106 protein-coding genes, 1 tRNA gene and 5 pseudogenes (1 of these 112 running past the window's edge) are annotated in these 111,785 nt (G+C 71.5%); 65 read left to right on the top strand and 47 right to left on the bottom strand.

All coding sequences use genetic code 11. From position 1 onward, the window contains the following. A pseudogene (locus LDL48_RS12830) lies at window positions 1-997 on the bottom strand (MDR family MFS transporter); its annotated part reaches 326 nt to the left of the window's first position; the annotation flags it as partial. A 135-nt stretch (window positions 998-1,132) separates the two neighbouring features. On the opposite strand from LDL48_RS12830, the gene LDL48_RS12835 reads away from it, so the two are divergent. After that, window positions 1,133-1,888, top strand: a complete 756-nt coding sequence (locus LDL48_RS12835) for a phosphoglyceromutase (protein ID WP_372472119.1) — start codon at window positions 1,133-1,135, stop codon at window positions 1,886-1,888. Window positions 1,889-1,930: 42 nt separating this feature from the next. On the opposite strand, the gene phoU is transcribed toward LDL48_RS12835, so the two are convergent. Then, window positions 1,931-2,584, bottom strand: a complete 654-nt coding sequence (phoU, locus tag LDL48_RS12840) for a phosphate signaling complex protein PhoU (RefSeq protein ID WP_225255301.1) — start codon at window positions 2,582-2,584, stop codon at window positions 1,931-1,933. 194 nt (window positions 2,585-2,778) lie between these two features. Here phoU and LDL48_RS12845 point away from each other — a divergent pair, with 194 nt between their 5' ends. Further along, complete coding sequence (locus tag LDL48_RS12845) at window positions 2,779-4,062, top strand: sensor histidine kinase (RefSeq protein WP_225255302.1); 1,284 nt, start codon at window positions 2,779-2,781, stop codon at window positions 4,060-4,062. Between the two features lie 21 nt (window positions 4,063-4,083). Next, the gene (locus LDL48_RS12850; protein WP_225255303.1) at window positions 4,084-4,767 is read left to right on the top strand and encodes a response regulator; all 684 of its coding nucleotides are present in this window, start codon (window positions 4,084-4,086) and stop codon (window positions 4,765-4,767) included. A 19-nt stretch (window positions 4,768-4,786) separates the two neighbouring features. Here LDL48_RS12850 and LDL48_RS12855 read toward each other — a convergent pair whose 3' ends face one another. Next, window positions 4,787-5,659 (bottom strand): DUF3109 family protein, encoded by an 873-nt coding sequence (locus tag LDL48_RS12855; RefSeq protein ID WP_225255304.1) that lies wholly within the window; start codon window positions 5,657-5,659, stop codon window positions 4,787-4,789. Window positions 5,660-5,770: 111 nt separating this feature from the next. On the opposite strand from LDL48_RS12855, the gene LDL48_RS12860 reads away from it, so the two are divergent. Beyond that, window positions 5,771-6,586, top strand: coding sequence for a sugar phosphate isomerase/epimerase family protein (locus LDL48_RS12860; protein ID WP_225255305.1), 816 nt, complete (start codon window positions 5,771-5,773; stop codon window positions 6,584-6,586). Here the strand turns inward: LDL48_RS12860 and LDL48_RS12865 are convergent. After that, window positions 6,573-7,109: a CGNR zinc finger domain-containing protein gene (locus LDL48_RS12865; RefSeq protein ID WP_225255306.1), complete on the bottom strand. Its 537-nt coding sequence runs from the start codon at window positions 7,107-7,109 to the stop codon at window positions 6,573-6,575. The genes LDL48_RS12860 and LDL48_RS12865 overlap by 14 nt on opposite strands. A gap of 123 nt (window positions 7,110-7,232) precedes the next feature. Here LDL48_RS12865 and LDL48_RS12870 point away from each other — a divergent pair, with 123 nt between their 5' ends. The 5 genes from LDL48_RS12870 to LDL48_RS12890 all read left to right on the top strand — a co-directional run bounded on the left by LDL48_RS12870 (window position 7,233) and on the right by LDL48_RS12890 (window position 11,083). Then, window positions 7,233-8,153 (top strand): proline dehydrogenase family protein, encoded by a 921-nt coding sequence (locus LDL48_RS12870; RefSeq protein ID WP_225255307.1) that lies wholly within the window; start codon window positions 7,233-7,235, stop codon window positions 8,151-8,153. 185 nt (window positions 8,154-8,338) lie between these two features. After that, a complete protein-coding gene (locus tag LDL48_RS12875) occupies window positions 8,339-8,551 on the top strand; it encodes a helix-turn-helix domain-containing protein (RefSeq protein WP_225255308.1) in 213 nt (70 codons plus the stop codon). A gap of 70 nt (window positions 8,552-8,621) precedes the next feature. Continuing rightward, window positions 8,622-8,840, top strand: a complete 219-nt coding sequence (locus LDL48_RS45375) for a 30S ribosomal protein bS22 (protein WP_443667673.1) — start codon at window positions 8,622-8,624, stop codon at window positions 8,838-8,840. A gap of 105 nt (window positions 8,841-8,945) precedes the next feature. After that, window positions 8,946-10,046, top strand: a complete 1,101-nt coding sequence (locus tag LDL48_RS12885) for an NAD-dependent epimerase/dehydratase family protein (protein ID WP_225255309.1) — start codon at window positions 8,946-8,948, stop codon at window positions 10,044-10,046. Then, window positions 10,043-11,083, top strand: coding sequence for a lysophospholipid acyltransferase family protein (locus tag LDL48_RS12890; RefSeq protein ID WP_225255310.1), 1,041 nt, complete (start codon window positions 10,043-10,045; stop codon window positions 11,081-11,083). Before LDL48_RS12885 ends, LDL48_RS12890 begins: the two co-directional genes overlap by 4 nt. A 70-nt stretch (window positions 11,084-11,153) precedes the next feature. Here LDL48_RS12890 and LDL48_RS12895 read toward each other — a convergent pair whose 3' ends face one another. Continuing rightward, window positions 11,154-12,377, bottom strand: coding sequence for a DUF5667 domain-containing protein (locus tag LDL48_RS12895; protein ID WP_225255311.1), 1,224 nt, complete (start codon window positions 12,375-12,377; stop codon window positions 11,154-11,156). A gap of 181 nt (window positions 12,378-12,558) precedes the next feature. Further along, window positions 12,559-13,416 carry an ECF subfamily RNA polymerase sigma factor, BldN family gene (locus LDL48_RS12900; protein WP_372472123.1) on the bottom strand — a complete coding sequence of 286 codons (858 nt, stop codon included), beginning with the start codon at window positions 13,414-13,416 and terminating at the stop codon, window positions 12,559-12,561. A gap of 483 nt (window positions 13,417-13,899) precedes the next feature. On the opposite strand from LDL48_RS12900, the gene LDL48_RS12905 reads away from it, so the two are divergent. The 8 genes from LDL48_RS12905 (at window position 13,900) to hemB (ending at window position 22,146) form a co-directional block, all read left to right on the top strand. Then, window positions 13,900-15,414: an AMP-binding protein gene (locus tag LDL48_RS12905; protein ID WP_225255312.1), complete on the top strand. Its 1,515-nt coding sequence runs from the start codon at window positions 13,900-13,902 to the stop codon at window positions 15,412-15,414. Then, complete coding sequence (locus LDL48_RS12910) at window positions 15,411-15,677, top strand: glutaredoxin family protein (RefSeq protein WP_225255313.1); 267 nt, start codon at window positions 15,411-15,413, stop codon at window positions 15,675-15,677. The genes LDL48_RS12905 and LDL48_RS12910 overlap by 4 nt, the downstream gene beginning before the upstream one ends. A gap of 46 nt (window positions 15,678-15,723) precedes the next feature. Then, window positions 15,724-16,365, top strand: a complete 642-nt coding sequence (locus tag LDL48_RS12915) for an HAD family hydrolase (protein WP_372472120.1) — start codon at window positions 15,724-15,726, stop codon at window positions 16,363-16,365. A 250-nt stretch (window positions 16,366-16,615) separates the two neighbouring features. Next, a complete protein-coding gene (locus tag LDL48_RS12920; protein WP_225255314.1) occupies window positions 16,616-17,347 on the top strand; it encodes a redox-sensing transcriptional repressor Rex in 732 nt (243 codons plus the stop codon). Beyond that, entirely contained in the window at window positions 17,344-18,636 is a 1,293-nt protein-coding gene (locus LDL48_RS12925; RefSeq protein ID WP_225255315.1) for a glutamyl-tRNA reductase, read from the top strand. The genes LDL48_RS12920 and LDL48_RS12925 overlap by 4 nt, the downstream gene beginning before the upstream one ends. Beyond that, window positions 18,633-19,562, top strand: coding sequence for a hydroxymethylbilane synthase (gene hemC, locus LDL48_RS12930; RefSeq protein WP_225255316.1), 930 nt, complete (start codon window positions 18,633-18,635; stop codon window positions 19,560-19,562). The genes LDL48_RS12925 and hemC overlap by 4 nt, the downstream gene beginning before the upstream one ends. Continuing rightward, complete coding sequence (locus tag LDL48_RS12935; protein WP_225255317.1) at window positions 19,559-21,145, top strand: bifunctional uroporphyrinogen-III C-methyltransferase/uroporphyrinogen-III synthase; 1,587 nt, start codon at window positions 19,559-19,561, stop codon at window positions 21,143-21,145. The genes hemC and LDL48_RS12935 overlap by 4 nt, the downstream gene beginning before the upstream one ends. Before the next feature lie 11 nt (window positions 21,146-21,156). After that, complete coding sequence (gene hemB, locus LDL48_RS12940; protein WP_225255318.1) at window positions 21,157-22,146, top strand: porphobilinogen synthase; 990 nt, start codon at window positions 21,157-21,159, stop codon at window positions 22,144-22,146. A 416-nt stretch (window positions 22,147-22,562) separates the two neighbouring features. Here hemB and LDL48_RS12945 read toward each other — a convergent pair. From LDL48_RS12945 to LDL48_RS12955, 3 genes and pseudogenes are all read right to left on the bottom strand, one after another. Then, window positions 22,563-24,890: pseudogene (locus LDL48_RS12945) on the bottom strand (lamin tail domain-containing protein); the annotation flags it as partial. Window positions 24,891-25,036: 146 nt separating this feature from the next. Further along, window positions 25,037-26,056, bottom strand: a complete 1,020-nt coding sequence (locus LDL48_RS12950) for a GNAT family N-acetyltransferase (RefSeq protein WP_225255319.1) — start codon at window positions 26,054-26,056, stop codon at window positions 25,037-25,039. A gap of 77 nt (window positions 26,057-26,133) precedes the next feature. Next, on the bottom strand, window positions 26,134-27,105 hold the full coding sequence (locus LDL48_RS12955; protein ID WP_225255320.1) for a lytic murein transglycosylase: 972 nt from the start codon (window positions 27,103-27,105) through the stop codon (window positions 26,134-26,136). A 709-nt stretch (window positions 27,106-27,814) separates the two neighbouring features. On the opposite strand from LDL48_RS12955, the gene LDL48_RS12960 reads away from it, so the two are divergent. Further along, a complete protein-coding gene (locus LDL48_RS12960; RefSeq protein ID WP_225255321.1) occupies window positions 27,815-28,030 on the top strand; it encodes an FmdB family zinc ribbon protein in 216 nt (71 codons plus the stop codon). A 348-nt stretch (window positions 28,031-28,378) separates the two neighbouring features. Further along, window positions 28,379-30,952 carry an adenylate/guanylate cyclase domain-containing protein gene (locus LDL48_RS12965; protein ID WP_225255449.1) on the top strand — a complete coding sequence of 858 codons (2,574 nt, stop codon included), beginning with the start codon at window positions 28,379-28,381 and terminating at the stop codon, window positions 30,950-30,952. 33 nt (window positions 30,953-30,985) lie between these two features. Here the strand turns inward: LDL48_RS12965 and LDL48_RS12970 are convergent, their stop codons facing one another. Next, window positions 30,986-31,486 (bottom strand): phospholipase, encoded by a 501-nt coding sequence (locus LDL48_RS12970; protein ID WP_225255322.1) that lies wholly within the window; start codon window positions 31,484-31,486, stop codon window positions 30,986-30,988. 209 nt (window positions 31,487-31,695) lie between these two features. Here LDL48_RS12970 and LDL48_RS12975 point away from each other — a divergent pair, with 209 nt between their 5' ends. After that, window positions 31,696-32,712 (top strand): potassium channel family protein, encoded by a 1,017-nt coding sequence (locus LDL48_RS12975; RefSeq protein WP_225255323.1) that lies wholly within the window; start codon window positions 31,696-31,698, stop codon window positions 32,710-32,712. On the opposite strand, the gene LDL48_RS12980 is transcribed toward LDL48_RS12975, so the two are convergent. Further along, window positions 32,709-33,740 carry a 2-oxoacid:ferredoxin oxidoreductase subunit beta gene (locus LDL48_RS12980; RefSeq protein WP_225255324.1) on the bottom strand — a complete coding sequence of 344 codons (1,032 nt, stop codon included), beginning with the start codon at window positions 33,738-33,740 and terminating at the stop codon, window positions 32,709-32,711. The two genes, LDL48_RS12975 and LDL48_RS12980, sit on opposite strands and share 4 nt — an antisense overlap. After that, window positions 33,733-35,586, bottom strand: coding sequence for a 2-oxoacid:acceptor oxidoreductase subunit alpha (locus LDL48_RS12985; protein ID WP_225255450.1), 1,854 nt, complete (start codon window positions 35,584-35,586; stop codon window positions 33,733-33,735). The genes LDL48_RS12980 and LDL48_RS12985 overlap by 8 nt, the downstream gene beginning before the upstream one ends. A 226-nt stretch (window positions 35,587-35,812) precedes the next feature. Between LDL48_RS12985 and ndhC the strand changes: the two genes are divergently transcribed. The 5 genes and pseudogenes from ndhC to LDL48_RS13010 all read left to right on the top strand — a co-directional run bounded on the left by ndhC (window position 35,813) and on the right by LDL48_RS13010 (window position 40,230). Continuing rightward, window positions 35,813-36,190, top strand: coding sequence for an NADH-quinone oxidoreductase subunit A (gene ndhC, locus LDL48_RS12990; RefSeq protein ID WP_225255325.1), 378 nt, complete (start codon window positions 35,813-35,815; stop codon window positions 36,188-36,190). A 58-nt stretch (window positions 36,191-36,248) separates the two neighbouring features. Continuing rightward, window positions 36,249-36,635 (top strand): annotated as a pseudogene (locus LDL48_RS12995) (DivIVA domain-containing protein); the annotation flags it as partial. 563 nt (window positions 36,636-37,198) lie between these two features. Further along, a complete protein-coding gene (locus tag LDL48_RS13000) occupies window positions 37,199-37,696 on the top strand; it encodes an SRPBCC family protein (protein ID WP_225255326.1) in 498 nt (165 codons plus the stop codon). Between the two features lie 1,201 nt (window positions 37,697-38,897). Then, complete coding sequence (locus tag LDL48_RS13005; protein WP_225255327.1) at window positions 38,898-39,500, top strand: DNA-3-methyladenine glycosylase I; 603 nt, start codon at window positions 38,898-38,900, stop codon at window positions 39,498-39,500. A gap of 4 nt (window positions 39,501-39,504) precedes the next feature. Beyond that, window positions 39,505-40,230 (top strand): hypothetical protein, encoded by a 726-nt coding sequence (locus LDL48_RS13010; RefSeq protein ID WP_225255328.1) that lies wholly within the window; start codon window positions 39,505-39,507, stop codon window positions 40,228-40,230. 138 nt (window positions 40,231-40,368) lie between these two features. On the opposite strand, the gene LDL48_RS13015 is transcribed toward LDL48_RS13010, so the two are convergent. From LDL48_RS13015 to LDL48_RS13025, 3 genes are all read right to left on the bottom strand, one after another. Beyond that, a complete protein-coding gene (locus LDL48_RS13015; protein ID WP_255628054.1) occupies window positions 40,369-41,178 on the bottom strand; it encodes a S1 family peptidase in 810 nt (269 codons plus the stop codon). 131 nt (window positions 41,179-41,309) lie between these two features. Next, window positions 41,310-42,116 (bottom strand): enoyl-CoA hydratase-related protein, encoded by an 807-nt coding sequence (locus tag LDL48_RS13020; protein WP_225255330.1) that lies wholly within the window; start codon window positions 42,114-42,116, stop codon window positions 41,310-41,312. A 31-nt stretch (window positions 42,117-42,147) separates the two neighbouring features. Beyond that, window positions 42,148-42,942 carry a PaaX family transcriptional regulator gene (locus tag LDL48_RS13025; protein ID WP_225255331.1) on the bottom strand — a complete coding sequence of 265 codons (795 nt, stop codon included), beginning with the start codon at window positions 42,940-42,942 and terminating at the stop codon, window positions 42,148-42,150. Between the two features lie 277 nt (window positions 42,943-43,219). Here LDL48_RS13025 and LDL48_RS13030 point away from each other — a divergent pair, with 277 nt between their 5' ends. Together LDL48_RS13030 and LDL48_RS13035 are read left to right on the top strand one after the other, a co-directional pair. Then, window positions 43,220-43,387 (top strand): DUF3117 domain-containing protein, encoded by a 168-nt coding sequence (locus LDL48_RS13030; RefSeq protein ID WP_189078542.1) that lies wholly within the window; start codon window positions 43,220-43,222, stop codon window positions 43,385-43,387. A gap of 49 nt (window positions 43,388-43,436) precedes the next feature. Further along, a complete protein-coding gene (locus LDL48_RS13035) occupies window positions 43,437-44,882 on the top strand; it encodes a leucyl aminopeptidase family protein (protein ID WP_372472121.1) in 1,446 nt (481 codons plus the stop codon). A gap of 4 nt (window positions 44,883-44,886) precedes the next feature. Here LDL48_RS13035 and LDL48_RS13040 read toward each other — a convergent pair whose 3' ends face one another. Continuing rightward, a complete protein-coding gene (locus LDL48_RS13040; RefSeq protein WP_225255451.1) occupies window positions 44,887-45,495 on the bottom strand; it encodes an O-methyltransferase in 609 nt (202 codons plus the stop codon). Window positions 45,496-45,737: 242 nt separating this feature from the next. On the opposite strand from LDL48_RS13040, the gene LDL48_RS13045 reads away from it, so the two are divergent. Further along, entirely contained in the window at window positions 45,738-46,994 is a 1,257-nt protein-coding gene (locus LDL48_RS13045; protein WP_225255333.1) for a S1C family serine protease, read from the top strand. 55 nt (window positions 46,995-47,049) lie between these two features. Beyond that, complete coding sequence (locus tag LDL48_RS13050) at window positions 47,050-47,469, top strand: Sec-independent protein translocase subunit TatB (protein WP_225255334.1); 420 nt, start codon at window positions 47,050-47,052, stop codon at window positions 47,467-47,469. A 15-nt stretch (window positions 47,470-47,484) separates the two neighbouring features. On the opposite strand, the gene LDL48_RS13055 is transcribed toward LDL48_RS13050, so the two are convergent. Genes LDL48_RS13055 through LDL48_RS13065 form a run of 3 tightly spaced genes read right to left on the bottom strand, consistent with a single transcriptional unit; the run spans window position 47,485 to window position 50,552 of the window. Next, window positions 47,485-48,633 (bottom strand): Mrp/NBP35 family ATP-binding protein, encoded by a 1,149-nt coding sequence (locus tag LDL48_RS13055; protein WP_225255335.1) that lies wholly within the window; start codon window positions 48,631-48,633, stop codon window positions 47,485-47,487. Window positions 48,634-48,654: 21 nt separating this feature from the next. Beyond that, window positions 48,655-49,215: a DUF1003 domain-containing protein gene (locus LDL48_RS13060; protein ID WP_225255336.1), complete on the bottom strand. Its 561-nt coding sequence runs from the start codon at window positions 49,213-49,215 to the stop codon at window positions 48,655-48,657. After that, window positions 49,212-50,552: a magnesium transporter MgtE N-terminal domain-containing protein gene (locus LDL48_RS13065; protein WP_225255337.1), complete on the bottom strand. Its 1,341-nt coding sequence runs from the start codon at window positions 50,550-50,552 to the stop codon at window positions 49,212-49,214. Before LDL48_RS13065 ends, LDL48_RS13060 begins: the two co-directional genes overlap by 4 nt. A 27-nt stretch (window positions 50,553-50,579) precedes the next feature. Here LDL48_RS13065 and LDL48_RS13070 point away from each other — a divergent pair, with 27 nt between their 5' ends. Then, window positions 50,580-51,461 carry a PhzF family phenazine biosynthesis protein gene (locus LDL48_RS13070; protein ID WP_225255338.1) on the top strand — a complete coding sequence of 294 codons (882 nt, stop codon included), beginning with the start codon at window positions 50,580-50,582 and terminating at the stop codon, window positions 51,459-51,461. An 810-nt stretch (window positions 51,462-52,271) separates the two neighbouring features. On the opposite strand, the gene LDL48_RS13075 is transcribed toward LDL48_RS13070, so the two are convergent. Both LDL48_RS13075 and LDL48_RS13080 read right to left on the bottom strand, forming a co-directional pair. After that, the gene (locus tag LDL48_RS13075; RefSeq protein WP_225255339.1) at window positions 52,272-52,769 is read right to left on the bottom strand and encodes a hypothetical protein; all 498 of its coding nucleotides are present in this window, start codon (window positions 52,767-52,769) and stop codon (window positions 52,272-52,274) included. A gap of 44 nt (window positions 52,770-52,813) precedes the next feature. Then, complete coding sequence (locus tag LDL48_RS13080; protein ID WP_225255340.1) at window positions 52,814-53,512, bottom strand: HAD family hydrolase; 699 nt, start codon at window positions 53,510-53,512, stop codon at window positions 52,814-52,816. A gap of 133 nt (window positions 53,513-53,645) precedes the next feature. Between LDL48_RS13080 and LDL48_RS13085 the strand changes: the two genes are divergently transcribed. Both LDL48_RS13085 and LDL48_RS13090 read left to right on the top strand, forming a co-directional pair. Then, window positions 53,646-54,590 (top strand): DMT family transporter, encoded by a 945-nt coding sequence (locus tag LDL48_RS13085; protein ID WP_225255341.1) that lies wholly within the window; start codon window positions 53,646-53,648, stop codon window positions 54,588-54,590. Between the two features lie 102 nt (window positions 54,591-54,692). Further along, window positions 54,693-55,352 (top strand): hypothetical protein, encoded by a 660-nt coding sequence (locus LDL48_RS13090; protein ID WP_225255342.1) that lies wholly within the window; start codon window positions 54,693-54,695, stop codon window positions 55,350-55,352. A gap of 7 nt (window positions 55,353-55,359) precedes the next feature. Here LDL48_RS13090 and LDL48_RS13095 read toward each other — a convergent pair whose 3' ends face one another. Next, window positions 55,360-55,782 carry a DUF4190 domain-containing protein gene (locus tag LDL48_RS13095; protein WP_225255343.1) on the bottom strand — a complete coding sequence of 141 codons (423 nt, stop codon included), beginning with the start codon at window positions 55,780-55,782 and terminating at the stop codon, window positions 55,360-55,362. 161 nt (window positions 55,783-55,943) lie between these two features. Between LDL48_RS13095 and LDL48_RS13100 the strand changes: the two genes are divergently transcribed. Further along, complete coding sequence (locus tag LDL48_RS13100) at window positions 55,944-56,897, top strand: SDR family NAD(P)-dependent oxidoreductase (protein ID WP_225255344.1); 954 nt, start codon at window positions 55,944-55,946, stop codon at window positions 56,895-56,897. 45 nt (window positions 56,898-56,942) lie between these two features. Here LDL48_RS13100 and LDL48_RS13105 read toward each other — a convergent pair whose 3' ends face one another. The 4 genes from LDL48_RS13105 to trxA form a co-directional block, all read right to left on the bottom strand. Further along, window positions 56,943-57,446: a DUF4190 domain-containing protein gene (locus LDL48_RS13105; protein WP_225255345.1), complete on the bottom strand. Its 504-nt coding sequence runs from the start codon at window positions 57,444-57,446 to the stop codon at window positions 56,943-56,945. 107 nt (window positions 57,447-57,553) lie between these two features. Further along, window positions 57,554-57,961: a CoA-binding protein gene (locus LDL48_RS13110; RefSeq protein ID WP_225255346.1), complete on the bottom strand. Its 408-nt coding sequence runs from the start codon at window positions 57,959-57,961 to the stop codon at window positions 57,554-57,556. 29 nt (window positions 57,962-57,990) lie between these two features. After that, a complete protein-coding gene (locus LDL48_RS13115) occupies window positions 57,991-59,928 on the bottom strand; it encodes an intein-containing Rv2578c family radical SAM protein (protein WP_225255347.1) in 1,938 nt (645 codons plus the stop codon). A 147-nt stretch (window positions 59,929-60,075) separates the two neighbouring features. Next, window positions 60,076-60,438 carry a thioredoxin gene (gene trxA, locus LDL48_RS13120; protein ID WP_225255348.1) on the bottom strand — a complete coding sequence of 121 codons (363 nt, stop codon included), beginning with the start codon at window positions 60,436-60,438 and terminating at the stop codon, window positions 60,076-60,078. Between the two features lie 426 nt (window positions 60,439-60,864). Here trxA and LDL48_RS13125 point away from each other — a divergent pair, with 426 nt between their 5' ends. From LDL48_RS13125 to LDL48_RS13140, 4 genes are all read left to right on the top strand, one after another. Further along, window positions 60,865-61,506: a TrmH family RNA methyltransferase gene (locus LDL48_RS13125; protein WP_225255349.1), complete on the top strand. Its 642-nt coding sequence runs from the start codon at window positions 60,865-60,867 to the stop codon at window positions 61,504-61,506. A 99-nt stretch (window positions 61,507-61,605) separates the two neighbouring features. Beyond that, window positions 61,606-62,268 carry a DUF6758 family protein gene (locus LDL48_RS13130; RefSeq protein WP_308016456.1) on the top strand — a complete coding sequence of 221 codons (663 nt, stop codon included), beginning with the start codon at window positions 61,606-61,608 and terminating at the stop codon, window positions 62,266-62,268. A gap of 117 nt (window positions 62,269-62,385) precedes the next feature. Further along, the gene (locus tag LDL48_RS13135) at window positions 62,386-62,544 is read left to right on the top strand and encodes a hypothetical protein (protein WP_225255350.1); all 159 of its coding nucleotides are present in this window, start codon (window positions 62,386-62,388) and stop codon (window positions 62,542-62,544) included. A gap of 9 nt (window positions 62,545-62,553) precedes the next feature. After that, on the top strand, window positions 62,554-63,393 hold the full coding sequence (locus LDL48_RS13140; RefSeq protein WP_225255351.1) for a PH domain-containing protein: 840 nt from the start codon (window positions 62,554-62,556) through the stop codon (window positions 63,391-63,393). Window positions 63,394-63,399: 6 nt separating this feature from the next. Here LDL48_RS13140 and LDL48_RS13145 read toward each other — a convergent pair whose 3' ends face one another. From LDL48_RS13145 to LDL48_RS13170, 6 genes are read right to left on the bottom strand one after another with little or no spacing between them, the layout of a single operon-like run. Then, complete coding sequence (locus LDL48_RS13145) at window positions 63,400-64,464, bottom strand: helix-turn-helix transcriptional regulator (protein WP_225255352.1); 1,065 nt, start codon at window positions 64,462-64,464, stop codon at window positions 63,400-63,402. 13 nt (window positions 64,465-64,477) lie between these two features. Continuing rightward, entirely contained in the window at window positions 64,478-64,747 is a 270-nt protein-coding gene (locus LDL48_RS13150) for a hypothetical protein (protein WP_225255353.1), read from the bottom strand. Beyond that, window positions 64,747-64,980 (bottom strand): helix-turn-helix domain-containing protein, encoded by a 234-nt coding sequence (locus tag LDL48_RS13155; RefSeq protein WP_225255354.1) that lies wholly within the window; start codon window positions 64,978-64,980, stop codon window positions 64,747-64,749. Before LDL48_RS13155 ends, LDL48_RS13150 begins: the two co-directional genes overlap by 1 nt. A 13-nt stretch (window positions 64,981-64,993) precedes the next feature. Then, window positions 64,994-66,061: a helix-turn-helix transcriptional regulator gene (locus LDL48_RS13160; RefSeq protein WP_225255355.1), complete on the bottom strand. Its 1,068-nt coding sequence runs from the start codon at window positions 66,059-66,061 to the stop codon at window positions 64,994-64,996. A gap of 10 nt (window positions 66,062-66,071) precedes the next feature. Further along, window positions 66,072-66,314 carry a hypothetical protein gene (locus tag LDL48_RS13165; RefSeq protein WP_225255356.1) on the bottom strand — a complete coding sequence of 81 codons (243 nt, stop codon included), beginning with the start codon at window positions 66,312-66,314 and terminating at the stop codon, window positions 66,072-66,074. Beyond that, entirely contained in the window at window positions 66,314-66,547 is a 234-nt protein-coding gene (locus LDL48_RS13170; RefSeq protein ID WP_225255357.1) for a helix-turn-helix domain-containing protein, read from the bottom strand. Before LDL48_RS13170 ends, LDL48_RS13165 begins: the two co-directional genes overlap by 1 nt. Before the next feature lie 283 nt (window positions 66,548-66,830). Between LDL48_RS13170 and LDL48_RS13175 the strand changes: the two genes are divergently transcribed. From LDL48_RS13175 to LDL48_RS13185, 3 genes are all read left to right on the top strand, one after another. Then, complete coding sequence (locus tag LDL48_RS13175; RefSeq protein ID WP_225255358.1) at window positions 66,831-67,679, top strand: PHP domain-containing protein; 849 nt, start codon at window positions 66,831-66,833, stop codon at window positions 67,677-67,679. Window positions 67,680-67,706: 27 nt separating this feature from the next. Continuing rightward, window positions 67,707-68,321, top strand: coding sequence for a MarC family protein (locus LDL48_RS13180; RefSeq protein ID WP_225255359.1), 615 nt, complete (start codon window positions 67,707-67,709; stop codon window positions 68,319-68,321). Between the two features lie 116 nt (window positions 68,322-68,437). Further along, entirely contained in the window at window positions 68,438-69,262 is an 825-nt protein-coding gene (locus LDL48_RS13185; protein WP_225255360.1) for a RecB family exonuclease, read from the top strand. A 111-nt stretch (window positions 69,263-69,373) separates the two neighbouring features. Here the strand turns inward: LDL48_RS13185 and LDL48_RS13190 are convergent, their stop codons facing one another. Together LDL48_RS13190 and LDL48_RS13195 are read right to left on the bottom strand one after the other, a co-directional pair. Further along, window positions 69,374-70,228 carry an oxygenase MpaB family protein gene (locus tag LDL48_RS13190; RefSeq protein ID WP_225255361.1) on the bottom strand — a complete coding sequence of 285 codons (855 nt, stop codon included), beginning with the start codon at window positions 70,226-70,228 and terminating at the stop codon, window positions 69,374-69,376. A gap of 58 nt (window positions 70,229-70,286) precedes the next feature. Beyond that, window positions 70,287-70,721: a Fur family transcriptional regulator gene (locus LDL48_RS13195; RefSeq protein WP_225255362.1), complete on the bottom strand. Its 435-nt coding sequence runs from the start codon at window positions 70,719-70,721 to the stop codon at window positions 70,287-70,289. Between the two features lie 181 nt (window positions 70,722-70,902). Between LDL48_RS13195 and LDL48_RS13200 the strand changes: the two genes are divergently transcribed. Continuing rightward, on the top strand, window positions 70,903-71,382 hold the full coding sequence (locus LDL48_RS13200; RefSeq protein ID WP_225255363.1) for a DUF2231 domain-containing protein: 480 nt from the start codon (window positions 70,903-70,905) through the stop codon (window positions 71,380-71,382). A gap of 81 nt (window positions 71,383-71,463) precedes the next feature. Here LDL48_RS13200 and LDL48_RS13205 read toward each other — a convergent pair whose 3' ends face one another. Further along, window positions 71,464-71,784 (bottom strand): translation initiation factor 2, encoded by a 321-nt coding sequence (locus LDL48_RS13205; RefSeq protein ID WP_225255364.1) that lies wholly within the window; start codon window positions 71,782-71,784, stop codon window positions 71,464-71,466. 63 nt (window positions 71,785-71,847) lie between these two features. Between LDL48_RS13205 and LDL48_RS13210 the strand changes: the two genes are divergently transcribed. Then, on the top strand, window positions 71,848-72,027 hold the full coding sequence (locus LDL48_RS13210; protein ID WP_225255365.1) for a hypothetical protein: 180 nt from the start codon (window positions 71,848-71,850) through the stop codon (window positions 72,025-72,027). An 854-nt stretch (window positions 72,028-72,881) separates the two neighbouring features. On the opposite strand, the gene LDL48_RS13215 is transcribed toward LDL48_RS13210, so the two are convergent. Beyond that, a complete protein-coding gene (locus LDL48_RS13215; RefSeq protein ID WP_225255461.1) occupies window positions 72,882-73,061 on the bottom strand; it encodes a hypothetical protein in 180 nt (59 codons plus the stop codon). 769 nt (window positions 73,062-73,830) lie between these two features. Between LDL48_RS13215 and LDL48_RS44480 the strand changes: the two genes are divergently transcribed. Further along, window positions 73,831-74,001: a hypothetical protein gene (locus LDL48_RS44480; RefSeq protein ID WP_225255462.1), complete on the top strand. Its 171-nt coding sequence runs from the start codon at window positions 73,831-73,833 to the stop codon at window positions 73,999-74,001. A 14-nt stretch (window positions 74,002-74,015) separates the two neighbouring features. Here LDL48_RS44480 and LDL48_RS44485 read toward each other — a convergent pair. Next, window positions 74,016-74,234: pseudogene (locus LDL48_RS44485) on the bottom strand (FmdB family zinc ribbon protein); the annotation flags it as partial. Window positions 74,235-74,240: 6 nt separating this feature from the next. Further along, window positions 74,241-74,867 (bottom strand): 5-formyltetrahydrofolate cyclo-ligase, encoded by a 627-nt coding sequence (locus tag LDL48_RS13230; RefSeq protein WP_225255366.1) that lies wholly within the window; start codon window positions 74,865-74,867, stop codon window positions 74,241-74,243. A gap of 125 nt (window positions 74,868-74,992) precedes the next feature. Between LDL48_RS13230 and LDL48_RS13235 the strand changes: the two genes are divergently transcribed. From LDL48_RS13235 to LDL48_RS13260, 6 genes are all read left to right on the top strand, one after another. Continuing rightward, window positions 74,993-77,002, top strand: coding sequence for a diguanylate cyclase (locus LDL48_RS13235; protein ID WP_372472124.1), 2,010 nt, complete (start codon window positions 74,993-74,995; stop codon window positions 77,000-77,002). A gap of 51 nt (window positions 77,003-77,053) precedes the next feature. Then, window positions 77,054-77,965: a UTP--glucose-1-phosphate uridylyltransferase gene (locus LDL48_RS13240; protein WP_225255368.1), complete on the top strand. Its 912-nt coding sequence runs from the start codon at window positions 77,054-77,056 to the stop codon at window positions 77,963-77,965. Then, window positions 77,962-79,272 carry a molybdopterin molybdotransferase MoeA gene (locus LDL48_RS13245; protein ID WP_225255369.1) on the top strand — a complete coding sequence of 437 codons (1,311 nt, stop codon included), beginning with the start codon at window positions 77,962-77,964 and terminating at the stop codon, window positions 79,270-79,272. Before LDL48_RS13240 ends, LDL48_RS13245 begins: the two co-directional genes overlap by 4 nt. Continuing rightward, window positions 79,269-79,913, top strand: a complete 645-nt coding sequence (locus LDL48_RS13250) for a GNAT family N-acetyltransferase (protein ID WP_372472122.1) — start codon at window positions 79,269-79,271, stop codon at window positions 79,911-79,913. Before LDL48_RS13245 ends, LDL48_RS13250 begins: the two co-directional genes overlap by 4 nt. A 142-nt stretch (window positions 79,914-80,055) precedes the next feature. Next, a complete protein-coding gene (gene sepX / locus LDL48_RS13255; protein WP_225255371.1) occupies window positions 80,056-80,817 on the top strand; it encodes a divisome protein SepX/GlpR in 762 nt (253 codons plus the stop codon). Window positions 80,818-80,900: 83 nt separating this feature from the next. Continuing rightward, a tRNA-Ala gene (locus LDL48_RS13260) sits at window positions 80,901-80,974 on the top strand. A gap of 80 nt (window positions 80,975-81,054) precedes the next feature. On the opposite strand, the pseudogene LDL48_RS13265 reads toward LDL48_RS13260, so the two are convergent. Continuing rightward, a pseudogene (locus LDL48_RS13265) lies at window positions 81,055-81,740 on the bottom strand (tyrosine-type recombinase/integrase); the annotation flags it as partial. A gap of 17 nt (window positions 81,741-81,757) precedes the next feature. Between LDL48_RS13265 and LDL48_RS13270 the strand changes: the two are divergent. After that, on the top strand, window positions 81,758-82,318 hold the full coding sequence (locus tag LDL48_RS13270) for a GntR family transcriptional regulator (RefSeq protein WP_225255372.1): 561 nt from the start codon (window positions 81,758-81,760) through the stop codon (window positions 82,316-82,318). Continuing rightward, the gene (locus LDL48_RS13275; protein WP_225255373.1) at window positions 82,315-82,788 is read left to right on the top strand and encodes an HIT family protein; all 474 of its coding nucleotides are present in this window, start codon (window positions 82,315-82,317) and stop codon (window positions 82,786-82,788) included. The genes LDL48_RS13270 and LDL48_RS13275 overlap by 4 nt, the downstream gene beginning before the upstream one ends. A gap of 54 nt (window positions 82,789-82,842) precedes the next feature. Here the strand turns inward: LDL48_RS13275 and LDL48_RS13280 are convergent, their stop codons facing one another. After that, window positions 82,843-83,508: a hypothetical protein gene (locus LDL48_RS13280; RefSeq protein ID WP_225255374.1), complete on the bottom strand. Its 666-nt coding sequence runs from the start codon at window positions 83,506-83,508 to the stop codon at window positions 82,843-82,845. Window positions 83,509-85,054: 1,546 nt separating this feature from the next. Here LDL48_RS13280 and LDL48_RS13285 point away from each other — a divergent pair. After that, the gene (locus tag LDL48_RS13285) at window positions 85,055-86,014 is read left to right on the top strand and encodes a hypothetical protein (protein WP_225255375.1); all 960 of its coding nucleotides are present in this window, start codon (window positions 85,055-85,057) and stop codon (window positions 86,012-86,014) included. A 33-nt stretch (window positions 86,015-86,047) separates the two neighbouring features. Here the strand turns inward: LDL48_RS13285 and LDL48_RS13290 are convergent, their stop codons facing one another. Further along, window positions 86,048-89,095, bottom strand: a complete 3,048-nt coding sequence (locus LDL48_RS13290) for an EAL domain-containing protein (protein ID WP_225255376.1) — start codon at window positions 89,093-89,095, stop codon at window positions 86,048-86,050. Window positions 89,096-89,280: 185 nt separating this feature from the next. On the opposite strand from LDL48_RS13290, the gene LDL48_RS13295 reads away from it, so the two are divergent. Further along, a complete protein-coding gene (locus LDL48_RS13295; RefSeq protein ID WP_225255377.1) occupies window positions 89,281-89,619 on the top strand; it encodes a VOC family protein in 339 nt (112 codons plus the stop codon). Here LDL48_RS13295 and LDL48_RS13300 read toward each other — a convergent pair. Then, complete coding sequence (locus tag LDL48_RS13300; RefSeq protein ID WP_308016458.1) at window positions 89,576-90,394, bottom strand: alpha/beta fold hydrolase; 819 nt, start codon at window positions 90,392-90,394, stop codon at window positions 89,576-89,578. The genes LDL48_RS13295 and LDL48_RS13300 overlap by 44 nt on opposite strands. Before the next feature lie 90 nt (window positions 90,395-90,484). On the opposite strand from LDL48_RS13300, the gene LDL48_RS13305 reads away from it, so the two are divergent. The 5 genes from LDL48_RS13305 (at window position 90,485) to LDL48_RS13325 (ending at window position 94,150) form a co-directional block, all read left to right on the top strand. After that, a complete protein-coding gene (locus LDL48_RS13305) occupies window positions 90,485-91,117 on the top strand; it encodes a TetR/AcrR family transcriptional regulator (RefSeq protein ID WP_225255378.1) in 633 nt (210 codons plus the stop codon). Between the two features lie 33 nt (window positions 91,118-91,150). Further along, the gene (locus LDL48_RS13310; protein ID WP_225255379.1) at window positions 91,151-91,543 is read left to right on the top strand and encodes a VOC family protein; all 393 of its coding nucleotides are present in this window, start codon (window positions 91,151-91,153) and stop codon (window positions 91,541-91,543) included. An 84-nt stretch (window positions 91,544-91,627) separates the two neighbouring features. Continuing rightward, the gene (locus tag LDL48_RS13315) at window positions 91,628-92,413 is read left to right on the top strand and encodes a phosphodiesterase (protein WP_225255380.1); all 786 of its coding nucleotides are present in this window, start codon (window positions 91,628-91,630) and stop codon (window positions 92,411-92,413) included. A gap of 74 nt (window positions 92,414-92,487) precedes the next feature. After that, window positions 92,488-92,853 (top strand): VOC family protein, encoded by a 366-nt coding sequence (locus tag LDL48_RS13320; protein ID WP_225255381.1) that lies wholly within the window; start codon window positions 92,488-92,490, stop codon window positions 92,851-92,853. A 67-nt stretch (window positions 92,854-92,920) separates the two neighbouring features. Continuing rightward, window positions 92,921-94,150 carry a GAF domain-containing sensor histidine kinase gene (locus tag LDL48_RS13325; RefSeq protein WP_225255382.1) on the top strand — a complete coding sequence of 410 codons (1,230 nt, stop codon included), beginning with the start codon at window positions 92,921-92,923 and terminating at the stop codon, window positions 94,148-94,150. 90 nt (window positions 94,151-94,240) lie between these two features. On the opposite strand, the gene LDL48_RS13330 is transcribed toward LDL48_RS13325, so the two are convergent. From LDL48_RS13330 to LDL48_RS13340, 3 genes are all read right to left on the bottom strand, one after another. Continuing rightward, window positions 94,241-96,634, bottom strand: coding sequence for a bifunctional polysaccharide deacetylase/glycosyltransferase family 2 protein (locus LDL48_RS13330; protein ID WP_225255383.1), 2,394 nt, complete (start codon window positions 96,632-96,634; stop codon window positions 94,241-94,243). Further along, window positions 96,631-98,151, bottom strand: coding sequence for a hypothetical protein (locus tag LDL48_RS13335; RefSeq protein WP_225255384.1), 1,521 nt, complete (start codon window positions 98,149-98,151; stop codon window positions 96,631-96,633). Before LDL48_RS13335 ends, LDL48_RS13330 begins: the two co-directional genes overlap by 4 nt. 1,738 nt (window positions 98,152-99,889) lie before the next feature. Continuing rightward, the gene (locus tag LDL48_RS13340) at window positions 99,890-101,482 is read right to left on the bottom strand and encodes a dolichyl-phosphate-mannose--protein mannosyltransferase (protein ID WP_225255385.1); all 1,593 of its coding nucleotides are present in this window, start codon (window positions 101,480-101,482) and stop codon (window positions 99,890-99,892) included. A gap of 64 nt (window positions 101,483-101,546) precedes the next feature. Here LDL48_RS13340 and rsmI point away from each other — a divergent pair, with 64 nt between their 5' ends. Continuing rightward, a complete protein-coding gene (gene rsmI, locus LDL48_RS13345; RefSeq protein ID WP_225255386.1) occupies window positions 101,547-102,392 on the top strand; it encodes a 16S rRNA (cytidine(1402)-2'-O)-methyltransferase in 846 nt (281 codons plus the stop codon). A 3-nt stretch (window positions 102,393-102,395) separates the two neighbouring features. On the opposite strand, the gene LDL48_RS13350 is transcribed toward rsmI, so the two are convergent. Next, window positions 102,396-103,535 carry a hypothetical protein gene (locus LDL48_RS13350; RefSeq protein ID WP_225255387.1) on the bottom strand — a complete coding sequence of 380 codons (1,140 nt, stop codon included), beginning with the start codon at window positions 103,533-103,535 and terminating at the stop codon, window positions 102,396-102,398. A gap of 120 nt (window positions 103,536-103,655) precedes the next feature. Between LDL48_RS13350 and metG the strand changes: the two genes are divergently transcribed. Beyond that, window positions 103,656-105,452, top strand: coding sequence for a methionine--tRNA ligase (metG, locus tag LDL48_RS13355; protein WP_225255388.1), 1,797 nt, complete (start codon window positions 103,656-103,658; stop codon window positions 105,450-105,452). Here metG and LDL48_RS13360 read toward each other — a convergent pair. Next, window positions 105,449-106,486, bottom strand: coding sequence for a hypothetical protein (locus LDL48_RS13360; RefSeq protein WP_225255389.1), 1,038 nt, complete (start codon window positions 106,484-106,486; stop codon window positions 105,449-105,451). The two genes, metG and LDL48_RS13360, sit on opposite strands and share 4 nt — an antisense overlap. A gap of 65 nt (window positions 106,487-106,551) precedes the next feature. Between LDL48_RS13360 and LDL48_RS13365 the strand changes: the two genes are divergently transcribed. The 5 genes from LDL48_RS13365 to LDL48_RS13385 all read left to right on the top strand — a co-directional run bounded on the left by LDL48_RS13365 (window position 106,552) and on the right by LDL48_RS13385 (window position 111,724). Next, the gene (locus LDL48_RS13365) at window positions 106,552-107,430 is read left to right on the top strand and encodes a TatD family hydrolase (RefSeq protein WP_225255390.1); all 879 of its coding nucleotides are present in this window, start codon (window positions 106,552-106,554) and stop codon (window positions 107,428-107,430) included. A gap of 79 nt (window positions 107,431-107,509) precedes the next feature. Then, a complete protein-coding gene (rsmA, locus tag LDL48_RS13370) occupies window positions 107,510-108,397 on the top strand; it encodes a 16S rRNA (adenine(1518)-N(6)/adenine(1519)-N(6))-dimethyltransferase RsmA (RefSeq protein WP_225255391.1) in 888 nt (295 codons plus the stop codon). After that, on the top strand, window positions 108,394-108,969 hold the full coding sequence (locus tag LDL48_RS13375; RefSeq protein WP_225255392.1) for a Uma2 family endonuclease: 576 nt from the start codon (window positions 108,394-108,396) through the stop codon (window positions 108,967-108,969). Before rsmA ends, LDL48_RS13375 begins: the two co-directional genes overlap by 4 nt. Then, window positions 108,966-109,910 (top strand): 4-(cytidine 5'-diphospho)-2-C-methyl-D-erythritol kinase, encoded by a 945-nt coding sequence (locus LDL48_RS13380; RefSeq protein WP_225255393.1) that lies wholly within the window; start codon window positions 108,966-108,968, stop codon window positions 109,908-109,910. The genes LDL48_RS13375 and LDL48_RS13380 overlap by 4 nt, the downstream gene beginning before the upstream one ends. A gap of 8 nt (window positions 109,911-109,918) precedes the next feature. Next, window positions 109,919-111,724: an ABC-F family ATP-binding cassette domain-containing protein gene (locus tag LDL48_RS13385; protein ID WP_225255394.1), complete on the top strand. Its 1,806-nt coding sequence runs from the start codon at window positions 109,919-109,921 to the stop codon at window positions 111,722-111,724. Window positions 111,725-111,785: the final 61 nt, after the last annotated feature.

Below are 111,785 nucleotides of genomic sequence, written 5' to 3' on the forward strand. Positions count from 1 at the left end.
TCGACGGCGACTGGAGCATCTCGCCGAGCGTCCAGATGACCACGGTCACCGCGAAGAACCAGGCGCTGTCCGCGAACGCCACCAGGCCGAAGCCGATCCCGACGATCAGGGTGGCCAGCGACAGCACCCGGGACCGGTCGTGCCCGGCGATGAGGCGGGGGATGAAGAGCTGGCCGGCGACGATCAGCACGCCGTTCACCGCGATCACCCCGCCGAACGTGGCCGGGCCCAGGCCGTCCGCGCTCATCGCGATCGGCAGCGTCGACATGTGCTGGAACATCACCAGCACCGCGCCCAGGTTGAGCAGCAGGAAACCGATGAAGACGCGGTCGCGGAACACGGTGCCGAGGCCGGCCCGCGAGGCGGATCCGGCGGCCCGCGAGGCGGATCCGGCGGCCCGTTGCCCGGCCGGCCGTGCCGGGCTGGTCTCGGCCAGGAAGATCAGGCTGATCAGCGCGGTGATCAGTGTCGTGCCCGCGTCCACCAGGAACAGCAGCAGGTAGTCGACCTGGGCGGCCAGGCCCGCGCTGACCGAGGCGACCGCGAAGCCCAGGTTGATCGCCCAGTAGTTCAGCGAGTACGCCCGGACGCGGTCCCGCTCCGGCACGACGTCGATCATCATGGCGGAGAACGCCGGCCGGACCCCGTCGGCGAAGATGCCGAGCAGGAACGCGGCCGCGACGATCTCCCGGTAGTCGTCGGCGAGGCCCAGGCAGACCATCAGCGTGGCGGCACCGAACTGGGCGGTCAACAGCGTGGGGCGCCGGCCCCACCGGTCGGCCAGCACGCCGCCCACCATGGTGCCGATCGCGCCGCCGGCGCCGTACAGGCCGATCACCAGGCCGGCCTCGCTCTGGCTGAACCCGCGCTCCCCGGTCAGGTAGATGGCCAGGAAGATGACCACGAAGGCGCCCAGGCGGTTGATCAGTGTGCCGGTCCAGAGCAGCCAGAACGTCCGCGGAAGTCCACCCGCGGCCTGCCGCAACCAACCCCGCACCGCGCACCCCCGTAAGCACCGCCATGCCTTAGCTGCCTTACAACGTAGTGACCGGGATGGGTGCCCGCAGCCCGATTTCCACGTGGTGGTCGCCACCGAGGGTCCCGCGCACGCAGGTCAGCGTCTTGCGGCAGGATGGGAGGCATGACTGGGACCTTGGTGCTGCTGCGGCACGGTGAAAGCGAATGGAACGCCAAGAACCTCTTCACCGGCTGGGTCGACGTCGACCTGACCCCGAAGGGTGAGGCCGAGGCCCGCCGCGGCGGCGAGCTGCTGCGTGAGACCGGGCTGCTCCCCGACGTGGTGCACACCAGCGTGCTGCGCCGCGCGATCCGGACCACCGAGCTGGCGCTGCACGCCGCGGACCGGCACTGGATCCCGGTGCGCCGGTCGTGGCGCCTGAACGAGCGGCACTACGGCGCCCTGCAGGGCAAGGACAAGAAGCAGACCCTGCAGGAGTACGGCGAGGAGCAGTTCATGCTCTGGCGCCGGTCGTACGACACGCCGCCGCCGCCGATCGACGAGAACGACGAGTACTCGCAGTTCCACGACGCGCGGTACGCCGCGCTGCCGCCGGAGATCAAGCCGCGCACCGAGTGCCTCAAGGACGTGCTGCTGCGCGCGCTGCCGTACTGGTACGACGCGGTGGTGCCGGATCTGCGTGCCGGGCACACCGTGCTGGTGGCCGCGCACGGCAACTCGCTGCGCGCCATCGTCAAGCACCTGGACCAGATCTCCGACGAGGCGATCGCCAAGCTCAACATCCCCACCGGGATCCCGCTGCGCTACGACCTCGACGAGAACCTCCGCCCGGTCACCGCGGGCGGGACGTACCTCGACCCGGACGCCGCCAAGGAAGCCGCGGCCGCCGTGGCCAACCAGGGTCGTTGACCGGCACGGGTCCGGGGCGCCCCCGTGGCGCCCCGGAGCCCGTCACCCCCGATTGCCGGCCGGTTCCCCGGTGATCAGGTAGATCATCTGCTCGCCCACGTTCACCGCGTGGTCGGCGTACCGCTCGTAGAAGCGGCCCAGCAGCGCCCCGTCGATCGCGGTCTCCGCGCCGTACGGCCAGTCGTCGTGCAGCAGCACCTTGAACAGGTCCCGCTCCAGGTCGTCCATGGCGTCGTCGTCCTTCTCCAGCTCCGCCGCCAGGCCGGCGTCGGGCCGCGCCAGCAGCGTGATGATCTTCTCGGCCATCCGCTCACCGGCGTCGGCCATCTCCCGGAACACCGGACGCAGCTCGGCCGGCACGGCCGGCGACGGATGCCGCCGCTGCGCGGTCTTCGCCACGTGCTCCGCGAGATCGCCCATCCGTTCCAGGTCGGCCGAGATGTGCAGCGCGGTGATGACCTTGCGCAGGTCCGACGCCACCGGCGCCTGCCGGGCGATGGTGTCCGCGACCTTCGTCTCCACCTGCGCGTAGAGCGCGTCCACCTCGGCGTCGCGCGCCATCACCGCCCGGGCCGCCTCGATGTCGGCGGTCAGCAGCGCGGTGGTCGCCTTGCGCATCGCCGCGCGCACCGACTCCGCCATCGTCACCAACAGGCGACTGACCTCGTTGAGGTCGGCCTGAAACTCCTCGCGCATGTCGTCGTCCTCAACCGGCTCGGGGCCGGCCCGTCCCGGGCCCGGCCTGATGGGCCAAGGCTAGGTCGGCGCGGCGGCCTCGACGTGAACGGCGGTGAACGACGCCGGGCGCGATGGTGAACATTGCTCGACGTAGGCCCGATATGTCTCGATTGAATTCCTGTCCAGGTAAACAATGACCCTACGATCGCCTCGTGGACTGGGTTTACGGTGTCGGCCTCCTGGCCGCCCTCGCCATCGGCGTCGGGGCAGGCCTGACGGTCGCCCGCATCCGCACCGCCCCCCGTGCGACCCCGCCCGCCGCGTCGCCGAAGCCCAAGGGAGGACGCGCCATCGACACGGACGCCAAGCAGCCCGACGGCAAGCCCGCGCTCAAAGGGCTCGGCCGCAAGAGCCTCGACTCGCTGCGCGTCGGCGTCGTGGTGCTGGACGCCGACGACCACCCCGTCCTCGTCAACCCGGCCGCCCGCGCCATGGGTCTGCTGCGGTCCGGCGGCGCGCCCGGCACCATCGCGGCCCACCCCATCCTGCGTACCCTCGCCGGTCAGGTCCGTCGCACCGGCGTGCGCCGCGAAGTCGAGCTGGACCTGCCCCGCGGTCGCGGGGGTGGCGCACAGGCGCCGCTCGGCCTGCACCTGCGGGCCGTCGCGCTGAACACCACCCACGTCGCCGTCGAGGCCGCCGACGTCACCGAGTCGCACCGGCTCGCCCGGGTCCGCCGGGACTTCGTCGCCAACGTCAGCCACGAACTGAAGACACCCATCGGCGCGCTGCAACTCCTCGCCGAGGCCCTGCTCGACGCGACCGACGTGACCGCCGTGCCCAAGCCCGACGAGGAGACCTCCGAGGATCTGCTGGCCGCGCGCCGCTTCGCCGAACGCATCCACCACGAGTCCGCGCGGATGGGCCGGCTCGTCAACGAACTGCTCGAACTGACCCGCCTGCAGGGCGCCGAACCGCTGCCCACCCCGGAACCCATCGCGCTGGACTGGGTCATCGCCGAGGTCGTCGACCGCACCCGCACCACCGCGTCGGCCAAGACCATCGAGGTGCTCTACACCGGGCCGCGCGGCGCCACCGTGTACGGCAGCGACAGCCAGATCGCCACCGCCGTCACCAACCTGGTGGAGAACGCCATCGCCTACTCCGGCGAAGGCACCACCGTGTCGCTGACCATGCGCGCCGACGACGACTGGATCGAGATCGACGTCGCGGACCAGGGCATCGGCATCGCCCCACACGACGTCGACCGGATCTTCGAACGTTTCTACCGCGCCGACCAGGCCCGTTCCCGCTCCACCGGCGGCACCGGACTCGGGCTGGCCATCGTCAAGCACATCGCGACCAACCACGGCGGTCGCGTCACCGTGTCGAGCACACTGGGTGGTGGCTCGACGTTCACCTTGCGCCTACCGGCGCGTCCCCCGGAAGCCCCGCTGCCGTTACCGGCGGCGATTGAGATCGAGTCCGGCGCATAAGCGCACACGAAAGGAAACCTAGTGGCCCGCGTTCTCGTGGTGGAGGATGAGGAGTCGTTCTCCGACGCCTTGTCATACATGCTGCGCAAGGAGGGCTTCGAGGTCTCGGTCGCCCCGACCGGAACCTCGGCGCTCACCCAGTTCGACCGGACCGGCGCCGACATCGTCCTGCTCGACCTCATGCTCCCCGAGATGTCCGGCACCGAGGTCTGTCGCCAGCTGCGGCAACGCTCGGCCGTACCGATCATCATGGTCACCGCCCGGGACAGCGAGATCGACAAGGTGGTCGGCCTGGAGATCGGTGCCGACGACTACGTCACCAAGCCGTACTCGCCGCGCGAACTGGTCGCCCGGATCCGTGCCGTGCTGCGCCGGCAGGGCGCCGACGTGGCCGAGGTGACCACGCCCACGCTGGCCGCCGGCCCGGTCCGGATGGACGTGGAACGGCACGTCGTCACGGTGGACGGCTCGTCGGTGCAGTTGCCGCTCAAGGAGTTCGAGCTGCTGGAACTGCTGCTGCGCAACGCCGGCCGGGTGCTGACCCGGGGGCAGCTGATCGACCGGGTGTGGGGTGCCGACTACGTCGGCGACACCAAGACGCTGGACGTGCACGTGAAGCGGCTGCGCTCCAAGGTCGAACCCGAGCCGTCCGCGCCCCGGTACATCGTCACGGTGCGGGGGCTGGGCTACAAGTTCGAGCCGTGACCGGACCTGCGCCCCGGGGTCAGGCGGTGGGCGGGGTGGCGGGTTCGCGGCCGCCGCGCTTCACCGGTGCGGCCTTGGCGCGGGCCTTCACCGTGGCCGGGTGCTCGGCCACGATGCCGGCGGCCAGGCGGGCCTCGCACAGTTCGGCCAGCCGGTCGTAGGCGTCCTGGCCGATCAGAGCGATCAGCTCCGGAGCGTACGAGCGGAACATCGGCTCACTGCCCACGTGCGCGTCCGGTGACGACGTGCACCACCAGTCCAGGTCGTGGCCGCCGGGGCCCCAGCCGCGCCGGTCGAACTCGCTGAGCGTGGACTGCAGGACCTTCGTACCGTCGGGGCGTTTGATCCAGTCCTGCTCCCGGCGCACCGGGAGCTGCCAGCAGACGTCCGGCTTGTACTTGAGCGGGTGGACGCCGTCCCGCAGCGCCTGCGCGTGCAGCGCGCACCCGCCACCGCCGACGAAGTCGGTGTCGTTGAGGAACACGCACGGGCCGTCCTTCCGCTGCACCGCGGTGCGCCGGGCGGGTTTGGCACCGTCGATGGTGTCCATCTCGGTGTAGTTCTTGAAGCCGCGCCGGTAGTGCTGCCAGGTCTCCGGGGTGAGCGTGGCGGCGGCGGCCTTGACCCGGTTCTCGTCGTCGGCGTCGGTGAAGAAGGCGCCGTGCGAGCAGCAGCCGTCCTCCGCCCGGCCGGCCACGATGCCGTGGCAGGCGGTGCCGTAGACACAGGTCCACCGGGACAGCAGCCAGGTCAGGTCGGCGCGGACCAGATGCTGGTCGTCGGCGGGGTCGGTGAACTCGATCCATTCCCGGGGGAAGTCGAGATGGACCTCTTCCGCGCGTGCGGCGGCGGCCGCATCCTTCAAGATGCGTAGCTGGGTGCGGCGACTCACCTGCGCCAGCGTACGCGGGCGGGTGACGATCGTCGGTCCGGCGTACGGTTTGGTCTGTTATGCACCCTCACCGGCGGGGGACGGGCGCGCGGCGGGGCTACGCTGGGAGACGTGAGTTCCCGCGTTCCCGTGCTCCTGTCCAGCTCCTCGGTGTTCCCGGAGCCGACCGCGGCCGCGTTCGAGATGGCGGCCACCGTGGGCTACGACGGTGTCGAGGTGATGGTGTGGACCGACGCCGTCAGCCAGGACGCCGGCGCCCTGCAGGTGCTGTCCGACCATTACGACGTGCCGGTGCTGTCCGTGCACGCACCGTGTCTGCTCGTCACGCAACGGGTGTGGAGCCCGGACCCGTGGCAGCGGCTGGAACGCGCCGCCGAGCTGGCCGAGACGCTGGGCGCACCGACCGTGGTGGTGCACCCGCCGTTCACCTGGCAGCGCGACTATGCCCGGAACTTCGCCGGCGGACTGGCCGAGGTGCAGGCGCGGCACCCGGACACCATGTTCGCGATCGAGAACATGTACCCGGTGCGGATGGCCGGGCGGAGCTTCGTGCCGTACGTGCCGGGCTGGGATCCCACCGAGGCCGGGTACGACGCCTACACGCTGGACCTGTCGCACTGCGCGGCGTCGCACACTGACGCGCTGGCCATGGCGGACAAGATGGGCGCCGGACTCAAGCACGTGCACCTGGGCGACGGCACCGGCGAGGGACGCGACGAGCATCTGGTGCCGGGCCGCGGCACCCAGCCCTGCGCGGAGCTGCTCCGGTCGCTGTCCGGGCGCGGCTTCCGGGGCTCGGTGGCGCTGGAGGTGTCCACCCGCAAGGTGAACAGCCGGGCGGTGCGCGAGGCGGATCTGCGCGAGTCGCTGGAGTTCGCCCGTCGTCACCTGGCCCCGGCGGACCGGCCGGTCGTCACGCCGGGGTGAGCGTGGCGGCCCGCTTGCGGGCGCGGTGGGCGGCGACGTGCGAGCGGGTGGCGCACCGCTCGGAGCAGAACCGCCGGCAGTTGTTCGACGAGGTGTCCAGGTAGACGTTCCCGCAGCGCTCGTCGGCGCAGATGCCGAACCGGGCGCTGCCGTACTCGCACAGCCACACCGACAGGCCCCAGACCGCGCCGGCCAGGTATTCCGCGCTGACCGAGGCGCCCCGGCTGGTGACGTGCATGTGCCAGTCGCTGGCGTCGTGGCCGGAGATGCGCGGCTGCACCGGGAACGTCTCGAGCAGCGAGTTGAGTTCGGTGACGGCGTCGGTGTCGCGGCCGGAGGTGCCGTACTCGAAGACGTCGCGGAGCCGGCGCTGGGCGCGGCGGAAGACCGCCACGTCCTTGTCCATGACTTCGTCGCGCATCCAGCTCTGGTCGTCGGAGAACAGTGCGCGCAGCGCGGCGAGTTCGTCCAGGTCGGCGTTGACGAGGTCGACGGCGGTCCGGGCGTACGCATCGAAGTTCACCCGACAACCGTAGCGGGGCATGGCCAGGACGGACATGGGTGTGGCACGGGACTGCACGGACGGAGGAGGCCACCGGAGTGGCTCTGCGGTGAGGGGTTGACGTACGGGCGATACGCTCGGCGCATGCTCCGTTCCGTCTTTCTCGCCGCCGCCGGTTCGTCGCGGCTGCAGCGGCTGGTCGAGTCCGCGCCCGTCAGCAAGGGCATCGTGCGCCGGTTCGTGGCCGGGAGTGCGGTGGAGGACGCGCTGCGCGCCAGCGGTGAACTGGCCGCCGAGGGCCTCGCCGTCTCGCTCGACTACCTGGGCGAGGACACGCTGACCGCGGAGCAGGCGACGGCCACCCGGGACCAGTACCTGACCTTGCTGCGCCGGCTCGCCGAGGCCGGGCTGACGCCCGCGGCCGAGGTCAGCGTGAAGCTGTCGGCGCTGGGGCAGAAGGTCGACGACCGGATGGCGTACGACTACGCGCACGCGATCTGTGCCGCCGCGGCCGAGGCCGGCACCACGGTCACGCTGGACGCCGAGGACCACACGACCACGGACTCGACCCTGGAGATCCTGGCGGAGCTGCGCAAGGACCACCCGTCGACCGGCGCGGTGCTGCAGGCGTACCTGCGGCGGACCGAGGGGGACTGCCGGGAACTGGCCACGGCGGGTTCCCGGGTGCGGTTGTGCAAGGGCGCGTACGCGGAGCCGGAGTCGGTGGCGTACCAGTCGGCGCTGGACGTGGACAAGTCGTACGTGCGGTGCCTCACCATCCTGATGTCCGGCGCGGGCTACCCGATGGTGGCGACGCACGACCCGCGGTTGATCGCGATCGCCGAGGACCGGGCCCGCTGGTTCGACCGCGGCCCGGACGAGTACGAGTTCCAGATGCTGTACGGCGTCCGCCCGGAGGAGCAGGCCCGGCTGGCCGGGGACGGTCACGTGGTCCGGGTCTACGTCCCGTACGGCGACCAGTGGTACGGCTACCTCATGCGCCGGCTGGCCGAGCGGCCGGCGAACATGGCGTTCTTCGGGCGCGCCCTAGCCTCACGAAAGTAACCTTTCGGGCGAATTCCGGCTTTCCGGCGGCGTGGCGGGTTGACTTTTTTGTAGCCATTTCACGGAACGTGTCGCGGTGGTAACAGCCGTCTCGATACCGTACTGATGACACGCGCGTGAGCCCGCCGCGGCGCAAGGCTGACCGGCCGCGGTGGCACCGCCAGCGAAAGGATCGGTGCGAGGAGATGACGGGTCCAGCCCAAGCCGAGGAACGCCTTTCCGAGGTCCGGTTCCTGACCGTGGCCGAGGTGGCCGCCCTCATGCGGGTCTCGAAGATGACCGTCTACCGGCTCGTGCACGGCGGCGAACTGACCGCCGTCCGGGTGGGCCGGTCGTTCCGGGTGCCGGAACACGCCGTCCACGAGTACCTTCGCGGGGCGTTCAGCCAGACGGCCTGACCGGCCGACCAAGCCACCGGACCAGGGGTCGTGTTGGTCCTGTCGAGGCGGGGCCGCTACGCTGGAGCGGTTGGTTCCCGGGTTGTGCGCGCTGTCGCGCCGGATCCGGGCCGCCGTCCAGATCGGATGCGGGCCGCCTCGCGTGCGCGCCCGGATCGACCCCGCATGGTTTTCGAGAGGCTTTCGTATGGGCTCCGTGGTCAAGAAGCGCCGCAAGCGTATGGCGAAGAAGAAGCACCGTAAGCTGCTGCGCAAGACCCGCGTCCAGCGTCGCCGTCTCGGCAAGTGACGGCCGGCCGGGCGCTCTGCCCGGCCGTCGCCCACTTGCCGTCCACAACGCCGTTCCGCGCGGTGTTCCCCGGTTTCGACGCTTCGCATCGAGAGGTGCGCACCCGTGGTGACGTCTTCAGCCGCGGCTCCGCCGAGAGTCGTCGTGGTGACCGGGGTGAGCCGCTTCCTCGGCGCGCGCGTGGCCGCCCGCCTGGCCGCCGATCCGCGGATCGAGCGCGTCATCGGCCTGGACCCGAATGAGCCGCCGGCCGGCCTGGCCGGCCTGCTCGACGACGTCGAGCTGATCCGGGCCGATGCGCGCGCCGCGTCCGGCGCCATCGCCGATCTCGGCGCCGAGGCCATGGTGCACCTGGCCGTGACCAGCGCGCCGGATCCGCACGCCGGTGGCCGGGCGGCGATGAAAGAGCAGAACGTCATCGGCACGATGCAGCTGATCGCCGCCGCGCAGGCCGCGCCGAAGCTGCGCAAGCTGGTGATCCGCTCGTCCACCGCGGCGTACGGCGCGTCGTTCAAGGACCCGGCGGTCTTCACCGAGGAGACCGAACCCCGCGCGGTGCCACGCGGGTCGTTCGCACGCGACATCCTGGACATCGAGGGGTACGTCCGCGGCTTCCGCCGGCGCCGCCCCGGCGTGGACGCCACGGTGCTGCGGTTCGCGCCGTTCCTGAGTTCGACCGCGGACACCACGCTCACCCGCTATTTCTCCCAGCCGCTGGTACCGACCGTGTGGGGCCGGGACGCCCGGCTGCAGTTCGTGCACGTCGACGACGCGCTGGAGATCCTGCACCGGTCGGTGATCGAGGACCATCCCGGCACGTTCAACGTCGCCGGTGCGGGGGTGCTCTCGCTGTCCCAGGCGGTACGCCGGGCCGGCCGGATCTCGGTGCCGCTGCTGGAGGGCACGCTGTCGTCGGTGGCCGCGGTGGCGCGTACCGTCGGCATCGGTCAGATCGGCCTCGACCAGATCGACCTCTTCGTGCACGGCCGGGTGGTCGACACCACGCGGCTGGTGCGGGAGTTCGGGTTCACCCCGCGCACCACCGCCGAGGCGTTCGAGGACTTCATGCAGGGGCACCGCGCCGGGTCGACGCTCACCGCGGACCGGCTCGCGGCCGCCGAGCAGGCCATCCTGGACGGCATCCGCCGGGTCCGGGCCGCGGCCGAACAGACCGCCGACACCGCAGTGGGAGGCGACCGGTCGTGAGCCAGGAAGAGCGGCGCCGGGCCCTGCCCGGGCACAGCGACTTCACGCTGCCCGCCGCGGCCGCGCCGAAGGCGGTGAACGGCCGCCGCCCGGTGCCGCGGGCGGGCCGCCGCACCCAGGCCGCCGACGCACCGGTGCCCGACGCGCCGACGTCCGACGCACCGGCGCCCGAACCGGAGCAGCCGGCCGACGTCGTGGACGTGTGGGACCAGCGGATCGCCGGCGCGCTCGCGTTCCTGCGCCGCCGGCTGGCCGGTGCCTACGAGATCGACGACTTCGGGTTCGACCCGGAACTCACCGACTCGGTGTTCTATCCGATGCTGCGGGTGCTGTACCGCGACTGGTTCCGCACCGAGGTGTACGGCATCGAGAACGTGCCGGACACCGGCGGCGGCCTGCTGGTCGGCAACCACTCCGGCACGCTGGCGCTGGACGCGGTGATGCTCTCGGTGGCGCTGCGCGACCGGCACCCGCAGGACCGTTACCTCCGCCTGCTCGGCGCCGACCTGGTGTTCCGCATGCCGATGCTGTCCGAGCTGGCCCGCAAGGCCGGTGCCACGGTGGCCTGCCACCCGGACGCGGAACGGCTGATGAGCGCCGGCGAGCTGGTCGGTGTCTTCCCGGAGGGCTTCAAGGGCATCGGCAAGCGGTACGCCGACCGGTACAAGTTGCAGCGGTTCGGCCGCGGCGGCTTCGTGTCGGCGGCGCTGCGGACCGGCACCCCGATCATCCCGGTGGCGATCGTCGGCGCCGAAGAGGTCTATCCGATGCTGGCCGACCTGAAGCCGCTGGCCCGCCTGCTCGGCGTGCCGTACTTCCCGGTGACGCCGACGTTCCCGTGGCTCGGGCCGCTGGGCCTGGTGCCGCTGCCCAGCAAGTGGCTGATCCAGTTCTGCCCGCCGATACCGACCGCGCACCTGACCGAGTTCGCGGACGACCCGATGGTCGTCTACAACCTGTCCGACCAGGTGCGGGAGACGATCCAGGCGACGCTGCACACGCTGCTGGAGAAACGGCCTGATCCGTTCGGGCCGTGACACCCGTTATGCTGCAGACGAGGGGCGGCCCGGTAAAACCCGGCTCCGCCCCTCGCCACGCGCACTGTCCTTACTTGCCGAAAAGGCCGTCCAGCAGTCTGCCCAGCGGGCGCTCGCCGGGCTCTTCGGCCGGAGCGGGCTGCTCCGGCGGCGGCTCGCCGACCAGTGGTTCCCCGGTGACCTGCTGCGCCGGTGGCGTGCTCAGGTCGGTGTCGGCCGGCGCCTCGGTGGTGGTGGCGGTGGTGCCGGTGGTTCCGGCGGTGGCGGCACCGGTGGCATCCGGCACGGCCGTCGGCCCGGTACGTTCCCGCTGGTCCCGTGCGGTGCCCTGGCCGGCGTCCGGGTTCGGCTTGGTGCCGACTCGCTGACCCTGGCCCTGCGGTGCCTCGTCCTTCGGCGCGGATCCGTTCGTGCCGGTGACGCAGTCGCGCAACTTCGGGCCCAGCTCGTCCACGCCGGCCGACGCGACGGTGTTGCAGGCCAGGCCGGCGCGGAGCGTCTCGGTGCGGGTCTGCACGTCGTCCAGCAGGGTCAGCGACTCCTGCGCGCGGGTGCGGTTGCCGGCGCTGAGGCGGTCCAGGATCGGCTCCATGATCCGCTGCTGGGTGATGACGAAACCGTCCACCGTGGTCAACGGTGCCACGTCCCGGCGCGCCACCGCGGAGCTGGTGAGCAGCTTGACACCCTGCCGGGTGTCGGCGTCCATGTCCGCCAGCACCCCGCCGAACGCGCTGTCGCTGCCGGGCAGCGAGGCCGCTTCGGCGAGCCGGGTACGGGCGAAGTCCAGGGCCAGCTGCCCCCGCGTGTCGTCCGAACCGGCCATTGCCAGCTGGGCCCGCTCGGTGGACCGCTTCACGCCGTACAGCGCGTCGCCGGGTGACGCGTTCTCACTGGCCGCGGAGATTCCGGAGACGGCCATCGCACCGGCCGCGACACCGATCACGATGGCGCCGCGGGCCCGGACCCGTCGGCCGAAACCCCGGGTGAAGAAACTGCCGCGCGGCTGCGGGACGGCGGCGTGGCCACCGCCCGTCTCGACGTCCGCGTCCGACGCGGTGGCGCCGATCCCGTCGCGGTCAGCGGTGGCCACGAGCATGGCTCGCAGGCCGACACGGAACTCGGAGTCGACCTGCACCCCGGATCGGGCCGCGGAGAGGCTGTGGCCGATCGCGACCAGTTCGGCCAGTTCCTCGTCTGCCGGTCCACGGGTGTGGTGCCGGCGGCTGCCGCTGGTCTCGTCGAGAAGCTCCGCGAAGCGCTCGGCGCTCCGGCGGTCGAAGAAATCGAAGCTCACCGTGGGCACCTCCCTTCGCTCGTGACTGTCTCACCGGCGGCATCGCCGATGAATGCGGCCATGGTGATGAATGGGTCATCGGGTACCGGTCGCACCGGGACAAACGCGCGAGTTGCACCCCTGGTTACGGGTGCGAGCAGGCCATACCCGTCTTGGGAGATCGACATCGGGAAAAGTTCCGTCACCACTGGAACCCTTCGGGCAGCAGCCGGGCGAGTGCCCGGACGGCCCGGTACTGGAGGGCCTTGATGGCACCCTCGTTCTTGCCCATGGTCTGTGCGGTCTCGGCGACCGAGAAGCCCTGCAGGAATCGAAGCACGATGCACTCCTGCTGCTCCGGGTTGAGCTGCTTGACCGCGGTCAGCAGTGCCACGTTGGTGATGTGGTCCACCACGGCGGCCTCCGGGCTGCCCTCCGGCCCGCGGTCCTCGCGGTCCGCGTCGAGGACGTCGCCGGTGGTCACCTCGAGGCGGTACCGCCCGGACTTGAAGTGGTCGGCGACCAGGTTGCGGGCGATGGTGACCAGCCAGGCGCCGAGGTCGCGGCCCTGCCAGGTGAAGCTGCCGATGCGCTTGAGAGCGCGCAGGAACGTGTCCGAGGTCAGGTCCTCGGCGAGCTGGCGGTTGCCGACCCGGAAGTAGACGAACCGGAACACCGTGTCGACGTACCGGTCGTAGATCAGGCCGAACGCCTCCGACTCGCCGGCCTGCGCGCGTTCCACCAGGGCCCACACCTCGGCGGCGGCGTCCGACGGGTCGGGCCGGGCCGGATACTTCGGCGGTTCGGTCGACGGCGGCCCGGTGGTGCTCTGGGTCGGTACGACGACGGCCGGGTCGGCGTCCGCCGGCACCGCGTCCGCGGCCCGTTGCCCGGGTGCCGGCTGGGCCGGCATCGGCGGGCGGCCGGGCATCGCGACGCGACCGCCCACCGGTTTGACGTTGCCGCCGGGCGGCACGTGCCGGCCCGGCGACTCGTTCAGGTGCGGCGGCCGGTTCCGGGTGCGTTTCGGGCTGTCCCCGCGGATGGCGTGCGCCACCATGCCGTCGACGGTCTGGCGTAGGACGCCCAGACCTTCGCCGAGCGCGTAGCGCGCCGCGAAGACGTCACGGCTGTACGGGTCGCCGGCATGGGCATGACTCACTGCGCCTCCTCGCACCGGCGGGGCCTCTGCGACGACCGCGAATCCGTCCCGCCAGAGCGGCATTCGAGGTAACTCAGTGCTGGGTGTGGCACAGCGGCCTCCTCGGGGTGAGGGGTTGTCACTCACAAGAAAGGGGTGGGGTGGGCCCGTGAACTGCCAGGCCGACCTCACCCGCGGGTGTGGAGTCCGTTACACGAGCGTGAAGTATCGCGGCCTCCGAACACACGGAGTCGCACACCGTGTGCGCTGCGCAAAAACATCCCGAAGTGGCGCAGACAAGACAACAAGAACGTCTGTCACCATGTCGGACACCGTCGTGGCGGAAACGGACAGGAAGTCCGTCGCCCCCCGAACGGGGGTTCTGTGCCAGACTCGGGCCTCGTGGCAGACGAAGCTCCCGATGCGGTCGCCGCCGCCGCCCGCCGTCGACCCGGCCATGTCGCGCTGATCGCCGGCGACACCTCAATCACCTGGGCCGATCTCGACGACCGGGTGGACCGGGCGGCCGGCCGGCTGCGCGCGGAGTGCCCGGAGGGCGGCGCCCGGGTGGCGATCGTGCTGGGCAACACGGTCGAGTTCGCGGTCACCTACTTCGGCGCCCTGCGGGCCGGGCTGGTGGCGGTGCCGCTGAACCCCGGCTACACCCCCGACGAATTCGCACACGCGCTCACCGACTCCGGCGCGGCCCTGGTGGTGGCGGACGAGGCGGTACACGGCCGTCTGCGGTCGGGTGCGCCGCCGCTCGTACCCCCGTCGTCGCTGGCGTCCGGCGAACCGCCGGCCGCGTCCGCCGGCCCGGCCCCGGATCGGCTCGCGGTCCTGCTCTACACGTCCGGGACCAGCGGGCGGCCCAAGGGCGCGATGCTCAGCCACGCCGCGCTGGACGCGAACCACGAACAGCTCGACCGGATCGACCCGCCGGTGGTCGGCCCGGACGACGTGGTGCTGCTCACCGTGCCGTTCTTCCACGCCTACGGGCTGAACACCGGGCTCGGCACGGTCGCGCACCACGGCGGCACCGGCGTCCTGGTGGACCGCTTCGACCCGGCCGGGTCGCTGGCCGCGATCACCCGGCACCGGGTCACCGTCGCGGTCGGCGTGCCCGGCATGTATGCGGCGTGGTCCCGGCAGCCCGACGCGCGCCAGGCGTTCGCCGGCGTGCGGACCGCGGTCTGCGGCGCCGCGCCGCTGGACCCGACGGACTCGGCGCGCTTCACGGCGGTCACCGGTCAGACCGTGATCATCGGGTACGGCCTCACCGAGACCGCCCCGGTGCTGACCACCACCGCGGTCAGCGACCGGACCAAGACCCACGCCATCGGCCGGCCCCTGCCCGGCATCTCGCTGCAGCTGCGCACGGCCGGCGGCGAGGTGTTGTGGCAGGACGGCTCGGCGTCGCCGGCCGAGGACCTGGCCGACCTGGACCTGTCCGTGGCCGACTCGGCCGGCACCGATCCCGGCGAGATCGTGGTCCGCGGCGCCAACCTGTTCTCCGGGTACTGGCCGGACGGCGCCGGCGGCCCGGACCCGGCCGGCTGGTGGCCCACCGGCGACATCGCGTACGCCGACGGCGACGGTGACCTGCACCTGGTCGACCGGATCGGCGAACTGATCCTGGTCAACGGGTTCAACGTGTACCCGGCCGAGATCGAACGCGTGCTGGAGGCGCACCCGGGCGTCGCCGAGGCCGCGGTGGTGGCCGCCGCCGACCCGGACACCGGGCAGACCCCGCACGCGTACGTGGTGCCCGCGCTCGACCCCCCGCCCACGATCGCGGAGCTGCAGGTCTTCTGCGCCGCGCACCTCGCCCGGTTCAAGCTGCCGCGCACCATCGAGCTGGTGGACGGCCTGCCGCACTCGGCGACCGGCAAGGTCCGCAAGAGGGAGTTGACGTGACCGACGGCACCCGCCTGACGCTGATCAGCCGCCCCGGCTGCCACCTGTGCGAGGTGGCCGAACAGGTGCTGGACCGGGTTGCCGGGGACACCGGCGAGAGCTGGACCCGGGTGGACGTGACCGATTCGGTTGAGCTGGAACGCGATTACGGCGACCGGGTGCCGGTGCTGCTGCTGGACGGCAAGGAGCACGGGTACTGGCGGGTCGAGGAGGACCGGCTGCGGCGGGACCTGGCCCGGCCCCCGGGTGCGCCGCGGCTCTAGGAAATCCGGCGGCCGGGTGTCGTACCCGGGCGCTAGGGTGCTGGCCGTGGCGCGATCTCATCTTGTCTGGGACTGGAACGGAACCCTGCTGGACGACCTGACCCTGGTGGTCTCGGCGTCGAATTCTGCGTTCACCGCGGTCGGCGGGCGCCAGGTCGACGCGGACGAGCACCGTCGGCAGTTCCGCCGGCCGGTCGCCGAGTTCTACGCCGAGATCCTGGGCCGGGCGGTGGACGCCGAGGAGTTCGGCCGGCTGGACCGGATCTTCCACGACGCCTACCGGGTGGGTCTCACCACCACGTCGCTGGCCGCCGATGCGCAGGCCGCGATCAAGAGCTGGCCGGGCACCCAGTCGCTGCTGTCCATGTGGTTCCACGACGAGCTGGTGCCCGCCCTGGAGACCTACGGCCTGACCGGCATGTTCACCCGGGTCGACGGCCTGCGCACCGAGGTGGGCGGCGACCTCAAGGCCGGTCATCTGGCCCGGCACCTCGCCGAGCTGCGGGTGTCCGGTGACCAGGCGGTGCTGGTCGGCGATTCGCTGGACGACGCCGAGGCCGCCGCCTCGGTCGGTGCCGCGGTGGTGCTGTACACCGGTGGCTTCACCGATCCCGCGCGGCTGCGCGCGTCCGGGCACCCGGTGGCGGACACGTTGGTGGAGGCGATCACGGTGGCGCGCACGCTCTGATACCTGCGGTCGGCAATGTGACCAGGGTGGCCGACAGGGCTACGGACAGGTAATACTCGGATAGAGGTCGACATACCAGTTCGATCTTTCCCGGCCTCTCCTATCAAGATCGCGATTTGTGCACGCCTTCACAAGCGCCTACTGTGTGAGTCCGACGAGCCCCGCCAGGACGGCCGGAACCCGCAGGCGCATCGGTCTTCTCCAGGGCGGCAGGGCTCACCGTAGGTTCGCCTGGTCGGCACGGAGTCAGATGAGTCAGCAGCGTCACGAGAGCACGCCCGGCAATCCCGGCGCGGCCGCCGCCTTCCCGGATCTTCCGGAGGCGACGATCGCCCGATTGCCGGAGTACCTCCGTGCACTGCACAACCTCGAGGGCTCGGACACGATCTCCAGTGAGGCGCTCGCCGCGGCGGCCGGAGTCAACTCGGCCAAGCTCCGCAAGGACCTGTCCCACCTCGGCTCCTACGGGACCCGCGGGGTGGGCTACGACGTGGCACTCCTGATCGAGCAGATCGAATACATCCTCGGCCTGGACCAGCGCCGCGCGGTCTGCCTGGTCGGCGTCGGTAACCTCGGTCACGCCCTCGCCGGGTACGACGGGTTCGCCAGCCGCGGGTTCCGCATCGTCGCGCTGTTCGACGCCGACCCGGCCCGGATCGGCGAGCAGATCAGCGGGCTGACCGTCCGGCACATCGACGACCTGGCCCGGGTCGCGGCCGAGGAATCGATCGCCATCGGGGTCATCGCCACCCCGGCCGGTGCCGCGCAGGCCGTCGCCGACCAGCTGGTCACCGCCGGCGTGACCAGCATTCTGAACTTCGCGCCCTGCGTGCTGTCGGTGCCCGCCGGGGTCGACGTACGCAAGGTGGATCTCGCCATCGAGCTGCAGATCCTGTCGTTCCACGAGCACCGGAAGGCATCGCTGACCGCCCTGCCGGGTGGCCGCGCGCCGACCGGCAACCAGGAGGCGGTCGGGTCGTGAATCTCCTCTGCGTCGGTGCGTCGTACCGCACCGCCGATGTCGCCACCCTCGAAAAGCTGGTCATCACCCCGGGTGAACTGCCACAGGTCCTGCAACGCCTGATGGCCCAGCCGTACGTCGGCGAGGCCGTCATCGTGTCCACCTGCAACCGGGTCGAGATCTACGCCGCGGTCTCCGGCTTCCACGGCGGCCTCGGCGACGTCTGCACCCTGCTCGCGGAACGGTCCGGGATCACCCCGAGCGACCTGGCCCCGCACCTGTACGTGCACTACGACGAGGCCGCGGTCCGGCATTCGTTCCGGGTCTCCGCCGGGCTCGAGTCGATGGTCGTCGGCGAGGCGCAGATCCTCGGGCAGCTGCGGGACGCGTACCACGCCGCGACCGAGGCCGACACGGCCGGCCGGCTGCTGCACGAGCTGATGCAGCAGACGCTGCGGGTCGGCAAGCGGGCGCACGCCGAGACCGGCATCGACCGGGCCGGGCAGAGCGTGGTCACGGCCGCGCTCGACCTCGCCGCCACGCACTTCGCCGACGGGCTCGAGGGGCGTACCGCGCTGGTGGTGGGCGCCGGGTCGATGGGCGCGCTGTCCGTCGCCACGCTGACCCGGGCCGGGGTGGGACCGCTGCAGGTGACCAACCGCACCCCGGAGCGGGCGGAACGGCTCGCCGAGGCGTACGGTGCCCGCGCCGTGCCCTTCGCCGACCTGGACCGGGCACTGGCCGAGGTGGACATCGTGATCAGCGCCACCGCCTCCACCCAGCCGGTGCTGACCCGGGAGCGGCTCGAGGCGGCCCGGCCGGTGGTCGTCCTGGACCTGGCGGTACCGCGGGACGTCGCACCGGACGCCACCGACGTGGACGGCGTGGTGGTCATCGACATCGACGGTCTGGCCGCCGGGCGGCGCACGCTGCCGGCCGCCGCCGAGACCGCCGCGGTGGAACAGATCGTCGTCGCCGAGGTCGAGCACTTCCTGGCCTGGCTGCGCGGCGCCGACATCGCACCGACCGTGGCTGCGCTGCGTAGCCGAGCCGAGACGGTGGTCGCCACCGAGCTGCGCCGGCTCAACGCGCGCCGGCCGGAATTCACGGATGAGCAACGGGCCGACGTTTCCCGTACGCTGCACCGGGTCGTTCAGCAACTGCTGCACTCGCCGACCGTGCGGGTCCGGCAACTCGCCGCCGAACCGGGCGGCGACCAGTACGCCGCGCTGCTGCGTGAGCTGTTCGACCTCGACGTTCCGCACGCCACCCAGGCCGACGCCGTGCCCGAGATCGGAGGACCCGCATGAGGACGCCGCTGCGTCTCGGCACCCGGGGGAGCACCCTGGCGCTCGCGCAGTCCCAGACGGTCGCGGACGCACTCACCGCCGCGACCGGGCACCCGGTCGAACTGGTCCGGATCGTCACCGTCGGTGACCGTTCCGGCGCGCCGGTCGCCGAGCTGGGCGTCGGCGTGTTCGTGTCGGCCCTGCGGGACGCCGTGCTGGCCGGCGAGATCGACTTCGCCGTGCACTCCTACAAGGACCTGCCCACCGGCGAGCACCCGAGCCTGCACATCGCGGCCGTGCCGCCGCGGGAGGACCCGCGGGACGCGCTGATCGCCCGGGACGGCCTGACCCTGGCCGAACTGCCGGCCGGCTCCACCATCGGTACCGGGGCGGTGCGCCGAATCGCGCAACTGCACGCTCTGGGCCTACAGTTGCAGGTCACGCCGATCCGCGGCAACATCGACAGCCGCATCGCCCGGGTGCTCGGCCCCACCGCCGACCTCGACGCGGTGGTGCTGGCGCGGGCCGGTGTGGCGCGGATCGGCCGCACGGCCGCGATCACCGAAACGCTGGACCCGATGCTCATGCTGCCCGCACCCGCCCAGGGCGCGCTGGCAGTGGAGTGCCGGTCCGGCGACGCAGACCTGGTCGAGTTGCTGGCCGCGCTCGACCATGCACCGTCCCGGGCCGCTGTCACGGCGGAACGGGCGATGCTCGCCACGCTGGAGGCCGGGTGTTCCGCCCCGGTCGCGGCACATGCCGAGCTTGCCGAGGGCGAGCACGGAGATGAGATCTACCTGCGCGGTGCCGTGATCAGCCCGGACGGGGCCCGAGACGTCCGGCTGTCGCGCACCGGAACGCCCGCCGACGCGGCGGAGATCGGCAAGGCGCTCGCCGCCGATCTCCTCGACGCCGGCGCCGACACCCTGATGGGGAGCACAGAATGACCGCCCGCACCGCCCGCAAGCCCGCCGGACGAATCGCGTTCGTCGGCGCCGGACCCGGCGACCCGGAACTCCTCACCCGCCGGGCGCACGACGCCCTGACCGACGCCGACCAGGTGGTCTACGACCGTGGCGTACCGGACTCCCTGCTCACCGCCATCCGGGCGGAAGCCAAGGAGGACGCGCAGTTCAGCCCGGCCGAGGGCGCGCCCGGCGACGTCGCCAAGGTGCTGCTCTCCGCGGCCAAGTCCGGCCTGTCCGCGGTACACCTCGTCGCCGGTGACCCGTTCGGTCACGAGGCCGTGGTCTCCGAGGTGCAGGCGGTCGCACGTACCGCCGTGCACTTCGAGGTCGTGCCCGGCCTGGGCCAGGCCGAGGGCGTCGCCACGTACGCCGGCGTGCCGCTGCCCGGTGTGCGCACCGTCGCGGACGTCGACGACGTGACCGCGCTGGACTTCGACGCGCTGGCCGCCGCGGCCGGCCGCGGCTCGTTCGCCGTCGCGGTGGACGCCGGCGACCTCGCCGCCGTCCGGGACGGCCTGCTGGCCGCCGGGGTCGAGCCGACCGCGCCGGTCGGCGTGACCGGTGACGGCACCGGGGAGACGCAGTACACCACCACGTCGACGGTGGACAGTTTCGTCGCCGCGGCGCTCGGCTTCACCGGCCGGGTGGTGCTCACCGTGGGTGCCGAGGTCGCCGAGCGCGACAAGCTGAGCTGGTGGGAGAACCGCCCGCTGTACGGCTGGAAGGTCCTGGTGCCGCGCACCAAGGAGCAGGCCGGCGCGATGAGTGCCCGGCTCCGCGCGTACGGGGCGATCCCGTGCGAGGTGCCGACCATCGCGGTCGAGCCCCCGCGCACCCCGGCGCAGATGGAACGCGCGGTCAAGGGCCTGGTCGACGGCCGGTACGCCTGGGTCGTCTTCACGTCGGTCAACGCGGTGCGCGCGGTCTGGGAGAAGTTCGCCGAGCACGGCCTGGACGCCCGCCACTTCGGCGGCGTGAAGATTGCCTGCATCGGTGAGGCCACCGCGGACGCGGTCCGGGCGTTCGGCATCCAGCCCGAGCTGATCCCCACCGGCGACCAGTCCAGCGAGGGCCTGCTGGCCGAGTTCTCGCCGCACGACGAGATCCTCGACCCGGTCGGCCGGGTGCTGCTGCCGCGCGCCGACATCGCCACCGAGACACTCGCCGCCGGGCTCATCGAGCGCGGCTGGGAGGTCGACGACGTGACCGCGTACCGCACGGTCCGCGCCGCACCGCCGCCGGCCGACATCCGCGACGCGATCAAGTCCGGCGGTTTCGACGCGGTGCTGTTCACCTCCAGCTCCACGGTGCGCAACCTGGTCGGCATCGCCGGCAAGCCGCACGCCCGCACGGTGGTCGCGGTGATCGGCCCGAAGACCGCCGAGACGGCCACCGAGTTCGGCCTCCGGGTCGACGTCCAGCCCGCGCACGCCTCGGTGCCGGACCTGGTCGAGGCGCTCGCCGAGTACGCGATCGAACTGCGCGAGAAGCTGGCCGCCATGCCGGCGAAGCAGCGCCGCGGCTCGAAGGTGCAAGGCCCCACGGCACTGCGCTTCCGATAGGGGAGGTTCCGATGTCGTACCCCGACATCCGCCCGCGCCGCCTGCGGCGCACCGCGGCGATGCGCCGTCTCGTCGAGGAGACGCGCGTCGCCCCCAGCGAGCTCGTGCTGCCCGTCTTCGTCAAGGAGGGCCTGACCGAGCCACGCCCGATCGCCTCCATGCCGGGCGTGCTGCAGCACTCCCGGGACTCGCTGCGCAAGGCGGTGCACGAGGCGGTCGGCGCGGGCGTCGGCGGCATCATGCTGTTCGGCGTGCCGACGAACGAGCACAAGGACCCCACCGGTTCCCGCGGCGTGGACCCCGACGGCATCCTGAACGTGGCCATCCGGGACGTCATCGCCGAGGTGGGCAACTCCACCGTGGTGATGAGCGACCTGTGCCTGGACGAGTTCACCTCGCACGGGCACTGCGGCGTGCTGGCCCCGGACGGCTCGGTGGACAACGACGCCACCCTGGCCGCGTACGCCGAGATGGGCGTCGCGCAGGCCGCCGCCGGCGCACACGTGGTCGGCCCGTCCGGCATGATGGACGGCCAGATCGGCGTGGTCCGCCGGGCCCTGGACGCGGCCGGTCACACCGACGTCGCCGTGCTGGCCTACGCCGTCAAGTACGCCTCCGCGCTGTACGGCCCGTTCCGCGACGCCGTCGAGTCCAGCCTGCAGGGCGACCGGCGCACCTACCAGCAGGACCCGCCGAACCTCCGCGAGGCGATGCGCGAGGTCGACCTGGACGTGGCCGAGGGCGCCGACATGGTCATGGTGAAGCCGGCCCTGCCGTACCTGGACGTGATCTCCGCGGTGCACGACCGGGTCGACATCCCGGTCGCCGCCTACCAGATCTCCGGCGAGTACGCGATGGTCGAGGCCGCCGCCGCGAACGGGTGGATCGACCGGGAGCGCACCCTCCTGGAGACGCTGACCTCGATCCGGCGCGCCGGGGCGCAGATCATCCTCACCTACTGGGCGACCGAGGCCGCCGGCCTGCTCCGCGAGCGCTACTAGACCCCGGCCGATCCGCGCCGAGGGCCGGTCCGCGCCCTGCCCCCGATCCGCCGCACGGGCATAACAGCGCTGGTGTACCACTGGAGCGCTCCAGTGGTACACCAGCGCTGTTATGCGGGGTCTATGACGACGTTGGTGTTCCAGTGACGGTGATCATGGGCGACCCGTCCGAGGTCGGCTCGGGGTAGCCCGGTTATCCACAGGGTTTGGCGAGTTATCCACAGGGGCGGCGCGCGGCCCTGGCGGGCTGTCAGCCTGGGTTCATGGAAATCGGCGGAGGCGTGCGGAGCGGGCCGTCCCACTCGGGGCCGGTGCGCCGGTCGAGGCGCATCGCGGACCCGGACCGGCGAGCCACCGCCGCCACCCGGAGCTCGGGCCGGGCGGCGACGGCGACGGCGACGGCGACAAACCGTAGGTCAGTCGTCGTTCATGATGGTGCCGGTGGCCGTGGCGTCGGTGATCCGGACGTCGGCGAGCCCGGCGATCACCAGGCGCAGCGTCTCGTCCGGCTCGCGCCGGCGGTCGCCACGGACCGCGACCGGGAACGACGCGGCGGTCTGCCCGGCCGGCAGCACCCGGCAGCCGGCGTACACGTCGAAGTCGATCAGCGGCCACGCCGTGCCGGGGGTGGTCGCGGCGCAGATCGTCAGGGCCCGGGTGAGCGGGCGGGACACCGTCACCGGGAACGTCAGGGCCGTGGTGCCCCGGTCGCCCTCGGCGATGCTCGCGTCCCCGACCGACAGCGCGGCCCGGGAGTGGAAGCGGGCCACCTGGGGGTCGTGGTCGCTGGAACCCTTCGACCCGTTCGTCTCGTCGTCGGCGGCCCAGTCCGCGTTGACGTGCGCGGCCCGCATCTCGATCAGGTCGGCGTGCAGGGCCGGATTGACGAACAGGTGATCCAGGGTCTGGGCCTGGCCGTCGAAGACATAGGAGTACGCGGACGACGGCGCGTCCGCGACCAGGTCCTCCCACAGGTTGCGCAGGCCGGCGTCGTACAGCGGGGCCAACTGGTCGCCGGGGTTGGCCGGCACCGGGTCGTCGGGGCGCGGGAAGACGTTCAGGTCGCCGCCGTAGGCGATCCGGGCGTGCGGCTCCGCGTCCTCGATCGCGCTGGTGATGGCGGCGCCGTACCCGGCCTGTTCGCGGCGCTGGCCGACCCGGCCGTCCGGTCCCGAGGAGAAGTGGTTGCTGACCGCCCACAGCCGGAACGAGTCGGCCGCACCCGGCGCGGTGCGCACCTGGAACAACGCCACCTGCGGCGCCCGGGTGTAGACGTTACTGCCGTCCACCCCGGTCGAACGGTCCACGTCGGCCGGGAGCACCGCGTTGAGCGTCTTCGGGTTGGACACGTCGGCGTTGCCGGGCAGCGCCGCACTGCGGTACTCCACCTCGGGCGCCGAGCCGAGCACCGGGTGGTCCGCGGTCGGCGGCACCAGGGACAGGCGGTCCGTGCGGTACAGGAAGGCGGCCGTGATGCCGCGGGCGTCGGCGCCGGAGCGGTCGTACGCGGCGTCGTACCCGGGACCGCCCCTGCTCTTGATCGTCAGCGCCAGCTCCTGCAACGTGTCCGGGCGGCCGTCGGCGTCGTTCACCGTGCCGCAGCTCAGCGCGTTGCCGGAAACCGTGCAGATGTCCTGGTCCTCGGCCTCCTGGGCGAGGATGAGGTCGGGTGCGTGCATCGCCGTGACGATCTGGTCGGCCAGGTCGTCCAGCTTGTCGGTGTACGCGGACTCGGTGGCGGGCGCGTAGTCGAACGGCGGGCTGACGCCGGGGCAGCCGGTGTTGCCGAGGAAGTCACAGCCGTCGAACGGGTCGTCGCGGAAGTCGTACAGGTTCTCCACGTTGTACGTCGACACCGCCAGTTCCCGGGAGCGGACCGCCGGCCGGGGCGGACTGTTCCGGGACGGGTCGGCTCCGTTGCGGAACGCGGCGCTCGACGGCTGGATGCCGTACTTGTTGAACGAGTAGTAGAGGCCGCCGACCGCGTCGCCGGACAGCACGTCGAAGGTCTTGGCCGGCGGCAGCAGGACGGTGTTGTCACCGGCCGTCGCCTTCACGCCCAGCGGGCCCAGCAGGATGCGGTTGCCGTTGCCGTTGTCGAAGCGGGCCGGGTCGTCGTCCAGCGGGTGCGCGTCGCGGAACACCCGGCGGGCCCGGCGATCGGACCGGTCCAGCAGCGGATCGTCCCGGTCCACCACCCAGATCTCCGAGTCGGCGGTGTCGCTGAACACGTTGCGGCCGGACACCGCGCCGGAGCGGGCCCGGACCCGCAGCTGCATGCCCTCGTGCCGCTCCCAGAAGCGGTCCGCGGCGGACACCTGCACCGGGGGCACGGCGTCGTCCACCGCCACGTCCGCGGCCACGCCGGAGTCCAGCTTGGTCACCAGCGAGGCGCTGGACAGCTGGGTCATCGAGAAGTACTCGGAGACGCGGGCCCGGACGACCACCTCGTCGCCCACGGTCGGCACGTACCCGCCGATCAGCGACGTGAAGCTGCCCATGAACACGAAGATGCCGTCGGAACTGGCCGGGTCGCCGTCGGTGAAACCGTTGCGGCTCTGCAGGAAGAAGCCGTTCTGGGCGGCGCCGGTGTCGGTGCGGGCCAGGGTGCGCTGGGTGATCACCCCGCGAACGTCGTACAGCGTGGAACTGGTGCCGTTGCCGGACGGATTGGCCAGCGGCGAACGGTCGGTGCGCGGATTCTCCGTGTCGGTGGTGGTGCCCTGGACGGCGCCGACGGTCAGCGGTTCGGGGTCGGCGGCGCGGGCCGTGCCGGGCAGCAGAGCTGCCGCGACGATCGGGGCGACCAGGATGGGCATGATGCGGCGGTAACGCACGGAGCCTCCACAGCGGAGCTGTCTACGGGGTACGCCGACCCTAAATCCCCAGCTCAGTCCTTGGGTTCCAGGCTCTGTACCAGTTGGGCAACGTCGATGCCGTACTCGTACCAGTCGCGGTCGGACTGGAAGCCCAACTCGGCGTTAACCTTCAGCATCGACTCGTTGTGGTGTGCGTTCCAGGTCTGCACCTCGAGCAGCCCCGGCTCGGCGGAGCGCAACTCGAACAGCATGCGTGCCTTGATCGCCCGGTCGATGCCGTATCCGCGGTGGTCGCGCACCACGATGGTGTCGTACTGGTCGGCGCGTTGCGGGTGCTGGGCCGGCACCACCACCTCGGTGAGCCCGGCGACCACCCCGGTGGCCTCGTGCACGGCGAGCACGATGTACGGCTTCAGCCCGCGCTTGTGGAGCGTGTTCAGGCTGTCCCGCAGGCGCTGCGGGTCGGACGAGCGGGGTGCCAGGTCGAGGTCGTTCTCGTCGTCCGGGGCCTCCAGCTTGGCCTGGGCGTACGCCTCCAGCATCTGGTCCGGCGGGCCACCCGGGTGATACTCCACGCGGTAACCGGGCGCGATGCCCCGGGCCATCTCGCCCAGCGCCAGCCAGTCCACCGTGGACAGGCGCAGCACGCTCCGGGTCTCCAGATATTCCTGTTCGAACCCCATCGACTCGTAGAAGCCGATCGCCGGCGTGCCGCCGATCGCCTCCACCCCGATGGAGGAGAAGCCTTCCAGGTACGCCCTACGCGCAGCGACGGCCACCAGCTCCCGGCCCAGCCCGCGGCGGCGCAGATCGGGGTGCACCAGCACCTCGAGCACGCCGATGTCGCCCAGCAGCAGGATGCTCACATGGCCGAAGACGCGGCTCTCGCCCTCCGGCAGCCGGTCGTCCTCGGCCACCCAGCAGATCCGGCGCTCGCCCGGCATGGTCTCGGCGAGATACTCCCTGACCTGCACGTCCTGCCACGGTGGATCGTCCGGGAGGTCCAGCGCCAGGACTGAGTTCAACGTCTCCACGAGCGAATGGACCTCCGCCGCCGACGCGGTCCGGGGATCCCACTCACGCACCCTCACCCGTACAGCTTGCCGTGCGAGCGAGCGTCAGGGAAGGTCTGACCGATTAAATGTACGGGCGCCGTTACGCTGAGTCGTCATTGGCGACTACGAACGCCGTACTCGTTGGCCGCGTCGAAGACCTTCTGTGCGTACGGTCGCACCGCGTTGTAGGTCAGGATCGCGTCCCACCACGCGTCCGCCTTGGACACGTCCCGGCCACCCTTGCAGAGGTACAGCGCGGCGGCCACGGCGGCGTCGTCGATGTCGTTCGGATCCGAGATGCCGTTGTTGTCGGCGTCCACTCCGCTCTCCCGCCAGGTCGACGGAATGAACTGCATCGGCCCGACCGCCCGGTCGTACTGCGGGTCACCGTCGACCGTGCCCTGATCGGTGTCCCGGATCTCCTGCCGTCCGCCCCGCCCGTCCAGCGGCAGCCCGTAGATCGTCGGCTGCACCTGGCCGTCCGCGCCGAGCACGGCGCCGTTGGCGCTGCCGTGCGACGACTCGACCTTCCCGATCGCGGCGATGGTGGTCCAGCTCAGCCGGCAGTTCGGTGCGGTACGGGCGGCGACCAGCTCGGCGTACCCGTAAGCCTGGACGGCGACCACCGGGATGCCCACCCGGGTGCCGACATCCTGTGCCCAGCCGGCCAGTGCGTCGGCCGGGCGGGCACCGGTGACCGCGGGTGCGGTGGGCGCGGCCGGCGCCGAGCCGATCACGCCGGGCGGCGGGAGGGCGGACGCGGACTGGGCCGGGGCGGCCGCCTGACCCGGCGGGAAGCCGGGGGTGGTGCTGGCCGCGGGCGCCGGCGGCAGGGCTTCGGGTACGAGGTACGCACCCGCGGTGCCCGCCGCGCCCAGTAGCAGCACGCCGATCAGCGCCGGAATGACGAGGCGGCCGGTGGGGCGCCGGGCCCAGGCGGAGGTGCTCCGGCCGACGGTACGCACGGCGCGGACCGGGTTGGCGTGCCGCAGGATCCGGGTGACGCGCCGCTCGGAGTCGCGGCCCATGGTCATGACGTCGGTCCGGGCCACCGGCGCGGCCGCGGCGGCGGACGTGACGGTCATCGCCCCGTCGGGCCGGGCGGTGGCGGGCTGGCTCGGCTTCGCGGCGGCGGGCGGGCCGGACGGCCCCGGACCAGCCGGGCCGGCACCGGGCGAGGCGGCGCTGAACGGGCCGGCGTTGGGCGGGCCGGCGTTGGGTGAGGCGGCAGCGCTCGGAGCGGCTGGAGGCGGCGTAGAAGCGGGCGATGCGCCAGGAGGAGGAGCAGCGGCAGCCGGCTGATCGGCGGCGGCAGGCGGCGCGGACGTAGACGCGGCCGGCGAAGGCTGGGGAGCGGCGGCGGCCGGTGCCTCGAACGACGGCGGGGCAGCAGCGGCTGGCGGAGCGGCGGCGGCCGGGCCCGTCGAAGGCAAGAATGCGGCGGCCGGCGGGGCAGCCTCGGGCCCGGGGTTCGGCGGGGCCGTCGAAGGCGAGGATCCGGTGGCCGGCGGGGCCGTCGAAGGCGAGGAAGCGACGGCCGGCGGGGCCGACGGAGGCGAGGAAGCGGCGGCCGCTGGGGCAGCCTCGGGCCCGGCGTTCGGCATGCCGTCCGGCTGGTCGGCCGGCGCTGCGCCGGAGCTGCCCAACGGCCCGTCCAGATGCGGCGCCGACGGCCGCAGGCCGCCCCGGTCCTCTGGTGTGCCCTGCCCCTCCTCCACACGACCGACATTACCCGCACCGAGCCACCGCGGGACGGGCGAGCGTCGATGCGGTCCGGGGGCTTACGCTGTGCGGATGCCGCGCTATGACTACCGCTGCCGTGCCTGCGGTGACACCTTCGAGGTCAGCCGACCGATGTCCGAGGCGTCCGAGTCGGCATCGTGCCCGAAGGGGCACGCCGACACCGTGAAGCTGTTGTCCACAGTCGCCGTGACGAGCCGTGGTGGCGCCGTGCCGCCGTCTCCGGCCGGCGGTGGCGGTGGCTGCTGTGGTGGCGGCTGCGGCTGCTGAGACCCGGAATGCGCTGATCCCCGCAGCCGTGCCGGTCCGGTGCGGCGGGCATGTCCACGCACCGTGATTCGCGCGTGGTTGCCCGAATGTCGCACCGGATGGGGCCGCTTGCCGCGCAACCGGAGATGAACCGCCTCGTTACGTCACGCGTAGAGCCGTGCGTGGACGTCGATGACTCGTCCGGGTGTCGCCCGTAAGAGGTGGACCTTGGGGCGCGGGCGGTTACCGACCGTTCCTACGATGTGCTTCATCATCGCGGTGCGGCAGCATGGGTCGCGACTTCCCAAGGGGGCGGAGGTACTCACCGTGTCGGGGCGGACTGAGCTACCGAGTGGCCTGGTGACCTTCATGTTCACCGACATCGAGGGCTCGACTCGACTTGCCCGGACGCTGGGTGATGCGTACGGCGGTGTTCTGGGCAGCCACCGCAAGGTGTTGCGGAACGTGTTGGCCGACTTCGGGGGCATCGAGCTGTTCACCGAGGGTGACTCCTTCTTCGTGGTTTTCGCGGACCCGGTGTGCGCGGTGGCGGCGTGCGTCGCGGGGCAGCGGGCGCTGGTCGGGTACGGCTGGCCGAGTGCGGAGGCGACGCCGCGGGTCCGGATGGGACTGCACACCGGGCGCGCCGTGCCGATCGGCCGGGAGTACGCCAGCGCCGAGGTGCACCGTGCGGCCCGGGTGGCGGCGGCCGCGCACGGTGGGCAGATCCTCTGCTCGCAGGCCACCGCGCTCGCCGTCGCGGACGCCGGGCTGGAGTTGATCGACCTGGGCGGGTACCGGTTGCGCGGCTTCGACGACGCGGAGCGGCTGCACCAGGTCGTCGCCCCGGGCCTGGAACGCGACTTTCCGCGTCCGCGTACCCCGGGCACCGCGTCGCACAACCTGCCCGCGCCGGTCACCTCGTTCGTCGGGCGCCGCGCCGAACTCGCCGAACTCGCCACGCTGGTCGCCCGGCACCGGCTGGTCACCGTGGCCGGGCCGGGCGGCGCGGGCAAGACCCGGCTCGCGGTGGCGGCCGCGGAGCAGGTGCAGTCGGCGTACCCGGACGGGGTCTGGCTGGTGGACACGGCCGGGGTGATCGGCGCCGACGGGCTGGCCACCGCGCTCGCCTCGGCGCTGGGCCTGCGCCGCGAGGCCGGCCGGCCGGCGCTGGACGCGGTGGGTGAGCACTGCGCGGGGCGGCGGATGCTGGTCGTGCTGGACACCTGCGACGCGGCGCCGGCCGCGGCGGCCTCGGTAGCCCGGCGGCTCCTGGCCGGTTCCGCCGGACTGAACGTGCTGGCCACCGCCCGGCAGCCGCTCGGGATGCCCGGCGAGCTGGTCTGGCGGATTCCGCCGTTGGCGCCCGCGGACGCGTTCGCGCTGCTGCACGAGCGGTCCGTGGCGGCCCGCGGTGGTCGTGAGGTGACCTCGCCGGAGTTCGCGGACCTGGCCCGGGTGGCGTCGATGGTGGACGGTTCGCCGCTGGCGATCGAGCTGGCCGCGGCGCGCCTGCGGGTGTTCTCCGCCGGACAGCTGGCGGCGCGGCTGAACGATCCGCTGGCCGCCCTGGACGGGACCGCGGGTGACTCCGGTGCGTGCCCGGCCGGCCCGGACGCGCGGCACGAGAGCCTGACCGGGAACCTGGACTGGTCGTACCGGTCGCTGGGCGAGCGCGCCGCCGGCCTGCTGCGCCGTCTGGCGGTCTTCGCCGGGCCGCTGGAACTGTCCACCGTCGAGTGGTGCAGCGCGGACGCGCTCGGCGCGCTCTCCGAGCTGGCCGACAAATCGCTGGTCGACGTGCTTCCGGGCCGGTGCTTCCGGCTCTCTCCGCAGGTCCGGGGGTACGCGGCCCGCCGGCTCGCCGCGGCCGGGGACGAGCGGGTCGCCCGGGACCGGCACGTCGCCTGGGCACTGCACACGCTGGACCGGGTGGCCGTGGACACCGACGGCCAGCCGCGCACGGTGTCGCTCACCGAACTCGCCCCGTACGTCGCCGAGTGGCAGGCGGCGCTGCGCTGGTCGGCCACCGGTGGCAGCGTCCGGGCCGGCCTGCGGCTGGCCGGTGCGCTGGATCCGTGGTGGCGCGAGCACGGCGGTGCCCGGGACGGCCGCGACCTGCTGTTCCGGTTGTACGGACGGTTGCACACCGAGCCGGTGCAGCCGGCCGAGTTGGCGTCCGCGTACCTGGTCCACGCCGGACTGGCCGACGACCGCGGCGAGCGTGGCCGGTTCCTGGCGCGTGCCGAGGACCTGGGCCGGGCGGAACAGCTGCCGGAGGTGCTGGTCCGGGCGCTCGCGGGCGGCCGGGTCACGCTGATCGAGGCGCACCGGTTCGCCGAGGCGGAACAGGTCTGCCGGGAGGCGATCGCGGCGGCGGAACGTGCCGGCGTCCCGGGCGCGGCGTTGCCGGCGGTGGTGACGTTGGCCGAGCTGCTGTGGCGGCGCGGCGCGCTGGACGAGGCGGCGGAGCTGCTGGGGTCGGCGCGGCAGACCGAGGCGGGCCGACCGGAGGACCGCGGCCGGCGTACCGTCGACGGGTTGTTGGGCATGGTGGCCCTGCAGCGCGGTGACCTGGTCGCCGCGCACGACCATCTGGTCGTGGCCCTGCGGTCGCGGTTGCGGCACGGCTTCCGCGGCGCGGCGGCGGACGCGATCGCGGCGATCGCGGTGCGGTGCGCGATGGGCGGCGACATGGCCACCGCGGCCGTGCTGTTCGGCGGCGCCGCGGCGGTCCGGTCCGCGTGCCGGGCCACGCTGTTCCGGCCGTACTGGGCGAAGCAGCAGGCGGCGGTGTGCGCGGCGCTGGGTGACGCGACGTTCGACGAGGCGTACGCCGACGGCGGCGAGCTGGGCTTCGACCGCATCGTGAGCACCGCGCTGGCCGTCGAGCACCCGGACCTGGAGCACGGTTCGGCGCGCTTCGCGCAGACCCTGTCCTAGGGCCGCGTCCGCCAGGGCGCGGCCCGGACCGGGTCAGCGCCGCAGTTCGCGGGCCTTGTCGATGTCCGCCTGCCGGACCGCGGAGAGCGAGCCGAAGATCGAGACTGCCTGGTAGTACGTCCAGGCCAGGCTGTAGCAGACCGGGCGTTCCACGACGCTGTAGGTGGCGCAGACGCGCCGGAGGTCGGCGTAGAAGGTGTCGTCGACGCGGGCCTTGTTGGCCGGGAACGCGCCGATGTCCTTGTAGTTGCGGTACCCGAAGTCGTGGTGCCAGCAGGACAATTCGAAGTTGAAGCCGAGCGGGTTGTCCGGGCTGGACGAGCAGTAGTCGGTGGACCAGTCGAAGCCGTACTCGGCCCACGGGCCGCGGTCCAGGCGGGCGGCGTTCCAGCTGGAGGTGCTCGCCGCGGTGGGTTGCGTCCAGCTGTACAGCACTTCGGCCTTGGTGGCCGCGGCCTGGGCGGCGGTGGCGGGGGCGAGCAGGGCCAGGACCGAGACGACGACGACGAGCATTCGGCGGGACAACCGGATCATGAAGGACCCTCCAGCGGTACGCCCCCTCGTGGGGGCCGGAACCGCCAGTCTTCGATCCACACCCGAACGCATACAAGCCGATCTATGTCGTTTTTCTGAACGATGCCTCAACTTACCGACGGGTATTCCCACCCGGGGCTTCTTGTGCTGTCCTGGTAAATCGGTCGAGCCTCCGGCGGCTATCGTGAGCACGTGCAGGTAGGCGTTCCGTGATCCATCTCCCGTTGGTCCGGCAAGGGCCACTTCGTGCGCTCGCGATCCGGATGCTGCTCGCCGTGATGCTCGTCCTGGGCACGGTCGGCGTCATCTACGCCGACCGGAACGGTTACCGGGACCTCAACGAGGACGGCCTCACCCTGCTCGACTGCTTCTACTACGCAGTCGTATCACTCTCCACCACCGGATACGGCGACATCACGCCGGTGTCACCCGACGCCCGCCTGGTGAACGTGCTCGTGATCACCCCGGCCCGGGTGCTCTTCCTGATCATCCTGGTCGGTACCACCCTCGAGGTGCTCACCCACCAGTACCGCAACAGCCTGCGCATCAGCAGGTGGAGGCGAAAGTTGAAGGACCACGTCATCATCTGCGGGTACGGCACCAAGGGCCGGGCCGCGGTCAGTGCGCTGCTGGAGACCGGATACGACAAGTCGCGCATCGTCCTCGTGGAGAACCGCGAGGAGGCGCTGCGGCAGGCCACCGCGACCGGTCTGGCCGTGGTCGAGGGCAACGCGACCCGATCGGCGGTGCTCAACCAGGCCGACGTGAAGAACTGCAAGGCCGTCATCATCGCCACCGACAGCGACGAGGCGTCGGTCCTGATCACGCTGACCGTGCGTCAGCTGACCGCCGGTCAGGTCCGGATCATCGCCGCGGTCCGGGAGCAGGAGAACGCCGCCCTGCTCAAGCAGAGCGGCGCCCACCACGTCATCGTGTCGTCGTCCACCGCCGGCCGGCTGCTCGGACTCACCACCACCGCCCCGCCGCTGATCGACGTGGTGGAGGACCTGCTGACCCCGGGCCAGGGCATGGCGCTGGCGATGCGGTCCGCGGAACGCTCCGAGGTCGGCCGCAACCCGCGCGAACTGCAGGCGCTGGTGGTGGCGCTGATCCGGCGCGGCAAGGTGGTGCCGCTCGGCGGCGAGCACGCCTGCGTCGTGGAGACCGGCGACATGCTGGTCTACATCCGCGACGAGTCGGCCACCCCCGCCGGCGTCAGCGTCTAGAGGATCGTCCAGGTGTCGCCGGAGTTCAGCAGGCCGGCGAGCATCTCGTCGGGCGTACCGGTGGCCTGGGCCTTGGCGTCCTCGAGCTGCTTCTGCACCAGGTCGTCGTAGCTGGGCCGCTCCACCGACCGGAACACCCCGATCGGCGTGGTGTTCAGATCCGAGCCGGACAACCGGCTCAACGCGAACGCGTACGCCGGGTCGTCCACCCCGGCGTCGTGGACGATCGCCGGGCCGCCTTCCTGGACCTTGAGCCCGAAGCTGCCCTCGGGGTGCACCACCGAGTACCGGCCGTCCGGGCCGAACGTGATCGGCTGGCCCTGTTCCAGGCGGATCAGGTGGTCGTCCCGGGTGGTCGAGTCCTTGATCAGCTCGAACGCGCCGTCGTTGAAGATGTTGCAGTTCTGGTAGATCTCTACGAACGCGGAGCCCTTGTGCTCGGCCGCCGCGCGCAGCACCGACTGCAGGTGCTTGCGGTCCGAGTCGATGGTGCGGGCGACGAACGTGGCTTCCGCGCCCAGTGCCAGGGACAGCGGGTTGAACGGCGAGTCCGCCGAGCCGGCCGGCGTCGACTTGGTGATCTTGCCGAGCTCCGAGGTGGGCGAGTACTGGCCCTTGGTGAGGCCGTAGATCCGGTTGTTGAACAGCAGGATCTTCAGGTTCACGTTGCGGCGCAGCGCGTGGATCAGGTGGTTGCCGCCGATCGACAGCGCGTCGCCGTCGCCGGTGACGACCCAGACCGACAGGTCCGGACGGGACGCGGACAGCCCGGTCGCGATCGCCGGCGCGCGGCCGTGGATCGAGTGCATGCCGTACGTGTTCATGTAGTACGGGAACCGCGACGAGCAGCCGATCCCGGAGACGAAGACGATGTTCTCCCGCGGGATGTTCAGCTCCGGCATGAAGCCCTGCACCGCGGCCAGGATCGCGTAGTCACCGCAGCCCGGGCACCAGCGGACCTCCTGGTCCGACTTGAAGTCCTTGGCGGTCAGCTTGACCGGGGTGAGGGGGATGGAGGGGCTAGCCATTCTTGACCACGTCCTCGAGCATGTTCTCCAGCGTGGCCGCGGTGAACGGCAGGCCACTGACCTGGTTGAAGGGAAGCACGTCGACCAGGTACTTCGCCCGGATGACGTGGGCGAGCTGGCCCAGGTTCATCTCCGGGACGATCACCTTGTCGTACGCCGAGAGCACCTCACCGAGGTTCGCCGGCAGCGGCGCCAGGTGCCGCAGGTGTGCCTGGGCGATCGGCAGCCCACGTTGCCGCAGCGCCCGGCACGCGGCGCCGATCGGCCCGTACGTCGAGCCCCAGCCGAGCACCAGCACCCGCGAATTCTCGTCCGGGTCCTCCACCTCGACGTCCGGCACGGTGATGTGCTCGATGCGCGCCGCCCGGGTGCGGACCATGAACTCGTGGTTCGCCGGGTCGTACGAGATGTCGCCGGTCTTGTCCGCCTTCTCCAGACCGCCGATGCGGTGCTCGAGCCCCGGCGTGCCCGGAATCGCCCACGGCCGCGCCATCGTCTCGGGGTCACGCAGGTAGGGCAGGAACCGGCCGTCGTCACCGTTCGGCTCGGCGGCGAACTCCACGGACAGGTCGGGCAGCTCGGAGACCTCGGGCAGCAGCCACGGCTCGGAGCCGTTCGCCACGTAGTTGTCGGAGAGCAGGATCACCGGTGTCCGGTAGGTCAGCGCGATCCGCGCCGCCTCGAGCGCCGCGTGGAAGCAGTCCGACGGCGACTTCGGCGCGACCACCGCGAGCGGAGCCTCGCCGTGCCGGCCGTACAGCGCCATGTTCAGGTCGGCCTGCTCGGTCTTGGTCGGCATGCCGGTGGAGGGGCCGGCCCGCTGCACGTCCACGATCACCAGCGGCAACTCCAGCGCGATGGCCAGTGAGATGGTCTCGCCCTTGAGCGCGACGCCCGGGCCCGAGGTGGTGGTCACCCCCAGGGAGCCACCGTACGAGGCGCCCAGCGCGGCCCCGATCGCGGCGATCTCGTCCTCCGCCTGCATCGTGGTGATGCCGAACCGCTTGTGCTTGCTCAATTCGTGCAGAATGTCCGACGCCGGGGTGATCGGGTAGGCGCCCAGGAACAGCGGCAACCTGGCCCGCACGCTCGCCGCGACCAGGCCCAGGGCCAGCGCCGCGTTACCGGTGATGTTGCGGTACGTGCCGGGCCGCATCCGGGCCGGCTTGATCTCGTAGCGCACCGAGAAGGACTCGGTCGTCTCGCCGAAGTTCCACCCCGCCTGGAACGCCGCCTTGTTCGCCGCGACGAGCTCCGGGCGCTTCGCGAACTTGCGCTCCAAAAACCGCATGGTCGACTCGTGCGGCCGCGAATACATCCAGCTCAGCAGGCCCAGCGCGAACATGTTCTTGGACCGCTCGGCGTCCTTCTTCGAGAGGCCGGAGTCGGCCAGCGCGCCCACGGTCATCGAGGTCAGCGCCACCGGATGCACGGAGTACTCGGAGAGCGAGCCGTCCTCCAGCGGGCTCACCGCATAGCCCACCTTGGCCAGGTTGCGCTTGGTGAACTCGTCGGTGTTGACGATGATGTCCGCGCCGGTCGGCAGGTCCGGCACGTTCGCCTTGAGCGCCGCCGGGTTCATCGCCACCAGCACGTTCGGCTGGTCGCCCGGGGTCAGAATGTCGTAGTCGGCGAAATGCACCTGGAAGCTCGACACGCCGGGCAGCGTGCCGGCGGGGGCGCGGATCTCGGCCGGGAAGTTCGGCAGCGTGGAGATGTCGTTGCCCAACTGAGCGGTCTCCGACGTGAACCGGTCACCGGTGAGCTGCATGCCGTCACCGGAGTCGCCGGCAAACCGGATGACCACCCGGTCCAGCTGCTCCACCCGCTTGACGGGCGAATCCAGCTGGGGTGAACTCAGCGCGGGCGTATCGACCTCGGCCACTTCGAAAACCTCCTGATGTCACCTTCAGCCTACGTCGCCAGTCCTTACCGTCGCGGCCCGGAAACCGTCTGATCGCAGACCGTTGACCACATTAGCCAGGTAAGCCTTGCCTGAACCATCAGAGTCCACTCCTCGGATAGGTCACGAACATCACCGTGTCCTCCAGAGCCTTGGTTAGGCTGTCGCGGTGCAGGGCTATCTGGGTTCGTACGCGACGCTCGGCCTGGTGCTGGCCGCCGGCGTGCTGGTCTTCGTCGGGGCGTTCGCCGCCAACCGGCTGCTCCGCCCCGCGCACCCGGCCGAGCCGGCCGGCAAACGGGTCTCCTACGAGAGCGGCGTCGACCCGGTCGGCGGCGACTGGGCGCAGGCCCAGATCCGCTATTACGTGTACGCGTACCTCTATGTGCTGTTCGCCGTCGAGGCGGTGTTCCTGTTCCCCTGGGCCGTGGTTTTCGACCGGCCCGGTTTCGGCCTGCTCACGGTCGCCGAGATGGCGATCTTCGTGGCGGTCCTCGCGCTGGGCATCCTCTACGCCTGGCGAAAGAAGATCCTCACCTGGACATGAGCGTGACGGCGGGGTGGCGGGCTCGCCGCGCCGACCGGTTTCTGCCACGATCGTGCCCATGGGCCAGCTTCTCCTCTTCCTCGTCGCGGCACTCGTCGTCGCGGCGATCGTCTTCGGTGTGACCGTCATGGTGAGCGGCGGGGACACCGGGCTGACGCCGGTGGAGCCGGACGGCCGGGCGGTGCCGCTGCCCAGCGACCGGCCGCTGGGCGAGGAGGACATCGTGGCGACCAAGTTCGACACCGCGTTCCGGGGCTACCGGATGGCCCAGGTCGACCAGGCGCTGCAGCGGGCCGCGTACGACATCGGCTACAAGGGCGAGCTGATCGGCGTGCTGGAGGCCGAGGTCGCGGCGCTGCGCGACGGGCGGATCGAGGACGCCGACGTGCTGCGCCGGGCCCGCGAGGCGGCGGTCGCGCCGCCGCCGGCCGATCCGCCGGGTCCGGAGGAGTCCCGGGCCCGGTCCGGGGACAACCCGATGGCGATGGTCGCGGACGTGCCGCCGTCCGCGGCGGGATCTTCGGCCGCCGGGATGCCGCCGCACGGCCCGGCCGTTCCGGGCCCGCTTGCGTCGTCCTCGGTCGCTCAGCCTCCGGTCGCTTCGTCTTTGTCTTCGGGCTCGGGTGGGACGGCGGCTGCGGGTGACGGCGCCACTCCGGTTGCCGCGCCGGACCCGGCCGCCGAGCCGGCGTCGGCCGCGTCCCCGGCCGCTGGTCCGGCTGTCGCGCCGGCTTCCGTGGCTGGACCGGCTTCTGCTGGTGGGCCGGCTTCCGTGGCTGGACCGGCTTCTGCTGGTGGGCCGGCTTCCGTGGCTGGACCGGCTTCTGCTGGTGGGCCGGCTTCCGTGGCTGGACCGGCTTCTGCCGGCGGACCGGCTTCTGGTGTCGGGCCGGCCTCTGCTGGCGGACCGGGTCCCGCGGCCGGGTCGGGTAAGCCCGGACCGGACCGGGCGGAGCCGCACAGCGGGAAGTCGAACGGGAGCAAGGACTCCGAGCCGGTGGAACGCCGATGAGTGCCGCCGACCCGGTCGACAACCTCGGCGACGCCGCCCGTCCCGGCACCGGGGAGGTCACCGCCACGGTGATCGTGAACGCACCGGCCGCCCGGGTCTTCGCCGCGTTCACCGCGTGGGAGAAGCAGTCCGAGTGGATCCCGTTCACCAAGGTGCGGGTGGTCGAGGGCGACGGCGGCGAGGGCAGCCTGGTGGAGGCGATCACCGCGCTCGGCCCGGCGGCGCTCCGCGACGAGATCCGGGTTCTGCGGGTCGACGCGCCGTACGAGGTCCGGGTCGTGCACTGCGGCACGGTGCTGCGCGGGCCGGGCTCGATGCGCTGCACGCCGATGGCCGGCGACCGTACCCAGGTGGTGCTGCACGAGTGGTTCCACCTGCCGAGCGGCGCGGCCGGCAAGATCGCGTGGCCGGTGCTCTGGCCGGGCTCGAAAATCGGCTTCACCGGTGCCTTGAAGAAGTTCGCCAAGCTGGTCGAGCAGGGCCGCCTGCCGTAGCGGTGCTTCGTGCGACGCCGGCCGGCCGCGAAGCACGACGAACCGGTCAGGCAGGTCGTGCCCGAACATGCGGCCGCCATTGCGGGGCTGGTGCCCGACGGCGTTGGCTTCGAGGATTGCGGCGAAGCTGGCCGGCGACGGCATAGTGGCCAAGAAGACTGCGCAGCGTCGGAGCCGCTGGCACCTCGGCCCTCGTCGCCCGTGCAGGATCACCCGTCGCCTGTGCTTCCGGCCGCCTGTGCTTCCGGCCGCTTGTGCTTCCGGCCGCTTGTGCTTCCGGCCGCTTGTGCTTCCGGCGGCCGCGATCTTGTGGACTCCGGGTCGTATATCGAGCACGGCTGCCTGACTCTCGGCCCTTTCGCCGGGATGCGCAGGCGGCCACGTGGCACGGCTTGCCCTGGCGGCGGCGCCCCGGCTCTATCGTTGCCTCGGCGTGTGGAGGAACGGCGCGCTGCCCGCCACAATCCGCCACGCTCTGCCACTGGGGCGCTGCGTGTGGAGGTGTGGCGCGCTCTGTGCCCGAAACCCCCACGCTCTGTTACCGCGGGCGCTGCGTGTGGAGGTGTGGCGCGCTCTGCGCCCGAAACCCCCACGCTCTGTTACCGCGGGCGCTGCGTGTGGAGGTCTGGCGCGCTCTGCGCCCGAAACCCCCACGCTCTGTTACCGCGGGCGCTGCGTGTGGAGGTCTGGCGCGCTCTGCGCCCGAATCGCCCACGCGCCCGCCACTGCGGGCGCTGCGTGTGGAGGTGCGGCGTGCGCTGCACCCGAACTCGCCACGCCCCGCCAAGCGCCGCTGGCGGAACGGCCGCGCTCCGCGCCCGAGAACTCCACGCGCCGCCACGCCAAGCACCCGCGCGTAGAGAATCGGCGCGCTCCGCACCCGGAAACCACACGAACTCCACACCGGCCACAGCGCACGCGACCCACCGGCGAGCATCACGCCGCCCCGCCACACTCCGATGATCCGGGAGTCGCGACATCCGGACGCTCGGCGCGCGGCGGCTATGGTCACCACCTGAAACCGATGAGTGAAGTAACCGCGAACCGGGAGAATTTGCCGTATCGGTCCGCGTGATGACCGGTGGATTCGCTCGGGACGGCCGCAGCAGGCGACTCCCGGCACTCCGGAGGCAGCCACGCCGGCCCTCGTGCCTCGTCGGGACAGGCGAACTTGTCGTACCCCGGCCCTACCGTGGTCGGCGTGGCGGACACTCTTGCGGACGGCCTGATCCTCGGCGCTGACGGACGGCCCCGGTGCTCCTGGGGCGCGAGCACCCCGGAATACACCACCTATCACGACACCGAGTGGGGCCAGCCGGTCCTGGGCGACGACGCCCTGTTCGAGCGGATGACGCTGGAGGCGTTCCAGTCCGGCCTGGCCTGGATCACCATCCTGCGAAAACGTGAGTCGTTCCGGCGCGCGTTCGCCGGCTTCGCGATCGACCGGGTCGCCGCGTTCTCGGACGCCGACGTGACCCGGCTGCTCGCCGACCCGGGCATCGTGCGCAACCGGATGAAGATCGAGGCAGCGCTGCAGAATGCCCGGGTAGCGGCCGACCTGCCGGACGGCCTGGCCCGGCTGCTGTGGTCGTTCGCACCGCCCCCGCGGCCACGCCCGGGCAGTGGCGCCGGGGTTCCCCCGCTGACCGCCGAGTCCACGGCCCTGGCCAAGGCGCTGAAGAAGCGTGGCTTCCGGTTCGTCGGCCCTACCACGGCCTACGCGTTGATGCAGGCCACCGGCATGGTCGACGATCACATCGAGGGCTGCTGCGTCCCACCCGTCGAGCGCCCGGAGGTGCCGTGATGTGATGGTGCGTATGGCGCAGTGGGCGGTGATCATTCCGGCGGACCGATGGGCGACCGAGCGGTTGTTCCACTCCGACACGCTGGTCCTGGCGGGTCTGCCCGCCGGTGACCCGCGGGCCGGAGACGACACCCCGGCCCTGACGGGCCAGCCTGCGAGTGGCACGTCGGCCGTAGCCGGCACGTCGGCGGTGGCTGGCACGTCGGCGGTGGCTGGCACGTCGGCGGTGGCTGGCACGTCGGCGGTGGTTGGCACGTCGGCCGTAGCCGGCGAGCGTGCTGAGGGCGGCACGCTGGCCTTGGGTGGACCGCAGGCCGGGGATGAAGTGCTGCTGATCGCCGGCGACGAGCCGCACGCGGTGGCACTGGGTCGGTTCACGTCCAGGAGCGAGATCGCCTACACCCGCCGCGCGTTCGACGAGCCGGCCCCGGTGGGCGACCTCAAGCTTGCCGAGCCGCTGACCGCGCTGACACCCGACCTGTTCCGCGAGGTGGCCGCCCGCCTCGGCGGTGACCGGGACCGCCGCACCTGGCTGGTCAGCGTAGACCTGCCGATCGAGGCGACCACCCCGGCCGAGGCGGTGCGCCAGTTCTGGTCCTACGTGCGCGAGCTGGGGCCGGCCGAGCTGCCGACGTTCGTCTGGCCGTCCGGCGACGAACTGGCCATGCAGGCGTTCGTGCTGGGCCAGGAGGCCAACCAGGACCCCGAGGAAGACGAAGACGACGACTGACCCTCCCTCCGGCTCCGCCGACCCGTGACCGGCCCCTGGACGGCCGAACCGATGGCGGTCCGTGAAGGCCCGGAAAGGCCGGGAGACGTAACGGAGCCCCGGAGGGTCGCTCCAGGGCTCCGTGCCGATCGTGGGTGGTCAGCCGCCGAGGCTGGACGCCGCGGACTGGATTGCCGAGGCGAAGTAGCTGACCTGGGCGTAGACGCCCGGCTTGTTCCGGCGGGCGCAACCGTCGCCCCAGCTCACGATGCCGACCTGGACCCAGGCGTTGGCGTCGTCCCGGCGGAACATCGGCCCGCCCGAGTCACCCTGGCAGGTGTCCACGCCGCCGGCCGTGTACCCGGCGCAGATCTCCGTCGCGGCGCTGACCTGGCCGTTGTACATCGTGCTCGAGTTGCAGGTGGAGTCGTTCACGAACGGCACCGTGGCCTTGAGCAGGTAGCGCTGCTGCGCGCCGCCCTCGCGGCTCGAGCCCCAGCCGGAGATGGTGAAGGTGCCGGTGTCGTAGGTGGTGTTGGTGGCGATGTTCAGGGTGGCCAGGCCGGTGACCGGGCTGGCCAGGCGGATCAGCGCCCAGTCGTGGCCGCTGCTGGAGTAGCCGGGGGCCCGGTACACGTAGTTCGACCGGCGGGTGATCCGGCTCGACGATTGCAGGTCGACCGTGCCGAGCGTCGCGGTGATGCTGCTGTTGGCGCCGGTCCGGCTGACGCAGTGTGCCGCGGTCAGCACCAGGGTCGGGCTGTACAGCGAGCCGCCGCAGCCCATCGAGAGTCGCACCATGAACGGGAACTCACCTTGCGCGGCGGTGGTGCCGCCGACCACCGAGGGGGACACCCCGCCGTTTCCGACGGGTGCTGCCGTGGCCGGTGCTGCGCTGACCAGCGTGCCCATTGTCGCTACCGTGAGCGCGGCCGCAGCCGTGCCCAGAAGAGTGCGCCACCTTGCCATCCGGTTCCTCCCCACCGAAGGTACGCCCGGTAGGACGTACGGCTTCTTGTTGCGGGAAGCGTCGCATCCACGGCGGTAGATGTCGCTATCTCAGCTGACTCATACCATCGACCGTGGAACCGGACAGCGGCTCAGCGGCCCTCGAACACCGGTCTCTGCTTGGCCACGAACGCGGACACCGCCTGCCGGTGGTCCTGGGTACGGCCGCAGATGGCCTGCGCCTGTGCCTCGGCGGCCAGGGCGTCGGACAGGGTGCCGGCGTCGCCGATGGACAGTTCCCGTTTGATCGCCCCGTACGCCACCGTGGGGCCGGCCGCGAGTCGGGCGGCCAGTTCCTGGGCGGCCGGGAGCACCTTCTCGTCGTCGTCCAGCAGCCGGGACAGCAGACCCATCTGGTACGCCGCCTCGGACCGCACCGGCTCGGCGAGCAGCAGCAACTCGACCGCCCGGGCGTGTCCCACGATCCGGGGCAGGGACCAGGTGACCCCGGTGTCGCCGGCGAGGCCGACGTTGGCGAACGCCATCAGGAACATGGTGGCCGGTCCGCCGATCCGGAAGTCGGCCAGCAGGGCCAGGGAGGCGCCCGCCCCGGCCGCGTTGCCCCGGACCGCCGCCACCACCGGCTTCGGCATGTTCGCCAGGCGCTGGGCGATCGGGTTGTAGTGCGCCCGTACCGTGTCCAGGTCGGTCTGTCCGCCCTCCAGGATGGCGGCGTGTTCGCGCAGGTCCTGGCCGACGCAGAAGGCCCGCCCGGCGCCCGCCAGCACGATCGCCCGGCAGGACCGGTCGGCCTCGAGTGACGCCAGCGTGTCCCGCAGCGCCTCCTTGAGTTCGACGTCCAGGGCGTTCATCGCGTCGGGGCGGTTCAGGGTGAGGGTGACGACCGCGTCGGTGCGGTCGACGAGCAGGCTGTCGGTCTTCGGTCGGGTGGCGGTCATGGATCAGAGAATCCCACACGTACGCGGGAAATCAGGACCGGCGCGGTGCCGGTGTCGCCAGGCAGCCGTCCACGTAGCGGTCCGCCGCCGGGCGGAGCCGGGTCGCGTGCCGGTCGAAGAAGCCGGCCGCGCTCGCCCCGGGCCAGCGCGGCGGCAGCAGCGAGGCGGGCAGATGCGGGTCGCGGAACAGGAACGAGCGCCAGGCGTGCACCAGGGTGAACCTCGCCGCGTACGCCTCCTCGTCGGTGCTCCGGGTGGTCACCGCGGTGACCAGGGGGCGCTGTTCGGCCACGAATCCGGCGTACGCCGATCCGATCCGGTCCAGGTCCCAGGCGCGGGCCACCAGGTCGGCGGCGCCCGGGGAGCCGGCGGCGTGGGTGGCGCTGAACCGTTCGTACCGGATGCCGATCTCGGCCAGGACGGCGTCGATCTCGTCGGACGGTCGCGGTGCCACCCAGGCGTCCTCGGCCAGCCGGCCGTATCCCAGGAAGGCGAGCCGGGTCGCGTCCCGCCTGGCCAGCGGGGCGCGCAGCAGGACCAGGTCGAACCGCCCGTCCCAGCCGGTGCGCCCGGTGCGGTAGACCCGGGCGGACGCCTCGTCCAGCCGGCGGGCCGCCTTGGGGGTGAGCAGATAGCCCGGGCCGGACAGCAGCCGGAGCGGATGCAGCCAGCCCTGGCGCACCATCCGGGACACCGCGGTGCGGACCGCCGGCGGGGCGATACCGAGCGGCGCCAACAGCTTGACGAGGGCGGACACCGGTGCGCGACCGCCGCGCGAGCGCAGGTAATCGCCGTACAGGTCGAAGAGAGCAGACCGCGCCTGCATGACCGCACATTGTGACAGCCCAAAAGGCGATATGCTAGACGCTGTCACATCCGCCCGGGCTGGGTTTGGGTTCGCCGGTGTTCATCAGGGAAAATGTTTGATCGGCACGGTGGGCCGGACCGCGGTGGCACGCGGTAGGGCCTTCACGGCCGCCGGTCGGATAGGGGCATTGACGTCGCGCGGGGCTGAGCGCGTGACGTCGATGCCGGGGCACGACGAAGAGCAAGTGGCTGTGGGGCAACCCACCGACCCTGATGTAAGTCTGAGGGGAGACAAGATGGCGGCGATGAAGCCGCGGACGGGCGATGGTCCGCTGGAGGTCACCAAGGAAGGGCGCGGCATCGTGATGCGTGTGCCGCTGGAGGGTGGTGGCCGTCTCGTCGTTGAGATGACTCCGGACGAGGCCAACGCACTCGGTGACGCGTTGAAAGCGATCGTCGGCTGACGTTCACGCAAGCCCGCCGGTACGGTACCTCCGTGCCGGCGGGCTTTCCATGTCCGAAGCGAAAGGCCATCCTCCCGTGTTCGCCATTCACCTGACCTCCTCCGCCACGGATGGCACTCGCGTGCTGGCCGTGGGTGCGGAAGGGCCGTTGTCCGCCGATCTGACCGACGAGGTGGCCGAACTGTGCCGCACCGCCGACGACCCGGGCCGGGCCGGTGCCGTACAGGTGCTGCCGCGTCCACTGCGTACCCCGGCCAGGGTGGTGGTCGTCGGCGTCGGTGCCGCCGACCCGGCGGGCTGGCGTGCGGCCGGAGCGGCTGCGGTCCGGGCCGCCCGGAGTGACGAGAAACTGCAGGTGGTGGTGCCGCCGCAGACGTCGCCGGAGGCGGTCCGCGCGCTGGCGGAAGGCGCCTGGCTGGCCGGCTACCGATATCGTGACGCCCCGGACGGACCCCGGTCCGCCGAGGTGGACCTGATCACCGACGATGCCGGCCACGCGCCGGCACTGGACCGGGCCCGCGCGCTCGCGCAGGCGGTCTGGTGGGCCCGGGACCTCACCAACGCGCCGGCCTCGATCAAGAACCCGCCGTGGTTCGCCGACCAGGTGGTGGCCGAGGCGGCCACCCGGCCGGGCCTGACCGTCACGGTCCGCGGGCCGGACGAGCTCGCCGCCGAGGGCTTCGGCGGCATCCTGGCGGTCGGCGGCGGCTCCGCCACGCCGCCCCGCCTGGTCGAACTCTCCTGGCGGCCGGACGGCGCGACCCGGCACGTGGTGCTGGTCGGCAAGGGCGTCACGTTCGACACCGGCGGAATCTCGATCAAGCCGCGCGAGTCGATGAAGCTGATGCGGAAGGACATGGGCGGCGCGGCCGCGGTGCTCGGCGCCACGTTCGCGGCCGCCGACCTGGGGCTGCCGGTGCGGATCACCACGCTGGCGCCGCTGGCGGAGAACGCGGTGAGCGGGTCGGCGTTCCGCCCGGGCGACGTGATCACCCACTACGACGGCACGACCAGCGAGAGTACGAACTCCGACGCCGAGGGCCGGCTGGTGCTGGCGGACGCGCTGGGCTACGCGGTGGCCCGGCTCGACCCCGACGTGGTCGTCGACGTGGCCACGCTGACCGGGGCGAACGCGGTCGCCCTGGGCAAGGGCATGGCGGCGCTGTACAGCCACGACGACGACCTGGCGGCGGCGCTGACCGCCGCGGGCGACGCGGCCGGCGAGCGGATGTGGCGGCTCCCGTTGCCCGAGGACTACCTGGAGTACCTGCACAGTGACATCGCCGACCGGCACAGCTCGCCGGCCCGCGGTGCGGCCTCGGTGGTCGCCGCGCTGTACCTGCGCGAATTCCTCGGTGACCGGGTGGACCGGTGGGCACATCTGGACATGTCCGCGCCGTCCTGGGCCGACGCCTCCGACGGCGATCTCACCAAGGGCGCGACCGGCTGGGGCGTCCGGACGCTGGTCGCCTGGCTCGGCGCGCTGGGCCGCTGAGCGGCTAGCGCTTCACCGCGGCGAGCAGGCCCGCCCCGGACGGTACGAGCGCCGAGATCCACTCCTCCGACTCGCGGATCGTCTTGAGCGTGTCCCGAATGGTGACGGTCTCGACGTCCCGCGCGGCCGGGTCGCCGATCCGGCCGCCGGCCAGCGCACCGTTGACGATCAGCACACCGCCTCGGCGCAGCAGCCGCAGCGCCGCCTCCGCGCAGGCGCCGAACTCGGTGGCGTCCGCGTCCACGAACACCAGGTCGTAGACCCCGTCGGCGAGGCGCGGCAGGACGTCCAGCGCGCGGCCGGTGATGATCCGGGTACGCGACGCCGCGAAGCCGGCCTCCAGGAAGATACGCCGGGCGATCCGCTGGTGTTCGTGCTCCACGTCGATGGTGGTCAGGACGCCGTCCGCGCGCATGCCGCGGAGCAGCCAGACGCCGCTGACCCCGGTGCCGGTGCCGATCTCCACCACCGCCTTGGCGCTGCCCGCGGCGGCCAGCATCCGCAGCACCGCGCCGGCGCCGGGGGTGACCGCGGTCAGCCCGAGTTCGAGCGCGAGCCCGCGGGCGGTCTGCAGGACGATGTCCTCGGTGGCGTACGCCTCGGTGAAGACCAGCGACTGCGCGGTCGGCGTTCCGAAGGGCCGGGATGCGGTGACGATGACGAGCCCCTCTCCAGCGGGATGCGCGGGCCGGAACCGGTGCACATCGGGTATGAGACTAGAAGCGGTGGTTCCGGCGCGTGCACCGGGTCGACCGACTCACCGGCGTCACCGTCTCAGTGGGCGGATGGACTCCGGCGATCCGTGTCATCCTGGATGCGGGACGAGGCTTGGCCGGGACGAGTGGAGGCACCGACGTGACCGACGGCTGGAACGGGCACCGGCCTCCGTCGTCGCCCGCATCGAGCGGGCCGGCGGCGGGTTCGCCCTGGTGGTCCGATGCGCTCGCGGACCCGTGGCGGGATCCGTACGCGCCGTCCGCCGTGGTGGTGCCGACCGCTCCGGTCAGCACCGGACCGGAACCGGAGCGGGTGACCGACCCGGACGCGCCGCGCCGCGGGCCGATGGGCACGATCCTGGTGGTGTGCCTGGTCACAGCGCTGCTCGCCGGCGGCCTGGGCGGCACCCTCGGGTACGTCTTCGCGGTCCGCGCCGGGGTCGGCCCGGGCACCGCGCTGGGCGCGCCCGAGCAGGACGCCCCGCCGGCCGCCAACCGGGCACCGGAGTCGCTCGCCGCGGTCGCCGACCGGGTCATGCCGAGCGTGGTGACGGTCCGGGTCAGCGGCGCGATCGGTTCCGGGTTCGTGGTCTCGCCGGAGGGCTATGTGATCACCAACGATCACGTGGTCGAGGGCGCCGACGACACCCTGTCGGTGGCGTTCAGTGACGGGTCCACGGCGAGCGCCACGCTGGTGGGCCGCGACCCCGAGTCGGACATCGCGGTGATCAAGGTCGCCCGGTCCAATCTCACGCCGGTCGAGCTGGGCGACTCCGACCAGATCGCGGTGGGCGATCCGGTGCTGGCGTTCGGCTCGCCGCTGGCCCTGGTCAACACGGTCACCTCGGGCATCGTGAGCGCGCTGGACCGCACCATCCAGGCCGGCGAGCCGGGCGGCACCACCCGCTACTACGCGGCCATCCAGACCGACGCCGCGGTCAACCAGGGCAACTCCGGCGGCCCGCTGGTCGACGCGGCCGGCCGGGTGATGGGCGTGAACTCGGTGATCCGCTCGGTCGGCGGCGCCGACACCCAGGCGGGCAACATCGGCCTGGCCTTCGCCATCCCGATCAACCAGGCCCGCCGGGTGTCCGAGGACATCATCGACACCGGCAAGGCCCGCCGTACGGTGATCGGCGCCGAGGTCTCCACCGGCGGCACCGGCTCCTCCGGCGGCGCGCGGCTGCGGTCGGTGCAGTCGGCCGGTCCGGCGGCCACCGCCGGGCTCAAGGCCGGCGACGTGATCACCAAGATCGACGGGCACGTGCTGGAGGACGGCACCGACCTGATCGCGCTGGTCCGCAAGTACGCGCCCGGCGCCACGGTCGCGGTCGAGTTCCGGCGGGGCACCGGCCGGGAGACCGCCTCGGTGGTTCTGGCCGCCGACGCCAAGTGACGTTCCCGGCCCTGCTTGCGTACGCTGGGCGCCGGGACCTGAGGGAGGCCGTGCCATGTTCAACAATCTGAACGGCTGGGAGATCGTCGCGTTGGTCCTGGTGGCGCTGCTGATCTTCGGCGAGCGCCTGCCCAAGGTCATCGGCGACGGGCTCCGGATGCTGCGCGGGTTGCGGGCCATGGCGCAGAACGCGACCACCGACCTGAGCCGCGAACTCGGCACCGACATCCAGCTGCAGGACCTGCACCCGAAGGCGTTCATCCGCAAGCACCTGCTGAGCGAGGACGAGGAACAGGCCATCCGCAAGCCGCTGCAGGGCCTGTTCGACGACGTGAAGACGGACCTCAACGGTGTGAAGGCGGACCTGGAGGACGTGGCCTCGGCCGCCGACCTGAAGTCGCGCCGCGACGACGCCGCCGACTCCGCGGTGCAGGTCGCGAAGCCGAGCCGGACGTACGACGCGGACGCGACCTGACCGGGGCCGGTCCTCCTAACGCTTGGTGGTGACGCTGAGGCCGAGCGGCTTGCCGACCAGCGACTCGCGCCGGACGGCCAGTTTCGCCGCCACCGCGTCCAGTGCCTTCGCGGCCGGCGCGTCCGGGGTGGCCAGCACGATGGGTGTCCCGCCGTCGCCGGCCTCGCGCACCCGGGTGTCCAGCGGGATCTGACCCAGCAGCGGCACCGAGGCGCCGACCGTCCGGGTCAGCGAGTCCGCCACGGTCTGCCCGCCGCCGGCGCCGAAGACCTCCATCCGGGAGCCGTCGGGCAGCTCCAGCCAGGACATGTTCTCCACCACGCCGACCAGCCGCTGATGGGTCTGCAGCGCGATCGCCCCGGCCCGTTCGGCCACCTCGGCGGCCGCGGTCTGCGGGGTGGTGACCACCAGGATCTCCGCGTTCGGCAGCAGCTGGGCCAGGGAGATCGCCACGTCACCGGTGCCCGGCGGCAGGTCGAGCAGCAGCACGTCCAGCTCGCCCCAGTAGACGTCCGCGAGGAACTGCTGCAGCGCGCGGTGCAGCATCGGGCCGCGCCACACCACGGCGGCGTTCCCGGCGGTGAACATGCCGATCGAGATGACCTTCACGCCGTGCGACTGCGGCGGCATGATCATGTCCTCGACCCGGGTGGGCCGGCCGTCCACGCCCAGCATGCGGGGCACCGAGTGGCCGTAGATGTCCGCGTCCACCACGCCCACCGAGAGCCCCCGCCGGGCCAGTGCGGCCGCCAGGTTGACCGTCACGCTGGACTTGCCCACGCCGCCCTTGCCGCTCGCCACCGCGTACACCCTGGTCCGGGAGCCCGGCTGGGCGAACGGAATGACCGGCTCCTCGGCCTGGCCACCGCCGCGCAGGCTGGCCTGCAGCGCCTTGCGCTGCTCCTCGGTCATCACCCCGAAGTCGATCTCGGCGCCGGTGATGCCGGGAATGGTGGTGACGGCCGCGGTGATGTCCGTGGTCAGCTTGTCGCGCAGCGGGCAACCGGCCACGGTGAGCAACAACTCGACCTTGACCACGCTGCCGATGACGGTGAAACCCTTGACCATGCCGAGGTCGGTGATCGGCCGGCGGATCTCGGGGTCGTCGACGGTGGCGAGGGCGGCCTGGATCGCATCCTCGAGGGTGGGCGCTGGGGCTGACATGCGGTCAATGCTACTTCCGCGTCAGGGGCGGTCCGCCTCCCACTCCTTGCGATCCTCCTCCCACTCCCTGCGCTCCAGCTTCTGCCGCCGGGCCGCCGCCTCGTCCAGCTCGTCGGCCAGCCGGGCCAGCTCGGAACGCAGGTAGTCGCGGGTCGCCACCTCGCCGACCGCGATCCGCAGCGAGGCGATCTCCCGGGCCAGGAACTCGGTGTCCGCCTTCTGCATGGCCGCGCGGCGCCGGTCCTCCTCCATCGCCAGCCGGTCTCGGTCGGTCTGCCGGTTCTGCGCGAGCAGGATCAGCGGCGCCGCGTACGACGCCTGCAGGGACAACAGCAGGGTCAGGAACGTGAACGTGTACGGGTCGAAGGCCCACGGCTCGGGCATCAGCGTGTTCCACAGGAACCACGCCGCGATCACCATCGTCATCCAGACGATGAACTTCGCCGTACCCATGTAGCGGGCGATGCTCTCCGACCACCGGCCGAACGCCTCCGGATCGAAGCGGGGCAGCCGCACGCGACCCGGCTGCACCGGCTGGTCCAGCCGATCGCGGCGGTCCCGCCGCGGGTCCGGCGCGCTCATCGGTGATCATCCTCGAGCCAGGGGGTGCTGCCGCCCGCGTCCGCGGTGGCCGCGGCGATCCGCGCGGCCAGGCCGATGTCCGCGGGCATGTCCCGGTCCCGCCAGTCCCTCGGCAGCGAGTGGTCCAGCACGTCGTCGACCGTCACCGCGCCGACCAGCCGGTGGGAGGCGTCGACCACCGGGATCGCGACCAGGTCGTAGGTCGCCATCCGCCGGGTGACCTCGGTCAGGTCGGTGTCCGGGTGCAACGGGTCCAGGCCACTGTCCACGATGCCGCCCAGGATCGCCGCCGGCGGCTCCCGCAGCAGCCGCTGGAAGTGCACCATGCCGAGGTACTTACCGGTCGGCGTGGCCATCGGTGCCCGGGCCACGAACACCTGAGCGGCGACCACCGGCGGCAGCTCCGGCTCCCGGATCCGGGCGAGTGCCTCGGCCACCGTGGCGTCCGGCGTCATGATCACCGGCTCGGACGTCATCACGCTGCCCGCGGTGCCCGGCTGGTAGCTCATCAGCTGGCGCACCGGCGCCGCCTCGTCCGGCTCCATCAGGTCCAGCAGCACCTGCTGTTCGGCCTTGGGCAGCTCGGCGAGCAGGTCGGCGGCGTCGTCCGGGTCCATCCGTTCCAGCACGTCGGCGGCCCGCTCCCGGTCCAGCCGGATCAGGATCTCCACCTGGTCGTGCTCGGGCAACTCCTCCAGCACGTCGGCGAGCCGCCGGTCGTCCAGCGCGGCGGCCACCTCATTACGGCGGGCGTCCGGCAGATCCTGCAGCGCGTTGGCCATGTCGGCCGGACGCATCTGGTCGAGCAGCGCCAGCAGGTTGGAGGTGCCCTGGGTGTCGGTGGGACCGACCAGGCCGCGGACCCGGTCGTACTCCACCTGGTACAGATGGCCGCGCCGGGCCAGCCGGCCGGTGTGTTCCTGCACGGCGACCCGGGTGATCAGCCACTCGTTGTTGCGGTTGAGTTCCATGCCGAGGTCCACCACGGTGCCGGACTGGCCCGGCCCGGACCCGCCCTCCGGCGTCACGGTGACCCGGCGGTCCAGCAGGTCGCCGAGCACCAGCAGCTCGTTCGGGCGCTTCTCGAACCGGCGCAGGTTCAGCGTGCCGGTGCTGAGCACCACGGCCTCGGCATCCATCGACGTCACCCGGCCGATCGGCAGGAAGATCCGCCGGCGCAGCGCCATCTCGGCCACCAGCCCGACCACCTGCGGCGGCCGGCTGCTGGTGCGCAGGCGGACCACCGCGTCGCGGATGCGGCCGACCCGGTCGCCGTTGGGGTCGAACACGGGCAGCGCGGCAAGCCGCGCGAGGTAAACCCTGGTGCCCATGCTCACCGTCTCAGCCTAGGTTAGGGTCCGGGCATGTCCACCTTGGCGTACGAGATCGTCGACGTGTTCACCGACCGGCCGTTCGCCGGGAACCCGCTGGCCGTGGTGTTCGGCGCCGAGGCGCTGGCCGGGGACCAGATGCAGACACTGGCCCGCGAATTCAACCTTTCGGAGACGGTGTTCGTGCTGCCACCGTCGACGCCGGGCACCGCGACGTACCGGGCGCGCATCTTCACCCCCAACGCGGAACTGCCGTTCGCCGGCCACCCCAGCGTGGGCACCGCGGTCACCGTCGTCCGCCGCGGTCTCGCCCAGCCGGGCCCGGTGATCCAGGAATGCGGCGCCGGCCTGCTGCCCATCGAGGTCACCGACACCGGCCGGGCCACCCTCACCGGTGGCACGCCGACGCTGGGCGAGGAGATCGACCCGGAACCGCTGCTGGCCATGGTCGGCCTCACCGCCGCCGACCACGCGGGCCTGGCCGCCCCGCGCCGCGCCGGGTGCGGGCTGGAGTTCCACTTCCTTCCGGTACACCGCTCCGCGCTCGCCCGGGCCACCGGGGCGGACCCGGTCGCCGCGGCGCGGATCGGGGTACCGCAGATCAGCGTGTTCGCCTGGGACGACGAGACACACACCGGGTACGCGCGGGTGTTCTGCCCCGGCGTGTCCGTCCCGGAGGACCCGGCGACCGGCTCGGCGGCGCTCGGGCTCGGGGTGTGGCTGGTGGCGAACGGCTTGCTGCCGGCTGCGGGCGTCTCGTCCTACGCGGTTCACCAGGGCATCGAGATGCACCGGCCGTCGCTGCTGGAGTGCACGGTCACCGCGGCCGACGGGATGGCGGTGTCGGCGACCGTGGCCGGCCACGTGGTCCCGATCGCCCGCGGAGACATCGCCGTGCCGCCCTTCGTCGGCTGACCCGCCCGGCCGCCCGGCTCTGTGAGTGGGTGTTGTCCAGTGGTGGCGGGTGGCTGCGTGGCGCCGAGGGTCGGTCCGGCGTTCGCTGCGCCGGAAGTGCTCGCGCCAAGGTCGTGGCGGCGGGCACTGTCGTGGGCGTGCCCATACCCGTGGCCTTGCGGGTCGCCCGCGCCCTGAGGATCCGTGGGGAGTCGCGGTGTGGCGGGTGGCGGGTGCGGGATCGGGGTGCGGTCGGTGCCGTTATTCCTCACGCCCGGTCGTGGGGCGGTGGTCTGTGTGGTGCCGGGGTGCGGTCGGTGCCGCTATTTCCCACGCCCGGTCGTGGGCCGGTGGTCTGTGTGGCGCTGGGGTGCGGTCGGTGCCGCTATTTCCCACGCCCGGTCGTGGGCCGGTGGTCTGTGTGGCGCTGGGGTGCGGACGGCGCCGTAACCCCCCACGCCCGGTCGTGGGCCGGCGGTCTGTGTGGTGCCGGGGTGCGGTCGGTGCCGCTATTTCCCACGCCCGGTCGTGGGCCGGTGGTCTGTGTGGCGCTGGGGTGCGGACGGAGCCGCAACTCCCCACGCTTCGGCCGGTCGGTGGACTGCGGACGCGGTCGCGCGCCAGACCTGACGGGCGCACCGGCGGACGAGGGCACCACTGCGCACGACCTCCCGGCCCTCCGGTCACTTTTCGTCGATCTTGGACTTGTGGTGCCGGTTTGTCGGTGCGATGCGGCTTTTGTTCCCACCACAACTCCAAGATCGGCGGAGCCGGGGCAAACCGGCTGGGCTTGACCCGTGGTGATGGCGGAGCTCGCGGTGGGGCGGAAGGTCAACGAGGGCGGCGGACGCGGTGCAGCCGGAACGGGCGCCGGACCGGAACCCGCGCGGGGGACTCTCGCGGCGGCGCCGCCTGGGCGTCGGCCGAGAGGTCCGGCCGGGACACCGCGGGCTCGGGCGCCGGCGTCAGCCGGACGATCGCGCAGCCCTCGGTGACCCACCGGGCCACCAGGTCCTCGGCCGTGCCGGCGGCGTTCAGGCGCTTGCCGGCCAGCTGCGGGGCCACGGCGGCCCAGTCTTCGCTGCCCGGCAGCACCCGCTGCACCACCGCGTCCCACACCACGATCAGGCCGCCGGTGTCGCCGCGCAGGCGGACCGTGGTGCGGTCGGCCTCGGCCAGTCCCGGCGCGCTCTGCTCGCCGGGACCCGTCACCACCAGCAGCGAGCCGTCCAGGGGCAGGCACCACAGGGCCACGGCCGGCCGGTCCGCGACCGTCACCCAGGCCACGGCCGCCTTCTTGATCGCCTCGTCGACCACAGCTGACGTCACGATCGCATCCTTCCACGTCCGGCGGCGGCTGCCGGTTCCGGCGGTCAGACCAGGGCGGGGGAGCGGTCGAGCAGGGTCACCACGTCGGTCAGCGACCGTACCGCCAGGCCGTGGAATGCGGTGTCGCGGTCGAACACCAGGTGGTCGCTGAGGTCGGGGGCGTCCAGCCGGACCGGGGTCATGCCGACCGCCGCCGCCCCGGTGAGTTCGCGGCTGCCGCCGTCGCCGACGTACAGGCAGGACTCGGCCGGGACGCCGAGCCGGTCGCACGCCTCCAGATAGATTGCCGGGTCGGGTTTGCAGACGCCGACCTGCACCGAGAACACCTGGGCGTCGAGCAGCGGCGCCACCGGCAGGCCGGGCAGGAACTCGGGCAGCTCGTGGGTGCAGTCGCTGACCAGGGCGGTGGCCAGGCCGCGTGCCTTGATGGCGGTGAGGGCGCTCACCGCGTCCGGCCGGAGCCGGGTGTCCGCCTTCAGGGCATCCACCCGCGCGGGTACGGCCTCTTCCAGCTCAGCGGGCCGGGGGTGGGCACCGGCCTGCTCGGTGACCCATCGTAGGGTGGCGACGGCCGACCCGAACGTGCCGCGCGCGCGGGAGTGGAAGGTGCGGTCCAGGACCCCCCGGACGACCTCCGGATCGCAGCCCAGGCGGCGGGCGATTTCGGCGTGCTGAGGGCCACGCCGGACGGATCGGGTGAGCGTGCCGAAAAAGTCGAAAACCACGGCACGGTACGCGGGCACAGGGGATCAGCCTCCCGGGGCTTCAAGGGGGGGTACGCGGTGAGGAACGGCCGCCAGCGTAGCGAGCGGTTCACTTTCCGTTCAACAAGCCGGGATGGATGGTTCTGCACAAAGCGACGGCGGGGGAGGAAACATGCGTTCGCACCGTTCCGGGCCCGCCTGGCTCACCGCCGCCGCGCTGACCGTGGCCGTCCTCGCGGTGGCGTCATCCGCGCCGCTGATCGCCTTCGCGGCGGCTCCCGCGCTGGCCATCGCGTTCTGGCGCAACGCGCTCGCCGCGGTGGCGCTGACACCGGTCGCCGCCGGCCCGCGCCGCTCCGAGGTCCTCGACGTGACCCGCGGCGGCCGGCGCCGCGACGGGGTGCTGTGCGTGCTGGCGGGCGTCGCGCTGGCCGCCCACTTCGGCACCTGGATGCCCAGCGTGCAGCTCGGCTCGGTGGCCACCGCGACCGCGTTGGTCGCCACCCAGCCGGTGTGGCAGGGGCTGATCGCCGCCGCGCAGGGACGGCGTCCGCCGGTGGCCGTGTGGGTCGGCATCGCGCTGGCGGTGGGCGGTGCGGCCTGGGCCACCGGCGCCGATTTCGGGGTCTCGGTGCAGGCCGTCCTGGCGGACGTACTGGCGCTGATCGGCGGCGCGGCCGCGGCCGTCTACACGGCACTGGGTGAGCGGGCCCGGGCCCGGCTCAGCACCACCACGTACACCTGGATCTGTTATGGCACCTGCGCCGTGCTTCTCGGCGTGGTCTGCCTGGTGGCACGCCTGCCGCTGGCCGGCTACGGCATGACCACCTGGGCGGCGATCCTCGGCCTGGTGGTGGGCGCGCAGCTGCTCGGGCACTCGATGTTCAGCTACGCGCTGCGCCGGACCACGGCGACCACGGTGAGCGTGCTGATCCTGCTGGAGGTGCCGGGCGCGGCACTGCTCGCCTGGGCCTGGCTCGGGGAGGTGCCGCGACCGATCGTGCTGCCCGGTCTGGGCCTGCTGCTGGCCGGGGTCGCGGTGGTGATCCTCGGCGGCGGATCGCGGGAGAAGCGGGCGCCGGAGGCGTCCCTGGCGGACGCGGCCGACCCGGTCTGAGCCGGTCGGCGGTCTGCGTCGTTGCACACGACGAGGCCGCCCACCGGCCACCGGCGTGAGCCTGGCGGATCGGTGCGGTTCCCGGTAGAGAGGGGGGATGCGATGCGCCTCGATCAGCTCCGGACCGGCCCGCTGGGCCGGCTCCTTCTCACGGCGGTGCTGGTGACCAGCGCCTGCGAGCCGGCCGGGCAGCCGGAGCCGGTGGGTCTCACCGGCGGGTGGGCCACCGCGGGATGCGAGCTGGCGCGCCGGCCGGAGACCGTCACCGTGGGCGGCCGGGCGATGCTGGTCACCCCGCCGGCGCTGGCCGCAGCGATGGCCCGGATCGAGGAGGGCGGCCGGGCCGACTTCGCGGACAGCTACGCGGGGCTCGAGGTGAACCAGGAACACGTACGCGCGGTCGTCTACCGGGTGCCGTCCGCCGCGTTCGACGACTTCATCCGGCGCGCTGCCGAGGACACCTGCGTGCTGGTCCGCGATGCGGCACACGCCCGGGCCGAACTGGTCGGCTGGCAGGAGCGCGTCGCCGCGGACCTGGATGCCTGGGCCGGGGCCGGCGTGCCGATCGCCACGGTCGGCGCCCGGCACGACGGCGCCGGCGTGGAGGTGGGCACCCCGGACGTGTCCCGTACCCGCCGTGCGCTGACCGCCCGCTACGGCCGCACCGCGCCGCTGATCTTCGTCGAGCAGGGCGCGGTGACGCCGCTGTCCGCTCCGCCACCGCCGGACGGTCCGCCCACCGCCCCGCAGCCGGGCGGCTGACGCCCGGCTAGGTGTTGTTGTTGTTCTCGCTGACCACGATCAGCGTGATGACGGCCGCGGCGAGCAGCACGGTGATCGCGACCATCGACCATCCGACGATGACTCCGGCCAGCGCCAACCCGCTCCCGCCGGCGCCGGTGTTCCGGATCCGGCGGCGGCTCACGTGCCCCATGATCGCGCCGACCAGGCCGAGCAGCCCGCCGATGCCGGACGCGCACAGCCCCAGGACGGACACGCAGGACACCACCAGCGAGGCGATCGCCAGGCCGTCGGTGGGTTGCTGCGGAGGATGTCCCGGATGTGCCGGATAGGGGTGCGGGCCGACATATCCATAGTCGTACGGGTAGTTCTGCGGGGGCGCGTCCGTGCCGAAGCCGTACGGATCTCCGGTCGGCGGCCCGCCGGTGTTCGGCCGATATGGATCTGTCATGGCTCTGTCCCCCGTCCGAACCGCGATGTCGCCCGTCAGGGTAGACACTGCTGTCACGCAGGGTGAGGCGCCCGGCGTGCGGGTGCTTCCGGGCACACGTACGGTGCGCCACGTCGACGGCGATGTTTGCCCCGGGTGCCGGGACCGGGCAGGATCGCCGCATGGTCTTCGACGCCCGTTCCGTCAGCGGCAGCCGGTCGCGGCGGGACGCCACCCGCCCCGCCGCCGGCCGCCGCCCCCGCACCACCGCGTCCAGCGCCGACGCGGACCTCGCCCCCTCCGAGCCGGGCGTTCCCCTCGCCGGGACGGCCGCGACGTTCGACGATCCCGAGCCGGAGGCCGACGAGGGCCCGGTCACCCTGCGGCTGGACGGGAAGGTCGCGCTGATCACCGGCGCGGGCAGCCCGGACGGCATCGGGTACGCCACCGCGCGCCGCCTGCGTGACCTGGGCGCCCGGGTGGCGATCGTGTCCACTACGCGGCGTATTCACGAGCGCGCTGCGGAACTCGACGTGACCGGCTTCGTCGCGGACCTCACCGACGAGTCCGAGGTGGGTGCGCTGGCCGACGCGATCACCGATGCGCTCGGCGACGTGGAGGTGCTGGTGAACAACGCCGGCCTGGCGAGCCGGGCCAGCCCCGAGGTGCTCCGGCCGGTCGCCCAGCTGACGTACGACGAGTGGCGTTCCGAGATCGACCGCAACCTGAGCACGGCGTTCCTGTGCAGCCGTGCGTTCGTCGGCGGCATGGCCGAGCGGGGCTGGGGCCGCATCGTCAACCTGGCCGCCACGGCCGGGCCGGTCAACGCGTTGCCGACCGAGGCCGCGTACGCCGCCGCCAAGGCCGGGGTGGTCGGTCTCACCCGCGCGCTCGCCATGGAACTGGTCGCGGACGGCGTCAACGTCAACTGCGTCGCGCCCGGCACCATCTACACCGCGGCGTCCACGGTGACCGAGATCAAGCAGGGTCTGGGTACGCCGATCGGCCGCCCGGGCACGCCGGACGAGGTCGCCGCCGCGATCGCGTTCCTCTGCTCGCCGGCCGCGTCGTACATCACCGGGCAGATGCTGGTGGTGGACGGCGGCAACAGCGTCCGTGAGGCCCAGTTCCGCTGACCGTGCGCGGCCGGCCGGGTATGCGACCCGGCCGGCCGGCGCGGGTCAGTACGTGCTGCCCGAGTTCGAACTCACGATCACGATCACGACCACGTAGAACACGCACGCCGCCACGGACAGGCCGGTGAAGATGTAGCCGAGCCACAGTCCCGCCGTGGTGAGGCCCCAACCCTGCTCACCGGACGCCTTGATCTGCTTGCGGGCGATGTGGCCCAGGAAGATCGCGGCCGGGGCGAAGATGAACGCGAACACCAGGGACAGGATCGCCATGGTGTTGGTCGGTGCCACGCCCCCGTACGGCGGTTGGGGCTGGCCGGTGTAGGGCGGCCCGGAGTACGGCGACTTCCCCGCCTCCGGCTGACCGTAGTAGGGCTGGCCGCTGGACGGTTGACCGTAGGGCGGCGGGTACGGCTGACCACTGGACGGTGCGCCGCTCGCCGGAGCCGCATAGGGATCCTGGGCGTACGGGCTCGTCGGGTCGTGGGGTTGCCCGTACGGCTGCTGGGGCTGATATGGGTCAGGCGTACCGCCGGACGGCGGGTAGGTCATGTCGGTCCTCCTCGTTCATCCGGCACCGTACTAGTCGGAGGGGTGAACCGGAGGCCCCGTCGGGCGTGTGTAGGCAGGTTGTGACCTGCATCGTCCGTTCGGTGGGGTCAGGGCAGCCGGGTCAGACCACCGACGGCGCGCTCCACCGCGAGACAGCGGTCCTCGACGTAGTCGAGTCCGGCCTCGGTGGCGATCCGGCGCGCCTCCGCGGACACGATCCCGCTCTGCAGCCACACCGCCGGCGCGTTGATCGCCACGGCCTGGCGCACGATCTCCACCGCGTCCGCGGCCGGCCGGAAGATGTCCACGAGGTCCACCGGCTCGCCGATGTCGGCCAGCGTCGGCACGGTCTTGACGCCGAACACCTCGTCGGCGAACGGGTTCACCGGGATGATCTTCCAGCCGTGCCGGAGCATCTGCAGCGGCACCGAGTGCGACGGCTTCCACGACTCCCGCGAGGCACCGACCACCGCGATGACGGCGGCGTCCGCCAGGATCTGCTGAGGGCTCCTCATCCGTCGACTCTAACCGTGCCGCCGGCCGGTCACAGCAGGGTGAGCTGCTCGGTGGCGCGGCCGGTCGCCTCGGACGGCACCGTGCGGGCCTCGCCGGGGGTGGCGCGGTGCAGGCCGTGCCGGCGGGCGGCCATGCGCACCCGGGCACCGAGTTCGTCCTGGTAGGCCCGCGGCAGGTAGGAGCCGCCGCGGTACAGCTCGCGGTAGCGGGCCGCCAGGTGCGGATGGTGCCGGGTGAGCCAGGCCGCATACCACTCGCGGGCACCGGGACGCAGGTGCAGCCCCAGCGCGGTGACGCTGGTGGCGCCGGCGGCGGCGATCGCGGCAACGGTGGCCTCGATCGACTCGTCGGTGTCGGTGAGGCCGGGCAGGATCGGGGCCATCAGCACACCGACGTCGAAGCCGGCGTCGGTCAGCGCGCGGACCGCGTCGAGGCGGCGGCGCGGGCTGGGCGTGCCGGCCTCCACCGAGCGCCACACCGCCTCGTCGAGGAAGCCGACCGAGAACGACAGGCCGACCCGGGTCACCGCCGCCGCCTGCTTGAGCAGCTCCAGGTCGCGCAGGATCAGCGTGCCCTTGGTGAGGATGGAGAACGGGTTGGCGAAGTCCCGCAGCGCGGCCAGGATCTGCGGCATCAGGCGGTACCGGCCCTCGGCGCGCTGATAGACGTCGACGTTGGTGCCCATGGCCAGGTGTGCACCGGTCCACCTCGGCGCGGCCAGCTCCCGGCGCACCAGCTCGCCCGCGTTGACCTTGACGACCACCTTGCTGTCGAAGTCGTGGCCCGAGTCGAAGTCCAGGTAGGTGTGCGTGTTGCGGGCGAAGCAGTTGTGGCTGACCACGCCGTCGGCCACGAAGTCGCCGGTCCCGGTGCTGATGTCGAACAGCGGGAGGGTGAGGCCGAGCGGCTCGATGTCGACCACGGTGAGCTGGCCGTCGCTGCGGACGCCGATGCCGGAGGCGTCGAGCGGAGCGTCCGGTACCCCGGTGAGGTGCCGGAACCGCAGCGCCGCCCACAGGTCGCGGACCGTCTCGACGGAGCCGGGCAGGTCGGCCGCGCCGGTGCTGGGCCGGGATGGGCGGCGGCTGGGCACACCCAGCCGGGTGAGCGCGTCGGTGACCCGGCGCAGGAACATCTCGTCGCGGCTCGTGAAGACCACGGCCAGCCGGTCGGTGTGGCCGGTGGACCCGAACGCGCCGGCCAGGAAGCCGCGGTGCCACTCGCCGGCGGGGTGTTCCGGCCAGCGCAACGCCTCGTGCAACGGGACGTCGGCGAGGTATCCGTCGGCCCGGATCCAGGCGTCGCCCTCCTGCGGCGGACGGTCGCCGAGCGCCGCGTCGCCGCGGATCAGCCCGCAGAGAAAACCGGCCTGGTATTCCGGTGACTCCTTGGGTGACTCGGCGAAGTGGCCCACGCCGAACATCCGGTCGCCCACGGCCAGGGCCGGACAGCCGGGCCTGGCCGGGCTCACGTGGCGCCACCCGCGGCCGGTGAGGAACCGGTGCTCGCCGCCGGCCACCAGCCGGGTGCCGTCGGCCAGGGTCACCCGGAACGCCGGCTTGGCCGTGGACCAGTGGTCGAGCACGGTGGTGGGCACGTAGCGCCGATGGCGGCCGGCGCCGACCGTGCCCATCACCGCGTCACCGGCGCGCAGGTCGGCCAGCGGCCGGGTGCTGCCGTCGGCCATCAGCACCGGCGTGTCGCCGGCCAGGCAGTAGGTGCAGGAGTGCGAGCAGCCGCGATACGGGTTGATCGTCCACTCGAACGGCACCCGCGAGGTGCCGGGCACCCGGTTGATGATGGATTTCGCCCGGATCTCGTAGAACGTGATGCCCGCGAAACCCGGCGTGTCGAACGTCCGGACGGTGGCGTCGGGCAGCGCCAACGGCAGGGGTGGAGCCGCCGGCGCTGCCCTGTCCGGGAGCGAGCCGCCGTCGACCGGGGCCGACAGGTTGGACCATCGCATGCCGATGATTCGAACACATGTTCGAGGAGGTGTCCAGTTGCCGGGCCGCCGGATCGGGGACGCGGTGCGGACGGCCGGCGCCGGTCCGCGTACCAACAGAAAAGCCGCGGACCGGAAACCGGTCCGCGGCCTGGAGTGGCGCCTGGCTCAGTGGTTGTGCGTGGCCAGCTGCTTGCGTACGTCGTCCATGTCCAGCTTCTCGACCTGCTCGATCAGAGACTCGAGGGCGGACTCGGGAAGCGCACCCGGCTGGGAGAAGACGATGACGCCGTCTCGCACCGCCATGATCGTCGGGATCGACCGGATGTCGAACTTGGCGGCGATGGCCTGCTCGGCCTCGGTGTCCACCTTGCCGAAGGTGATCGTCGGGTGCTTCTCCGAGGAGCGCTCGTAGGTGGGGGCGAAACGGACGCAGGGCCCGCACCAGCTGGCCCAGAAGTCGACCAGCACGATGCCGTCCTTGCCGGTCACCTCATCGAAGTTCTCTGCGGTCAGCGCAACGGTGGCCATGATCTCTCCGTCCACGGGAATTGACTTACGTAGGTGTGAACCCCTCGTCACCGTAGACAATTCCCGCAGGTTGGAGGGGCGACACGTGGCCTGCGGCACCATTTCCGGGTACGCCTCTCGCTCGGCGCCGTAACCCAGAGTAGGGAACGCGCCAGAAAATTGTGACGCGGATGGTAATATTCGGCTCGCGGAGCGTGGCCGGTTGGAAACGCTCCCATTCGAAACTTTCGCAGATCCAGCGCTCGCGAATGAATCATCCATTCAATTGGAAACAAAGTTAAATGTGACCTGGGTCACTGGCGAAGCCTCTTCACATAGACACGGAACGTAAGGCAAACTCTTCTCCAACAGAGCGTGGGCGGCGGGTGCCGGGGAGGGCCCCGCCGCTCATTGCGTCTCCTGTCGGGCGACGTACCGTTAGCCGCCATGACGGTGGAGGAAGTCGGCGTCGGGCCCTGGCCGGGACCCTGGCCGGAGGACGAGCGATACGACCCGGAGCTGCTGGCCCACGGTGATCGCCGCAACGTGGTGGACCGGTACCGCTACTGGACCCGCGAGGCCGTCGTCGCCGATCTGGACAAGCGCCGTCACTCGTTCCACGTCGCCATCGAGAACTGGCAGCACGACTTCAACATCGGCACCGTGGTGCGCAACGCGAACGCCTTCCTCGCCGCCGAGGTCCACATCGTCGGCCTGCGCCGGTGGAACCGCCGGGGCGCCATGGTGACCGACCGGTACCAGCACGTCCGGCACCACCCCTCGGTCCAGGAATTCGTGGCCTGGGCGGCGGCCGAGTCACTGCCGATCATCGGCATCGACAACCTGCCGGGTTCCCGGCCGGTCGAGACGGTGACCCTGCCGCGGCGATGTGTCCTGCTCTTCGGCCAGGAGGGGCCGGGCCTGTCCGACACGGCGCGCGGGGCCTGCGCCGAGTTGTTCTCCATCGCGCAGTACGGCTCCACCCGCTCGATCAACGCCGGTGTGGCGAGCGGGATCGCCATGCACGCCTGGATCCGCGCACACGCCGGGCCGCCCCCGGAGCCGCTCGGCCCGGAGCCGCTCGGGTAGACCCGCGTGAATGAGTGAATGCCGCCCTCGTCCGTGGGATCCGCCGATCCGCTTGACGGGCGACCCGGCGACCCGCACGGTAGTGGTGTGGGTGTCACGGTGAGTTGCCCCCGTTGCGGAGCGCAGGTCCGGCCGCCGGACCTGATGCACAGTGAATGGCGCTGCGACGACTGTGGCGACGTTCCGCCGTTCCGGGTGGCCCAGCACATCAGTCTGGAGATCGTGGACAGCGTGCTGCGCCAGCCTGCGCCCACCGTCGACCACATGCCGCTGTGGTGCCCCTGGCCGCTACCCCCGGGCTGGATGGTCACCGGAGTCGGCTGGGCCGGCGACGACCGGTTCGGTGCGCGGGCGACGGCGCTCGCGTGCAGTGGACCGGACCCGCTCGGTGGCGGTCCCGCCGACGTGGTGCTCATCGCGGAGCAACCCGGGGTCGGGCTCGGCACCCGCTTCGGTGGCATTCCGGGGATCGATCCCGGACACCTGGTGGCCGAGTGTCTCGAGGACCCGAACGGTCATGCGGGGCCGCATGCCAAGATCAAGGCGGGCGGTCACCGGATTCCGTTCTGGTCGGTCAAGAGTCCGGCGGACCGCTCGGCGTACGTGTCCGAGGCCAAGGGGATGTGGCTCTATGCGGTGGCCTGGCCGGCCAGCGCCGGGTACCTCCTCGCCGAGCAACTCGAGCTGCACGATTTGTCCGAGGGAGTGCCTCCGGAGCTTGTTTTTGGGGCCCCTTCTCCGTACCTTCACGGTCGAGCGTGATCTGATAGGGGCGGTATCGGCCAATCGGGCACATACGTTCACACACAGCATTGAAGCTGCTACCGTCAGTACTGCCGCGGATGAACCGTCACCCGCAACGGAGGAGAAGGCCCCGCCATGATCAAGAAGGTGCTCACCTGGCTTGGCATCGCTTTCCTAATCTTCTTCATCGCGTTCAACCCGAACTCGGCCGCTGAGGTCTTCTCCTCGCTGGGCAGCACGATCGGGGACATCGCGAACGGCTTCGGTACCTTCTTCACGAACCTCGTCGCATAGCATCCCTGTATGGGTCCGGCTGAGCCGCGCGAGTCGCAGGGCGAGAGTGCGCACCGCCCGCGCGACGATGATGAGAACTTCGGGTACAACGATCCGGCGATGAACGACCCGGAATTCCAGGGCGACACGCGGTATGCCGCGGACGCCCGGAGCCGGACGAACGTCGACTACGCCGACGAGTACCGCTTCGACGACCGCGAGACGGCCGAGTATCAGCAGCCGATCTTCACCGAGGAAGAACTGCAGGGTCTCGGCCCGGACGCCCCCGGTGTCCCGGCAGGACCGCGCCGGGTGCTGCCGCTCGAGGACGAACCGACCACGTTGGTCGCTCGCTATCTCTTCCCCACCGAGCGTTACCGCGGCGAATGGAAGCGGCACTGGATCCATCTGTCCACACCGCTCGCCATCGGTGCCGGCGCCACCCTGCTGCTCGGCTACCTGGCCGGCTTCCTCACCCGGCAGAATGTGGACGGCCTGGTGACCGTGGCCGTGCTGATCTGGCTCGGAGTCATCGGCTGGGTGGCCTGGAAGGTTCTGGACTGGTATTTCGACCGCTTCATCCTGACCAACAAGCGAGTCATGGTGGTCAACGGCATCATCACCCGCAAGGTCGCGATGATGCCGCTGCTGCGGGTCACCGACATGAAGTACGAGCAGAGCGCCCTCGGCCGCCTGCTGAGCTACGGCACGTTCGTGCTGGAGTCGGCCGGTCAGGACCAGGCGCTCCGCGAGGTCAAGCACCTCCCCAACCCGAACGAGCTGTACCTGCGCGTGGTCGAGGAGATGTACGAGCCGCAGGCGGTCGAGGCCCGGCTGGGCAAGGACGGCGAGGTCGGCGAGGACGCCTGACCGGATTCAGTCGGCGAGCGACGGTGGTGCGGTGACCCGCATCGCGCCCAGCGCCAGTCCGAGTTGGAATCGGTTGTCCACACCCAACCGGTCCATGAGTGCGCGCAGCGTGTTGGTCACCGAGCGGGAGCTGATCCGTAGCTCCTGAGCCGCCGTCACGTCGGTGTGACCGAGGGCCAGTAGATGGACCAGGTCGTGTTCCCGGGGGGTCAGCGCGATCGCCGGCACGCCCACCGGTCCGGGGTCCACCGCGTACGCCCAGCGGGACTCGAACACCTCGATCAGGGTCTGGATCACCTCGGGCTGAGTGATCTCCAGATAGCCGCGTTCGAGATCGCCCGGATCGACCGACACGAACGCGGTCCGCCGGTCGCACACGAACAGCTTCAGCGGCGTGTCCAGCGATTCCCGGTAGACGAAGGACGGCACGCCGAGCTGCCGCTCCGGCTCCGGCGCGGGCCGGCCCGCGTCACCGTCGGGCGGCGGCCGGCCGATGATCCGGAACGTCACGTCGGGCCGGTACCGCTTGTCGAACGGCAGCGCCTGGGTCCCGGTCGGCCCTTCGTTCTCCTCGTTGTTGATGACCAGATGTTCGTGCTGTTCGCTCAGCATCGCGGTGGCCAGCCGGGACCGCATCAGCGGCCGGCTGGGCAGGTAGCGCGCGCCGTCGGTGATCGTCCCGGCCAGAGCCGGATTCAGCGGCACGCCGACACCGGCGAGCCGGGCGTTCAACATTTCGAACACCGCGTGCTGCTGCCGGATCGCCAACGCCCGATTCGGCGGCCGCAGCCGGCGGACGCGCAGCCGCCGCACCACGTCGTCCGGCGGGTGGGCGTGCCACACCGGACTCCGGGGTTCACCGGAGGCCGGCGTGACCGCGCCGCATTCGTACAGCTCGGACAGGGCGCTGTCCACCCGGGTCCGGTGCAATCCCAATTCGCCGGCCACCATGCGGGCACTCCGCGGCCCGAACGTGATCAGCGTCCGGAACACCAGATCGGCGTCGCAGGTCAGTCCCCATCGGGCCAACGACGGAACCGCCGGACCCGGCGGGATGGTCGACATGGTCATGCAGTCGCGTCCCCTAATTCGGAGGCGGGAAACCGCAGCTGGCGCAGTCGCCCGGGCCATCGTCGACGTCCGTCTGGGGCGGGTCGGCCGGTCGCGTCGGCTGGCCGGTGCCGGTCGGCTCGTCGTGCACGGGCGGTGCGGTGTGGAACGGCTCCTCGACCGCGGGTGCCTGGCCGGGAGTGATCTCGGCGGCGGCCGAGGGCCGCATCACCACCAGGCCGAGCAGCAGCGCCAGGAGGGCCACCGCGATCGGGATGAGCTGACGAGGGCTACGACGGGACATCAGAATTCCTTCTGCGGGGTCGGGGTGGGCACGTGGGCCTTGCGCAGAAACCCCAGCGCAAGGCCGAGCTGGAACCGGTTCTCCACGGCGAGACGGTCCATCAGGCTGCGCAGGATGTTGGTCACCGAGCGCGGACTGATATTCAGTATCTCCGCTGCGCTCACATCCGTGTGTCCCTGAGCGAGCAGCGCGACCAACTGGCGCTCCCGGGTGGACAGGACGATCTTTGGCACGTCGGCTCCCGGTTCAGTCAGTGAGCGACGGTGGTGCGGTGACCCGCATCGCGCCCAGCGCCAGTCCGAGTTGGAACCGGTTGTCCACGCCCAGCCGGTCCATCAGCGTGCGCAGGGTGTTGGTCACCGAGCGGGCGCTGATCAGCAACTCCTGGGCCGCGGTCACGTCGGTGTGACCCAGCGCCAGCAGGTTGACCAGATCGTGTTCCCGCTGGGTCAGCGCGATGGCCGGCACGCCCAGCGGCCCCGGGTCCACCGCGTACGCCCAGCGGGACTCGAACACGTCGATGAGCGTCTGGATCACCTCGGGCTGAGTGATCTCCAGATAGCCGCGTTCGACGTCGCCGGGATCGGCCGGCACGAACGCGGTCCGCCGGTCGCACACGAACAGCTTCAGCGGCGTGTCCAGCGACTCCCGGAACAGGTAGGACGGGATGCGGAGCACGCGTTCCGGCTCGGGCGCCGGTTGCACCATGTCGCCGTCCAGCGGAGGCTGCCCGATGATCCGGAACGTCACACCCCGCCGGTACCGCGATTCGTCGAACGGCAGGACGTTCGTGGTGTCCGCCGTGTCGCTCTCCTCGTTGTTGATCACGAGGTGTTCGTGCCGCTCGTTCAGCATGGCGTGCGCCAGCCGGCGGCGGGTCGTCTCGCGGCTGGGCAAATACCGCACGCCGTCGGCGACGGTGCCCGCGAGCGCCGGGTTCAGCGGCACGCCGACGCCGGACAGGCGGGCGTTGAGCAGGTCGAAGACGGCCCGGTGCCGGCGGACCGCCGCGGTCGGGTTGGGCGCCCGCAGCCGCCGGGCGCGCAGCGACTGCACCACCTCGTCCGGCGGGCGGCTCTGCCACTGCGGCGCCCGGCCGTCGCCGAGCGGGATCGCCGCTCCGCACTCGTACAGCTGGGTCAGGCCGTCGTCCACCCGTCCCCGGGACAGGCCCAACTCACTGGCCAGGGTGCGGGCGGACCGCGGGCCGAACGTGGTCAGTGTCCGGAATACCAGGTCGGCATCGATGGAGAGTCCCCACCGAGCCAGGGACGGAACGGCGGCACCGATCGGGACGGTCGTCACTGACGTCATCGGCGACCGCTCAAACCGGATCAGTCAGGACGCAGCCGGCGCAGTCCTTCGGTCCGTTCGGCTGGTCGGGGACCGTCACCGGCGGCTTCGGCGGACGCGGCAGGTCGATGATGTCCGGCGCCTGCGTCGTGGGGGTGGGCGCGGGCGGCGGTGCGTCGTCCGCGACCGAGGGCTTCATGGTCCAGAAGGCGAGCACCATGGCCAGCAGGGTGACCGCGATCGGAACGAGCAGGCGGGGTACGCGACGAGCCATCAGATTTCCTTCTCCAGGGTCGGTGCTGGCACGTGAGCCTTGCGCAGGAACCCGAGCGCGAGGCCGAGTTGGAACCGGTTCTCCACGCCGAGACGGTCCATCAGACTGCGCAGGATGTTCGTCACCGAGCGCGGACTGATGTTCAGTATCTCCGCTGCGCTCACATCCGTGTGTCCCTGCGCGAGCAGCGAGATCAATTCGCGCTCCCGCGCGGACAGGGTGATCTTCGGCACGCAGGACTCCATTAGCAACACGGTGGTGGCGCCGGGAATGCAATCACACCGGCCCGGAGTACGTCGACGGATGCCATCGCGATTGCCGGATCGCGCATCGAACGTTGCGGTATCCCGCAACCTGACGTGGTGCCGACCACTGTGCATTGACGTCGATGCCGCCGCTCCGCAGTCTGTGTTCGGCGCGGACGACGGGGGACCTCGAGCCGCGCGGGTGGACAGCCGTGCTCCGACATGCGTACGGGGGATGTCGGAGCCGGCCCACCCGGTAGCGTCGGCGGCGATGAGAATCGACCTGCACTGCCACTCCACCGCCAGCGACGGCACGCTCACCCCGGCCGAACTGGTCGCGGCCGGCGCGCGGGCCGGTCTGGACGTGATGGCGATCACGGATCACGACACCACCGGGGGCTGGGTGGCCGCCGCCGCGGCGCGGCCGGCGGGACTGCGCCTGGTGCGTGGAGCGGAGCTGTCCTGCCGCTGGTACGACGCGGACCCGCCGATCGCCCTGCACCTGCTGGCGTACCTCTTCGATCCGGCCGAACCGCGGCTGGCGGCCGACCTCACCCGGATGCGCACCGACCGGGAGCAGCGCGCGGAACGCATCGTGGAACTGCTGCGCGCGGACGGTGTGCCGATCAGCTGGCCGGAGGTCAGCGGCTATGCGGCCGGCGGTTCGGTGGGCCGCCCGCACATCGCCCAGGCGCTGATCCGGGCGGGCCTGGTGGCCACCACGAACGAGGCGTTCGCGTCGCAGTGGCTGGGCGCGCGTTACTTCGTACCCAAGTCGGACCTTGATGTCTTCGAGGCGGTGCGGGCAGTGCGGGCGGCCGGTGGGGTACCGGTGTTCGCGCATCCGCGGGCCACCCGCCGTGGCCGGGTGGTGCCGGACCGGCTGATCGAGGAGCTGGCCGCGGCCGGACTGTTCGGGCTGGAGGCCGACCACGAGGACCACAGCCCGGCCGAGCGGGAGGAGGTCCGGGCACTCGCGGACCGGCTCGGGCTGGTGGTCACCGGATCGTCCGACTTCCACGGCACGCACAAGACGGTGCGGCTGGGCGCGTTCCGGACCGCGCCGGAGGCGTACGAGAAGATCGTGGCCGCGGCGACCGGCGTACCCGTGCTCGGGTGACCGCCGACTCACCCCTACCGTGATCGGGTGAATCTCAAGCTGTTCGGCGAGGTCTTCGTGACCCTCCTGGTGATCGTCGACCCGCCGGGCATGGTGCCGGTGTTCCTGGCGCTGACCGGTGCGTTACCGGCCCGGCAACGGATCCGGGCCGGCACCCAGGCGGTGCTGCTCGCGCTCGGCGTGATCGTGGTGTTCGCGGTCGCCGGGCAGACCCTGCTGGACTATCTGCACGTCCAGCTGCCGGCCCTGCAGGGCGCCGGTGGCCTGCTGCTGATCCTGGTGGCGCTGCAGCTGCTCACCGGGAAGGCGGACGAGCCGGGTGACCAGGTCGGCACCAGCAACGTGGCGCTGGTGCCGCTGGGTACGCCGCTGCTGGCCGGACCCGGCGCGATCGTCGCCACCATGCTGTTCGTGCAGCGCGCCGACGGCGCCGGTGACCAGGTCGTGATCGGACTCGCGATCCTGGCCGTGATGCTGACCGTGTGGCTGGTGCTGCGGTTCTCCGGGCTGATCGTCAAGCTGCTCCGCCCCGGCGGCATCGAGGTGCTGACCCGGATCGCCGGACTGCTGCTGGCGGCCATCGCGGTCCAGCTCATCGCGGACGCCGTGGCGGCGTTCGTGGAGCTGTACACGGCGGCCTGAGTTCTGTCGTACCCGGCTGGCAGGATGACGGTGTGCCTCCCCCACCGCCACGTTCCGCTTCACGCGGCGCCGCATCTCGCGGCGCTGCCATTCCCGAGCAGCTCGGCTTCGCCGGCATGCCCGAGCGGCTCTTCGTCTGCACGCCCAGCAAGCTGGCGGCCTACGCGGACTGCCCCCGGCGGTACCGCCATGCCTACGTGGACCGGCCGACCCCGCCGAAGGGCCCGCCGTGGGCGCACAACTCGCTCGGCGCGAGCGTGCACACCGCCCTGAAAAACTGGTATGCGCTGCCCGCCGACCGGCGCGAGCCGGGTGCGTTGCCCACGCTTCTGCAGGCCACGTGGGTCCGCGAGGGATACCGCGACGTCGATCAGGAGCGGGTGGCGTACCGCCGCGCGCTGGCCTGGCTCGAGTCGTACGTGGCGACGCTGGACCCGGCGGACGAGCCGCTGGGCGTGGAGCGGGTGGTGGCCACGAAGACCGGCGTGCTGGCCTTCAACGGCCGCGCCGACCGGATCGACGGGCGCACCGGACCGGGCGGTCCCGAGGCGGTGATCGTCGACTACAAGACCGGCCGGTCCGGGCTGGACGCCGACGACGCCCGCGGTTCCCAGGCGCTGGCGCTGTATGCGTACGCGGCCCAGCGGGTGTTCCGCCGGCCGTGCCGCCGGGTCGAGCTGCACCACCTGCCGACCGGCACGGTGGCGGCGCACGAGCACACCGAGGAATCGCTGGCCCGGCAGGTGACCCGGGCCGAGAACACCGCCCGGGACATCCTGGTCGCGGAGAAGGCGGTCGCGGCGGGGGCGGACGCCGATGAGGAGTTTCCGGTCAATCCGGGCACGCTGTGCGGATGGTGCGACTTCCGGAAGAGCTGTCCGGCCGGGATGGAGGCGCCGGTCAAGGAGCCGTGGTCCGCGGTGGAGCACCTGACCGCGTAGGCCGGGCCGACCAGGCCGACCAGGCCGACCAGGCCGGCCGGGCCGACCAGGCCGACCAGGCCGACCAGGCCGGCCGGGCCGACCAGGCCGGCCGGGCCGACCGGGCCGGCCTCAGGTCAGGCCGAGGCGTTCGAGGGCGGCCAGGCGCATCGGGGCGACGCGGTACTGCCGGGGCAGCGTGGCCAGCAATGATGCCAGGAGCAGGCGCATGCCGCGGGCCGACAGGTCGGCGGTGCGGTCGGTGGTGGTCCAGCCCAGGCCGCCGTACAACTTGCGGGCCCACGGCGGCAGCAACGCGATCGCGGTGCCGGCGACGCCGAAGTACGCCCACCGCGCCGGCCCCAGCGACAGGCCCAGCCGGAGCGGCGTGTTTCCCCAGTTCCGGGGCACCGGCGGCACGGTGAGGAACAGCGCGGTCTCGGCGGCCTCCCGGGTCATGGCGAGTTCCGGCCGCATCGCCTCGTAGTAGGCGTCCACCTCGGCCGCGGTGCCGGGGACCGTGGCCGGGTCGAGCCCGACCAGCGCGGCGGCGCGCAACTGCTCCGTGTAGTACGTGTCCACCTCGTCGTCGGTCAGCTTCACGCCGGCGCGGCGCGCGGTGGACAGGAACGACTCCACCTCGGCGACGTGCACCCAGCGCAACAGGTCCGGGTCGTCGACGCGGAACCGTTCCCCGGTGAGCGGATCGGTGGCCGTCATCCGCGAGTGCAGGCGACGGATCCGGGCGGCGGCCGCCTCCACCTCGGCCGTGCTGCCGTAGATGACCGTGCCGACGTACTCGGACGTGCGGTTGAACCGCCCCCACGGGTCGGTCCGGAACGTCGAGTTCTGGGCCACGCCGGCGATGGCGCGTGGGTGCAGCGCCTGGAGGTACAGCGAGCGTAGGCCGCCCAGCGTGAGGATCGGCTCCTCGTGCAGTTTCCACGTCACCGAGCCCGGGCCGAAGAGGCCGACATCGCCGTTCATGCCTCCAGCGTGCCACGCGCCGGGGGCAAAGTTGAACTTGTTCAGGTTCTGATTTCGGTCAGGCCATCGCGTCCTGCCGGCGGTGCGCCTGGCAGGCAGGGCACAAACCCCAGAACGTGACTTCCGCCTCGTCCACCTCGAAGCCGTGCCCGGCGCCCGGATCCAGGCACGGACGCTCGCTGACCGAGCAGTCGATGTCCTCGATCGCCCCGCAGCCGCGGCACACGATGTGGTGGTGGTTGTCGCCGACCCGGGCCTCGTACCGCGCGGGGCTGCCGGCCGGCTCGAGCCGCCGTGCTAGGCCGGCCCGGGACAGCGCGCCGAGCACGTCGTACACACCCTGCACGGAGACCGAGTCGAGGCGGGCGCGCACCTGTCTGGTGATGTCGTCAACCTCGAGGTGGCCGCCCTGGGTCAGCACATCCAGCACGGCGAGGCGCGGACGCGTGACCCGTAGGCCATGCTTGCGCAGCAGTTCTTCGCCGGTGGACACCACTCCATGACAGCACGCGATGCTGCAAGGCTCAACTCAACGATCTTTCGGACATGAATTTCTAACGGTTCGCGGATCGGTGAACCGGATCGGTCGACAAAGCGTAGGCGCACTCAGGGGGATGTTTGCGGTGTCAGCTATCTAGGCTGGCGAACCGAGTCCCGTGAACTAGGAGGCGTCGGTGTTCGACCAGATAAACGGCCTGCCCGTCCATGCCCTCGTGCTACACGCGGCCGTGATCTTCGTACCGCTGCTGGCGGTCGGCGCGGTCGTGTACGGCCTGGTGCCCCGCTGGCGGCCCAAGATCGGCTGGGCCGTGGTGCTGCTGGCCATCGCCGCGCCGGTGACCTCGCTCGTCGCGAGGCAGTCCGGGGTGGCGCTGTTCGACCGGCTGAAGGCGCAGAACAGCGTCAGCCCGGCGGGCCAGCGGATCATCGAGGACCACATGGGGTACGGCACGCTGACCCTGGTCTTCTCGTTGATCCTCGGCATCGTGTCGCTGATCATGGTGTTCGCGACGCTGCGCCGGCCGGACCACCGCCTGCCCCGGATGGCCGACCTCGGCCTCGCCGCGGTCATGGTGGTGCTGGCGGCGCTCTCCGGCTACTACGTGTTCCAGACCGGCGACTCGGGCGCCACGGCGGTGTGGGGCACCTACTAGCCGGCGGCGGTTGCAGACTCGGGTCCCGGCGGCCGTGTGGGGTGGCGGCCGGGACCCGTCACCGTCCTTGTGGACCGTCCGTCAGAAGACGGCACGGGCGCAGAGCAGGCACATCAGGATGAGGGCGATCGCCCCGGCCACCATGCCCACCCCGAACGTGAGGGTGCGCGCCGAGCCCTCCGCCTCGTCGAGTGCTTCCATGTCCTGCCCCGGCATGGCCCGCGGCGGCGGCGGATGGGCCACGGTCGGCGGACGCCAGTGCGGCGACGGTTGCGGGGGGCGCGGCGGACCGGCATACGGCGGCGGGGCCGGCTCCGCGGGCGCGGCGGCCGGCTGCGGCGCCGCCCCGGGGTCCGGGCGCTGCCAGTATTCGTCGTCCGGGACACCGGTAGGGGTGCTCACGTTCACCGACGGTACAGCGGGGCGGGGCAGACGTCCGCGCCGACGCGGGCATACGCTTGGCGGGTGGACATCCTGGACGAGCCAGAGCGCGACGCCGACGGCGAACGGACCGTCGACTTCGACTCCGAAGAGGCCCCGGTGCTGCCCGACCAGACCCGCGACGACACCGAGCGCGGGTGGGGCGGGGTCGCGGAGTCGAATGATGATCGACTGTTTGAGGACCGGCCGCCGCACTGGGGCTGACGGCTGGACGTGCACGGGTCTGCGGGGGCGGGCGCGGGTCGAGTCTGGGTGGTCCGGTGGACGACCTGGTCCGAGGGCTCGCGGTCTTGTGCGGTCGTCGGTGGTGCGGTCGCCGGGAGCTCGGTTGTCGGCGGTGCGGTCGTCGGGGGGCGCGGTTGTCGGGGGCTCGGTTGTCGGCGGTGCGGTTGTCGGCGGTGAGATGCTGCGGGGGACCGGTGCGTCGATTTGCTGGATATTGGAGACCGCGGGCCTGGCCGTGGAGTGGTGCGGATGAGGCCTCCTTGCGCCGACAGGGCCGGACGAGGTCGGTGTGGGGCGGCGCGTTTGCGTGTGGTTTTGAGGTGGGGGCGCGCCGCTTCCTGCGCAGGCCAGTCGGGGTGGCTGGGTGTGTGGAGTGTGGTGCGGTGCGGGCCGTAGGTCAGCACGGCGTGTTGGGGGTGGCTGGGTGTGTGGAGGTGCGGTGCGGTGCGGGCCGCAGGTCAGCACGGCGTGTTGGGGGTGGCTGGGTGTGTGGAGGTGCGGTGCGGTGCGAACCGCAGGTCAGCACGCCGCTCCTAGGGCGGTCGGTGGGCGCGGTGCAAATGGGGCTCATCGGGCACTCGATCGGGGGCGGGAGGCCGATGTCGCCGCAGAGCCGGTCCGCAGCCCAGGTAAGGCCGCATACCGGACAACGTTGGCGTCACTCCGCGACCGTGACCGCCTGCCAATCGAACACGGACAGCGCACCGCCCAGGCCGTCGTGCATCGCCCGGCGGACAGCGCGGCCGGTCGGTCCGCAGGTACCGGAACCGTGGCCGCCAGGTTGGGGCGCTCGCGAGTCCTGCCGGCCGACGCCCCATCACGGACCATCTCACCTAGTCGGGTCTGAGCAGGACCGCATAGCCGCGGGACGGTGCAGCCCCGGCCCGCTTCGCCGTGGCGGGGTCCAACGCCAGCAGTAGCCCGCCGGCGAGCGGATCGTCGGCACCGGTGATGCCGAGGACCAGTGCCGCCTGGGCGATCGGTGTGGTCCGCTCGCCGTCCTCGACCCGCATCAGGTCCACCCGGTCACCGGGCCGGACCAGGGCGAGCGCGGCCGGCTCGGCCAGCCGTACCGGGACGCCTACCGTGCCGGCTGGGACGGTCCGACGCCGGCCGTCGGTCCCGGTCTCCGCGTGTCTGCCGGTCTCTGCGGTCGTCTCGGTCTCCGCCTGTGTCCCCGGCTCTGCGGTCGTTTCGGTCTCCGCGTGTGTCCCCGGCTCTGCGGTCGTTTCGATCCCGGGGTGCGTTCCGGTCCCGGGGTGCGTTCCGGTTTCGGGGTGCGTTCCGGTCCCGGGGTGCGTTCCGGGCCCGGGGTGCGTTCCGGTCCGGGCGGTCGTTTCCGGATCGAGGGTGCGTGGCCGGGCCGATTCCGCCCCGCCGTCTCCCGATCCGGCCGGCCAGGCACCCCGGCACCCTGCCGCGCCCGACCACACCGTCATCGCCGCCATCGTGATCAACACCGCGACCACCGCGGCGCGCAGCACGACCGCGCGTCGTGGGCGGCGCCACCGCACCGGATCCAGGGACGGTTCCGGCCGGCCGGCTCGTCGGGGTCCGCGCATCTCGCCTCCTCGTCACGTCCGGCCGCACCGGCCGTCGAGACCCGGGACGTTAGGCGGAAACGACACATCCCGGCGGCTGCCCTGTGGACAACGCCGGGATGTGGATAACGCCCGCGACCGGTGCCGAGCGCGATAGAAACGGTGCCTCGGCCGAGCGACGGGTCAGGAAGTGGCCGCCGGGGCTTTGGAGCCGGTCGACGGTGACGGAGAGGAGGAGGACGTGGACGACGACGAGGACGACGATGTCGACGACGACGGCGTGCTGGTGGACGACGAGGAGCCGTCCGACGACGAGGACGACGAGGACGACGAGGAGTCACCGTTGGAGGACGCCGCGGCGGGGGCCGACTCGGACTTCGCGCCGTTGCCGTTGCGGGAGTCGTTCCGGTAGAAGCCCGACCCCTTGAACACGATGCCGACCGAGTTGAACACCTTGCGGAGCTTGCCCTGGCAGGCCGGGCACTCGGTGAGCGCGGGGTCGGAGAAGGACTGCACCGCCTCGAGCTGCTCGCCACACTCGGTGCAGGCGTACTGGTACGTGGGCACGGGTCCTCCGCAAACGTCGGTTGCTGACACTCGTGGGGCGCTGGCACTCGCCCTCTGTGAGTGCCAATGGTGCGTCATCGGAAGTTATTTCGTCCAGCCGGGCGCCGCTCGGAGCATCACCGGGCCGTCCGTGGGAGTGATCACACCATGGACCGGGCGGTCGTGCGGCTCCGCGGGTACGTGCTCGACCAGCTCGCCGTCGTGCAGCAGGGCGAGGGTCAGCGTGGCGCCGGCCCGGTCCAGTGCGCGGTCGTAGGAGCCGCCGCCGCGGCCGAGGCGGATGCCGGTCCGGGAGACGGCCAGGGCGGGCACGATGATCAGGTCCGCGCCCCGGATCGCGTCGACGCCGAGGCGGGGGCCGGCCGGTTCGCGCAGACCGAGCCGGCCGGGGGTGAGTGCGCCGTCGTACCGGGCCCAGTCGAGGTCGCCGTCGGGGCGGAGCACGGGCAGCAGCAACTCGCCGCCGGGTGGCAGGGCGGACGCCAGGGCGTCGGGGAGGTCGGGGCCGCCCGGTTCCGAGCCGACCGGGACGTAGGCCGCACAACGGGTGGGTTGCGTCCGGCGTACCGCTGCGATCGTGAAGGTCTGGACGGCCGTGGCCGCCGCGGCTCGATCGGCCGGGGATGATGTTCTGCGCGCGGTAAGCACGCGATTGCGCAGCGCGATCTTTGCCGCTGTAGATATTTCGGCGTCACGGGTCAAATCGGGCATGCAACACCCCCTGAGGGAGACCGGCAAACGCTCCCGACTATGTCAGCATCGCTCCAAACAGGGCCATTCCGGGGAGGATCCGTGTGACGCTTCGTGGCCGGCTCACCACCGCCTTCCTGGCGGTCGTGCTCGGCCCGGTCCTGCTCGGGACGATCTTCGTCGGCACGACGGTGGCCACCGTGAGCCGGGACCGGACAGCCGAGCGGCTCGACCATGCGGTCACCACGGTACGGACCGCGATCGCCGCGGTCTGCCGGCAACTGCAGGCGACCGCGGACGCGGTGGCGGTCCTGCCGACGGACAGCCGGGACACTGCGGCCCGGCAGATCGAGGCGCGCGGCCTGGCGTCCGACGTACGGCTGGACGGCGGCCCCACCACCTGGCAGGACTGCGCCGCACCGGCCGACGGCGGCGTCGTGGCGATCTCGGCCCGCGCCCGCACCGACGACGGTGTCGTGGCGGCCGGGCAGCTGCTGGACGCCGGCTTCGTCGACCGGCTCGCCGCGTCCAGCGGTGCGGAGATCACGCTGCTCGACCCGCGCGGCACCAACGCCGTGCAGAGCACTGTGCCGGACCGGATCCGCGGCGAGATCGTGCTGGTCACCGTCGCGGGGCGGACCGCACGTGGCGACCGGCACGTGCGCCGCCTCACGGTCGGCCCGGGGCAACCGCTGCCGCTGGCGGTATCGGTGCCCGCCGCGGACCCGACCGGGCTGTACCTGGTCCTGCTCGGGGTGGTGCTGGTCGTCGCGTCCGGCGCGGTGCTGGTCGCGTGCCGGCTGGCCCGGTCCACCACCCGGCCGCTGGCCGAACTGGCCCGGGCCGTGGACCGGGTGGCCGGGGGCGAGCTGAGCACCCGGGTGCCGGTGGTGCGCCACGACGAGGTGGGCCGGTTGGCCGGCACGTTCAACCGGATGACCCGGGAACTGCAGGGGTACGTCCAGGCGCTGACCGCCAGCCGGGACCAGCTCCGCCGCCACCTGACCGTGCTCGGCGACACCCTGTCCAGCACCCACGACCTGCACCGCATCCTGCGGGTGATCCTGCAGACCGCGCTGTCCACCACCGGGGCCCGGGGCGGCGTCGTGCTGCTCGCCGACCCCGCCGACGGCCGGCTCGTGGCCCGCTGCGCCGAAGGGCTGACCGGCCGCTGGAACGTCCCGGAGGCCGAGCTGCCCACGCTGCGGGTGACGCCCGGACACGGCGTCCTGGGCGGGGTGGCGGAAACCGGGGAGCCGCGGCGCGGGGTCTGCGGCCCGGGTGGGACGGCGCCCGGCGAGCCGCCCTGCCGCACCTACGTGGCGGTGCCGATCTGCGCGCCCGCGGTCGTCGGCGACCCGCTGGTGCCGGGCGGGCCGGAGGGCACCGCCGTCCCCGCCACGCTGGGGGTGCTGGCGCTCTACGACCGGCTCGGCGGCGACGAGTTCGACGACACCGACCTGCCCACGCTGCGGACCTTCGCCGGGCAGGCCGGGGTGGCCGTGCACAACGTGCGGATGCACGAGGAGGCGCAGCGGCTGTCGCTCACCGACCCGCTCACCGGCCTGTGGAACTACCGCTACCTCCGGGAGTCGCTGCGCCGCGAGGTGGAACGGGCCAGCCGGTTCGGCCGCATGCTCACCGTTCTGCTGCTCGACCTCGACCACTTCAAGGACGTCAACGACCGGTACGGGCACGCCGCCGGGGACGCCGTGCTGGCCGAGTTCGCCCGGCGCATCCGGGTCGGGCTGCGCGAGGTGGACCTGGCGTTCCGGCAGGGCGGCGAGGAGTTCGTGGTGCTGCTGCCGGAGACGGACGCGTACGGCGGGACGATCGTCGCCGAACGGCTCGGCTCGGCCGTCCGGGACCTGCCCGTACCCATCGATTCCCGGCGAACCGACGCGGAGACCGGCCGACCGATCGACCGGGTCTCCGTCACGGTCTCCATCGGCATCGCCGTCTACCCGGAACACGGCACCACCGCGCAACAGGTGCTCGACGCCGCCGACGATGCGCTGTACGCGGCGAAGCACGCCGGCCGGGACACGTACCGGTTGGCCGAGGTGGTTTCGGCGACGGTCCCGGATGGGCAATTTGACCAGGCCGCAGCGGCGCCCGGCGGGCCGCAGCCGCCGCGCCAGAGCCGCGGCCGATAGTCTCGCGGAATGTCCGGGCACGATTCGAGAGAAAGTGCGGTGACCCCTCAGATGACGACGAACGCGCATGCAAGCGGCCGTCGGGCGGTCAAGGCCGTCATTCCCGCGGCTGGCCTCGCCACGCGGTTCCTCCCGGCCACCAAGGCGGTGCCGAAGGAGTTGCTGCCTGTCGTGGATCGCCCGGTACTCCAGTACATCGTCGAGGAGGCCGCCGCGGCCGGGATCACCGACGTACTGCTGGTCACCGGACGCGGCAAGACGTCGATGGTCGACCACTTCGACCGGCGGCCCGACGTGGAGGCGCGGCTGGAGGAGAAGGGCGACACCGAGCGCCTGGCCGCGGTCCGCCGCACCAGCGAACTGGCGGACATCTACACCTGCCGGCAGGGCGAGCCGCTCGGCCTCGGGCACGCCGTCGGGGTGGCCGCCTCCCACGTGGGTGACAGCGCGTTCGCGGTGCTGCTCGGCGACGAGTTCGTCGACGAGGAGGAGCCGCTGCTGCCGTCGATGCTGGACCTGCAGGCCCGCACCGGCGGGATCGTGCTCGCGTTCCTCGAGGTCGAACCGTCGGAGACCTCCCGGTACGGCATCGCCTCCGTCTCGCCCAGCGAGTACGGCGACGACGTCGTCCAGGTCACCGGCCTGGTCGAGAAGCCGTCGCCGGCGGAGGCGCCGAGCAACCTCGCGGTGCTCGGCCGGTACGTGCTGCCGCCCACCATCTTCGAGGCCATCAACCACACCAAGCCGGGCAGCGGCGGCGAGATCCAGCTCACCGACGCGATGGCCGCGCTGCTCAACGACGGCACCCCGGTGCACGGCATCATCTACCGCGGACACCGGTACGACACCGGCATGCCGCTGGGCTACCTGCAGGCGGTCGTCCAGCTCGCCGTCAAGCGTCCCGATCTCGGCGCCGAGTTCCACGCCTGGCTGACCGAGTTCGTGGGGAACCCGAAGGGATGACCGCGACGGCCGATGCCGAGGCGGCCGCCAACGAGCTGATGCCTCTCGCCGAGTACCTGGGCAGCGTGCTGCGCAGGCTCCGCGCGCTGCCTCCGCTCGACCTCGACCTGACCCAGGCGCACGGCAACGTCCTCGCCGTGGACGTGGTCGCGCCGCACCCGTACCCGGCCTTCGACCAGGCCGCGATCGACGGGTACGCGGCGCGGTGGGAGGACCTCGCGGCGGCCGGCCGGATCGGGTCGCACCCGTCGTTCGGCAAGTTCGAGGGCGGGCCCCGGCCGGTGCGTCTCAACGTGGTCGGCGACCTCGGCGCGGCGAGCTGGCGCCCGGTCCGCCTGACGCCCGGCACCTGCTTCTCGGTGGCGGCCGGCTCGCCGCTGCCGATCGGTGCCGACGTCGTCGTGCCCGTGCACTGGACCGACCAGGGCATGGCCGCCGTGGAGATTCTGCACGCCCCGAAACGGGGATCGGGGGTGCGCCGGTCCGGCGACGAGATCGCCGTCGGACAGGTGCTGGCGTCGGCCGGCTCCTACGTGACGCCGGCCATGGTGGCGGTCTTCGCCGCGGCCGGGATCGGGCACGTGGTGGTGCGGCCCAGCCCACGGGTCGTGGTGGTGGCGACCGGCGACGAACTGGTCGACGTCGGCCGGCCCAGCCAGCCCGGTCAGGTGGTGGACGCCAACTCGCACGCGCTGACCGCCGCCGCGGTGGAGGCCGGCGCGCTCGCGTACCGGATCGGGATCTGCGACGACGACCCGGAGGGCCTGCGCGGCCTGCTCGAGGACCAGACGCTGCGGGCCGATCTGATCATCACCACCGGAGGCACGGGTACGGGACCCGGCGACATGTTGCGCCGGGTGCTGTCCCGCCGGGACAACGGGCGCGGCGTCGTCGAGTTCACCAGCGTGGCGCTCTGCCCGGGCACCGCGCTCGGCTTCGGCACGGTCGGCGGCGAAGAGGTGCCGGTGGTGTGCCTGCCCGGCGAACCCGGCGCCGCGCTGATCGGGTTCGAGGTGCTGGCCCGGCCGGTGATCCAGCTGCTGGCCGGGGCGGAGCCGGTGTTCCGCCCCAGCGTCAAGGCACACCTGCTGGAAACCGTGTCCTCACCGGGCGGGCTGCGCGAGTTCCGCCCGGCCCACGTCGCGGAACGGCGCGGCGGCGGCTACACGGTGCAGCCGCTGGCCGGAGGGCCGTACACTCTGTCCGGCCTGGCCGAAGCGAACGGCCTGCTGGTGCTCGGCGAGCGGGTCACGTCGGCGGCGGCCGGGTCCACCGTGGATGTCCTGTTGCTCGACCGGAGGCGATGATGCTGGGGTCCGTACCCGGATGGCCCGCCGTCCTGGTCGAAGGATCCGTGACGTTGCGCCCGTACCGCCGCAGCGACGCCCGCGCCTGGTCCGAGGTGCGCATCGCCAACCAGCAGTGGCTGACACCGTGGGAGTCGTCGCCGCCCGGCCCGTGGGCCGAGATGAACTCCACCCGCGCCTACCTCTACGTCTACCGCGACATGAAGCGGGCCGCCCGGCGCGGCGAGAGCATGCCGTTCGCGGTCTGCCTGCGCGACGACGACGGGCAGGACCGGCTGGTCGGCCACATGAACCTCGGCAACATCGTGCGTCGGGCGTTCAGTTCCGCGTACGTCGGCTACTGGATCGACTCCCGCGTCGCCGGCCGCGGCGTCACGCCCACCGCGCTGGCGCTCGCCGTGGACCACGCGTTCGGCCCCGGCGGACTGCACCGCATCGAGGTCAACATCCGGCCGGAAAACCGGCCCAGCCGGCGCGTGGTGGAGAAACTGGGCTTCCGCGAGGAGGCCTACCACGCCCGCTACATGCACATCGACGGCATGTGGCGAGACCATCTCGGGTACGCCATGACCAGTGAGGAAGTGGCTGCCGAAGGTGGCCTCCTGGCCCGCTGGCGGCGGGTCCGTACCACAGCAAATTGATGATCAAGGCGTGACCGGATCGGCGCGCCGCGCGAATATCCGCAGCTTGCGGCCGTAATCTCGGGGAGATTAAGACTTCCGGTACCCGTGCGCGCCCATTTCCCGCCCGGCGCGCACGGGACCGCCGACGCTGACGGGAGGGGTGAGGGTGCCGACCTCGGTGCTCCTCGCCGTCCTCGCTGCGGCCGGGCTGCTCGCCCTCGCACCGGCGCTCGTGCGCCGATACGACGCCACCGAGCGCTTGGCCGCAGAGCGGGCGCAGTCGACGGCTCGGGTGCTCACGCGCCACCGTCGACGCCGCACCGTGCCCGGACACCGTCCGATCAACCCGCCCCGACAGGTGCCGGTTACGGTACCCGCCCCATCGGGTGACCCGGCACCGCCCCGGCGCCAACTGCGCCTCGTCACCGGCCGCCGCCCGGCCCGCCGCACGCCACCCCGCCGGCACACCCCCGCGGTGGTCCGCCGGCGCCGCGTGTTCGCCGCCCTGCTGCTGCTCAACATCATCGAACTGGTCGGCGTGATCGCCGTCGGCCCCGGCTTCTGGATCGGCTTCGCGGTCACCGGTGCGCTGCTCGCCGCGTACCTGGTGCACCTGCGCAACCGCGCCCTCACCGACCGGCGCCGGCGCCGCATCGAAGCCCGCGAAGCCGCCTGGGTGGCCGCCCGGCAGGCCGAGGTCCGCCGCGAACAGGCACGCCGGGCCGCTGCGCGACGCGAGGCGCAGCGCCGGCTGGCCGCCCAACGCGAGGCGGTACGGCGGGCCGCGATGGGCCTGGACCGGGACCCCTCGGACGACCTGCCGGCCGTCGCGAACGGTGGCTCGGTGTCCTACCGGCGGACCGGTGGGCTGCGCGGACGGCCCTACGAAGCGGGTGGCCGCGGGACGTCGTACCCGGCCTGACAGGTTTGCCGGCGGCACGCCGGGATCCGGTTCGCGGACGCGGTAGGCGACCTGTTAGCCTTGCTGCGGTCCTACGGGGCCGGGGGGCTGTGGCGCAGTCTGGTAGCGCACCTCGTTCGCATCGAGGGGGTCAGGAGTTCAAATCTCCTCAGCTCCACCCCAGGTCAGAGGCCATCTTCGTCGCCAGAAGATGGCCTTCTTCCGTTCCTGCCAGCAGCGAAGTACAGCAACCGCCCGTCACGAGTCGTTCAAGCCGTCCAAGCTGTCGCTCAGCCGTTGGAGGGCGTCGCGGGTTTGCTTCGATGACACCTGGGTGTAGATCTCCATCGTGACCTTGAAGTCAGCATGACGAAGGATCTGGATGGCAACCCGGGGGTGCACGTCAAGATCCGCTAGCAGCGATGCGCAGGTACGACGCGCGTCGTGAACACTGATCCGTCGAATCCCTGACTTCGAGATGCGGGCTACGAAGGCGCGGAAGAAGTTGCGCGGCTCGATCGGCGTGCCGAGCTGGGTAGTGAACACCATCCGGGATGTCTGCCATACCGGTCCGGCCTTCTCCTGAGCCGTCTTCTGCTGAGCCTGTCGCAGCCGTAGAGCTGCTACGCAGACCGGTGGGAGGGGCAGTGCTGCATCCGAGCCCTCAGTCTTCGTAGCGCGGTGATGGAGCTGGCGACGGATGCGCTGGAGTTGCAGGCCCACGGTCAGCTCCGCTCGATCGAGGTCGATGTCGTCCCAAGTGAGCCCGAGCACTTCTCCCCGACGCAGGCCGAGCACGAGGACCAGGGCGTAGGCGGCATAGAGCGGATCGTTGTCCGAGGCTGCTGACTCCAGGAAGGCTCGGCTTCATCGCTTGTCCAGGATCGACGCTCCGGCTTTCGGACCTTAGCCAGCTTGACCGTCATCGCGACGTTCTTGGCGATCTATTCTTCCAACACGCGTGCGTAGTCGGCCGCCTCTCCGGCGGATCTCCGCAGCACGACGCCACGCCATCCATCGAAGCGCGGGCAAGCCGATATTCGATGTGCAGGCAATAGAGCAAGGCCAAGTCCCGTCGCGGGAAATTCTCTTCGTCGGCAAAGGCAGCATCCCCGCTCATTGCGCCGCCTGGTTGAGGGTTGCGCCAGGAGAGGAAGCCGTCGTAAGGCGGCGGCTTCAATTGCTCGACGGTGTGCCAGCAGTGCTTTCCACCAGCTACTACCCGCTGTGGATTGCTAGCGGCACACGACTGGAGCCACCTGACGCACTCCCGGAAGGCCCGGACGAACTCATTGAGAAGCTTGGCCACCGGTTCTCACACGGCATTGAGGTCTTTCGCGCTGAAATGCCCGTGCCCGAGGAGGCCCGGCTGCTGAGGTTACGACCGGGAATACCTGTGGTGCACATGTGGGATGTGGACTACGACGAACAAGACCGACCGCTTCAGGTGGCTCATGACATCTATGCGGCCGACCGTCACGAGTTCTCCTATGAGTGGAACGAGGATGACATCCGCCGATGATTGCTCAATGGCCCCTCGACTGGAATGAGCGTCTTGCGGGCACGAGCTGTGAGATGTGCGGGGAACGCAGCCCAGAAGCCGACGACTACGGGCTCCGCATCTACCAGTCACACGTGGTCGATGCTGTCCTTCAACGCGCCAGCATTCAACGCGGTTATACACTCGTCATTTGGCGGGGACGACATGTCATCGAGCCGTTCGAACTTAGCGACGAAGAGGCTGCTCGGTACTGGCAAGAGGTACTGAAGGTCGGCAAGGCGCTAGCCCGCTTCTACAAGCCGCTGAAGATGAACTACCAAGTTCTCGGCAATACAGTTCCACACCTTCATGCGCATCTCCTGCCGCGTTATGAGATTGACCCTGCGCCAGGCAGGCCGTTTCCGCTACTTCCCCAAAACGGCAGTGAAGCCAAGTTTGACGATGAAGTATTGAACGGCGACGCCTCTGAACTAAGGCGACTGCTCGGCTGACGATCTGGAAGGGGTTTTCCCTGGTCTGTGGCGTAGCCAAATCGTTGGACGGAGTCAGAAGAGGTCGGGCAGCAACTGTCCGAGAACCACTCCTAAAACGAGAAACCCGGCGCTAACAATCGAATTGGTGACGAGTGCATCCTTGTTGCGCTCTAGCCATGGAGGATGCTCCGTTCTACTCCTTGCATGCATGACCATGCCAGGAGGGCGTAGTAGAAACTTGTGCAGCGGAGCTAAAGCGATCCCTGCGACAGCTGCGATTATAAGGCCAACGACCCTGCTTTGCGTATAAGAGCCCTCATCGGAGCTTACAATAAAAAACGCGAGCAAGGCGGATAGAATAGAAACAGTCGTTAAGACATATGAACGAAAGGTTCGAAATCGAATTACACCGGTTTTGCGCTTTTCCACCACCCTTTCAATTTCGCCAAGTACGGCTCTCGTATCGCGTGTGGGGCTCTCAATGGCTACGAATGCCATTGCAGATCCAAAAAATAAGCGAGATCGACCGTCCTTCGAGGTGAGAACCAGTTTTTCGATTGACGACTCGTCAACACCGCGTAGGTCACTTACCTGGTCTATCTCGTAACGATCTGTGCGAATCTCTGCATTTGCGTCAATCTCAAGGAATAATGCGACGATCTCTTCGAGGTCTTCCAGCCAAAGCTCGGCACCTCGGTAGTCTTGGCGATCTTCTGTAGGGTGAATGGGTCGTCTCACGACTGCTAGCTTATGCTGGCAGCAATGAGTTTGCGTACGAGACACGGCCTGGCTAGCCATCTTAAGTCGATAGAGCTAACGGTGATCATGTCGAGCATCATTGGGATGCAAGATCGAGCATCGGTCGTGACGGGACACGCCGCCTGCCAGTATTGTCGGCTGCCGATAATCGTGTGCAAACTTTCTGTACGTCTTCAAGGCGGCCCGAAACGGGCCGCTCACGCCGCCGTCAGGGCGCGTGCCCGTGCCGCCGCTGCGCTTGGCCCGGGACACGCAGGCAGCCCGTCGGCTGGCGTGGAGAGCGGAAGATCGGGCCTGCCGAAGACCGCCAGTGGTGCGAGGTTGGTGGTGAGGATTTGGCCGGCGGCCGACCGGCTCGGCCTGGGCGACGCGGCCAAGCTGTCCGCCCGGGCGCCATGCGTGTTGCGGCCGTCGGTGCCTGGGGCGGCGGCGCGCAGTGTGTCCGGGCCGCACTCACGATCAAGGGCGCTAACGCGTCGCAAGCGACGGCCGCACGCGGCCGCCCTTGATCGTGAGCCTCTGCGGCCCTAGCGGTCAGGGTTAACGGGCAGGCCGGGTGGCCTGCCCGCAAGGTGTGCGCACCGCCGCCCCCGTCACCGCCGGGCGTCGCCTCACCGTTCGGGTGTCAAGGCAGCCTTGACACGGACTGGGCCACACTCCTCAGTGTCCACTCGCGGTAGTCCAGACGTCGGTGACCGCACTTGTGAGACTGGCGAGGGTACTCAGGACCAGCAGAAGAAAGAGCAGGCGCGGGCTAGGCTCAAACCGGCTCGGTATCATGGTGATGCCTCTTCCTCCCCATCGGGGGGCTGGTAGGTGAGTTGGGCGAGGCCGGGTCCGTTTCTCAGGCGGAGACCCGGTCTCGCTGTCAGCGCTCATCGTACACGGGGAGGGAAAACCTATAATGATACCCTACTTGACACCTAATTGTCAACGGGTCATCGAGAAGTTGGTGAGTCGTGGAGAGTGCCTTGGCGCTGCATCGCCGGGGGAGTCATCACCCTAGAGTGCATGGTCAGAGGCCATCTGCGGTACAGCAGCGAAGTACAGCAACCGTGCGGACCGAACCGGATCGAGAGCACCCGCAAGAGGCCGTCTGACCTCGCACCCGCCTTGATCCAACCGAGTCGCCGCGAGTTCGCATCGAGGGGGCCAGGAGTTCAAATCTCCTCAGCTCCACGAGACTCTGAGACTCCCCTGTCCGCAAGAAGCGCGGACGGGGGAGTCTCGTCATGTTTGCTCCGGGGGCCGAGCCCCCGGACGCCCCGCGTTGCGGTGGTTGCGGTGCCCGCGGTGCCTGCGGTGCCTGCGGTGGGTGCGGTGGGTGCGGTGGGTGCGGTGGGTGCGGTGCTTGTGCCTGCGGTGGGTGCGGTGGTTGTCCGGTGCCTGTGTTGCCTGCGGTACGTGTAAACGCTGAGGGCGCAGGCGGGAGTACGGGCATGTGCGCTGGCTGAGGTTGTGCGTCTCATACGTTCTCGCGGTGTGTGGGCTCTCGTCGGGACGGTGGGGTTGCCATACTGGCGGCATGCCGGAGTCAGTGGAGCCCGTCGATATGTCGTCCGGTCGGGCGGAAGGTGGGACACCGCCGGTGGATGCGGCGCGGAGACGCGCGAATACCTGGCTTGGCCGACCGCTCTGGCAAGGGGTGGGCGCAATGATCGGGTTGGGGAGCCTGATTCTGACCCTCGCCATTGCCTGCGACGAACGCGCCAGATCGTCAGCGGACGAGAACAAATCCAGCGCGCCGCCGGTGCAGCAGCAGATCGTCGGCAACTGCAACGGCCAAGGCGTTGACATCGAGATCAACTGCCCTGCATCGCCGGTCTCCCGGGCCGAATTGGTCCTCTCGCACCCCGAACTCTCGGGTGCGGTATTCGCCGGACGTCCGGAGGAACTGCCCACCCCTCCGGAAGTCTCGGTTTCCAATGCCAGGGCCCACTGCGACGAGTGGCGTGAGTGGATGGACGGCAATCCCCGCATGTACCGCCCGTTGGCGTTCACCCTCGGGATGTCCGCGGGCGAGCAGGACCTGGTGGCGGTGCGTCGGGTCGGCGTCAAGATCTTCAAGCGGACGCCGATGGCCGCGACTATCGCGATCGGCTGCGGCCATGGCGGCGACGGGGTCTGGGAGGGTTACACGATCATGGTGGATACCGTTCGCTCGACGACGATCCTGCAGAAAGGAGACTCCGACCAAAGGTCCCGCATGCCTCCGGCCTCGGTGAGCCTGGGCGATCCCGGCTACTTGTCGGTGAGCATCATCGGAAGGTCTGCGCCGGGTTATCTCTACGAGGGACAGGTGGTGATCGACGCGATGGTCAACGGAGACGACAAGCGAATCGTGAAGGGAACCACCGACGAACCATTCCGCTGGTACGGGGAAACCACAGGTGGGGACGCAGGATTCTACGACTGGAATTTCAGCTCCAGGAAACTGGCCTACTATGCCGATGAGCCCGAGTATCTCGACCAGATACCGGAGTGAGCCGCATCGGAGTGATGAGGGCTTGAGGTCCGGTCAGGGTAGGAGTTTGCGGAACTGGGTGGCTGGGACGGGGCGGGAGAAGTAGTAGCCCTGGCCGTGGGAGCAGCCCAGGGTGCGTACGAAGTCCAGTTCCTCGGTGGTTTCGATGCCCTCGGCTATGACGTCGAGTTCCAGGTTGAGGCCCATCGCCACGATGGTGCGGACCAACTCCCTGCTGCGCGGGCTGGTGGCGATGCGGGAGATGAAGGACCGGTCGATTTTGAAGGCGTCGATGGACAGGTCGTGCAGGGCCTCGAGCGACGAGTAGCCGGTGCCGAAGTCGTCGATGTGCACCTGGACGCCGAGCGTTTTCAGGCCGCTCAGCAGCGACGAGGCGAGCTTGACGTCGTCCATGATGACGCCCTCGGTGATTTCGATGGCCAGGCGGTCGGGGTTCAGGCCGTGGGTGCGCAGGCGGTCGTCGACCTCGCCGATCAGGTCGCTCTGCCAGAACTGCCGGTTCGAGACGTTGATGCTCATCATGAACGGGCGGGCGTCGTTCTCGTGCAGGTCCCATTCGTGCATCTGCCGGCATGACTCGTCGAGCACCCAGGTGCCGAGCCTGAGGCTGAGCCCCGACTCCTCGGCGACCCTGAGGAAATCGCCGGGCGGCAGCAGTCCGCGGGTCGGATGGTGCCAGCGGACCAGGGCCTCGGCGCCGCTCACCGTGCCGGTTCTGAGGTCGACGAGCGGCTGATAGTGCAGCACGAGTTCGCGGTTGTCGAGCGCCTTGCGCAGCTCGTTCTCGATGCTGAGGCGGTTGGCCGCGGCACCGTGCATGGCCGGGTCGAAGATGGCGTGGGCGCGCTTGCCGTGGCTCTTCGCGTGGTACATCGCCACGTCGGCGTCGCGCATGATCGTCTCGGTGTCGGTGTACTCGGGCTGTCCGACGGCGATTCCGATGCTGGCCGAGATGACGGCCTCGGTGTTGCCGAGCCGGTGCGGCCGGGCGAGCGCCTGCTGCAGGCGGCCGGCCAGGACGACCGGGCTGTCGTCGTCGTTGATCTCCTCGAGCAGGATGGCGAACTCGTCGCCGCCGAAGCGGGCGGCGGTGTCGAGTGAGCGCAGCGTCGCGGTCAGCCGGGTGGCGACCTCCTGCAGGAGCCGGTCCCCGGCGAGGTGGCCGAGGCTGTCGTTGACGATCTTGAAGCCGTCCAGGTCGAGCATCAGAACGGCATACCGGTAGTCGCTGCGGCGGCTGGCCCGGGCGATGGCGGTGGTGAGGCGGGTCCGGAAGTAGGCCCGGTTGGGCAGGCCGGTGAGCTCGTCGTACAGCGCCGCGCGCCGCAGATGTTCCTCCTGCTCGCGCATGGTCTGCAGCAGCGCCTCGTGTTCCAGGGCGACGCTCAGCAGCGCGGCCCACTGGTTCATCGTCTCGCGGCCCTCGGGGACGTACGCCTGGATGGGAGCCACCAGCGCCAGCATGCCCCAGTCGCCGGAACCGACCTTCAGGTGCGCGATGTAGACCATGGTGTCCGCGGCGATGTCCGCCAGCGACACGATCTCCGCGGTCGGGAACGCGGCGAGCCGCACGACCTCCTGCGGGTTCAGCGGACTGCCGATCTCCCGGTCGTACCGGCCGACCACGTTCAGCGAGGTCTGTTTCGCCGGATTGGCCTCGTGGTCCGGCCACAGTCCCAGGCAGCCGGCGCGGACGTCGGTCTCGCCCAGCCAGTCCAGCGAACGTGGGTCCTTCTCCTGGCTGCGCAGCAGCTGCAGGCTGATCGTGTACTGGGTGGCCAGGCTGCCCATCATCGACTTGCCGCGCTCGGACAGCCAGGTGGTCTGGGCCTGGGCCAGCAGCAGGAGGATCTTCTGCAGACAGCCATCCACCCGGCGGGTGGCGTCCACGTCGCGGGCCAGCCCGGCTTCGGCCTGCAACTGCCGGGCGTAGTCCTGGATCCCCCGCACGACCTCGGCGATCCGCTCGTTGTCCCCGAGCACGCCGGCCAGCGACAGCAGCGACCGGCGCAGGGTGAGGCTCTGCGGTCCGTCGGTTCCGGCGAGGGCGGCCCGCAGGGCGTCGACGATCGCGGCGACCGGGCCGGCGAGGGCCATCGGATGGCTCAGGTAGCGTCCCCGCGCGAGCCGGTCCTCCAGCAGGGTGAGCAGATCCGCCGACCGGCCCGGTACGTGTCCGGCGTGGTCCTCGTCGTCGACCGGCTTGGCCGCGGTGGTCAGCAGCCCGGTGCACCCGCACGACTCCCGTACGGTCAGCGACGTCGGCACCGCGTGGACCCCGTCCGCGACGGCCTCGCCGCGGTGCAGCCGGATCATCATCTGCACGGCGAGCGCGCCGATGTCCTCCATGGGCTGCCGGACGCTGGTCAGGCTGGGGGTCAGGCGCGCGCCGACCTCGGTGTCGTCGAAGCCGATCACGGCCTGGTCGGCGGGCAGATCGAGACCGGCGGCGGTCAGCACCCGCATCAGACCGACGGCGTTCCGGTCGTTGCCGGTGAGCACCGCCGTGGACGGCATTCCGGCCGCCAGCATCGCGTGCGCGGCGCGTTCCCCGCTGGGTTCCTGCATGTCCTCGACCGCGTAGAACAGGTCGGGATCGGGGGTCAGCCCGTTCTCCAGCATCGTCTCGCGGTAGGCGCGGAGGCGTTCCTTGACGTCGGTCTGCACCGGGTTCCCGACGAACCCGATCCGGCGGTGGCCGTGGTCGATCAGGTGCTGGGTGGCCGCCCGGGTGCCGGTGAAGTTGTCCGGCAGGATGACCGGGCAGTCGAAGCCGCGCGGGTTGTCACTGATCACCACGACCGGGCGCCCGGACCGCCGCGCGGCCCGGAGGAAGTCGATGCTCACCCCGTTCAGCAGCACCACGAAACCCGCCACGTGGTCCCAGGCCACCCGGTGCGGGAAGGCCGGTGGCTCGGCGAAGTCCTGTTCCACCGTGCCGGCGTCCACGGTCTGGATCGCGATCAGCCGGCCGTCGACGGCCGCCAGTTCCTTGGCCATTCCGGCCAGCAGCTCACCGAAGTACGGCCCGCCGAACGCGGTGGAGAGGACGGCGACGTTGAGACTCCGCGTCTCGCTCAACGTCCCCTCCGCAGGCTCCCCGGATCGCCCGTCGTGGGCAAGATCAGTCACTTTGAGTAGTACAGATGTGACTGAGGGTATCGACGAGACGCGGCTGATGAGTTCTGAACGGGCATTTGCGTCTGGCTCGGCCGCGCCGGGGAAAGCGCGTTGATCGGGTTCTGCTTCCGGCGTACCGTCCGCTCATGCCTGCCTACGTCAAGAGCGTGACCTTCGACTGTGCGGACGCCCTCAAGGTGGCCGCCTTCTGGGCCGCTGCCCTCGGCGGCGAACTCGACGAGGAAGCCACGCCGGAGAAGGCCTTCGTCGAGGCGCCCGGCTGGGGCGGCCCCAACCTGTGGTTTCAGCGGGTGCCGGAGCCTCGTACCGCGAAGTTGCGGATGCATTTCGACCTGCGGGCGCCCGGGTCGGTCCAGGACGAGGTCGACCGGCTGGTCGCGCTCGGTGCGACCGTCGCGCACGCCGGTGCCGACCTGACCGTCATGCAGGACCCGGAAGGGAACGAGTTCTGCGTGGAGAACTGAGCCCGTCGGCGAAGAACTCGGCGAACGGCGCGCAGAGCGCCGGCCGGGCGATGGCGATGGCGTCGTGGCGCGAGCCGGGCACGACGATGCTGGCCGCCCGCGGCAGGGCCGCGGCGAGGTCGTTGTTGATCGTCCGGTAGTACGGCGGACACCACCCGCCGGTGACGAGCAGGACCTCGGCGGTGATGCCGGCGTACGCGGCGGCCGGCTCGTCGTGGGTCAGCGACTCGCGGCACTCGATCACCACGGTGGGCAGCAGCTCACCCATGGTGCGGCCGACCGGCGTCCACTGGAAGGCGTGGGCCACCGCGGTCTGCAGGCTCAGTGGCAGCGCGGACAGCGGTCCGCCCGCGCGCACCCCGCGGCCCATCAGCGCCAGGGCCCGGCTCCGGTGTCCGGCCCGGACGGCCGCTTCGAACTCGGCGAACCAGTCGGTGGGGAAGAAGCCGCCGAGGTTGACCGTGGGGTCGTAGAGCGCGATGCGGTCGAACGCCAGTTGCCGGGCGGCGCGCAGCGTGACGAAGCAGCCGTGGCTGTGCGCCGCGACGTAACGGGCGCCGGTGTGGTGCTGGACCGCCGCCAGGTCGGCGATGTCGGTGTCCACGGTGTGCCCGGCACCGTGCGGCGCCGCGTCGGCACGCCCGCGCCGGTTGTACAGGTGCACGGTGAACGTCGCGGCCAGGCGGTGGGCGAAGCGGCGGTACGGGGCCGTGGTGATGCCGCCGCCGTGGACGAACAGGATGCCCGGCCCGGTGCCGATGGATTCGACGGTGATGGTGGCGCCGTCACGCTAGGTGGTCTCGGTCAGTCGCATCTGCGTACCCCCCCTAATCTGCAAACGGTGTTCGCAGTTTAAAGTATGCGGGTGGGTTCGTCTATCTGGAACCGGCCGGAGCGGGGTACGCGCGGCCCGGCGCCCGGGCACAGCCGGGACGCGATCGTGGCGGCCGCGGTGGTCCTGGCCGACGCCGAAGGGCTGGCGGCGGTGTCGATGCGCGCGGTCGCCGGCGCGCTGGGCACCGGCGCCGGGTCGCTCTACCGGTACCTGTCGTCGCGCGACGACCTGCTGGACCTGATGACCGACGCCGCGATGGCCGAGATGCGTCCCTACCCGGACGGCGACCGCCCCTGGCCGGACGCCATGCTCACCGTGGCCCGCCGGCAGCTCGAGCTGTACCGCCGGCACCGGTGGCTGATCGACGCCGCGACCCGGCCGGCGGCGCCCGGGCCGAACGTGCTCGAGTACTTCGACCACTGCCTGCGCCTGTTGGCGCCGGTGGACTGCCCGGACGCGGCCAAGTTCGAGGCGATCGCCATGGTCACCGGCGTGGTCACGCTGTTCGCGCGCAGCGAGGGGGCGTACCCGCTGGACGGTGTTGATCCGGTCGCCCACCCGCACCTGGCCGCGGCGCTGAGCCGGCCGTCGTCGGCGCCGCGCACCGATCTCTTCGACCGCAGCGTGCGCAGCCTGCTCAGCGGCCTGCTGGCGCCGGGATAGCGCGCCCGGCGGTCACCGGGCAGACTGCTCAGCATGCTGGGTCGTACCAAGAAGCACTTCTGGGGTGTGGTGATCGACGCACCGGATCCGCACGCGCTCGGTCGCTTCTACGCCGATCTGATGGACTGGAAGATCGTCAACGACGAGCCGAACTTCGTGACGCTGGCGCCCGGCGGCGACCATGTCGAGTACCTCGGCATCCAGCGGTCGGCCGGTTACCTGCCGCCGGTGTGGCCGAACGAGGACGGCCGCCAGCAGATGATGATGCACCTGGACATCGAGGTGCCGGATCTGGAGGCCGCGGTCGCCGCGGCGGTCCGCGCCGGAGCGCGGGAGGCGGACTTCCAACCCCAGGAGACGGTACGGGTGCTGCTGGACCCGGCCGGTCACCCGTTCTGCCTGTACGTGGACACCAGCGCCGGGTAAACCCGCACCCGGGTCCGGACCGGGACACTGCCACTTGTCCGACGAACCGGTTGACCGGGGACGAGCGGGCCGGATCATGAGCCAATGACCATGCTCATCGCTCACCTCAGTGATTCGCACATCACCACCGGTCCGCTCGGTGCGCAGCCCGCCGCCGGCCTCCAGCTCGCGCTCGCCCGGGTGCTCGTGCTGGACCCGCAGCCGGACTGCGTCGTCATCACCGGCGACCTGGTCAACAACGGCCGCCCCGAGGAGTACGAGGTGCTGCGCGAGGTGATCGGTGCGTTCCCCCTGCCCCTGCACCTGATCACCGGCAACCACGACAGCCGCGAGACGCTGGTGGACGCGTTCGGTGGCGGCCCGCTGCTGGGCGGCTCGATGACCGCGTACTACGCGATGGAGTACCCGGAGGCCACCGTGGTGGCACTGGACTCGCTGATCCCCGGCGATCCGGCCGGGCGGCTCGGCGACGACCAGCTCGGGTGGCTGGACACCGTGCTGAAGCGGCGGCCGGACGTACCCGCGTTCCTCGGTCTGCACCACCCGCCGATCCCGATCGGCATCCCGTTCCTGGACGGGATGCGGCTGCTGGACGGCGACGCCCTGGCCGAGGTGGTGGCGGCCCACCCGCAGGTGGTCCGGGTGATGGCCGGGCACATCCACCGGAGCATCACCGCGGCGTTCGCCGGCAGCGTGCTGACCGTGGCGCCGAGCACCTACCGGCAGTCCGGCCTGGTGATGGCGTCCGACCTGCCACCGGGCTACCTGACCGAGCCGACCGGATTCCTGCTGCACGTGCTCGACGGCCCGCATTGCGTGACACATACCGTGCCGGTGAGTCACGCTGGTGCACTGCTCGGCGCCTACTGAACACCGCTGGGCGCACGAGATCATCGAAATGTCGTACCGCGGCGATACCGTCGACCTGGCGAAAGGGGAGGCCGATGATCGATCATGTGACGCTCGGGGTGCACCACCTCGAGGAGAGCAGGCACTTCTACGAGCATGCGCTGGCCCCGCTCGGGCTGAAGGTGGTCCGTAACGCACCCGAGCTGCTCGGATTCGGCGACGACACCGGCCGCCCGTTCTTCTGGCTCGCCCTCCGCGAGCCGACGCACCGGGTGCACGTGGCGTTCACCGCCCCCGACCGCGCCACCGTGGACGCGTTCCACGCCGCCGCCCTGCGGTCCGGTGGCGTCGACAACGGGCCGCCCGGCCTGCGCCCGCACTACCACGAGAACTACTACGGCGCGTTCGTCTTCGACGCCGACGGCAACAACATCGAGGCGGTCTGCCACCGGCCCGAGTGACCCGGCCGGAGGGAGCAAGTGCGGGCGAAAGGCGAGCATTGCTACTTTTCGGTGGTATGCCTTATTCATGAGAGCACCCCTGCCCGACAACGAGATCGACCGCCTCGCCGCCCTGTACTCGCTGGGCGTCCTCGACTCCGAACCGGAGAAGGACTTCGACGACATCGTCGCGCTCGCCGCCACCGTGTGCGAAGCGCCGATGTCGCTGGTCAATCTCGTGGACGTGGACCGGCAGTGGGTGAAGGCGAGGACCGGCACCGACGTGCGCGAAATCGCCCGCGACAGGTCCTTCTGCGCGCACACCATCCTCGACGAGGACCTGCTGGTGGTGCCGGACACCCGCCAGGACCCCCGGTTCGCCGACAACCCGGCCGTGGACGTCGACGGCGGCATCCGCTTCTACGCGGGCGCGCCGCTGATCACCACGGACGGCTACGCGCTCGGCACCTTGTGCGTGGCGGACAGCCAGCCCCGGCAGCTCAGCGTCGAACAGCAACAGGCACTGCGGGCGCTCGCCCGGCAGGTCACGTCCCAGCTGGAACTGCGCCGGTACGCGGTGGCGCTGAGCAACACCACCGCCCGCCTGCAGGAGTTGGAGCGCCGCAAGGACGACCTGGCGCACCTGGTCGGCGGGGAACTCAAACCCACGTTGCGGCTGATCACGTCGTACCTCGGGGAACTGGGCCGGACCGGGCGCAACGACCCGGAGCTAGCCGACCTGGTCGGCCGGGCCACCGCCGCGCACGTGCGCGGCCTGACCGACCTGCTCGGCCACCTGACCACCATGGCCGACGCCGGAGCGGGCAACGACAGCCTGCACATGCGGCAGATCGACCTGACCCGGCTCACCCAGCGGGCCATCGAGGCGGTCCGGCCGATCGCCGCGACCAAGCAGATCTGGATCCTCAACCAGGCCGGCGGCCCCACCCTGCCGATCATCGCCGACCCGGTACGGCTCGAGCAGGTCATCATGCACCTGCTGTTCGCCGCCGTGAAGTACACCCCGTCGGGCGGGCGGGTACGGATCGGCACCGAGATCGAATCCGGTCCCGCGGTACGGCTGGACGACATGGACCTGCCCGGCGGGCTGCGTCCGGACCTGTTCCCGCACCTGTACTACGGCACCATCGCCAACGCGTCCGACGTGCCCGGCCCGGACCGCGGACTGGCCGTCGCCAAGCGGATCCTGGACGCGCACCACGCCACCGTGGCCCTGTCCGACCGGCCCGGCGACGGCACGTCGCTGCACGTGGTGTTCCCGTTCGCGGAACGCGAGAACGAACTCGTCGGAGCCTGAGCCCACCCGCGGCGGAACCATGCAAGGTCACGCCTGACCCGCGCGGCCCGTACCCGCCCGGCTGCAGTTCGGGCGGGTACGGGCCGGCGGTCACCCGGTATGAACCGGGCCCGAGCCGCCACCCGGGGGCGAGCCGGCGGACGGCGAGTCATGCGGTGCGAAGAACGGATGCCGCGTCGACTGGCTGGGCACCGGCGGGCGGGCGGTGGCGCGCCCCGAGGCCGGATGCCGCGGCATCGGCACCTGGTCCCGCACCGGCGGCCAGGTGTCCACCACCGGAGCGAGCGGCTGCGCCGGCAGCACCCCGGTCGCCGGCACCGCGGTCACCGGATCGTCCGCGGTGGACCGGACCAGACCGGCACGGTGCAGCTTGTGCCAGCGCAACCGGGCACCGGTCAGCGCCGTGGTGACGGACTGGATCAGAACCAGATACATCAACTGGCGGTACGCGAACTGCTGCAGCGGCAACCGCCACAGCGGGCCCATCGCCTCCCGGTCGATCCGGAACGCCACCGCCGCCGTGAACAACTGCAGCGCCAACATCCCGGTCCAGGCGATCACCGTGTCGCTGCGCTCCCAGAACACCAGGCCGTACACCAGAAGCACGTCGACCACCGGCGCGAGCAGCGGCAACGCCACCCCGAACAGCGCCAGGAACGGCAGGCCCACCCGGCCGAAGCGGCCCGAGTCGCCGGAGTCGGTCAGCGCCCTGCGGTGCTTCCACATCGCCTGCATGGTCCCGTAGCTCCACCGGTACCGCTGGCGGTACAACTGCTCCAGCGTCGCCGGCGCCTCCGTCCAGGCCCGGGCCCGCTCCTCGTAGACCACCCGCCACCCGGCCCGGCACAACGCCATCGTGACGTCGGTGTCCTCGGCCAGCGTCTCGTCGCTGATCCCGCCGACCTCGGCCAGCGCCACCCGCCGGAACGCCCCGATCGCGCCCGGCACGGTCGGCATGCAGTTCAGCACCTCGTACAGCCGGCGGTCCAGGTTGAAGCCGATCACGTACTCGATGTGCTGCCAGAGCGCCACCAGGCTCTTCCGGTTGCCCACCTTGACGTTGCCGGCCACCGCGCCCACCGCCGGGCTGGCGAACGGCTGCACCAGCATCCGGATCGAGTCCCGCTCGAAGATCGTGTCACCGTCCACCGTGACGATCAGGTCGTGCCGGGCCAGCGCGATCCCGGTGTTCAGCGCGTTCGCCTTGCCGCCGTTCGGCACCCGGATGACCCGCACGTTCGGCAGCCGCATCCGCTCCACCAGCGCCGCGGTGCCGTCGGTCGACCCGTCGTCGACCACCACCACCTCGATCTCCGGATAGTCGCCGCCGGCCAGCGAACGCACCGCCGCCTCGATGCCCTCCTTCTCGTTGTACGCCGGCACGATGATCGACACCGGCTCGGTGACCGGCGGACCCCAGGACCAGTCCGGCCGGCGGCGCTGCCGGGCGTGCCGGGTCGCCAGCAGAAGCAACAGGACGGTACGCACGATGGTCAGCACGCCGACCACCAGGAAGAGGCCGGCCAGGGCGTACACCAGGGCGTCGGCCAGACGTACGGTCCACAACAGCGCACTGCCGCGCCACCGGTCCGCGCTCGGCGCGGGCGGGTTCACCGGCAGCTGCGGCGCCGCACTCTGCTCCCGCAGCCCGAGGTTGAGTCCCTCGGTGACGGTGGTGAACCGGTACCCGCGCGCCTGCATCATCGGAATGAAGCTGCGCAGCGCCTCCACGGTCTGCGACCGGTCACCACCGGCGTCGTGGAACAGCACCACCGCGGACGCGTCCGCGGCCGGCACCGCGCTCGTGACGATCCGCTCGACGCCCGGTTTGCGCCAGTCGTTGCTGTCCAGGTCGTTCACCACGACCAGGTAACCCAGCTCGCCGGCGTCCCGGATCAGCCGCCAGTTGTCGTCGTCGATCGCGGCCGGCTTCGACGAGTACGGGAACCGCACCAGGTTCGTGTGCACACCGGTGGCGCGGGCGACGGCCACCTGCGTCTGGGACAGCTCGAGCTTGCGGCGCCACGGCGCGAGCCGCTGCATGTTCGGGTGGGTGAACGTGTGCAGCCCCACCTCGTGACCGGCGTCGGTGATGCTGCGCGCGACGTCCGGGTGGCGGGCCACCTCGGAACCCACCACGAAGAACGTGCCGTGCGCGCCGTACTCCTTGAGCACCCGCAGCACCTTCGGCGTCCAGGTCGGATCCGGGCCGTCGTCGAACGTCAGCGCGATCGTCCGGGCCGGAAGCCGGTTGGAACTGACCTGCCCACCGGTGGTGTTGATGATCGGCCCACCGCTGCGGATCTCCCCGGGTACGCCGGACTGCTCACCGACCTCGGTCTCCACGTGATCGCCGGCGAACTCGGCGTTCACGTACGCCTGCACCACCAGCACGCCCACGAAGATCAGGACCATCAGGGCGCCCAGCATGATCCGCGGCTGCGGCAGGAGGCGGCGACTGCGGGTCTTGGTGGGGGCGGTCATGAGGCTTCCTCGGTGGGGTCTCGCTTCGTCACCGGCTGGGTCCGGGTGCTGCGGGGGTCGTTGCTCGGCTCGTCCTCGTCGGTGGGGTCCTGGTCCGGTTCGCGGTTGCTCTCGGTGGAGGCGGCGGAGCTTTCGTCCGTGCGGCTGTCGTCGTCCGTGCGGCTGTCGTCGTCCGTGCCGCTGTTGTCGTCCGTGCGGTTGTCTTCGGTTCGGCTACTGGTTCTGTCGGGTGTGCGGTCGGGGCTGGTGGTCTCGCCGCTCGTCCCGCTGGTGCTGTCGCCGGTCCCGCCGCCGGTGCCGCCCGTGCCGCCGGTGTCGCGCGTCCTGCCGGTGTCGCGCGTCCTGCCGGTGTCGCGCGTCCTGCCGGAGTCGTCGCCGGCTTCGCCTGCGCTGCCGGTGTCGCGCGTCCTGCCGGAGTCGTCGCCGGCTTCGCCTGCGCTGCCGGTGTCGCGCGTCCTGCCGGAGTCGTCGCCGGCTTCGCCTGCGCTGCCGGTGTCGCGCGTCCCGTCGTTGCTGTCGGTGTCGTCGTCCGTGTTTCCTTCGTCGTTGTCCGCGCTGTCCGTGCCGCCTCCGCCGCCGGTGTCGCCTCGGCCGCCCGTATCGCTGCCGCTGTCGGTGTCGTTCTCGCCCTCGGAGGTGGGGTCGCCGTCGTTGCCGTCGGTGTCGCCGCCAGAACCGCCTGTGCTGCCGTCCGTGCCGCCGTCTGAACCGTCCGCCTCGCCGCTGTCTGTGCCGCCTTCTGAACCGTCGCTGTCGGTGCCGTCGTCGCCGTCGTCGCTGTCGGTGCCGTCGCTGTCAGGGCCGCCGTCCGATCCGCCGTCCGATCCGGCTGTGCCGCCGTCGGTTGATCCACCGGTGCTGCCGCCCGCGCCGTTGCCCGGACTGGCGGTGCCGCCGCCGGAACCGCCAGTGCCACCGCCCGCGCCGCCCGTGACCGGGCCGGGAAGTTTGGTGCCGGGCGTGGTCGTGGGCGGCACCGTGCCGCCACCGGTGGGCGAGGGCGACGGGGTGCCGGTCGGCTTCGTCGTCGACTCCGCCGGCCGGGTGGTCGTGGAACTGGGCTTCGGCGTCTGCGACGGCCGGGCCGCAGGGGTCTGGGACGGGCTCCGGGTGGACTCGGCCGTACGCGGACCGATCAGACCGGCCACCGGGGTGGTCCGCCGCGGCAGGGCCTCAGTCATGACCACCGATCGCGACGCACCGGTCGTGGTGGGCGCCGGAGTGGGCGTGACCCGGATCTGCTGCGCGTCCCGCCCGTCGTCGGCGCCCTCCCCCTGGAGAGCGGGCAGTGGCAGCACCGCGTTCGAACTGACCGGGCCGCCGGCCAGGCTGACGCTCACGAGGCCGCCGTAGAGCATGCAGACGCCCCCGAACGCATAGGCGAAACGTCGCAACACACGGCGCCGGCGTCCGGTCGAGTCGACGAACACCGGTGACGGCGCCGGAACGACGATCACCTCAGTGTCGAGGTTGTCACCGGCGGCGGTAGACAGGGTTTTCGGCTCCAGCGAAGTCACGACGCGAGCCTATGAACATCTACGAAGATCGCATTGAACGTCACCCGAGTGAGCGACGGCAAAATGGTGTACGGAATTCACCCGAACCGGCGAGCATTCACGTTTGACCTGGTGGCCGGCGTCTGAATGCGATTCGTAAGAATCCCTCTGAGCTGCACCTGAAAGATCCAGTGGCAGAGGTTACGCCAAATCGAAAACGATTTACCTGTCGTATTGACGACTCATCTACGAGCGCATTTCCGAATCATTTTCAGGCGACGATAAAAGAATCTTAATGGCATTGCAGCGTAATGTCCCTTTTGTTACGGCGGTCCGTCGGGGTAGGCGGCGCGGCGCTTGTGTGGCTGTCTCCGTGGCGGTCTTCCGCCGACCGGCGAGGCGCTTGGTGCGGCGGCCGGACGTCCCTCCCGGTGATCGCCACTCGCCGGTGCAGGGGGTGTAGCGGGCTGGAGTGGGTGGGCGAGGCGCAATCCCCAGTGGTCGAAGGCGGCACCGGGGCGCGGTAGCTCCTCTCACGGCAGAGAAGTGTTGGCGCGGTGTGCCGTGGTCCCCGCGGTCGTGAGGTGTCCGTGTGTTGTGGGGAGTGGTGGTTCGGTGGGTGCCGTTGTTCCCCACGGCCGTGGTGTGACTGTGTGTTGTGGGGAGTGGTGGTTCGGTGGGTGCCGTAGTTCCCCACGGCCGTGGCGTGTCCGTGTGTTGTGGGGAGTGGTGGTTCGGTGGGTGCCGTAGTTCCCCACGGCCGTGGTGTGACTGTGTGTTGTGGGGAGTGGTGGTTCGGTGGGTGCCGTAGTTCCCCACGGCTGTGACGTGTGCGTGTGCTGTGGGAAGTGGAGGTTCGGGGAGGGCCGTAGCTCCCCACGGTGGTCGCTGTGGGGAACTACGGCTCGAGTGGGTCGGTCCGGCGCTGGGTGCAACGGCCTCATCCCGACCTGCGGGCCCAAGGAGCGTCGATCTTGGACCTGTGGTGGGGCGCAAACGGGGTGGGCGCCGACCAATCCGGCACCGCAAGTCCAAGATCGACGACAGTTCGGGGTGCTGCGGTGCAGGTGGAGGGGGTTCCGGGCGGGGCGGACGAATGGCCCAGCAGGAAACAGCCAGAAATCTTAGAACTAAGTATCGACAGCCGTTGTGCCCTCGGCCGACGGTCGTTAAGCTTGCCTGTGCGCGCTCCTATCGCCCGCTTCCCCCGTGGCAGGCGATCGGGGCGCGCGCCTATTTGTACCGTCATCGACGGCTGCTGATCAGGCGTCGCGGAGCCGGCCGACCAGCGCATATGCGTCCGCGGCGAGCCGGTTGGCCACCGCGCGGCCGATGTCCTCGGCGGGAGCCCTCGCGCGACCACTCCGCACCGGCCGGTTCAGTCGGCCCCTGTGCGCCACGAGCCCCGGAGCCATCGCCCACGCCAGAGGCCGGCCAAGCCCCACGCATGGCCCCACTGGCCTCACCACAGGCCGCAGGCCCCGGCTGAAGCGCAGAGCCAGCCAGCTCAAGCTCATCTGCTGCTCAACCCTGGCAGCCGCTCGCGCTCAGGCACGCTGCTGCTCGCGCTCACGCCCGGCTGGAGCTCGCGCTCACGCCCCGGCACATGCTCGTGCTCAAGCCCGCGCCCGCAGCTCACGCCCACGCCAGCAGCTGCTCACGCTCAAGCCATGGCTACAGCTCAAGCCCAAGCAGCCACATCCACCCAGCCCCAGCGACGACTACTCAAGCCCGATCAGCCGCCGAGACCCGGCGGCCGCTATATCCAGCGACTGCCCAACCACATCCGCGACTGCCAGGACTCGTACGGGATCGACTGGCCCACGAAGATCGGATAGAAGTACGCGAAGCACAGCGCCACCATCAGGACGTACAGGCCGACCACCACCGTGCCGACGAGTTGGCGGTCGGTGCGTTTGGAGCCGGTGGTGGTGCCCTCGGTGGGGGTCATGATGGCGCCCAGCGTGTACACCACCGCCAGCACCAGGAACGGCAGCGCGGGCAGCGCGTAGAACGCGAACATCGTCCGGCCGTCCACGATCGCGTAGTAGAACCAGGGCAGCAGGCCGGCCACCACGCCGGTGCCGATGGCGAAGGCGCGCCAGTCGCGGCGGGCCAGGCCGAACCAGAGCAGGGCGCCGAGCGCGGGCAGGAACGACCACCACAGCAGCGGCGTACCGAGCAGCAGGATCTCCGCGGCGCAGCTGGGCGCGCCGCAGGTGCCGTTGCCGTTCCAGTGGAACGCCACCGGACGGCCGAGCAGCAGCCACTGCCACGGCCAGCTCTGGTAGACGTGCCGGTCGGTCAGGCCGCTGTGGAAGTTGTACGCCTCGGAGTGGTAGTGGATCAGGTTGAGCAGCGCGCCGAGGACGGGCGGCTCGCTCCACCCGTTCGCCTCCCGGTAGTGCCGGAAGTAGCCGGTGTCGGTGAGGAACCAGCCGGCCCAGGTGGCCAGGTAGAACACGATGGTCAGCGCGAAGCTCAGCAGCAGCCAGCCCAGGTCGCCGAGCAGCCCGGCGGAGATCGGGCGGCGGGTCCCGCCGGAGCGGCGTGCGCCGACCCGCCACACCACCACCAGGATGGCGAAGAACGGGGCGAAGAACAGCGCGCTCCATTTTACGCCGCAGGCCAGGCCGAACATGATCCCGGCGACCAGCAGCCACCACGGCGGCTGGCCGGGCAGGCGGCGGCCGCTGTTCGGGTCGTACCCGTTCTCCAGGGCCCGCAGCCAGCGTCTCCGGTACGCGTCCCGGTCGATCACCATGGCGGCGAACGCGGCCAGGATGAACAGGCCGAGGAAGATGTCCAGCAGTGACGTGCGGGACAGCACCAGGTGGAACCCGTCCAGCGCGAGCAACAGCCCGGCGGTGCCGGCCAGCACGATCGAGTGGAACAGCCGGTACGCGAGCCGGGTGATGATGAGCACCATGAGGATGCCGGCGATCGCGGTGGGGACCCGCCAGCCCAGTTCGGTGTTGCCGAACGCCTTCTCGCCGAGCGCGATCAGCCACTTACCGAGCGGTGGATGCACCACGTACGCGGGGCCGTTGGTCTTCTCGTCCCACTCCACGCCGTGCTGCAACATGTCCCAGGCGTCGGTCGGGTAGTACACCTCGTCGAAGATGTATCCCTTGGGACGGTCCAGGCCGACCAGCCGCAGCACTGCCGCGATCGTCACGACGAACGCGGTGACCAGCCACGAGTACGGGTTGAGCGCGCTGTCGAGCGTCGCCAACCGCCGCCGGACGGCAGTCGGGACGCCACCCGCGCCGGAGGGCGGAGCGGGGTCCGGCCCCTCGTCCGGCGTGGCGGACGGTTGCTCCAGGTCTGTCTCAGCTGTCGCCGAAGTCACCCCGCGATCGTAGGCTGCGCGGCTGACTGCCGGGGCCCGGCGCCCGGTGTGGTGGACTTCTCGCATGGAAACAGGCAGCGGCCGGGTCGTGCTCGTGGGCGCTCCGCTCGGCAATGTCGGCGATGCGTCCACCCGGCTGCGCGACGTGCTGGCCAGTGCGGACGTGGTCGCGGCCGAGGACACCCGGCGGCTGGCCCGGCTGGCCCGGGACCTGGACGTCACGGTGGCGGGGCGGGTGGTGTCGTATTTCGAGGGGAACGAGGAACGCCGTACCCCTGATCTGGTCGACGCCCTGCGGGGTGGGGCGGTGGTCGCGGTCGTCACCGACGGCGGCATGCCGAGCGTGTCCGATCCCGGCTACCGGCTGGTCCGCGCCGCGCTGGAGGCCGGTTTCGGGGTGACCGCGGTGCCCGGGCCGAGCGCGGTGACCACCGCGCTGGCGCTGTCCGGCCTGCCCAGCGACCGGTTCGTCTTCGAGGGCTTCCTGCCCCGGTCCGGGTCGGCGCGCCGGGCCCGGCTGCGCGAACTGGCCGCCGAGCCGCGCACGCTGGTGCTGTTCGAGGCGCCGCACCGGATCGGTGACGCCCTCGCCGACCTGGTCGGGGCGTTCGGCGCGGACCGCCCGGCGGCGATCTGCCGGGAGCTGACCAAGACGTACGAGGAGGTGCGCCGCGGCACGCTGGCCGAGCTGGCGGACCGGGCCGCGGCGGACCCGCCGCGTGGCGAGATCACGCTGGTGGTGGGCGGGGCGCCGGTGATCGTGGCGGCCCGTCCGGACGATGACGAGCTGCGTGCGGCGGTGGCCCGCCGCGAGGCCGGGGGAGTCTCCCGGCGGGATGCGATCACCGCGGTCGCCGAGGAGTACGGGCTGCGCAAACGTGAGGTGTACGCGCTGGTGCACGCGCCCTGACGGTCAGTACGCGGCGACCAGGAAGCCGGCCAGCAGCAGGGCCGGTCCGGCGAGGCTGATCAGCACCGCGTGCCGGCGGGCCCTCGACGTCTCCAGCTGGCGGGCGCCGGTGGTGCCGGCGATGCCGTACCCGCAGAACAGGACCAGCAGGAACCCGAGCAGCCAGCGCAGGTGCACGAGCAGGCCGGTGCCGACGTACGCCTGCCGGCTGTCCGCGGCCACCATCCGGGCCGGCGTGGTACCGCCTTCCCGGGTCGCCGCGGTGTCGACACCGAGCAGCGCCACCTTGTTGACCGTGTAGCCGCCGTCCGCGGCGGTGAACGAGCCGCTGCAGCGCTGGCCGACGCCGGAGCCGATGCACTGGTGGACCGTGGCGGTCCCGGCGTCGCCGTGCCCGACGGCCAGCCAGAACGGTTCCGCGCTGACCCACGAGAAGAACGCCGCGGCCAGCGCGAACACGATGAGACCGGCGAGCCCGGGCAGGGGCCGGCGCGGCGACTGCGGCCGCGGGCGGGGCGGTCTGCCGCGTCCCGGGTCGACGTCCGGCTGCGCCTCGGCCGCGTCCCGGTCCGCTTCGCTGAGCCAGAACGGCGAGTGTTCCATCCGCCAGCGGGCGGCCTCCAGCGCGGAGTCGGTGGCCTGGGCCGGCGCGGGGCGCGGGCGCTCGGGCTCGATCGACACGGTCGGCCGGTTGTGGTCGGGCTCCGGCAGGACCATCACGTCGGGTACGCCGTCCACCCGGATCGCCAGCTCGGGCCGGTTCGGGGCGACCGCCGCCTCCGAGGTCGCGGCCCGCGCCGGGGGAGTCGCCCCCTTGGGGCTCGCGGCCGGCGCGGGAGCGGCAGCGACCTCGGGGCTCCCGGTCTTCGGGGCCACGGGCAGCGCGGGGGCGGGCTCGTCGGTGGGGTCGTCGGCGGGCTCGGCCGACGGCAGCACCGTGCGGGGCGGGACGGTCGGCGTGGTCTCGGCCGGCTGGGTCACCGCGTCCCGGGCGGGCGGAGGCGGACCGGTCACTGGCCGGCGGCGGGGCCGGCGTCGGCGGGCGGGTACCGACCCGGCCGGTGCCTCGTCGACGTCGCGGTCGGCGTCGGGGCCGGGCCCGGCGGTGCGGTCCTCCGCCGGCTGCGGTGCGTCTCCGGTCACCGGTTCATTGGACTACGCCGCTGCGCCGCAATCACGTCCTTATGTGGGCGTGTCGGGATAAATGGGAACGATACCTATCCGTTCGCGGGCGGGTCCGGGCAATCACTACGCTGGACAACCATGAGTCACGTTCTCGCCGCGGTCGCCTGGCCCTACGCCAACGGCCCGCGCCACATCGGTCACGTCTCCGGCTTCGGAGTGCCCTCCGACGTGTTCAGCCGGTACATGCGGATGGCCGGTCACGACGTGCTCATGGTCTCCGGCACCGACGAGCACGGCACCCCGATCCAGGTGCAGGCGGACGCGGACGGGGTCACCCCGCGGGAACTCGCCGACCGGTACAACCGGGTGATCGTGGAGGACCTGCACGGGCTCGGCCTGTCGTACGACCTGTTCACCCGGACCACCACCCGCAACCACTACGCGGTGGTGCAGGAGCTGTTCGAGGGGCTGTACCGGAACGGCTACATCGTGGCGAAGACGACGCTCGGCGCGAAGTCCCCGTCCACCGGCCGGACGCTGCCCGACCGCTACATCGAGGGCACCTGCCCGATCTGCGGCTACGACAGCGCCCGCGGCGACCAGTGCGACAACTGCGGCAACCAGCTCGACCCGGAGCAGCTGATCAACCCGCGTTCGAAGATCAACGGTGAGACGCCGGAGTTCGTGGAGACCGAGCACTTCTTCCTCGATCTGCCGGCGTTCGCCGGTGCGCTGGCGACCTGGCTGGACACCCGCGAGGGCTGGCGGCCGAACGTGCTGAAGTTCTCCCGCAACCTGCTGGACGACCTGCAGCCCCGGGCGATCACCCGGGACCTGGAGTGGGGCGTGCCGATCCCGCTGGACGGCTGGCGCGACCGTGCCGACAAGCGCATCTACGTCTGGTTCGACGCGGTGATCGGCTACCTGTCCGCGTCCATCGAATGGGCCCGCCGCTCCGGCGACCCGGACGCCTGGAAGAAGTGGTGGTCCGCCGACGGCCAGGGCAAGGACGCGCTCGGCTACTACTTCATGGGCAAGGACAACATCGTCTTCCACTCGGTGATCTGGCCGGGACTGCTGCTCGGCTACTCCGGCGCCGGTGACTCCGGCGGCGAGCCCGGTGATCTGGGCGCGCTGAACCTGCCCACCGAGGTGGTCTCCAGCGAGTACCTGACGATGGAGGGCCGCAAGTTCTCCTCGTCCCGCAAGGTGGTCATCTACGTCCGGGACTTCCTGGAGCGCTACGACGCCGACGCGCTGCGGTACTTCATCGCCGCGGCCGGGCCGGAGTCCAACGACACCGACTTCACCTGGGCCGAGTTCGTCCGGCGCAACAACGACGAGCTGGTGGCCGGCTGGGGCAACCTGGTCAACCGCTCGATCTCGATGGCGGCCAAGAACTTCGGCGCGATCCCGCCGGCCGGCGAGCTGACCGCCGAGGACGAGGCGCTGCTGGCGGTGGCCCGGGAGGGCTTCACCACGGTCGGCGAGCTGATCGGCAAGCACCGGCAGAAGGCCGCCATCGGCGAGGCCATGCGGATCGTCGGCGAGGCCAACAAGTACCTCTCCGACCAGGCGCCGTGGAAGCTCAAGGACGAGGCGTCCAAACCCCGGATGGGTACGATCCTGCACGTCGCCCTGCAGGTGGTCAGCGACGCCAACACGCTGCTCTCGCCGTTCCTGCCGCACTCCGCGCAGAAGGTGCACGAGCTGCTCGGCGGCACCGGCGTGCACTCGCCGATGCCGTCCATCGTGGAGGTGGACGACCTCGACGGCGGGCCGTCGTACCCGGTGCTGACCGGCGACTACACGGTCGGCGTGAGCTGGCGGTCGGTGCCGCTGGTGGCGGGTACCGCGCTGGCCGCGCCGAAGCCGGTGTTCCGCAAGCTGGACCCGTCGGTGGTCGACGAGGAACTCGCCCGGCTGGCCGGTTAGCCCAGTTCGTAGGGGATGTCGACGACGTGGTGGTGGGCGAGTTCGGTGAGCGGCGCCCACGCCTCGTACACGCCGCGCTCGTAGCACCGGGCGCCGGTGGCGGCCAGCGCGTCGGCGTCCGGGCGGACCAGCCGCAGCCGTGCCCAGCGTTCGTCGCGCTGCAGCACCCAGCACGGCACCCCGTGCCACTGGGCCTGCTCGGCGCGGCGGCTCAGCGACGTCACCGGATACCGCGCGGCCCGGGTCAGCGCGCGTACCCGGAAGTCCTCGGGCGGGTCCGCGACCGCCTCGTACTCGTGGGAGTTGATCCGGCCGACCAGCCGGGCCGACCCGGGATCGGTACAGGGCACGTACTCGCGGTCCGGGCTGACCCCGGGCAGGCCGGCCAGCAGGTGCCGCCAGCGTGGCCCGGCCAGCCGCAGCCACCCGTGCTGCTCCGGCTGGTACGTGAACAGCACCACCTCCTCGCCCTCCGCCGGGTACGCCAGCAACTGGGCGTTGGCCGGGATCGGCAGGTCGGCGAAGCCGGCGGTCACGTACTCCGGGATCAGCTCGTCGGTGCTCGGCGAGAAGCCCGTGCCCAGCACGAACGCACCGATCCGCTGATGGGTGGGCAGCCCGGTCAGGCCGGTCTGACCGGGGTGGCCGGGGATCTCGTAGTCGAGCGGGTCCACGGCACGCCAGCGCAGCGCGTACACCACGTCCGCATCGGCCGAGCCGTCGGTCCGCAACAGCGCCAGGTCGGCCGGGTGACGCAGGTGCGCGATGTCGCCGGAGCGGTAACAGAAGCCGTACGGCAGCCACCCGCCGAGATGGCCGGCCAGCTGGGCGGCGGACAGGATCTTGGTCATCCGGGTGCCGCGCCGGACCGCCGCGCTCGCCCGGATGCGCCGCAGCAGCGGATCGTCGCGGTGCGCTCCGGACTGGCTCATCCGCTGCACCCGGTCCCAGGTCAGTTCGCGCTGCAGCGGCGCCATCAGGGGCGGGTCGAGCGGGTCGGCGCCGACAGTAGTGTCCTCACCGGTCACGGTCACCGGGCGAAAGCTAAGCGTCGATAATGGATTCGAGGTGAACGAGCGGTGTGTCACGCTGGTCGGCGATGAGTACCCGAAAAGAACGCGCGGCGCGGCGCGAAGGAGAGTTCCCGCCGGCCCCGGAACCACTGTCCGTGCCGGTGTTCGACAGCCACACCCACCTGGACATCACGGTCGCCGAGGCCGGGGTGCCCGGCGACGGCGCCGCCGGTGACCCGGTGGAGGCGCTGATCGCGGCGGCCGCCAAGGTCGGCGTGGACCGCCTGGTGCAGGTCGGCGTCGACGTGGACTCGTCGCAGTGGGGTGCCGAACTGGCCGACCGGCATCCGGCCGTGCTGGCCGCGGTGGCGCTGCACCCGAACGAGGCGCCGCGGGTCGACGACCTGGACGAGGCGCTGCGGCGGATCGAGGCGCTGGCCGGCCGGCCGCGGGTGCGCGGCATCGGCGAGACCGGACTGGACACGTTCCGCACCGGGGAGGACGGCCGGGCCGCGCAGGAGGCCAGCTTCCGGGCGCACATCGCGATCGCCAAGCGGTACGCCAAGGCGCTGATCATCCACGACCGGGACGCCCACGACGACGTGCTCCGGGTGCTGGACTCGGAGGGTGCGCCGGACACCGTGATCCTGCACTGCTTCTCCGGCGACGCGGACTTCGCCGCCGAGTGCGTGCGCCGCGGTTACCTGCTCAGCTTCGCCGGCACGGTCACCTTCGCCAGCGCCGGCCAGCTGCGTGCGGCGGCCGCGGTGACGCCGCCGGAACTGATGCTGGTGGAGACGGACGCGCCGTTCCTCACGCCCACGCCGTACCGGGGGCGGCCGAACGCGTCGTACCTCATCCCGGTCACCGTGCGGGCCCTGGCCGCGACCGTCGGCACGGACCTGGACGACCTGTGCGCCGCCATCTCCGCCAACGGCGAGCGGGTCCTGGGTCCCTGGGCCTGACCGTCGGGCACCCCGGGCCCCGGTTCCGCCGCGACGGGTCTCCGGCCGCCCGCCGCGCGCCCGGCCGTAGGGTGACGGCATGGCGGACGCACTTCTCGGCCCGGCGGAGATCCGGGAACTCGCCGCGCGCCTCGGCGTCGCGCCGACGAAGAAGCTCGGCCAGAACTTCGTGCACGACCCCAACACCGTGCGGCGGATCGTCGCCGCCGCCGGGCTGCGCGACGACGACGTGGTGCTCGAGGTGGGACCCGGGCTGGGGTCACTGACCCTGGGGCTGACCGGCGGGGCCGCCCACGTACACGCGGTGGAGATCGACCCGGTGCTGGCCGCCGCGCTGCCGGAGACGGTGACCGCCGCCAACCTGACGGTGCACCACGCCGACGCGCTGCGGATCGCCGCGCCGGACCTGGCGCCCGCCCCGACGATGCTGGTGGCGAACCTGCCGTACAACGTGGCGGTGCCGGTCGTGCTGCACCTGCTGGCCGAGCTGCCCACGCTGCGCGGCGGGCTGGTGATGGTGCAGAAGGAGGTCGCCGACCGGCTGGTCGCCGGACCCGGATCGAAGGTGTACGGCATCCCGTCGGTCAAGCTGGCCTGGTACGCCGACGCGCACTCCGCCGGCCGGGTCCCGCCGGCGGTGTTCTGGCCGGTGCCGAACGTGGATTCCGGGCTGGTCGCGTTCACCTGCCGGGTCCCGCCCGCGGGGGCCGACCGGCGCGCGGTGTTCGCGGTGGTGGACGCGGCGTTCGCGCAGCGGCGCAAGACGCTGCGGGCGGCGCTGGCCGGGTGGGCCGGCGGGCCCGCCGCCGCGGAACAGGTGCTGGTGGCGGCCGGGATCAGCCCGCAGGCCCGGGGGGAGTCGCTGTCCGTGCGGCAGTTCACCGCGATCGCGGCGGCCGCTTCCGGGCAGGGGTACGGCGGTAAGCTCGGCCTGACCGGAGCGAAGCGTGAGGAGGTGGGCCCATGACGGCGGAAGCAGCCGGCCACATCGTCTGGACGCCGGACCCGACCCGCCAACGTCTGCGGGCATACACGGTCGAGGACGTCTTCAAGCTGCCCGACGACACCCCCCGCGTCGAGTTGACGGATGGAGTTCTGTCAGTGGTTCCCTCGCCCAACGGCGGCCACCAGAGGATCAACTGGCGGCTGGTGGCGTGGCTGGACCGACATGCTCCGGAGGACATGGAGGCGTCGCTCGCCGTCGGCGTGGTCATCGGTTACCGCAACACACTGGAGCCGGACGCTCTGCTCCTGCGGCGCCCGGTCGACTACGAGCACCACTTCTACGAGCCGTCACAGGTGGTGCTTGCGGTCGAGATCGTGTCGCCCGGCACCAAACGGCGGGACCGGTTGCAGAAACCTGCGCTCTATGCGGCTGCCGGCATCCCACATTTCTGGCGGATCGAACAGAACCCACTACACCTTTTTGCCTATGACCTGGTCGACGGCCGCTATGAACTGGTGGCCGACTCGGCCGACGAACTGGTGCTGACGGCGCCCTTCGAGATCAAGCTGCCGATCGCGGACATCGCTCCGTGACGGAGGCGTGGGGGCCGGAGGACGGCGGAAGGCGGGCCGGTGGCCCGGTCCGGGTCCGCGTACCCGCGAAAATCAACCTGCACCTCGGCGTGGGACCGCTGCGGACCGACGGCTTCCACGAGCTGAACACCGTCTACCACGCGGTCAGCCTCTTCGACGAGCTGCGCGCCAGCCACGGCGACACGCTCACCCTCACCATGGAGGGCGAAGGCGCCGGGGAGCTGGCACTCGACGACAGCAACCTGGTGATCCGCGCCGCCCGGGCGCTGGCCGCGCACGCCCGCGTCCCCGCGTACGCCCGGCTGCACCTGCGCAAATCCATCCCGCTCGCCGGCGGGCTGGCCGGCGGCAGCGCCGACGCGGCCGCCGCGCTGCTGGCCTGCGACGCGCTCTGGGGCACCGGAATGCCGCGCGACGAACTGGCCGCGATCGGCGCCACGCTCGGCTCGGACGTCCCGTTCCTGCTGCACGGCGGCACCGCACTGGGCACCGGCCACGGCGAGACGGTGAGCCCGATCCTGGCCCGCCCGACCACCTGGCACTGGGTGCTGGCGGTCGCCGACGGCGGCCTGTCCACCCCCGAGGTGTACCGCGAGCTGGACCGGCTGCGCGACGGCTCCTGGCCGCCCGCCCCGCTGGAGTCCGCCGACTCGCTGATGACCGCGCTCCGCCAGCGCCGGCCGGAGGTGCTCGGTGCGGCGCTCGGCAACGACCTGCAACCCGCGGCGCTGTCGTTGCGGCCGCAGCTCGCCGACGTCCTGAAGGCCGGCCATGCGGCCGGCGCCGTGGCCGGCATCGTCTCCGGTTCCGGACCCACCTGCGCGTTCCTGACCAGGGACGCGAACCACGCGGAGACGGTGGCCGCCGGGCTGACCGCCGCCGGGGTGTGCCGGCAGGCCCGCACCGCCCGCGGACCGATGCCGGGCGCGCGGGTAACCTGATACGCATCGTGGCCAACATCGTCAATCTGGACCGGGTCAACAAGGGTTACGGCGCCGCCGGTCAGCTGCTCACCGACGTCTCCCTCGGACTGGACGACGACGCGCGGGTCGGCATCGTCGGCCTCAACGGCGCGGGCAAGTCCACGCTGCTGCGGATGCTCGCCAAGGTCGAGGAGCCGGACTCCGGCCGGGTCACCCACCGGCGCGACCTGCGCGTCGCCGCGCTGCCGCAGACCCTCACGCTGGATCCGTCGTTCACCGTGCGTGACGTGGTGCTGGGCACCGCGTGGCTGGCCGAGGGCATGGGCGCCGAGCACGAGTGGGCCGGTGACGCCGGCGTACGCACCATCCTCGACGGCCTCGGCATGCCGCACCTCGGCCTGGACACCCCGGTCGGCCCGATGTCCGGCGGCGAACGCCGCCGGGTCGCGCTGGCCGCGCTGCTGGTGCGCGAATCGGACCTGCTGATCCTGGACGAGCCCACCAACCACCTGGACGTGGCCGGCGTCGACTGGCTGGCCCGGCACCTGCTGACCCGGCGCGGCGCGCTCGTCGTGGTCACCCACGACCGGTGGTTCCTCGACGCGGTCTGTACCGCCACGTGGGAGGTCGTCGACGAGAGCGTGCAGGCGTACGAGGGCGGCTACGCGGCCTGGACCCTGGCCCGCGCCGAACGGGCCCGGGTGGCCGCCACCGTCGAGGCCCGCCGGCAGAACCTGCTCCGCAAGGAGATCGCCTGGCTGCGCCGCGGTCCACCGGCCCGCACGTCCAAGCCGCGGTTCCGGATCGACGCGGCGAACGCGCTGATCGCCGACGTGCCCCCGGTGCGGGACACGGTCAGCCTGCAACGGCTGGCCACCACCCGGCTCGGCAAGCAGGTGTACGACCTGACCGACGTCGAACTGGTGGCCGGCACCAAGCCCATCCTCAAGGACCTCACCTGGCAGGTGGGACCGGGCGACCGGATCGCGATCCTGGGCGCCAACGGGGCCGGCAAGACCACGCTGCTGCGCCTGCTGGCCGGGGTCACCCGGCCGGACGGCGGCCGGCTCGTTACCGGCGCCACGGTGCGTGCCGCGTTCCTGTCCCAGGAACTCAAGGAACTGCCCGGGCATCTGCGGCTGCTGGAAGCGGTGGAGGAGGTCGCCAAGCGGGTCAAGCTCGGCGACCGGGAACTGTCCGCGGGCCAGCTGGCCGAGGTGTTCGGCTTCACCGACAAGCGGATCTGGACGCCGGTCAGCGACCTGTCCGGTGGCGAACGCCGCCGGCTGCAGATGCTGCGGTTGCTGGCCACCGAACCCAACGTGCTGCTGCTCGACGAACCCACCAACGACCTGGACACCGACACGCTGGCGTCGCTGGAGGACCTGCTCGACTCCTGGCCGGGCACGATGGTCGTCGCCAGCCACGACCGGTATCTGGTGGAACGCGTCACCGAGACGGCGTACGGCATGTTCGGCGACGGCCGGCTGGTGCACCTGCCCGGCGGCATCGACGAATACCTGTCCCGGGTCGCGCAGCCCGGCGCCGCTCCGGCCGCGCCGGCCGCGGCCGGTGACCGTCCCGCCGCCGCGGCGCCGTCCGGCGTGTCCGCCGCCGACCTGCGTACCGCCCGCAAGGACCTGGCCCGGCTGGAACGCCAGCTCGCCAAGCTGGACGAGCGGGTCGTGAAGATCAACGAGAGCCTGGCCGAGCACGGCAGCGACTACGAGAAGATCGTCGAGCTGGACGCCCAGCTCAAGGCGGTCCAGGTGGAGCGCGGACAGGTCGAAGAGGCCTGGCTGGAACTCGCCGAACGGGTACCGGACGCCTGAGCCGCTGCGGATCCGGGGGTGCCCCTGCGCCGCCCGGACGGATACGCGAGAATCGACCGCG

This window comes from Jidongwangia harbinensis (assembly GCF_020216025.1).
GTDB lineage: Bacteria > Actinomycetota > Actinomycetes > Mycobacteriales > Micromonosporaceae > Actinoplanes > Actinoplanes harbinensis.

What these genes read in the sequence shown, in the direction of transcription:
- metG (WP_225255388.1), top strand. Translation starts at nt 103,656, where the DNA reads ATGAGTCACGTTCTCGCCGCGGTCGCCTGGCCCTACGCCAACGGCCCG.
- LDL48_RS12870 (WP_225255307.1), top strand. Translation starts at nt 7,233, where the DNA reads ATGCTCCGTTCCGTCTTTCTCGCCGCCGCCGGTTCGTCGCGGCTGCAG.
- trxA (WP_225255348.1), bottom strand. Translation starts at nt 60,438, where the DNA reads ATGGCCACCGTTGCGCTGACCGCAGAGAACTTCGATGAGGTGACCGGC.
- LDL48_RS12900 (WP_372472123.1), bottom strand. Translation starts at nt 13,416, where the DNA reads ATGGTGGCGCACGCCATCCGCGGGGACAGCCCGAAACGCACCCGGAAC.
- LDL48_RS13165 (WP_225255356.1), bottom strand. Translation starts at nt 66,314, where the DNA reads ATGGCTCGTCGCGTACCCCGCCTGCTCGTTCCGATCGCGGTCACCCTG.
- LDL48_RS12875 (WP_225255308.1), top strand. Translation starts at nt 8,339, where the DNA reads ATGACGGGTCCAGCCCAAGCCGAGGAACGCCTTTCCGAGGTCCGGTTC.
- LDL48_RS13365 (WP_225255390.1), top strand. Translation starts at nt 106,552, where the DNA reads ATGAGTACCCGAAAAGAACGCGCGGCGCGGCGCGAAGGAGAGTTCCCG.
- LDL48_RS12920 (WP_225255314.1), top strand. Translation starts at nt 16,616, where the DNA reads ATGAGTCAGCAGCGTCACGAGAGCACGCCCGGCAATCCCGGCGCGGCC.
- LDL48_RS13320 (WP_225255381.1), top strand. Translation starts at nt 92,488, where the DNA reads ATGATCGATCATGTGACGCTCGGGGTGCACCACCTCGAGGAGAGCAGG.
- LDL48_RS13070 (WP_225255338.1), top strand. Translation starts at nt 50,580, where the DNA reads ATGTCCACCTTGGCGTACGAGATCGTCGACGTGTTCACCGACCGGCCG.
- LDL48_RS13020 (WP_225255330.1), bottom strand. Translation starts at nt 42,116, where the DNA reads ATGACCGCCACCCGACCGAAGACCGACAGCCTGCTCGTCGACCGCACC.
- hemB (WP_225255318.1), top strand. Translation starts at nt 21,157, where the DNA reads ATGTCGTACCCCGACATCCGCCCGCGCCGCCTGCGGCGCACCGCGGCG.
- LDL48_RS13025 (WP_225255331.1), bottom strand. Translation starts at nt 42,942, where the DNA reads ATGCAGGCGCGGTCTGCTCTCTTCGACCTGTACGGCGATTACCTGCGC.
- LDL48_RS13030 (WP_189078542.1), top strand. Translation starts at nt 43,220, where the DNA reads ATGGCGGCGATGAAGCCGCGGACGGGCGATGGTCCGCTGGAGGTCACC.
- LDL48_RS13150 (WP_225255353.1), bottom strand. Translation starts at nt 64,747, where the DNA reads ATGTCCCGTCGTAGCCCTCGTCAGCTCATCCCGATCGCGGTGGCCCTC.
- LDL48_RS12970 (WP_225255322.1), bottom strand. Translation starts at nt 31,486, where the DNA reads ATGATCCGGTTGTCCCGCCGAATGCTCGTCGTCGTCGTCTCGGTCCTG.
- LDL48_RS13185 (WP_225255360.1), top strand. Translation starts at nt 68,438, where the DNA reads ATGCCCGAGCGGCTCTTCGTCTGCACGCCCAGCAAGCTGGCGGCCTAC.
- LDL48_RS13060 (WP_225255336.1), bottom strand. Translation starts at nt 49,215, where the DNA reads ATGAGCGCGCCGGACCCGCGGCGGGACCGCCGCGATCGGCTGGACCAG.
- LDL48_RS13285 (WP_225255375.1), top strand. Translation starts at nt 85,055, where the DNA reads ATGCCGGAGTCAGTGGAGCCCGTCGATATGTCGTCCGGTCGGGCGGAA.
- LDL48_RS12835 (WP_372472119.1), top strand. Translation starts at nt 1,133, where the DNA reads ATGGGAGGCATGACTGGGACCTTGGTGCTGCTGCGGCACGGTGAAAGC.
- LDL48_RS13175 (WP_225255358.1), top strand. Translation starts at nt 66,831, where the DNA reads ATGAGAATCGACCTGCACTGCCACTCCACCGCCAGCGACGGCACGCTC.
- LDL48_RS13105 (WP_225255345.1), bottom strand. Translation starts at nt 57,446, where the DNA reads ATGACCTACCCGCCGTCCGGCGGTACGCCTGACCCATATCAGCCCCAG.
- LDL48_RS13275 (WP_225255373.1), top strand. Translation starts at nt 82,315, where the DNA reads ATGATTGCTCAATGGCCCCTCGACTGGAATGAGCGTCTTGCGGGCACG.
- rsmA (WP_225255391.1), top strand. Translation starts at nt 107,510, where the DNA reads ATGGCGGACGCACTTCTCGGCCCGGCGGAGATCCGGGAACTCGCCGCG.
- LDL48_RS13145 (WP_225255352.1), bottom strand. Translation starts at nt 64,464, where the DNA reads ATGACCATGTCGACCATCCCGCCGGGTCCGGCGGTTCCGTCGTTGGCC.
- LDL48_RS13325 (WP_225255382.1), top strand. Translation starts at nt 92,921, where the DNA reads ATGAGAGCACCCCTGCCCGACAACGAGATCGACCGCCTCGCCGCCCTG.
- LDL48_RS12965 (WP_225255449.1), top strand. Translation starts at nt 28,379, where the DNA reads ATGTTCACCGACATCGAGGGCTCGACTCGACTTGCCCGGACGCTGGGT.
- LDL48_RS12980 (WP_225255324.1), bottom strand. Translation starts at nt 33,740, where the DNA reads ATGGCTAGCCCCTCCATCCCCCTCACCCCGGTCAAGCTGACCGCCAAG.
- LDL48_RS13140 (WP_225255351.1), top strand. Translation starts at nt 62,554, where the DNA reads ATGGGTCCGGCTGAGCCGCGCGAGTCGCAGGGCGAGAGTGCGCACCGC.
- LDL48_RS13330 (WP_225255383.1), bottom strand. Translation starts at nt 96,634, where the DNA reads ATGACCGCCCCCACCAAGACCCGCAGTCGCCGCCTCCTGCCGCAGCCG.
- LDL48_RS12960 (WP_225255321.1), top strand. Translation starts at nt 27,815, where the DNA reads ATGCCGCGCTATGACTACCGCTGCCGTGCCTGCGGTGACACCTTCGAG.
- LDL48_RS13190 (WP_225255361.1), bottom strand. Translation starts at nt 70,228, where the DNA reads ATGAACGGCGATGTCGGCCTCTTCGGCCCGGGCTCGGTGACGTGGAAA.
- LDL48_RS13230 (WP_225255366.1), bottom strand. Translation starts at nt 74,867, where the DNA reads ATGCCCGATTTGACCCGTGACGCCGAAATATCTACAGCGGCAAAGATC.
- LDL48_RS13295 (WP_225255377.1), top strand. Translation starts at nt 89,281, where the DNA reads ATGCCTGCCTACGTCAAGAGCGTGACCTTCGACTGTGCGGACGCCCTC.
- LDL48_RS13085 (WP_225255341.1), top strand. Translation starts at nt 53,646, where the DNA reads ATGCGTTCGCACCGTTCCGGGCCCGCCTGGCTCACCGCCGCCGCGCTG.
- LDL48_RS13160 (WP_225255355.1), bottom strand. Translation starts at nt 66,061, where the DNA reads ATGACGTCAGTGACGACCGTCCCGATCGGTGCCGCCGTTCCGTCCCTG.
- LDL48_RS13050 (WP_225255334.1), top strand. Translation starts at nt 47,050, where the DNA reads ATGTTCAACAATCTGAACGGCTGGGAGATCGTCGCGTTGGTCCTGGTG.
- LDL48_RS13310 (WP_225255379.1), top strand. Translation starts at nt 91,151, where the DNA reads ATGCTGGGTCGTACCAAGAAGCACTTCTGGGGTGTGGTGATCGACGCA.
- phoU (WP_225255301.1), bottom strand. Translation starts at nt 2,584, where the DNA reads ATGCGCGAGGAGTTTCAGGCCGACCTCAACGAGGTCAGTCGCCTGTTG.
- LDL48_RS12935 (WP_225255317.1), top strand. Translation starts at nt 19,559, where the DNA reads ATGACCGCCCGCACCGCCCGCAAGCCCGCCGGACGAATCGCGTTCGTC.
- LDL48_RS13375 (WP_225255392.1), top strand. Translation starts at nt 108,394, where the DNA reads ATGACGGCGGAAGCAGCCGGCCACATCGTCTGGACGCCGGACCCGACC.
- LDL48_RS13110 (WP_225255346.1), bottom strand. Translation starts at nt 57,961, where the DNA reads ATGAGGAGCCCTCAGCAGATCCTGGCGGACGCCGCCGTCATCGCGGTG.
- LDL48_RS13240 (WP_225255368.1), top strand. Translation starts at nt 77,054, where the DNA reads ATGACGACGAACGCGCATGCAAGCGGCCGTCGGGCGGTCAAGGCCGTC.
- LDL48_RS13250 (WP_372472122.1), top strand. Translation starts at nt 79,269, where the DNA reads ATGATGCTGGGGTCCGTACCCGGATGGCCCGCCGTCCTGGTCGAAGGA.
- LDL48_RS13245 (WP_225255369.1), top strand. Translation starts at nt 77,962, where the DNA reads ATGACCGCGACGGCCGATGCCGAGGCGGCCGCCAACGAGCTGATGCCT.
- LDL48_RS13090 (WP_225255342.1), top strand. Translation starts at nt 54,693, where the DNA reads ATGCGCCTCGATCAGCTCCGGACCGGCCCGCTGGGCCGGCTCCTTCTC.
- LDL48_RS13215 (WP_225255461.1), bottom strand. Translation starts at nt 73,061, where the DNA reads ATGCGGGTCGAGGACGGCGAGCGGACCACACCGATCGCCCAGGCGGCA.
- LDL48_RS13100 (WP_225255344.1), top strand. Translation starts at nt 55,944, where the DNA reads ATGGTCTTCGACGCCCGTTCCGTCAGCGGCAGCCGGTCGCGGCGGGAC.
- LDL48_RS13015 (WP_255628054.1), bottom strand. Translation starts at nt 41,178, where the DNA reads ATGGCAAGGTGGCGCACTCTTCTGGGCACGGCTGCGGCCGCGCTCACG.
- hemC (WP_225255316.1), top strand. Translation starts at nt 18,633, where the DNA reads ATGAGGACGCCGCTGCGTCTCGGCACCCGGGGGAGCACCCTGGCGCTC.
- LDL48_RS13035 (WP_372472121.1), top strand. Translation starts at nt 43,437, where the DNA reads ATGTCCGAAGCGAAAGGCCATCCTCCCGTGTTCGCCATTCACCTGACC.
- LDL48_RS13115 (WP_225255347.1), bottom strand. Translation starts at nt 59,928, where the DNA reads ATGCGATGGTCCAACCTGTCGGCCCCGGTCGACGGCGGCTCGCTCCCG.
- LDL48_RS13010 (WP_225255328.1), top strand. Translation starts at nt 39,505, where the DNA reads ATGGTGCGTATGGCGCAGTGGGCGGTGATCATTCCGGCGGACCGATGG.
- LDL48_RS12955 (WP_225255320.1), bottom strand. Translation starts at nt 27,105, where the DNA reads ATGACCGTCACGTCCGCCGCCGCGGCCGCGCCGGTGGCCCGGACCGAC.
- LDL48_RS13315 (WP_225255380.1), top strand. Translation starts at nt 91,628, where the DNA reads ATGACCATGCTCATCGCTCACCTCAGTGATTCGCACATCACCACCGGT.
- LDL48_RS13095 (WP_225255343.1), bottom strand. Translation starts at nt 55,782, where the DNA reads ATGACAGATCCATATCGGCCGAACACCGGCGGGCCGCCGACCGGAGAT.
- rsmI (WP_225255386.1), top strand. Translation starts at nt 101,547, where the DNA reads ATGGAAACAGGCAGCGGCCGGGTCGTGCTCGTGGGCGCTCCGCTCGGC.
- LDL48_RS13000 (WP_225255326.1), top strand. Translation starts at nt 37,199, where the DNA reads ATGAGTGCCGCCGACCCGGTCGACAACCTCGGCGACGCCGCCCGTCCC.
- LDL48_RS13125 (WP_225255349.1), top strand. Translation starts at nt 60,865, where the DNA reads ATGACGGTGGAGGAAGTCGGCGTCGGGCCCTGGCCGGGACCCTGGCCG.
- LDL48_RS13055 (WP_225255335.1), bottom strand. Translation starts at nt 48,633, where the DNA reads ATGTCAGCCCCAGCGCCCACCCTCGAGGATGCGATCCAGGCCGCCCTC.
- LDL48_RS13135 (WP_225255350.1), top strand. Translation starts at nt 62,386, where the DNA reads ATGATCAAGAAGGTGCTCACCTGGCTTGGCATCGCTTTCCTAATCTTC.